Origin of the sequence: Allochromatium humboldtianum (genome assembly GCF_013385175.1) — a bacterium.
GTDB classification, from domain to species: domain Bacteria; phylum Pseudomonadota; class Gammaproteobacteria; order Chromatiales; family Chromatiaceae; genus Thermochromatium; species Thermochromatium humboldtianum.
In genome coordinates, this window is the sequence record NZ_JABZEO010000013.1 from 1 (window position 1) to 110,356 (window position 110,356).

Annotated in this window: 97 protein-coding genes, 3 tRNA genes and 1 pseudogene; 72 read left to right on the forward strand and 29 right to left on the reverse strand. The window is 64.6% G+C overall.

Translation table 11 applies throughout. The annotated features are described in order from the left end of the window. Both cas3 and HW932_RS16420 read right to left on the reverse strand, forming a co-directional pair. Window positions 1–1,629: CRISPR-associated helicase/endonuclease Cas3 (gene cas3, locus HW932_RS16415; RefSeq protein ID WP_176977578.1), on the reverse strand; the 1,629-nt coding region annotated here is incomplete at its 3' end. Window positions 1,630–1,835: 206 nt separating this feature from the next. Beyond that, window positions 1,836–2,843, reverse strand: coding sequence for a metallophosphoesterase (locus tag HW932_RS16420; RefSeq protein WP_176977579.1), 1,008 nt, complete (start codon window positions 2,841–2,843; stop codon window positions 1,836–1,838). 322 nt (window positions 2,844–3,165) lie between these two features. Here HW932_RS16420 and murI point away from each other — a divergent pair, with 322 nt between their 5' ends. Then, window positions 3,166–4,014 carry a glutamate racemase gene (gene murI / locus HW932_RS16425; RefSeq protein WP_176977580.1) on the forward strand — a complete coding sequence of 283 codons (849 nt, stop codon included), beginning with the start codon at window positions 3,166–3,168 and terminating at the stop codon, window positions 4,012–4,014. 27 nt (window positions 4,015–4,041) lie between these two features. Here murI and HW932_RS16430 read toward each other — a convergent pair whose 3' ends face one another. From HW932_RS16430 to flgA, 5 genes are all read right to left on the reverse strand, one after another. Then, entirely contained in the window at window positions 4,042–4,371 is a 330-nt protein-coding gene (locus HW932_RS16430) for an EscU/YscU/HrcU family type III secretion system export apparatus switch protein (RefSeq protein WP_176977581.1), read from the reverse strand. Next, complete coding sequence (gene fliK / locus HW932_RS16435; protein WP_176977582.1) at window positions 4,368–5,891, reverse strand: flagellar hook-length control protein FliK; 1,524 nt, start codon at window positions 5,889–5,891, stop codon at window positions 4,368–4,370. Before fliK ends, HW932_RS16430 begins: the two co-directional genes overlap by 4 nt. A gap of 16 nt (window positions 5,892–5,907) precedes the next feature. Continuing rightward, window positions 5,908–6,420 (reverse strand): flagella synthesis protein FlgN, encoded by a 513-nt coding sequence (locus HW932_RS16440; RefSeq protein WP_176977583.1) that lies wholly within the window; start codon window positions 6,418–6,420, stop codon window positions 5,908–5,910. Continuing rightward, window positions 6,417–6,725, reverse strand: a complete 309-nt coding sequence (gene flgM / locus HW932_RS16445; RefSeq protein ID WP_176977584.1) for a flagellar biosynthesis anti-sigma factor FlgM — start codon at window positions 6,723–6,725, stop codon at window positions 6,417–6,419. Before flgM ends, HW932_RS16440 begins: the two co-directional genes overlap by 4 nt. A 106-nt stretch (window positions 6,726–6,831) precedes the next feature. Then, window positions 6,832–7,578, reverse strand: coding sequence for a flagellar basal body P-ring formation chaperone FlgA (gene flgA / locus HW932_RS16450; protein ID WP_176977585.1), 747 nt, complete (start codon window positions 7,576–7,578; stop codon window positions 6,832–6,834). A gap of 185 nt (window positions 7,579–7,763) precedes the next feature. Between flgA and HW932_RS16455 the strand changes: the two genes are divergently transcribed. From HW932_RS16455 to flgL, 13 genes are all read left to right on the forward strand, one after another. Further along, a complete protein-coding gene (locus HW932_RS16455) occupies window positions 7,764–8,687 on the forward strand; it encodes a chemotaxis protein (protein WP_176977586.1) in 924 nt (307 codons plus the stop codon). Between the two features lie 14 nt (window positions 8,688–8,701). Beyond that, on the forward strand, window positions 8,702–9,517 hold the full coding sequence (locus HW932_RS16460) for a CheR family methyltransferase (RefSeq protein ID WP_176977587.1): 816 nt from the start codon (window positions 8,702–8,704) through the stop codon (window positions 9,515–9,517). A 158-nt stretch (window positions 9,518–9,675) separates the two neighbouring features. After that, window positions 9,676–10,083, forward strand: coding sequence for a flagellar basal body rod protein FlgB (flgB, locus tag HW932_RS16465; RefSeq protein WP_176977588.1), 408 nt, complete (start codon window positions 9,676–9,678; stop codon window positions 10,081–10,083). A gap of 4 nt (window positions 10,084–10,087) precedes the next feature. Next, window positions 10,088–10,507, forward strand: a complete 420-nt coding sequence (gene flgC / locus HW932_RS16470; RefSeq protein WP_176977589.1) for a flagellar basal body rod protein FlgC — start codon at window positions 10,088–10,090, stop codon at window positions 10,505–10,507. Between the two features lie 41 nt (window positions 10,508–10,548). Then, a complete protein-coding gene (locus HW932_RS16475; protein ID WP_176977590.1) occupies window positions 10,549–11,226 on the forward strand; it encodes a flagellar hook assembly protein FlgD in 678 nt (225 codons plus the stop codon). A gap of 42 nt (window positions 11,227–11,268) precedes the next feature. Continuing rightward, window positions 11,269–12,609, forward strand: a complete 1,341-nt coding sequence (gene flgE / locus HW932_RS16480; protein ID WP_176977591.1) for a flagellar hook protein FlgE — start codon at window positions 11,269–11,271, stop codon at window positions 12,607–12,609. Window positions 12,610–12,635: 26 nt separating this feature from the next. Next, window positions 12,636–13,376 carry a flagellar basal-body rod protein FlgF gene (flgF, locus tag HW932_RS16485; RefSeq protein ID WP_176977592.1) on the forward strand — a complete coding sequence of 247 codons (741 nt, stop codon included), beginning with the start codon at window positions 12,636–12,638 and terminating at the stop codon, window positions 13,374–13,376. A gap of 27 nt (window positions 13,377–13,403) precedes the next feature. Then, window positions 13,404–14,195 carry a flagellar basal-body rod protein FlgG gene (gene flgG, locus HW932_RS16490; RefSeq protein ID WP_176977593.1) on the forward strand — a complete coding sequence of 264 codons (792 nt, stop codon included), beginning with the start codon at window positions 13,404–13,406 and terminating at the stop codon, window positions 14,193–14,195. Window positions 14,196–14,341: 146 nt separating this feature from the next. Continuing rightward, window positions 14,342–15,037, forward strand: a complete 696-nt coding sequence (flgH, locus tag HW932_RS16495) for a flagellar basal body L-ring protein FlgH (protein ID WP_176977594.1) — start codon at window positions 14,342–14,344, stop codon at window positions 15,035–15,037. Window positions 15,038–15,094: 57 nt separating this feature from the next. Further along, window positions 15,095–16,234 carry a flagellar basal body P-ring protein FlgI gene (locus tag HW932_RS16500; RefSeq protein ID WP_425485127.1) on the forward strand — a complete coding sequence of 380 codons (1,140 nt, stop codon included), beginning with the start codon at window positions 15,095–15,097 and terminating at the stop codon, window positions 16,232–16,234. Between the two features lie 7 nt (window positions 16,235–16,241). After that, on the forward strand, window positions 16,242–17,369 hold the full coding sequence (gene flgJ / locus HW932_RS16505; protein WP_176977596.1) for a flagellar assembly peptidoglycan hydrolase FlgJ: 1,128 nt from the start codon (window positions 16,242–16,244) through the stop codon (window positions 17,367–17,369). Window positions 17,370–17,447: 78 nt separating this feature from the next. Further along, entirely contained in the window at window positions 17,448–19,607 is a 2,160-nt protein-coding gene (flgK, locus tag HW932_RS16510) for a flagellar hook-associated protein FlgK (protein WP_176977597.1), read from the forward strand. A gap of 26 nt (window positions 19,608–19,633) precedes the next feature. Next, the gene (gene flgL, locus HW932_RS16515; RefSeq protein ID WP_176977598.1) at window positions 19,634–20,989 is read left to right on the forward strand and encodes a flagellar hook-associated protein FlgL; all 1,356 of its coding nucleotides are present in this window, start codon (window positions 19,634–19,636) and stop codon (window positions 20,987–20,989) included. Window positions 20,990–21,025: 36 nt separating this feature from the next. Here the strand turns inward: flgL and HW932_RS16520 are convergent, their stop codons facing one another. Beyond that, window positions 21,026–23,176 (reverse strand): putative bifunctional diguanylate cyclase/phosphodiesterase, encoded by a 2,151-nt coding sequence (locus HW932_RS16520; protein ID WP_246296878.1) that lies wholly within the window; start codon window positions 23,174–23,176, stop codon window positions 21,026–21,028. 228 nt (window positions 23,177–23,404) lie between these two features. On the opposite strand from HW932_RS16520, the gene HW932_RS16525 reads away from it, so the two are divergent. The 6 genes from HW932_RS16525 (at window position 23,405) to HW932_RS16550 (ending at window position 29,049) form a co-directional block, all read left to right on the forward strand. Then, a complete protein-coding gene (locus tag HW932_RS16525) occupies window positions 23,405–24,418 on the forward strand; it encodes a class 1 fructose-bisphosphatase (RefSeq protein ID WP_176977599.1) in 1,014 nt (337 codons plus the stop codon). Window positions 24,419–24,516: 98 nt separating this feature from the next. After that, window positions 24,517–25,236, forward strand: coding sequence for a Crp/Fnr family transcriptional regulator (locus HW932_RS16530; RefSeq protein ID WP_176977600.1), 720 nt, complete (start codon window positions 24,517–24,519; stop codon window positions 25,234–25,236). Between the two features lie 27 nt (window positions 25,237–25,263). Continuing rightward, window positions 25,264–26,310, forward strand: coding sequence for a cytochrome-c peroxidase (locus tag HW932_RS16535; protein WP_176977601.1), 1,047 nt, complete (start codon window positions 25,264–25,266; stop codon window positions 26,308–26,310). Between the two features lie 132 nt (window positions 26,311–26,442). Beyond that, entirely contained in the window at window positions 26,443–27,093 is a 651-nt protein-coding gene (locus tag HW932_RS16540; protein WP_176977602.1) for a CDGSH iron-sulfur domain-containing protein, read from the forward strand. A 68-nt stretch (window positions 27,094–27,161) separates the two neighbouring features. Then, window positions 27,162–28,142 carry an SPFH domain-containing protein gene (locus tag HW932_RS16545; RefSeq protein ID WP_176977603.1) on the forward strand — a complete coding sequence of 327 codons (981 nt, stop codon included), beginning with the start codon at window positions 27,162–27,164 and terminating at the stop codon, window positions 28,140–28,142. Window positions 28,143–28,164: 22 nt separating this feature from the next. Continuing rightward, complete coding sequence (locus HW932_RS16550; RefSeq protein ID WP_176977604.1) at window positions 28,165–29,049, forward strand: SPFH domain-containing protein; 885 nt, start codon at window positions 28,165–28,167, stop codon at window positions 29,047–29,049. Window positions 29,050–29,097: 48 nt separating this feature from the next. On the opposite strand, the gene prfA is transcribed toward HW932_RS16550, so the two are convergent. Further along, window positions 29,098–30,177, reverse strand: coding sequence for a peptide chain release factor 1 (prfA, locus tag HW932_RS16555; RefSeq protein WP_176977605.1), 1,080 nt, complete (start codon window positions 30,175–30,177; stop codon window positions 29,098–29,100). Further along, window positions 30,174–31,448, reverse strand: a complete 1,275-nt coding sequence (gene hemA / locus HW932_RS16560) for a glutamyl-tRNA reductase (RefSeq protein WP_176977606.1) — start codon at window positions 31,446–31,448, stop codon at window positions 30,174–30,176. Before hemA ends, prfA begins: the two co-directional genes overlap by 4 nt. Before the next feature lie 182 nt (window positions 31,449–31,630). On the opposite strand from hemA, the gene HW932_RS16565 reads away from it, so the two are divergent. The 6 genes from HW932_RS16565 (at window position 31,631) to pth (ending at window position 36,846) form a co-directional block, all read left to right on the forward strand. Next, window positions 31,631–33,403 carry a tetratricopeptide repeat protein gene (locus tag HW932_RS16565; RefSeq protein WP_176977607.1) on the forward strand — a complete coding sequence of 591 codons (1,773 nt, stop codon included), beginning with the start codon at window positions 31,631–31,633 and terminating at the stop codon, window positions 33,401–33,403. Window positions 33,404–33,439: 36 nt separating this feature from the next. Continuing rightward, entirely contained in the window at window positions 33,440–34,294 is an 855-nt protein-coding gene (gene ispE, locus HW932_RS16570) for a 4-(cytidine 5'-diphospho)-2-C-methyl-D-erythritol kinase (protein ID WP_176977666.1), read from the forward strand. A 70-nt stretch (window positions 34,295–34,364) separates the two neighbouring features. Continuing rightward, window positions 34,365–34,439: transfer RNA gene (locus HW932_RS16575), tRNA-Gln, on the forward strand. 43 nt (window positions 34,440–34,482) lie between these two features. Beyond that, window positions 34,483–35,436 carry a ribose-phosphate diphosphokinase gene (locus HW932_RS16580; RefSeq protein WP_176977608.1) on the forward strand — a complete coding sequence of 318 codons (954 nt, stop codon included), beginning with the start codon at window positions 34,483–34,485 and terminating at the stop codon, window positions 35,434–35,436. A 112-nt stretch (window positions 35,437–35,548) separates the two neighbouring features. Beyond that, on the forward strand, window positions 35,549–36,154 hold the full coding sequence (locus HW932_RS16585) for a 50S ribosomal protein L25/general stress protein Ctc (RefSeq protein WP_176977609.1): 606 nt from the start codon (window positions 35,549–35,551) through the stop codon (window positions 36,152–36,154). Window positions 36,155–36,261: 107 nt separating this feature from the next. Further along, on the forward strand, window positions 36,262–36,846 hold the full coding sequence (gene pth, locus HW932_RS16590) for an aminoacyl-tRNA hydrolase (RefSeq protein ID WP_176977610.1): 585 nt from the start codon (window positions 36,262–36,264) through the stop codon (window positions 36,844–36,846). A gap of 55 nt (window positions 36,847–36,901) precedes the next feature. Here pth and HW932_RS16595 read toward each other — a convergent pair whose 3' ends face one another. After that, window positions 36,902–37,756: a pentapeptide repeat-containing protein gene (locus HW932_RS16595; protein WP_176977611.1), complete on the reverse strand. Its 855-nt coding sequence runs from the start codon at window positions 37,754–37,756 to the stop codon at window positions 36,902–36,904. A 51-nt stretch (window positions 37,757–37,807) separates the two neighbouring features. Between HW932_RS16595 and holA the strand changes: the two genes are divergently transcribed. Beyond that, entirely contained in the window at window positions 37,808–38,818 is a 1,011-nt protein-coding gene (holA, locus tag HW932_RS16600) for a DNA polymerase III subunit delta (protein ID WP_176977612.1), read from the forward strand. Window positions 38,819–38,881: 63 nt separating this feature from the next. On the opposite strand, the gene HW932_RS22045 is transcribed toward holA, so the two are convergent. Continuing rightward, a complete protein-coding gene (locus HW932_RS22045) occupies window positions 38,882–39,007 on the reverse strand; it encodes a hypothetical protein (protein WP_281358223.1) in 126 nt (41 codons plus the stop codon). Window positions 39,008–39,019: 12 nt separating this feature from the next. Here HW932_RS22045 and HW932_RS16605 point away from each other — a divergent pair, with 12 nt between their 5' ends. The 6 genes from HW932_RS16605 to HW932_RS16630 all read left to right on the forward strand — a co-directional run bounded on the left by HW932_RS16605 (window position 39,020) and on the right by HW932_RS16630 (window position 44,520). Continuing rightward, window positions 39,020–39,925, forward strand: coding sequence for a SulP family inorganic anion transporter (locus tag HW932_RS16605; RefSeq protein WP_176977613.1), 906 nt, complete (start codon window positions 39,020–39,022; stop codon window positions 39,923–39,925). 13 nt (window positions 39,926–39,938) lie between these two features. Further along, window positions 39,939–40,409 (forward strand): hypothetical protein, encoded by a 471-nt coding sequence (locus tag HW932_RS16610; RefSeq protein ID WP_176977614.1) that lies wholly within the window; start codon window positions 39,939–39,941, stop codon window positions 40,407–40,409. A gap of 3 nt (window positions 40,410–40,412) precedes the next feature. Next, complete coding sequence (locus tag HW932_RS16615) at window positions 40,413–41,642, forward strand: HlyD family secretion protein (protein WP_176977615.1); 1,230 nt, start codon at window positions 40,413–40,415, stop codon at window positions 41,640–41,642. Window positions 41,643–41,714: 72 nt separating this feature from the next. Next, window positions 41,715–42,281: a hypothetical protein gene (locus tag HW932_RS16620; protein ID WP_176977616.1), complete on the forward strand. Its 567-nt coding sequence runs from the start codon at window positions 41,715–41,717 to the stop codon at window positions 42,279–42,281. Between the two features lie 299 nt (window positions 42,282–42,580). Then, window positions 42,581–43,375, forward strand: a complete 795-nt coding sequence (locus HW932_RS16625) for a DUF3313 domain-containing protein (RefSeq protein WP_176977617.1) — start codon at window positions 42,581–42,583, stop codon at window positions 43,373–43,375. 83 nt (window positions 43,376–43,458) lie between these two features. After that, a complete protein-coding gene (locus HW932_RS16630) occupies window positions 43,459–44,520 on the forward strand; it encodes an AI-2E family transporter (RefSeq protein ID WP_176977618.1) in 1,062 nt (353 codons plus the stop codon). A gap of 9 nt (window positions 44,521–44,529) precedes the next feature. Here HW932_RS16630 and HW932_RS16635 read toward each other — a convergent pair whose 3' ends face one another. The 6 genes from HW932_RS16635 to mobA all read right to left on the reverse strand — a co-directional run bounded on the left by HW932_RS16635 (window position 44,530) and on the right by mobA (window position 51,595). After that, window positions 44,530–45,759 (reverse strand): MFS transporter, encoded by a 1,230-nt coding sequence (locus HW932_RS16635; protein WP_176977619.1) that lies wholly within the window; start codon window positions 45,757–45,759, stop codon window positions 44,530–44,532. A 187-nt stretch (window positions 45,760–45,946) separates the two neighbouring features. Further along, window positions 45,947–46,951 (reverse strand): hypothetical protein, encoded by a 1,005-nt coding sequence (locus HW932_RS16640; protein WP_176977620.1) that lies wholly within the window; start codon window positions 46,949–46,951, stop codon window positions 45,947–45,949. 10 nt (window positions 46,952–46,961) lie between these two features. Further along, entirely contained in the window at window positions 46,962–48,296 is a 1,335-nt protein-coding gene (locus HW932_RS16645) for an ArsB/NhaD family transporter (RefSeq protein WP_176977621.1), read from the reverse strand. A gap of 18 nt (window positions 48,297–48,314) precedes the next feature. Beyond that, complete coding sequence (locus HW932_RS16650; RefSeq protein ID WP_343047386.1) at window positions 48,315–49,337, reverse strand: amino acid ABC transporter substrate-binding protein; 1,023 nt, start codon at window positions 49,335–49,337, stop codon at window positions 48,315–48,317. A gap of 121 nt (window positions 49,338–49,458) precedes the next feature. Then, window positions 49,459–50,820 (reverse strand): DegQ family serine endoprotease, encoded by a 1,362-nt coding sequence (locus HW932_RS16655; RefSeq protein ID WP_176977623.1) that lies wholly within the window; start codon window positions 50,818–50,820, stop codon window positions 49,459–49,461. Window positions 50,821–50,914: 94 nt separating this feature from the next. Next, entirely contained in the window at window positions 50,915–51,595 is a 681-nt protein-coding gene (mobA, locus tag HW932_RS16660; RefSeq protein ID WP_176977624.1) for a molybdenum cofactor guanylyltransferase MobA, read from the reverse strand. Window positions 51,596–51,819: 224 nt separating this feature from the next. On the opposite strand from mobA, the gene HW932_RS16665 reads away from it, so the two are divergent. After that, window positions 51,820–53,886 carry a thioredoxin domain-containing protein gene (locus HW932_RS16665; RefSeq protein WP_176977625.1) on the forward strand — a complete coding sequence of 689 codons (2,067 nt, stop codon included), beginning with the start codon at window positions 51,820–51,822 and terminating at the stop codon, window positions 53,884–53,886. A 49-nt stretch (window positions 53,887–53,935) separates the two neighbouring features. On the opposite strand, the gene HW932_RS16670 is transcribed toward HW932_RS16665, so the two are convergent. After that, complete coding sequence (locus HW932_RS16670) at window positions 53,936–54,427, reverse strand: methyltransferase family protein (protein ID WP_176977626.1); 492 nt, start codon at window positions 54,425–54,427, stop codon at window positions 53,936–53,938. Between the two features lie 65 nt (window positions 54,428–54,492). Between HW932_RS16670 and xthA the strand changes: the two genes are divergently transcribed. Next, window positions 54,493–55,329 (forward strand): exodeoxyribonuclease III, encoded by an 837-nt coding sequence (xthA, locus tag HW932_RS16675; RefSeq protein WP_176977627.1) that lies wholly within the window; start codon window positions 54,493–54,495, stop codon window positions 55,327–55,329. Here the strand turns inward: xthA and HW932_RS16680 are convergent. From HW932_RS16680 to nspC, 3 genes are all read right to left on the reverse strand, one after another. Continuing rightward, window positions 55,316–57,568 carry an arginine/lysine/ornithine decarboxylase gene (locus tag HW932_RS16680; protein WP_176977628.1) on the reverse strand — a complete coding sequence of 751 codons (2,253 nt, stop codon included), beginning with the start codon at window positions 57,566–57,568 and terminating at the stop codon, window positions 55,316–55,318. The two genes, xthA and HW932_RS16680, sit on opposite strands and share 14 nt — an antisense overlap. 149 nt (window positions 57,569–57,717) lie before the next feature. Next, entirely contained in the window at window positions 57,718–59,058 is a 1,341-nt protein-coding gene (locus tag HW932_RS16685) for a saccharopine dehydrogenase family protein (protein ID WP_176977629.1), read from the reverse strand. Between the two features lie 111 nt (window positions 59,059–59,169). Beyond that, the gene (nspC, locus tag HW932_RS16690) at window positions 59,170–60,276 is read right to left on the reverse strand and encodes a carboxynorspermidine decarboxylase (RefSeq protein ID WP_176977630.1); all 1,107 of its coding nucleotides are present in this window, start codon (window positions 60,274–60,276) and stop codon (window positions 59,170–59,172) included. A gap of 318 nt (window positions 60,277–60,594) precedes the next feature. Here nspC and HW932_RS16695 point away from each other — a divergent pair, with 318 nt between their 5' ends. Further along, window positions 60,595–61,059 carry an Hsp20 family protein gene (locus tag HW932_RS16695; RefSeq protein ID WP_176977631.1) on the forward strand — a complete coding sequence of 155 codons (465 nt, stop codon included), beginning with the start codon at window positions 60,595–60,597 and terminating at the stop codon, window positions 61,057–61,059. A 332-nt stretch (window positions 61,060–61,391) separates the two neighbouring features. On the opposite strand, the gene HW932_RS16700 is transcribed toward HW932_RS16695, so the two are convergent. Next, a complete protein-coding gene (locus tag HW932_RS16700) occupies window positions 61,392–63,026 on the reverse strand; it encodes an alpha-D-glucose phosphate-specific phosphoglucomutase (protein ID WP_176977632.1) in 1,635 nt (544 codons plus the stop codon). Between the two features lie 192 nt (window positions 63,027–63,218). On the opposite strand from HW932_RS16700, the gene htpG reads away from it, so the two are divergent. The 15 genes from htpG to HW932_RS16775 all read left to right on the forward strand — a co-directional run bounded on the left by htpG (window position 63,219) and on the right by HW932_RS16775 (window position 79,673). Then, entirely contained in the window at window positions 63,219–65,138 is a 1,920-nt protein-coding gene (gene htpG, locus HW932_RS16705; protein WP_176977633.1) for a molecular chaperone HtpG, read from the forward strand. A 304-nt stretch (window positions 65,139–65,442) separates the two neighbouring features. Further along, window positions 65,443–66,102, forward strand: a complete 660-nt coding sequence (gene adk / locus HW932_RS16710; RefSeq protein WP_176977634.1) for an adenylate kinase — start codon at window positions 65,443–65,445, stop codon at window positions 66,100–66,102. Between the two features lie 225 nt (window positions 66,103–66,327). Beyond that, window positions 66,328–66,699, forward strand: coding sequence for a thioredoxin (gene trxA / locus HW932_RS16715; protein ID WP_012970627.1), 372 nt, complete (start codon window positions 66,328–66,330; stop codon window positions 66,697–66,699). 81 nt (window positions 66,700–66,780) lie between these two features. Beyond that, entirely contained in the window at window positions 66,781–67,308 is a 528-nt protein-coding gene (locus tag HW932_RS16720) for a DUF1249 domain-containing protein (RefSeq protein WP_176977635.1), read from the forward strand. Window positions 67,309–67,408: 100 nt separating this feature from the next. Continuing rightward, a complete protein-coding gene (locus tag HW932_RS16725) occupies window positions 67,409–67,879 on the forward strand; it encodes an Rrf2 family transcriptional regulator (RefSeq protein WP_176977636.1) in 471 nt (156 codons plus the stop codon). A 141-nt stretch (window positions 67,880–68,020) separates the two neighbouring features. After that, complete coding sequence (gene prmB, locus HW932_RS16730; RefSeq protein WP_176977637.1) at window positions 68,021–68,944, forward strand: 50S ribosomal protein L3 N(5)-glutamine methyltransferase; 924 nt, start codon at window positions 68,021–68,023, stop codon at window positions 68,942–68,944. Window positions 68,945–69,122: 178 nt separating this feature from the next. After that, window positions 69,123–70,508, forward strand: a complete 1,386-nt coding sequence (gene hemN, locus HW932_RS16735) for an oxygen-independent coproporphyrinogen III oxidase (protein WP_176977638.1) — start codon at window positions 69,123–69,125, stop codon at window positions 70,506–70,508. A 198-nt stretch (window positions 70,509–70,706) separates the two neighbouring features. After that, window positions 70,707–71,990 (forward strand): trigger factor, encoded by a 1,284-nt coding sequence (gene tig / locus HW932_RS16740; protein ID WP_176977639.1) that lies wholly within the window; start codon window positions 70,707–70,709, stop codon window positions 71,988–71,990. 125 nt (window positions 71,991–72,115) lie between these two features. Then, window positions 72,116–72,763: an ATP-dependent Clp endopeptidase proteolytic subunit ClpP gene (clpP, locus tag HW932_RS16745; RefSeq protein ID WP_012970633.1), complete on the forward strand. Its 648-nt coding sequence runs from the start codon at window positions 72,116–72,118 to the stop codon at window positions 72,761–72,763. Window positions 72,764–73,044: 281 nt separating this feature from the next. Beyond that, window positions 73,045–74,304 (forward strand): ATP-dependent Clp protease ATP-binding subunit ClpX, encoded by a 1,260-nt coding sequence (gene clpX / locus HW932_RS16750; protein ID WP_012970634.1) that lies wholly within the window; start codon window positions 73,045–73,047, stop codon window positions 74,302–74,304. 257 nt (window positions 74,305–74,561) lie between these two features. Continuing rightward, window positions 74,562–77,021 (forward strand): endopeptidase La, encoded by a 2,460-nt coding sequence (lon, locus tag HW932_RS16755; protein ID WP_176977640.1) that lies wholly within the window; start codon window positions 74,562–74,564, stop codon window positions 77,019–77,021. A 189-nt stretch (window positions 77,022–77,210) separates the two neighbouring features. Continuing rightward, window positions 77,211–77,483 (forward strand): HU family DNA-binding protein, encoded by a 273-nt coding sequence (locus HW932_RS16760; protein WP_012970636.1) that lies wholly within the window; start codon window positions 77,211–77,213, stop codon window positions 77,481–77,483. Between the two features lie 15 nt (window positions 77,484–77,498). Then, window positions 77,499–77,574: transfer RNA gene (locus tag HW932_RS16765), tRNA-Val, on the forward strand. Window positions 77,575–77,580: 6 nt separating this feature from the next. Beyond that, window positions 77,581–77,657: transfer RNA gene (locus HW932_RS16770), tRNA-Asp, on the forward strand. Window positions 77,658–77,735: 78 nt separating this feature from the next. Then, window positions 77,736–79,673 carry a SurA N-terminal domain-containing protein gene (locus tag HW932_RS16775; protein WP_176977641.1) on the forward strand — a complete coding sequence of 646 codons (1,938 nt, stop codon included), beginning with the start codon at window positions 77,736–77,738 and terminating at the stop codon, window positions 79,671–79,673. A gap of 95 nt (window positions 79,674–79,768) precedes the next feature. On the opposite strand, the gene HW932_RS16780 is transcribed toward HW932_RS16775, so the two are convergent. Beyond that, complete coding sequence (locus tag HW932_RS16780; protein WP_012970638.1) at window positions 79,769–80,545, reverse strand: enoyl-ACP reductase FabI; 777 nt, start codon at window positions 80,543–80,545, stop codon at window positions 79,769–79,771. Window positions 80,546–80,698: 153 nt separating this feature from the next. Here HW932_RS16780 and HW932_RS16785 point away from each other — a divergent pair, with 153 nt between their 5' ends. The 10 genes from HW932_RS16785 to lolA all read left to right on the forward strand — a co-directional run bounded on the left by HW932_RS16785 (window position 80,699) and on the right by lolA (window position 93,921). Continuing rightward, entirely contained in the window at window positions 80,699–82,834 is a 2,136-nt protein-coding gene (locus tag HW932_RS16785; RefSeq protein ID WP_343047390.1) for an ABC transporter substrate-binding protein, read from the forward strand. Further along, complete coding sequence (locus HW932_RS16790) at window positions 82,831–83,808, forward strand: ABC transporter permease subunit (protein ID WP_176977643.1); 978 nt, start codon at window positions 82,831–82,833, stop codon at window positions 83,806–83,808. Before HW932_RS16785 ends, HW932_RS16790 begins: the two co-directional genes overlap by 4 nt. 13 nt (window positions 83,809–83,821) lie before the next feature. Next, window positions 83,822–85,234, forward strand: a complete 1,413-nt coding sequence (locus tag HW932_RS16795; RefSeq protein WP_176977644.1) for an ABC transporter permease subunit — start codon at window positions 83,822–83,824, stop codon at window positions 85,232–85,234. A 4-nt stretch (window positions 85,235–85,238) separates the two neighbouring features. Next, window positions 85,239–87,341: an ABC transporter ATP-binding protein gene (locus tag HW932_RS16800; protein ID WP_176977645.1), complete on the forward strand. Its 2,103-nt coding sequence runs from the start codon at window positions 85,239–85,241 to the stop codon at window positions 87,339–87,341. Window positions 87,342–87,415: 74 nt separating this feature from the next. Continuing rightward, window positions 87,416–87,625, forward strand: coding sequence for a DUF2061 domain-containing protein (locus tag HW932_RS16805; protein WP_176977646.1), 210 nt, complete (start codon window positions 87,416–87,418; stop codon window positions 87,623–87,625). Between the two features lie 44 nt (window positions 87,626–87,669). Next, a complete protein-coding gene (locus tag HW932_RS16810; protein ID WP_176977647.1) occupies window positions 87,670–88,152 on the forward strand; it encodes a Dps family protein in 483 nt (160 codons plus the stop codon). Between the two features lie 120 nt (window positions 88,153–88,272). After that, window positions 88,273–89,574 (forward strand): EAL domain-containing protein, encoded by a 1,302-nt coding sequence (locus HW932_RS16815; RefSeq protein ID WP_176977648.1) that lies wholly within the window; start codon window positions 88,273–88,275, stop codon window positions 89,572–89,574. Between the two features lie 651 nt (window positions 89,575–90,225). Then, complete coding sequence (locus tag HW932_RS16825; RefSeq protein ID WP_012970645.1) at window positions 90,226–90,438, forward strand: cold-shock protein; 213 nt, start codon at window positions 90,226–90,228, stop codon at window positions 90,436–90,438. A gap of 158 nt (window positions 90,439–90,596) precedes the next feature. After that, entirely contained in the window at window positions 90,597–93,191 is a 2,595-nt protein-coding gene (locus HW932_RS16830) for a DNA translocase FtsK (protein ID WP_176977650.1), read from the forward strand. Between the two features lie 70 nt (window positions 93,192–93,261). Then, entirely contained in the window at window positions 93,262–93,921 is a 660-nt protein-coding gene (gene lolA, locus HW932_RS16835) for an outer membrane lipoprotein periplasmic chaperone LolA (RefSeq protein ID WP_176977651.1), read from the forward strand. A 36-nt stretch (window positions 93,922–93,957) separates the two neighbouring features. Here lolA and HW932_RS16840 read toward each other — a convergent pair whose 3' ends face one another. Then, window positions 93,958–95,664, reverse strand: a complete 1,707-nt coding sequence (locus HW932_RS16840) for an FAD-dependent oxidoreductase (RefSeq protein ID WP_176977652.1) — start codon at window positions 95,662–95,664, stop codon at window positions 93,958–93,960. A gap of 179 nt (window positions 95,665–95,843) precedes the next feature. Between HW932_RS16840 and HW932_RS16845 the strand changes: the two genes are divergently transcribed. After that, window positions 95,844–96,953, forward strand: coding sequence for a glycosyltransferase family 2 protein (locus HW932_RS16845; protein ID WP_176977653.1), 1,110 nt, complete (start codon window positions 95,844–95,846; stop codon window positions 96,951–96,953). Between the two features lie 68 nt (window positions 96,954–97,021). Continuing rightward, a complete protein-coding gene (cobD, locus tag HW932_RS16850; protein ID WP_176977668.1) occupies window positions 97,022–98,020 on the forward strand; it encodes a threonine-phosphate decarboxylase CobD in 999 nt (332 codons plus the stop codon). 119 nt (window positions 98,021–98,139) lie between these two features. On the opposite strand, the gene HW932_RS16855 is transcribed toward cobD, so the two are convergent. After that, complete coding sequence (locus HW932_RS16855; RefSeq protein WP_176977654.1) at window positions 98,140–98,607, reverse strand: hypothetical protein; 468 nt, start codon at window positions 98,605–98,607, stop codon at window positions 98,140–98,142. After that, the gene (locus tag HW932_RS16860; RefSeq protein WP_343047391.1) at window positions 98,520–99,074 is read right to left on the reverse strand and encodes a hydrogenase maturation protease; all 555 of its coding nucleotides are present in this window, start codon (window positions 99,072–99,074) and stop codon (window positions 98,520–98,522) included. Before HW932_RS16860 ends, HW932_RS16855 begins: the two co-directional genes overlap by 88 nt. A 251-nt stretch (window positions 99,075–99,325) precedes the next feature. On the opposite strand from HW932_RS16860, the gene HW932_RS16865 reads away from it, so the two are divergent. The 5 genes and pseudogenes from HW932_RS16865 to HW932_RS21660 all read left to right on the forward strand — a co-directional run. Next, window positions 99,326–100,288 (forward strand): cytochrome c3 family protein, encoded by a 963-nt coding sequence (locus tag HW932_RS16865; protein WP_176977655.1) that lies wholly within the window; start codon window positions 99,326–99,328, stop codon window positions 100,286–100,288. Next, the gene (locus HW932_RS16870) at window positions 100,285–100,932 is read left to right on the forward strand and encodes a cytochrome b/b6 domain-containing protein (RefSeq protein ID WP_176977656.1); all 648 of its coding nucleotides are present in this window, start codon (window positions 100,285–100,287) and stop codon (window positions 100,930–100,932) included. The genes HW932_RS16865 and HW932_RS16870 overlap by 4 nt, the downstream gene beginning before the upstream one ends. Further along, window positions 100,929–103,127 carry a multiheme c-type cytochrome gene (locus tag HW932_RS16875; protein ID WP_176977657.1) on the forward strand — a complete coding sequence of 733 codons (2,199 nt, stop codon included), beginning with the start codon at window positions 100,929–100,931 and terminating at the stop codon, window positions 103,125–103,127. Before HW932_RS16870 ends, HW932_RS16875 begins: the two co-directional genes overlap by 4 nt. After that, window positions 103,124–103,963 (forward strand): MBL fold metallo-hydrolase, encoded by an 840-nt coding sequence (locus HW932_RS16880; protein ID WP_176977658.1) that lies wholly within the window; start codon window positions 103,124–103,126, stop codon window positions 103,961–103,963. Before HW932_RS16875 ends, HW932_RS16880 begins: the two co-directional genes overlap by 4 nt. A gap of 21 nt (window positions 103,964–103,984) precedes the next feature. After that, a pseudogene (locus tag HW932_RS21660) lies at window positions 103,985–104,238 on the forward strand (GGDEF domain-containing protein); the annotation flags it as partial. Window positions 104,239–104,253: 15 nt separating this feature from the next. Here HW932_RS21660 and HW932_RS16895 read toward each other — a convergent pair. Both HW932_RS16895 and HW932_RS16900 read right to left on the reverse strand, forming a co-directional pair. Continuing rightward, window positions 104,254–105,231, reverse strand: coding sequence for an alpha-ketoacid dehydrogenase subunit beta (locus HW932_RS16895; protein ID WP_176977659.1), 978 nt, complete (start codon window positions 105,229–105,231; stop codon window positions 104,254–104,256). Window positions 105,232–105,244: 13 nt separating this feature from the next. Further along, window positions 105,245–106,210 carry a thiamine pyrophosphate-dependent dehydrogenase E1 component subunit alpha gene (locus tag HW932_RS16900; RefSeq protein WP_176977660.1) on the reverse strand — a complete coding sequence of 322 codons (966 nt, stop codon included), beginning with the start codon at window positions 106,208–106,210 and terminating at the stop codon, window positions 105,245–105,247. Window positions 106,211–106,582: 372 nt separating this feature from the next. Here HW932_RS16900 and HW932_RS16905 point away from each other — a divergent pair, with 372 nt between their 5' ends. Genes HW932_RS16905 through HW932_RS16920 form a run of 4 tightly spaced genes read left to right on the forward strand, consistent with a single transcriptional unit; the run spans window position 106,583 to window position 110,227 of the window. Then, window positions 106,583–107,236: a TetR/AcrR family transcriptional regulator gene (locus HW932_RS16905; protein ID WP_176977661.1), complete on the forward strand. Its 654-nt coding sequence runs from the start codon at window positions 106,583–106,585 to the stop codon at window positions 107,234–107,236. After that, window positions 107,233–108,192 (forward strand): HlyD family secretion protein, encoded by a 960-nt coding sequence (locus HW932_RS16910; RefSeq protein WP_176977662.1) that lies wholly within the window; start codon window positions 107,233–107,235, stop codon window positions 108,190–108,192. Before HW932_RS16905 ends, HW932_RS16910 begins: the two co-directional genes overlap by 4 nt. Then, window positions 108,189–109,127 carry an ABC transporter ATP-binding protein gene (locus HW932_RS16915; protein WP_176977663.1) on the forward strand — a complete coding sequence of 313 codons (939 nt, stop codon included), beginning with the start codon at window positions 108,189–108,191 and terminating at the stop codon, window positions 109,125–109,127. Before HW932_RS16910 ends, HW932_RS16915 begins: the two co-directional genes overlap by 4 nt. Then, entirely contained in the window at window positions 109,124–110,227 is a 1,104-nt protein-coding gene (locus HW932_RS16920; RefSeq protein WP_176977664.1) for an ABC transporter permease, read from the forward strand. The genes HW932_RS16915 and HW932_RS16920 overlap by 4 nt, the downstream gene beginning before the upstream one ends. Window positions 110,228–110,356 lie beyond the last annotated feature (129 nt).

Below are 110,356 nucleotides of genomic sequence, written 5' to 3' on the forward strand. Positions count from 1 at the left end.
AGGCTCGTCGGGGCGAGCGCTAACCAGTTTGGAGAGGCTGACTTCGATGGTGCGTTGGGCCGGGCGCTCTGTGTCCGGCAAGCTCAAGGGTGAGCCGGATTCGGATAGCGCGGCTGTATTCCAGATGGCCGGATAATTGGCAACATCCGCGACTGGTTCGTGCCCCCATGATTCCAAAAGCTTGCCGCGAATTCCGGCGGGCAAGGTCGCCGACAGCAGGATGGCGCTTCCTCCAACCGCCTTCTGACGCTTGAGCACCTCGATCAGCAGCCCATTCATGTAGGCATCATAGGCATGCACCTCGTCGACGATCAGAACGGAGCGGTGCAACCCGAAAGCCCGGACGAAGTTGTGTCTGACCGGCAAGACGGACAGCAAGACCTGATCGACAGTGCAGACGCCGATCTGTCCCAGGAAGACACGCTTGCGGCTGCTGGCCAGCCAAGCAGCACACTGGACGCCGGCTTCGGTCTCGCCCTGAGCCGTGCGTTTGGAGCCAGCCTCGACGAGCCGTTGGTACGCTTGATTCAGCCGACTATGACCATGGGCCAGAACCAGATTCGCGCGACCAAAGGCGCTCTTGGAGAAGGTTTCGCAACGTCCAAGCATGGCGTTTGCCGTGGCCTGAGTGGGGAGCGCGAAGACGATCGACTCGGCCAGTCCGGCATCGATCAGGCGCCAGGCGTAGGCCAATGCAGCTTCGGTCTTGCCGCTGCCCGTGGGGGCTTCAACGATCGTCAATCCTGGGGCAAGCGGCAGGTCGTCGATCATGATCTGAGTGCCGCGCGGATGCTCGGCGGCTTTGAGTAGAGCCGGGATCCCCTGGTAAGCCAGAGGCGTGGCGATCAGCCCGAAGTGCCTCAAGATATCGTCGCGTCTGATCTGCTCCAAGCGTGAATGCAGATAGTCGTTTGGAGAGAGCGTAGGCGGGGCGTAGGGAAAAACGTCGACATTGGAGCCTATCCAGTCGCACAGACTACAGAATCCCGCCAGCAGGTTTCGGGCTTCGGTGCCGCATGGAGGAGGTGGATCTTCGAGGGTCAATCCAGCCGGACTGAGGAAGAGATCGGCCGCTTCCTGGGCCCATGCACGGCGAGCGTTGGCGTCTTGTTCCAAGACAGCCGCTTCGGCATAGGCCGGAAGAAGACCATCGTTATCCGGGATCTCTCCGTGATGCCCCGTCACGGCGGCGAGCCACGAGGCCCAGGCTTTCAATGCGTGACGGCTTGCGGGTTTGAACCAGCCGCGAAGCTCGGCCATCGACAGACGGAACCCTTCGCGTCCGTGATCGTAGTGCCCACCCGATGTATCGATCAGCTTCGCTGAGGCTAGATCGGGCCAGGTCTGAGGCAGGATATCGGGGGCTTTGATCTGAAACAGCGCGTGCAACTTTCCGATGTCATGGAGTGCGACGAAAAACAGGATCCACGCCAGAAGGCGCCGAATTTCGGCCTCATCCACGTCAAAGGCGACCATGAAAGTACGACGAACCGCCGACGAGTCTCGCCAAAACGTTGCTGCAACGACTGCAACGTCGAGGGAGTGATAAGCGAAGGGATGCCATTTATTGGCTCCATCAATTTCTGGATTCGCCTTCGCCCAATAAAGCCAATGGTCCTTGGATAGCATGAAGAGACTCCGCTTTTCCGTGTCGTCAGAGTCTCGATCATAAACGAAATGCTGAACGCGGTGTCGCTTTCCAAACGTGTGCTGCGACACGATAGAGGCGGATGACACGACGGGGACTCAAGCGCGAAAAAGATCTCGCAATGGCTGTAGCGCTTGACCCGTAGACTTCTGGCTGGAACCTATTGAAGTGCCGTATCGGACTGAAATCACGGAGCCAAGATCTGCACCTGATCGGCGTAGCTGTATTGCTGGGCGTTGCCCTGTAGCCGGAGGCAATAGCTCTTCATCCCGTTGAAGTTCTCGGAGCGCTGCTCGCCGATCTCGACCAGGGCGAAGGGCGAATCCTCGGCCGGATCCAGCCCCAGAGTGGGACTGACCACCGACCAGTCGAGATTCAGACCGACGTTGCCTTCGAGCACGAAGTAGTGGATACCGCGACGAACCGCGATCTCCCCGCGATGATCGTGCCCGGAAAAGACCGCAATGACCTGGCTGTCCTGCTCCAGGACCGCACGCACCGCGTCGGCATTCTTGACGGTGTGCTCCTCGTCGTTGTCGCGATGCAGCACCTGATGGCTGAACACCACGGTTGGGAGATTGCTGTTCGACAGATCGGCGACGAGCCAGTCGAGCTGCTCCTGTGGAATCCAGGCATCCTTCCAGTTCCAGAATGGATCGGCCGGATCCTGGCGGTCGAAGGGGCGATGCGGCTCAGCCACGCTGTAGTCGGCATCCAGAACCACATAGTGGATACCCCGCCGATCGAACGAATAATAGCTGAACCCCGGCGGCAGCCCAGTATTCGTGATCGTATGCAGAAAGGTCTCGCGATCGATGCCGTCGAACTCGTGATTGCCCAGAACGTGGTAGATCGGTCCCTCGAAGCGGCTGAAGGCCGCCTCGATCTCGATCAGGTTCGAGACCGGATCCTGACCCGCGTCCAGGGCATCGACGAAGTCGCCCAGCTCGATGACGAAGTCGGCCTCGGCGGCATTCATGACCTCGACGAAGGATTGCATCTTGTCCAGAGCGGATGAATATTTGCGCCTCGTCCTATCCGGTCTGTTGGTGTGATGGACGTCGGTGATCACCCCGAAACGGGTGATGGGCGTGCAAGGCTCGGATCCGCCCAGGAGTTCATCGAAGCTCGATGCGGCGAGCGCGCCCGCACTCCAGAGCCATAGCGACAGCATCACGATCAGCGTATTTCTCATCGACATGGATTCGTCGTCGAACTCTGCCGTCCGGACGGATAGGGCAGGGGCCATGGCGCCGAACCGCTTCCGGCGATGCCCATCGCCCGGCAGGTTGATGGAAATCGCGCCAGCTTAATCGTTCCGTGTGAACCCTGGATGTCGATTCGACGACGACTGAATGACGAGCGCTCGCGATGGATTGTCAGTCGGACGCTTGGATCCTACACTGTGGCGCATTAGCGACCCATCGCCCGGTCATGGCGGCGTCCCGATGCATCTGCCGTCCCCATGACGGCGCCGATCCGACCGGATCACGGATCAACCCTCATAACCATCAACCATGAACCCTCATCATCCGATCGGCGTCTTTGATTCAGGCCTGGGTGGACTCACCGTGCTGCGCGAGATCCGCCGCCTGTTGCCGGGCGAGGATCTGCTCTATGTGGCCGACTCGGCCCATGCGCCCTATGGCGACAAGTCCATGGCCTTCATCGAGTCGCGCTCCATCGCCATCACCGAATTCCTGCTCGAACGCGGCGCCAAGGCGATCGTGGTCGCCTGCAACACCGCCACCGGCGCCGCCGCGAAGCTGTTGCGCACTCGGTACAGTGTCCCCTTGATCGCCATGGAGCCGGCCGTCAAACCGGCGGTCGAGCGCACGCGCTCGGGCGTGGTGGCGGTGCTGGCCACGCGCCAGACGCTCGCCAGCCACAACTTCTCGGTGCTGCTCGGACGGCTCGAAACCGACGCCGACATCCTGTTGCAACCCTGTCCAGGTCTGGTCGAGCGGGTCGAGGCCGGTGATCTGGCGGGGGAGGGGACGCGCGAACTGCTGCGCGGTTATCTGGAACCGCTACTCGCGCGCGGGGCCGACACCCTGGTCCTGGGCTGCACCCACTATCCGCTGCTGACCCCCTTGATCCAGGAGCTGGCCGGACCGGAGGTGCTCATTCTGGACTCGGGCATGGGGGTCGCGCGTCAGGTGCGCCGTCGACTGAGTGAGGCCGAACTGCTGGCGCCGGAAGCGCGCACGGGACGCGCGCACTTCTGGACCAGCGCGCACCCGGCCAGGATGCACGCCCTCATGGCCCGGCTCTGGGCGGGGGAGGTCGAGCTCGCGCACTGGGTCGAGTCGGAAGCCGAGGATGCCCGGAGATCCCCCGGCGGTCTGGCGCTGGAGCCGACCTGACCCAGGGCGTCTTGCCCCTCCCGCGCATCACTCCGCGCGTCGCTCGTTCCGCTCGGCCGGAATGAGCGTCGGGACACGCGGATCGATCCCCTCCAGCATGAACACGAACGCCAGCACCTCGGCGACGGCCACATAGAGCGCGCGCGGGATCTCGGCCCCGAGCGGGATCTGCGCCAGGGCCTCCACGAGCACCGGATCGGCGCGTAGCGGGATGTCGTGCTCCTCGGCGACCTTGAGGATCTGCTCGGCGGTCAGGCCGGTTCCTGTGGCCGTGATGCGCGGGGCGTTCTGACGGTCCCAGGAGAGCGCGACCGCCTTGGCGGTCCTGGGCGTGGAACCTTTGGGCGGCTCGCTCACGCCTGCTCACGCACCAGTGGATCGTCGAAGGGCGGCGCCGGCTGTGAGAGCGGCCGATGTCCAGCGTGAAGACTGGCGACCTCGATCTCGCGCGCCTCCAGGCGCGTGCGCAGGTCGCCCAAATGCCGTTTGATCTGCTCCGCGCCATCCGGATCCCCGGCCTGAAGACTGGCATTGAGCCGTTCGTTGCGCAGTGTCAGCAGAATGTGCAGTGGGCCGAGCTTGGGCAGATCGAGCCGCAGACGCATGCTCCAGGTCTCGTGCTCGTCGCCTTCCCGTGCCTGCTCGCGGCGGATGTCGGCCTCCAGCGCCTGGAGTCCGGTCGGAGTCCGGAAGGGTAGTTCCAGCAGCCACTGGGTCTGACCGGCGGGGCTGTCGAGCGACTGGAGCTGCTTGGTCACGACCTGCTTGAGCATGCCCTCCACGTCACGCGCCAGACTCGCGGTGCGTTGGTTGTTCTGTTCGACGGCGCGCGTCTCCTCGGGCGGTTCGTTGCCGCTCTTGGGGGATGACCCGGATTCCGGGGCCGCAACGCGGCTGAAGCGTGATTCGCTCGCCTCGGGCGTCGCTCCAGCTCTCGGCTCGGCTCCAGTAGAGGCGCCGGAACCCTCCGTCCGTGCACCGGCCTGGGAGGCGGGGGGCGGCTGGGGAGTCGGCGCGTCGGCTCGATGTCCGCTCGTCGGCTGAGCGGCGGCGGGTGGCACGCTCGGCGGTCTCGCGGCCTGGACGCGAATCTGCTGGGCGAGCGTGAGCAATTGCGCCTTGAGATCGAGCTTCAGCTCACTCGACTGGGCCGGGTCGAGCGCCGCCTGCGCCAGGAGTGCCTCCATCCAGAGACCGGAGCGACTGACGGCGGTCGACAGTCGTTCGGGATCGGTCAGTTCGGCGGCACTGGCGAGCTGGTCGATCAGAGTGGCGACGGCCTGCCGGATCTGGAGGTGAGACAGCGTCTCGTTGGCGTTCGGCGCCGGCAACGGCGTGACGGTCTTCGGAACCGCAACGGCATCCGTGCCGATCTCCTTGGCCAGTCGCGCCGTGATGTTCTCCAGCGTGGCCGCGAGCGGACGGGATTCGGGCCAATGCTGCCGGAACTGTTGCCCCAGCCATTCGCGCGCACCGGCCAAGACCGTTGGGTTCGATCCGGGCGTGGATGGCGAACCCTCCGCCGGCGCCAGGATCTTCAGGATGAGTGTCGGCCCCGTGGCGACGACCTCGGCGCGCAGTGTCGGCGACGTGCCGGGCGCCGAACCCCCGCCAGTAACGGCTTGCAGAGCGTTCGTCGGCAGGGCGGCGGTCAGCTGCACCCGAACACCCTGAGTCCAGGTCGCCGAACCCGCGAGTGGACGCAATTGCGCTTCGATCAGGTTGGGGCCGATCGATCGGGTCGGTATGATCTCGACCCGCATCCCAGCCTGGAGTCGTCCGGCCAGTTCGTTCAGGACCGCAGCCTGTGCCCGCGTTCCGACGACTGGGGCGCTCGAACCGGCGCCGGACGGCGGGAGGCCCACTGGCTCGCTCATGGGCGTCCTGAGCGTCTCACGCCTGACTGATGGTGCGTCCGCGCTGGCCGCCGGCGGCGGTCCGGCCCCGTGGATCATAGGTGGTGGTGCTGGCGTCCTCGCCCTTGAGCAGACGCAGCGTCATGGCGATACGCCTCTGGTCGCGCTCGATCGAGCGGGCATTGTCGCTGTTCAACTGGTCACAACGGCGCGTCTGGTCGAGCAGGGCCGACCAGCGCGTTGCAAGTCGGTCGTCCCGGTCGTGGGTCCGGATGAACCGCTCGACGCCCTCCGGGGTGAAGTCGAAACCGGCCGCCTCGATCCAATCACGCTGTCGGGCGGTCTCGGTCTCCAGGCGTGTCAAGAGCGTCTGCTTGTCGACGACGAGGCGCAGCAACCCATCGGGATCCCTGGACTCGATCGCCCCCAGTTCCTCCAGGAGCCGCTCGGCGAGTCGGCGCATGTCCTCGATGGCCAGATCCAGCGAGGCGACCAGGGCCTCCAGATCCACCGTCTCCGACGTCTGGGTTCGATGGTCGGCGGCGCTCAAGCGAAGGCCCCCTCGAAGTCGAGCATCCGCTGGGCCAGACGCTGGTTGTCGATCTCGTAGCGTCCCTCGGCGAGCGCCGCCTTGATCTCGGCCACGCGCGCACTGTCGACGGGCGTGTCCTGGGCTCCGCCGCGCGCGGCGCTCAGGGTCTTGGCGGTCTCGGTGAGTGTGACGGATTCGCCCACCGCGCCCTTGGGACTGGTCGCGGTCGGATCGGACGCAGAGGGAGTGCCGCCGCGCGGCTTGCTCCCCACGGCCGATCCGTCGGTACGCAGGTTGTTTCCAATGGGAAGCTTGATATCCATGGGCTGGGTCCAGGGTCGTTTGGGGTACGCCTATGAATATCGGCGATTGGGTGGAAAACTGTAGTGCATGACCGTGTCTTCGTTGTTCGGTGGCGGCGATATGCCATCATAATGCGACGCGCACCGCGCCGGAAGGCTCGACATAGCCCTCGACGACACGTTTCGACGAGCTGTTGCGCACCCGGATGCGGGCGCCCTCGCGGCCGTCCTCCAGGGCGATGCCCTTCATGCGCACGACCAAGCCGGGGCGCGCCGAGAACAGCGTCACCTCCTGGCCGCGTTCGACGATCCGTCGCTGGGTGACATGGGCGCTGGTGAGTACCTGCCCAGGCATCAGACGCCGACGTGAGGCCATCCCGACGACAGCCTCCGGTTCGGTGAAGTAACCATTGGTCAGACCTGAGACCGCCTGACGCTCCAGGCGGACGTCCTCGGGCCGGATGACCTGCTGGCGCGCGATCGGGCGTTCGAGGACCAAGACCTCGACATGGCGCTCGATGCGCGCCGGTACGAACAGCGACCAGCTCACGGGGTCGGAACAGCGGACGTTGATGGTGGTATGGCCTTCGGTGCGCGCGCCTGGGGCGAGCTGGGCCGTCGGCGGATGAGCGCAGCGTGTCAGTTGCAAACGGCTGTCGAGCTGACCGATCTCGATCTCGACCTCCTGACCGGCCGTGGTGTCGATCATGGTTGCGGCGAAGGTGCGTGCCGTGTTCAGGATGCGCTCGATGGATTCGCTGTCGGAGGCGGCCAGGGCGGGCTGATAGAGTCCGGCGGCGAGCAGCGCGTATCCGAGCGCGCGCGCCCGTGTCGGATTCGAGTGTCTGGCCGTTTTGAGCGTCGTAGCTGTCATGATTCGGTTCCTCGCATGGCTGGCTTGGCTGAGATCATGCATGAAACGCGCCGCCTCGATCCGGTCGCTCGGCGGACGAACGGTCGATGCTCAGGGGCGTCGAGCCGCTCCTTGGCTGCTACACTGGCCACCGGTGCGCGTGAGGCGGGGTCTTTGTCGTTTGACATCAAGAGGGTGTGGGTGAGATGAGTCAATTTATCGAGGACATCGATCAGCGGACCCGTCTGGTCGGGCAGAACCGCATGGAACTGCTGCTGTTCTATCTGGGGGGGCGTCAGGTGTTCGGCATCAACGTCTTCAAGGTCCGCGAGGTCATCGCCAAGCCGAGCCTGAGACATCTGCCGGGTTCCAGCCCCATGGTCTGCGGCGTGGCCAACATCCGCGGCCGCACGGTCTCGGTGATCGACCTGGCGCGCGCCATCGGTTTCGGTCCGCTTCCGGTCGATCAGAACAACGACGCCAAGGTGATCGTGACCGAGTTCAACCGCTCGGTGCAGGGGTTCTGGGTCTCGGCGGTCGATCGCATCGTCAACGTCAACTGGGAGACGGTCAAGCCGCCGCCGCGCGGCACCGAGCGCGAGAGCTATCTGGTGGCCGTCACCGAGGTCGACGGTCATCTGGTCGAGATCATCGACGTCGAGCGCGTCTTCGCCCAGATCAACCATCTCCCGACGGACGTCTCGGATGAGGTGCAGAAGCTGGCCGAGCAGGTTCCGCACGACCGGCGCATCCTGGTCGTCGACGACTCGCTGGTGGCGCGCAAGCAGATCGAGCGCGCGATCACCGAGATGGGCTTCCGTACCGAGAGCCGCTCCGACGGCAAGGCGGCGCTCGAATATCTGGAGGAACTGGCGGCGGCCGACATGGTCGATGCCTCGATCGAACTGGTGATCGCCGACATCGAGATGCCGCGCATGGACGGCTATACCCTGACGCGCAAGATCCGCGAGAATGCCAAGCTCAAGAACCTGTGCGTCATCCTGCATTCCTCACTGAGCGGTCAATTCAATGTCGATATGGTCAAGCGCGCCGGGGCCGATGACTTCCTGGCCAAATTCGATCCGGACGAACTGGCGTCGACCGTGCTCAAATACGCGCGTCATGACTGATATGGGGTCCGTTCGTGATTGACTCGCAGGATTACGCCGAGTTCGCTCGGTTCCTTTCGGAGTGCTGCGGCCTGGTGCTGGGCGAGAATCGTCAATATCTCGTCTCCAGCCGGCTGTCGCGTCTGCTCGGCGAGTTCGGCTACGGCAAGGTCGAGGATCTGTTGCGGGCGCTGCGCCAGTCGGCCAATCCGACGCTCAAGTCGCGCGTCATCGATGCCATGACCACCAACGAGACCTCCTGGTTTCGCGACGGCTATCCATTCGAGATCCTGCGCCAGATCCTGCTGCCGGAACTGGAGGCGCGCAAGAAACCCATCCGCATCTGGTCGGCCGCCTGCTCCAGCGGTCAGGAGCCCTACAGCATCGCCATGGTGATCGCCGAGTGGGAGGCGAGCTTTCCGCCCAAGACCTCGCCGGTCAGCATCCTGGCCACGGATCTGTCCGAGAGCGTGCTGGCCGATGCTCGGGGCGGTCTCTACGACGGGTTGAGCATCGTGCGCGGTCTGACGCCCGAGCGGCGTCAGAAATACTTCGACACGGTCGAGAACGGCCATCGAATCAAGCCCGACATCCAGCGCCGGGTGCGTTTCCAGAAGCTCAATCTCATGGATTCCTACGCCATGCTGGGCAAGTTCGACATCATCTTCTGTCGCAACGTCCTGATCTATTTCTCGGCGGAGACCAAGCGTCGGATTTTTGACGGCCTGGCCCGCCAGATGGATCCCGGCGGCTATCTCTTCGTCGGCGCCTCGGAGTCGGTGAGTTCCTATACCGACGCCTTCGAGATCGTCCGCACCCCGCAGGGCAGCCTGCTGCGCCGCCGCTCCTGACGCCTTCCGCCGGCCCGGTCGAAGGCTCGGCGCGCTCTCCTGAATTCGCGCCTCGGCGGGTTCGGCGGGTTCCGCCGCGACCGGGCGTCCATCCGATCCGATCGGCTGGCATGTTGGTTGCTTTTCATCAGGCAACCTGAGTCGCGGATGCCGATGTCATGAGTCTCTCACTCGACAAAGCCTTTGGAGTCCTGCCCTCGGCGGTGCTCATCAAAGCCCGTCGCGCCGAACTCCTGGCCTCCAATCTCGCCAATGTCGACACGCCGAACTACAAGTCGCGCGATTTCCACTTCACCGAGGTGCTCGCCGAGGTCGAGGGGATGGGCAACCGGATGAAGCTGTCGACGACGCGCGCCAATCATTTGACGAACGAGATCGACAAGTCCAAGGCGCTGGAGCCGGATCTGCTCTATCGCATCCCGGCGCAGCCTTCATTGGACGGCAACACCGTCGACCCGCAACTCGAACGTGCCGCCTTCGCCGAGAACACCACGCATTATCAAAGCACGCTCGAATTCCTCGATCGTCGCGTCTCGGGTCTGCGTAAGGCCCTGAGCAAGGAGTGATGTCATGAGCGATCTGTTTCGTATCTTCAATACCTCGGCTTCGGCGCTGACGGCGCAATCCGTGCGGCTCAATACCGTGGCCTCCAACATGGCGAATGCCGCGACTACGTCCTCGACGGCCGAGGATACCTATCGTGCCAAACACGTACTCTTTCAGACCGTCATCGATCAGGAGGATCCAAAGGGTGTCGCCATGCCAGTACGGGTTGCGGGCATCGTCGATGACGAGTGCGAGCCGATCCCAACCTATGAACCCAATCACCCTCATGCCAATGAAGAAGGCTATGTCTTTCGGCCCGCGATCAACGTGGTCGAGGAGATGGCCAACATGATGTCGGCCTCGCGCAGCTATGAGGCCAATGTCGAGGTACTGACGACTGCGCGCTCTTTGTTGCAGCGCACCCTGCAAGTGGGTCAGAGCTGAGTCTTCGTCGCGATGCATGATGCTATTTAGGAGTCACTACCATGGCTGAACTGAGCACTGACTATTTGAGCGGACTCGGTCTGACCGCCTATTCGCCAACCTCGACCACGCAAGGTAACAACGAGCTTGGACAAGAAGATTTTCTCAGGCTGCTGACCACGCAGCTGACGACCCAGGATCCGACCAATCCGGTCGAGAACGAGGATTTCGTCGCGCAGATGGCGCAATTCTCGACCCTGACCGGGATCGAGGAGCTGACGAGTTCGTTCGAGTCCCTGTCGCAGACGCTGTTACAAGGTCAAGCCCTCGAGGCGGCCTCTCTGGTCGGTAAAAGCGTGCTGATTCCTTCGAGCAAGATGGAACTTTCCGAGGGGCAGGGTGCAAGCGGTGCGGTAGAACTGTCGGCGTCCACGACCCAGGCCAAGGTCGATGTCTACGATGGTAGCGGTCAGCTGGTTCGCTCTCTGGATTTGGGGGCATTGAGCGCCGGTCTTCAAGAGTTCGAGTGGGACGGCACGCTGGAGGACGGTTCTGCGGCTCCCGCCGGAAGTTACGAATTCAAAGTCACCGCTCAACTCAATGGCGCTACCGAGGCGCTGACGACCTACCTCAATGGCCAGGTCACGAGCGTGTCGGCCGATAGCGCCGGCGCGGGGCTCATGCTCAGCGTCCAGGGCATCGGCAGCGTCACATTTTCAGATGTTCTGCGTGTCAGCTAATGAGCACGGATCTTTTTTGGGTTTCAGCCAGGAGATGACGTCATGTCTTTCAGTATCGGATTGAGCGGCTTGCGTGCAGCGGCAAAAGATCTCGAAGTCACCGGCAACAATATCGCCAATTCCGCGACCATCGGCTTCAAGAAGTCACGCGCTGAATTTGCCGATATCTATGCGTCGTCCTTCGGCACCTGTGCCAACAAATCGGCTGTCGGTGTTCGCTTGGCTGCCGTGACTCAGCAGTTCTCCCAGGGTAATCTCGAATTGACTGGGAATACACTGGATATGGCCATCAATGGCGAGGGGTTTTTCGTTTTACGCAACGATACCGGTCAGAACGAAATGGTCTACACGCGCAATGGAACCTTCCAGGTCGACCGGGACGGCTATGTCGTCAGCTCGGCTGGGAAGCGGCTACAGGTCTATCCTCCAACGATACCTGAGAGTAATATCGCCGCCTTCGATTCGGGCAAGCTCACTGATCTACAACTGCCGTTGGACAATATCGGGGCCAATTCCACGACCGAAGTCGATATCAATTTCAATCTGAATGCAGATGAAGAAGTGATCGTCGATGTCGACGGACCTGAGTTCGAGTGGCCTCAGGATCTTCCAGACACGGTTCCCGATCCGAACTCTTACAACTGGTCGACGACCTATCAGGTCTATGATTCGCTCGGATCGCCACGTGATGTGACGATGTATTTCGTGAAGACAGGGCCTCTGAACTGGGACGTCCATGTCGGAATGTATGACGTCAACAATGCAAACCCTCCGGATCCGCCCTTGATGATCGATGCGACACAAGCAGGGCCTATCCCAATAACTTTCAAAACTGACGGAACAATAGAGACCGTTAATGGTGAAGAGCCTCCTAGTGAGGATGCAGTTATTCCAATACTCATGCCTGAAGATGTTTTTTCTGATAATGGCGCTGAAGTATTGAGTGCTTCGATTAAGCTGGACAACGCAACTCAGTATTCGTCATCAAAAAATTCCGTCATCGACTTGACGCAAAACGGTTATTCAGCCGGAACCTTGAGCGGTTTCGATGTGGATGCCGATGGCATCGTATTTGCGCGTTATTCGAACGGTCAGTCGCATATCCTGGGCCAGGTGGCCATGGCGAACTTCAAGAATCCACAAGGCTTGGCGCAGATCGGCGACAATAATTGGGCGCAGAGCTACGGCTCCGGCGAGCCTGTCTATGGTGCGGCGGGTGATGGCCGTCTAGGCTCCATCCAATCGTGCGCACTCGAAAACTCGAACGTCGATCTGACCGAAGAGCTGGTCAACATGATCACGGCGCAACGCAATTACGAAGCGAACGCCAAGACGATCTCGACGGCGGACCAGATGACCCAGACCATCCTCAACATCCGTTGAGGTCTCGACCGCGCGGAGGCTGAACCATGGACCGCTTTCTCTATCTCTCGATGTCCGGAGCCAAGGAAACGGCCTATGCGCAATCGATCAACAACGCCAATCTGGCCAATGCCAACACGACCGGCTTTCGTCAGGCCCTGGCCTATGCCTACACCGCGCCGGTGCGCGGCCCCGTCTACGACTCGCGCGACTATGTGCAGGTCGGCAATCAGGTCATCGACTTCTGCCCCGGCACGCTCCAGGCCACGGGACGGGATCTCGATGTCGCCATCCAGGACGAGGGTTTTCTGGTGGTCCAGACCGAGGATGGCGGCGAAGCCTACACTCGGGCCGGTAATCTACAGGTCGATGCCACGGGCGTGCTGCGCGATGCACGCGGGCTGGCGGTGCTCGGCGATGGCGGTCCGATCACGATCCCGGAGTATGAAAGCCTGACCATCGGCACGGATGGCACCATCACCATCCGGCCCGCCGGAGCCGCACCCAACGCCCTGGCCGCCGTCGATCGGCTGCGCTTGGTCAAACCGGATACCCAGAACCTGCTCCGTGGCGAAGATGGCCTGATCCGTGCTCAGGATGGGCAGGTGGCGGCGCCGGATGCCGACGTTCGGGTCGTCAGCGGCATGCTGGAGACCAGCAACGTCAATACCGTGGCGTGCCTGACACGCATGATCGAGCTGTCGCGCGCCTTCGAGAACCATATCAAGATGATGGAGACCGCCAGCAGCAACGAAAAGAACCACAACCGCCTACTGGCGGTCAGCTGAACCTGGCGGAGTATTTGGGAGCAGATTATGAATCAAGCGCTTTGGATCGCCAAGACCGGACTCGACGCCCAGCAGACCCGAATGTCGGTCGTCTCCAACAACCTGGCCAACGTCAACACCACGGGCTTCAAGAAGGGACGCGCCGTCTTCGAGGATCTGATCTATCACAGCTGTCGCCAGCATGGCGCCCAGGCCACTCAGGAGACTCAGCTCCCCTCGGGCTTGACCGTCGGCACAGGTGTGCGCACTGTAGCGACGCAGAAGCTGTTTGCACAGGGCAGTTTCGTTCAGACAGGCAACTCACTCGACATGGCCATTGAGGGGCAAGGCTTCTTTCAGATCCTGATGCCCGGCGGCGAGATCGGTTACACCCGTGATGGGAGCTTTCAGCTCAATGCCGATGGTGAGGTGGTGATGTCCAATGGCTATGCCTTGCAGCCCGCCCTCGTTGTCCCGGCAGACGCAGAGAAAATCACGATCGGTAAGGACGGCACCGTCTCAGTCAAGCAGCCGAATCAGGTCGGAGAGGTTCAGATAGGCCAGATCCAACTGGCCAGCTTCATCAACCCAGCCGGTCTGCAACCGATCGGCGAGAACCTCTTTCGCGAGACGACCGCCTCGGGTGCGCCTCAGCAGGGCAATCCGGGCGAGAACGGCTTAGGCGGGTTGGCGCAGTGCTCGCTGGAGAGCAGCAACGTCAATATGGCCGAGGAATTGGTCAGCATGATCGAGACCCAGCGGGCCTATGAAGTCAACTCCAAAGCCATCGCCGCCGCCGATGCGATGCTCCAGTTCGTCAACAACAATCTGGCGCGCTGATTCGCATTTTTTGGCCTGATTCATGCCTTTTCATAGCATCATCCCATACGCCAAGCATTCGGATCGCCAATGCGCCACGGTCTCGACGCTCACTCAGACCGGGTGCCGAGCGGAGCGAGTCCCAAGGTCAGGAGTCGTCAGTCATCATGAACCCCGGATCGAAAGCCCTGAGTGCCCTGTTGGCGGCCTTTGCGCTGTCCGGCTGTGCTACGCTCAACCCGCCCAAGCCGGGCGATTCGCCTGAGTACCAGCCGGCCGCACCGCTGGAGCCGCGTCCAGCGGCCTTGAACAACGGGGCGATCTTCCAGCCGGCCCTGGGCGCGGCCCTGTTCGAGGACAACAAGGCCCATCGCGTCGGGGATCTGGTGACCGTGGTGCTCAACGAGAAGACCGACGCCAAGAAATCGTCGGCCACCTCGACCTCCAAGGATTCGAGCGCCGAGATGGACTTCGGCAACATCACGATCGCCGGCCAGAGTCTGCTCGACGGCGACGCCAAACTGGTTGGTCTCACCGGCGAGGCCGGGCGTACCTTCGACGGTTCGGGCGACTCCAGCCAGAGCAACCAGTTCAGCGGCGAGATCACGGTCACGGTCGCCGAGGTGCTGCCCAACGGCAATCTGGTCATCCAGGGCGAAAAATGGCTCGGCATCAACCAGGGTAACGAGTACGTGCGTCTGCGCGGCATCGTGCGTCCGGTCGACATCACGCGGGACAACAGGGTCAAGTCGACCCAGATCGCCAATGCTCAGCTCTATTACGGCGGCACGGGCGCCCTGCGCGACAGCAATACGCCTGGCTGGTTGACGCGCTTCTTCAACACCCCGATCTGGCCCATTTGACGAATACAGGGGATTTCTATGAACAGCCGACTGACACGCACGAGCCTGGCCCTGTTGATGGCCGGCTCCTTGCTCACCACGAGCGCGATACTGGCCGGAAACGAGGCCGAGCCGCGCGATCTCGGTCAGTTCGGCAACTGGAACTCGGGTGGCGTGGAGCGGATCAAGGATCTGGCCACCATCGCCGGTGTGCGCGACAACCAGTTGATCGGCTATGGCCTGGTGGTGGGCCTGGACGGCACGGGCGACCAGACGACCCAGGCGCCTTTCAGCACCCAGAGTCTCAAGAACATGCTCAACCAACTGGGCGTGACCCTGCCCGAAGGCGTCAATCCCCAGACCAAAAACATGGCGGCGGTCATGATCACGGCTGACCTGCCGCCCTTCGCCAAACCGGGTCAGCGCATGGACATCACCGTGTCCTCGCTCGGCAACTCCAAGAGTCTGCGCGGCGGCACCCTGCTGATGACACCGCTCAAGGGCGCCGATGGTCAGGTCTATGCCATCGCCCAGGGCAATCTCACCGTCGGCGGCTTCGGTGCCGGTGGAGCCGATGGTAGCCGCATCACGGTCAATGTACCCAGCGTGGGACGCATACCGAATGGGGCCACGGTCGAGCGCGAGGTGCCGACCAGCTTCAATCAGGGGAGTCATCTGACGCTCAACCTGCGCCGCCCTGACTTCACCACAGCCTACCGCATGGCCGATACCATCAATGCCAGTTTCGGCGAGGAACTCGCCCAAGCGCTCGACGGCTCCTCGGTCCAGGTGCGCGCGCCCGTCAATCCGAATCAGCGCGTGACCTTCGTCTCCATGCTCGAGAACCTCACGCTCGAGGCCGCCGAGCCGCCGGCGCGGGTCGTCATCAATGCACGCACCGGCACCATTGTCATGGGGGCGGGTGTGACCGTACGTCCGGCGGCCATTTCGCACGGCAATCTCACGGTTACCATCAGCGAGGATCCGGCCGTCTCTCAGCCGGGCGCGTTTGCCGGCGGTCAGACCGCCGTGGTTCCGCAGAGCGATGTCGAGATCGCGCAGGAGCAGAATCGCATGTTCCTCTTCGCGCCCGGCACCGCGCTCGGCGACATCGTCGAGGCGGTCAACGAGGTCGGGGCCGCGCCCGGCGATCTGGTCGCCATCCTGGAGGCCCTGCGCGAAGCCGGCGCCCTGCGGGCCGAGCTGGTCGTGATCTGAGCCGAACATGCTTCCCACCAGCGCCGCCTCATCACTGGGTCTGGGTGCGAGTCAGTCGCTGACAGGCGGACTGGTCGCGGACCCCAACGCCTATCAGGGACTCGCACGGGTCGCACGTGACGGCGGCGCCGAGGGACTGGAGGCCGCGGCACGCGCCTTCGAGTCGCTGCTGATCGGGCAGATGCTCAAGCAGATGCGCTCCTCCACGTTTGGCGGCGGACTGCTCGATTCGGCCCAGACCCAGCTCTATCAGGATCTCTACGATCAGCAGATCGCCACCGTCCTGAGCGAGGGCGATGGGCTGGGTATCCGCAAGGCGCTGTTGCGTCAGTTGGCGCCCGAATTGAGCGGGGAGGGGCTTGCCGAGCGCGATCCGGCCACGCTGACGGTTCCGGAGCGCAATCCGCTGCTCAAGAGCTTCAAACGGCGTCAGGTCGAGGCGGCGGTCGAAGAGACCGAATCCAAGCCGGTGGACGCGGTGGTGAATCCGTCCGAAGCACCGGCCGGCGCCGTGACGACGAATGCCACGACGACAACGGGAGTCGGCGCCGGTCGCTCGACGCCGATCAGTGGCGGGGGACGCTGGCCGCCGCGCAACGCCGAGGAATTCGTCGCTTATCTCAAGCCCTATGCCGAGCAGGCCGCCGAGATCCTGGGCATGGACACCAGCGTCCTGCTGGCGCAGAGCGCGCTGGAGACCGGCTGGGGCCGGCACATCCCCCGCCGCGCCGACGGGCGCAGCAGCTTCAATCTCTTCGGCATCAAGGCCGATCGCAGCTGGAAGGGCGACAGCGTCGGTGTGGGCACGCTCGAATATCGCAACGGCGTGGCGCAGCGCGAGCAGGCGCGCTTTCGCGCCTACGAGACCCCGGCCGACTCCTTCGTCGACTATGTCGCCTTCCTCAAACGCAATCCACGCTACGGTGAGGCGCTCAAGAGCCGCACCGGCGAGGAGTTCATCCGCGGGCTGCAAAAGGCCGGCTATGCCACGGATCCGCGCTATGCTAACAAGATCCTGGGTATCCGCGACCGTGTGCTCGCGATCAGTGCCGCCGTCGAACCGCAATCCGCGCCCCAAACCCAGAACGAGACTCAAGTTTCAGCCGCTCAGGCCGATACTCCGGCAAAGGGCTGAACCGAACGCTCTAGCCGGTCATGGCCTATCGGAACCGCGGCGGGGCCATCATGAATCAACGACGAACGGGGTGAAGCCATGAGCGTCTTGGGAACCGGTCTCACCGGTCTGCTGGCCTTCCAGCGCGCCCTGGCGACGACCAGCCACAACATCGCCAATGCCGCCACCGAGGGTTACAGCCGCCAGCGGGTCGAACTGGAGACCAACAATCCGCAGCGGTTGGGTACGGGCTATGTGGGGCAGGGTGTCCAGATGACGGGCATTCGGCGGCTCCAGGACGAATGGCTCGACGCCCAGCTACGCACCAGTCTCACCAATAACGCCAATGCCGCGACGCGCGCGGACTTTGCTGAGCGGGTCGACAATCTGCTGGCCGATCAGAGCACAGGACTGGCGCCGACGCTCGAGAACTTCTTCGCCTCAGTGCATGACGTCGCCAGTGACCCGACGGCGCTTCCAGCACGCATGGTGATGCTCAATGAGGCCGCGACGCTGGAGGGGCGTTTCGAGTCAATCAATGAACGGCTCGCCGACCAGCGTCGGCTGGTCAATGGACAGATCGGAACCTCTATCGAGGAAGTCAATCAATACGCCAAATCCGTCGCCGATCTCAACAAGCAGATCGCGGCTCGATCCACGGCTGGATCGCCGCCCAACGACCTGCTCGACCGGCGCGACACCGCCCTTAGAGAGCTGGCTGAAAAGGTCGACGTCTCGATCAGTCCGCAGGACGATGGTTCCGTCAGCGTCTTCATCGGCAATGGACAGGCGCTGGTGCTAGGCGCCAATGCCAGCGAGCTGACCTTCTCGAATCTGTCCGGCGACCCCGTCAATTGGGATATCGGTCTGAAGACCACGACGAGCAGCAGCAGTCAGCCGATCAACATCACCCGCTTCATGACGGGCGGCGAGATCGGCGGTCTGCTGGAGACGCGCACCAGTCTGCTCGACAAGGCGCAGAACGAACTCGGTCTCACGGCGCTGAATCTGGCAAGTCGGTTCAACGAGCAGAACCGGCTTGGTCTCGATCTGGACGGTGAACTCGGCGGCGACATCTTCGAGATGCCGGAGGTCATGGTCAGATCGGTCATCGGCAATAGCGTCAATGATATGCCGGGCGTGACGATCGGGGATGTCAGCCAGCTCACCCCCAGCGACTATCGGCTGCGACAGACCGACAGCGGATTCCAGTTGACGCGGTTGCCCGAAAACACGACCGTCCCCTACGAGTTGGATGCCGACGACCCGAACGTACTGATCGCCGATGGCATGCGCATCGATACCACGGATATCGGCGCGGCGGTCACGGGCGATGCCTGGCTGATCCAGCCGACGCGCTTCGCGGCCACCAACCTGAAGATGGCCATGACCGATCCGGCCAAGATCGCTGCGGTCTCGGGCGCCTTGGCCGAGTCGAGCAACACAGGGGATGCCACACCTGTTGCTCTGCGCATGAGCACTGATCCGGCCGATCTGACGCCCGAGACCTATCTGCCCGCCGCCGTGGTGGGCAACGCGACGGGAGACGGCTTCGATCTGCTGACGCCGCGCTATGGCACAGAGGCCGGTTCGGCCAAGGTCGAGTCCTTTCGTGTGCTCGACGCCAATGACACCGACCTTTCCACGCCTGTGTCCGTGACCTTCGACGCGGCCAAGAATCAGTTCGTGGTCGGCGAGGAGCGCTTCGCGCTCGATCTGACCGGAACCACCACCATCCAGGCCAATGGCTGGGAACTGAAGATCCAGGGCACGCCCAACGATGGTCTGGGCACGGTGGTCGATATCCAGGTCGACAGCTTCCCGGTCGCGACGACGACACCGCCCGTCACCACCATCACTGGTCCCGGATGGGAGATGGATATCCGCGGCACACCGGCGGCGGGCGATCTGTTCACGGTCGAGCTCAGCAAGGACCGTCCGGGCGACAACCGCAACATGCTGGAGATGGCCGATATCCAGGACGAGCGTCTCATCCAGGGACGCACGACCATCCAGGGTGGCTATGACACCCTGCTCGCCGATGTGGGCACCCAGACGCGCCGGGCGCAGATCAGCCGTGATTCGAGCGCGGCTCTGCTGGAATCGGCGCAACAGCAACGCGAGGCGCTCTCGGGGGTCAATCTCGACGAAGAGGCGGCGAACATGATGCGCTTCCAGCAGGCCTATCAGGCCGCCGCCCAGGTGATCGCGACCTCCAGCACCATGTTCGATACCCTGCTCAATGCGGTGCGTCGCTGAGGCGCGCGCCCGGAGGCTGTGAGCCGATGAGAATCTCTACCAACCAGATCTTTCAGTCCGGTCTCTCGGCCATGCAGAGCGCGCAGTCGAAGCTCAACAAGACCGGCCTGCAGCTGGCCACAGGCCGACGCATCCTGACGCCCGCCGACGATCCGGGCGGGGCGACGCAGGCCGTGCACTTCAAGGCCGCTATCAAGACCACCGAGCAGTATCAGCGCAACACCGACTACGCCAAGCCCAAGCTCGAGTACGAGGAGTCACAACTCATCGCCCTGGGCAACGCCATGCAGCGCGTGCGCGAACTCGTGGTCGCGGGCAACAACGACACCTACAATCCGGAGAACCGCAAGATCATCGCCAGCGAGATCCGTCAGCTCCGCTCGGACATCCTGGGTCTGGCCAACAGTGAGGACGCCAATGGCGAGTATCTCTTCGCGGGCACGTGCTCGCAGCGTCAGCCGTTCGTCGTCGGCGACGATGGTCGCGTGACCTATGTCGGGGCCGAGGGGCCAGGGGCCATCCGCGAGGTCGACATCACCGGCAATCGTTGCATCGCTACCGGTGACACGGGCGCCCATGTCTTCATGAACATCCCGGAGCGCAGCGGTCTGCTGACCGAGGCGGTCGTGAAGCCGGCCACTACGACCAGCACCCTGGACGTGACGAAGGTGGAAGTGGCGAACCTGGATGAGGCGCTCAATAGTGCCGGCGAATCCTTCAGGATTCGCTTCAAGTTTCCTCCGGAGAATGCTGATCCGACCATTGGCCGATCCGGCCCGGTCGAGTACCAGATCGTCGACATGGATGGCAATGCCGTGAAGGATACCAATGGCAAGTATCTTGGCGGGGTCTATGGCTCAGCGAATGTCGCCGGCGACTTCGTTCCGCCCACGCCACCCGGCAAGCCGACTGAAATCGAGTTCGCCGGCCGTCGTGTCACCCTCACCGGCGGTCCGGCCACGCCGGCCGATCTCGCGGCCAACCCCTACAGCAACGACGAAGTCATCTCGCGCCCCATCACCCAGGTCGATATCTTCAAGACGCTCGACGACATCGCCACGGCCTTCGAGACGCCCGCGACCGACGACACGACCCGCGAGGCTCTATCACAGGCCGCCAGCATGGCTCTGCGCAACCTCGATTCGGGTCTGGATCGCGTCAACGAGGTCCGCACCTCGGTCGGTCTGCGGCTCGATACGATCGACACCCAGACCGAGCTCAACGACGAGCGGCTGGTCGATCTCAAAAGCACCCTGTCCGACATCCAGGATCTCGACTACGCCGAGGCCATCAGCCGCTTCCAGCTCCAGCAGACCGTCCTGCAGGCCGCCCAGCAGACCTATGTTCAGACCAGCCGGCTGTCGCTGTTCGATTTCCTCTGAGTCGCCGCTCGACGACGGCCGGCCCGTCCAGCACCCTCAATTGCCAAGCGGCGCGGGCTTTTTCGGCGCGGGCGGCGGATCGAGCCAGGACTCGAACTGGGCCGCATTCAGCGGTTCGCCGAACAGATCCCCCTGGGCCTTGAGACAGCCGATGCTGAGCAGTTGATACTGCTGCTCCTTGGTACGCACGCCATCGGCGCGGATCTCCAGCCCCAGCGCCTGCGCCATGGCGATCAGCGCCTCGACCACGGCCAGTTCGTGATGGGCATCGGGCAGGGCCTCGATGAAGCTCGAATGGATCTTGAGCGTGCGGATCGGGAGCCGTTGCAGCACCGCCGGCGCCGTCCAGCCGATGCCGACCTCCCCCAGACAGATGCCGACGCCCAGCTCGTTCAAGCCCTGGAAGACCTCGGCGATCTGCTCGCGATGCTTGACCAGCAGGCGCTCGCTGAACTCCAGATCCAGGCGCGTGGCGGCCGCCGGACAATCCTCCAGGCGCTGGGCCAGCGTCCGCGCCAGATCCCCACGCGTGAGCTGCACCTCGCCGACCTCGACGACGAGGCGCTTGATCTTCAGCCCGCGGTCGATCCAGTCCTGGAGCTGCCGGCAGGCCTGGGTGAGCGCCCAGTCACCCAACTCCAGGATCAGCCCGCTCTCCTCGGCCAGCGGAAGCAAACGTTCCTGTGCGATCACGCCCAGTTCGGGCGACTCCCAGACGATGGAGACCGCGACGGAATCAAAGGTCTCCGTGCTCATGTCCATGCCGGGACGGTAATGGAGCTGGAGTTCGGACGTGCCCAGTGCCGCGCGTAGCCGGTCGAGCAGGCGCTGGTGCTCGCGTGCGATCTGATCCGGCGCACTCGCCAGGATCTTGAAGCCATTGCGTCCCTGGCGCTTGACATGTCTGAGTGCGGATTCGGCATTGGCCATGAGCGCCCGACGATCCTCGCGCAGTTCGGTACTCACGGCGATACCGATGCTGAGATTGACGTGCAGTTGATGACCGCGGATCCAAACGGGTGCGCTCATGAGCGTCTTGAGCCGGTTGGCGATGAGTACCACCTCCTCGGTCTCATCGATCTCCTCGAACAGGAGCGCGAACTGATCGGCGCGCAATCGGGCCAGGGTGTCGGACGGACGGATCGTCTCGCGCAGCCTGAGTCCGATGGCACGCAACAGATCGTCGCCGATCTGATAACCGAGACTGGCGTTGATGTGCGAGAAATGATCCAGATCGACGATGAACAGCGCCAGGGGCGATTCCTTGCGCCGACCGAGCTCGATGGCATGATCCAGGCGTGACTCTAACAGCAGACGGTTGGGCAGCTTGGTCAGGGCATCGTAGTGGATGAGATGCTCGGCCGGTCGCGGCGTGCCGTTGGAGGCGCTGCGCTCGGCGAAGAGACCGATGAAGTTGACCAGCTTGCCGCGCGAGTCGAGTACGCGCCGGATGGTCAGGCGCTGGCGGTAGATCTCGCCGTTCTTGCGCCGGTTCCAGATCTCGCCCTGCCAGGAGCCCTGTCTGAGCAGACGCCGCCACAGGCTGACGAAGAAGCCTCGGCTGTGCCATTGCGCATTGAGCAGGCTCGGTTTCTGGCCCAGGATCTCGGACTCCGAATAGCCGGTGATCTGGGTGAAGGCGGCGTTGACCGCGACCACGATGCCCTCGGGATCCGTGATCAGGACACCCTCCGAAGTGGCCGAGTAGACGGCGGCCGATTGCAGCGACCGGCGCTCGGCCTCGCGCATGGCCGTCACGTCGCGCACCTCGATGACGATTCCTGTGACCTCGCCCCGGGGGGCGCGGCACGGCAGCAGCCTGACCTCATGCTCGCGCCGGTCGTCGCCCGTGGTTTCGAGCCAATCCTCGACGATGGGGCGCCCCTGATCCAGACAGGTTCCGAGATGGCGGTAGACCAGGGTCGTCAGGGCGCTCGCGCCGCACAGCGTCATGAAGGACTGGCCGATCGACTCATCCTGTTCGCGCCCGATGGCGGCGAGGAAGGCCGGATTGGCCGCCAACAGCCGGCAGCCGCGATCGACCAGAGCGATGCGATCGGGCAGGGCCGTGAAGATGTCGGCGTAGAGTGTCTGGTCGCGCTCGCTGTCATGCCGGATGTCGAGACCGACTGCATCGTTTCGCGCATGGTGTTCGTCGTGATCGGGCATCGTGACAGGCAGTGACATGGATTGGGAGTAGGGCGCGACGACGGGGACTCGTCTCGTTCACGCGAAACGGGCGCCTAGTATAGCCATAAGGATCGTCTCGTTGAGTACACGGGTTTATCCGATCCGCCGGGTCGGAGTGTCCCGTTCGCCGTGGTTTACGTCCGGGGTTCTGTCCGGTCGCCGAGGGCCTTATACTGCGTCACCGACAAAACAATACTTCGGATTGAATTCGAGACGAGGAGCAGTATGCACAACGGCACCAGCATCACCCAGTTCATCATCGAGGAGCAGCGCCATATCGCCGGCGCCACGGGCGACTTCACCTCGCTGCTCAACGACGTGGTCACAGCCTGCAAGGTCATCAGCCACCTGGTCAACCACGGCGCCCTGGTCGGCGTCCTGGGCAGCGCCGACACCGAGAACGTCCAGGGCGAGACCCAGAAGAAGCTCGACGTGCTCTCCAACGAGGTCTTCATCAAGTCCAACGAGTGGGCCGGACACCTGGCGGCCATGGCCTCCGAGGAGATGGACGAGATCTATCCCATCCCGATGCAGTATCCGCGCGGCAAGTATCTGCTGACCTTCGACCCGCTCGACGGCTCGTCGAACATCGACGTCAACGTTTCGGTCGGCACTATCTTCTCGATCCTGCGCTGTCCGGGCGGCGGAGCCGAGCCGACCGAGCGCGACTTCCTCCAGGCCGGCACCCAGCAGGTCGCGGCCGGTTATGCTCTCTACGGTCCCTCGACCATGATGGTCCTGACCACGGGCAATGGGGTCAATGGCTTCACGCTCGACCAGAACATCGGCGAGTTCATCCTCACTCATCCCAGGATGCAGATCCCGGCCGACACGCGTGAATTTGCGATCAACATGTCCAACATGCGTTTCTGGGAGCCGCCGGTGCGCCGTTACGTGCAGGAGTGTCTGGACGGCAAGGAAGGTCCGCGCGGCGAGGACTTCAACATGCGCTGGATCGCTTCCATGGTCGCCGAGGTGCACCGCATCCTGACCCGTGGCGGCGTTTTCATGTATCCGATGGACTCGAAGATGCAGGCCAAGGGGCAGGGCGGCAAACTGCGTCTGCTCTACGAGGCCAATCCCATGTCCTTCATCGTCGAGCAGGCCGGCGGCGGCTCGATCACCGGCCGCGAGCGCATCCTCGAACTCCAGCCCGAATCCCTGCATCAGCGCGTGCCCGTGATCCTCGGCTCCAAGAACGAGGTCGAGCGTATCCTGGGGTATCATCAACAGGATTGAGGCGAGGGTCTGCGAGCGGCGTTTGGTGTCGATCGTCATGGGCGGTTCGGTCGTCCGGCCATCGTCACCCAGACACTCCAGCGATTGGAACCGCTCGTATGATCGATGAACTGCGCCGTGCGCCCCTGCTCTCGCGTCTCGAAGCGACCCAGCTCCAGCGGGTCGCCCGGCACGCGAACCGGGTCAAGCTGAACGCCGAGCAACTGCTCTTCAGCCAGGGCGATCCGGCCACCCGCTTCTATCTCCTGCTCTCGGGCCGGATGCGGCTGTTCCGGCTCTCGCCCGAGGGCGCCGAGAAGGTCATCGAGATCGTCAGCCCCGGCCAGACCTTCGCCGAGGCGCTGATGTTCCTCAATGCGCCCCGCTATCCGGTCTGCTCGGCGGCGCTCGCCGACTCGGAGCTGATCGCCATCGATGCGGTGGATTTCGCCGCCATGCTGCGTGAGTCGGTCGACACCTGCTTCGTGCTGCTCGGTGCTCTGAGCCAGCGTCTGCGCGGTCTCATCGGCGAGATCGATGACCTGACCCTTCACACGGCGACCAGTCGCGTCGCCCGTTATCTCGCCTCGCACCTGCCGCCGGGGGCGCAGTCGCTCGAACTCGACGTGCGCAAGGCGGTGCTGGCCTCGCGGTTGTCGGTGCAGCCCGAGACCTTCTCGCGTGTCATCAAGTCGCTCAGCGAGCAGGGTATCATCCGTATGGATGGCACTCTGGTGAGCGTGCTCGATCAGCGGGCGTTGCTGGAGATCGCCGAGTTGACCGATGCGCTCGAACCCGGACCCGTCTCGATCGGAACCCTGGGTTCGCAGCGTCCCTGAATCCGTCCAAGCCTAAGGAGACCGTGCATGAAACGCTCGACCCTGACGACCTTCGTCTCTCTGGCGCTGTTGCTGTCCGGCAGCGCCCTGGCCGACGACCAGGCCCTGCGCGAAAAGGCCGCGCGCGCTGGACTCGCTCCGCTGCCGGAGACCGTGCCCGATCCGTCCGGCAATCCCGTCACGCCCGAGAAAGTCCAGCTCGGCAAGAAGCTGTTCTTCGAGCCGCGTCTGTCGGCCAGCGGGCTGATCAGCTGCAACACCTGCCACAACCTCGGCATGGGCGGCGACGACAATCTGCCGACCTCGGTCGGTCATGGCTGGCAGAAGGGACCGCGCAACGCCCCGACCGTCTACAACGCCGTCTTCAACCGGGCGCAGTTCTGGGACGGTCGTGCGGCGGATCTGAAGGAGCAGGCCAAGGGACCGATCCAGGCCGGGGTCGAGATGGCCAACAGGCCCGATCAGGTCGTGGCTACGCTCAAGAGCCTGCCGAAGTATGTGGATTGGTTCAGCGAGGTCTTTCCCGGCGAGGAGGATCCGGTCAATTTCGAGAACGTGGTCAAGGCGATCGAAGCCTTCGAGGTCAAGCTGGTCACGCCCGGTGCGCCCTTCGACCGTTTCATGAAGGGGGCCGACACGGCCATGAGCGCCGAGCAGAAGGACGGGCTGGCGCTGTTCGTCGATCGTGGCTGCACGGCCTGTCACAACGGCATCAACGTCGGCGGGCAGAATTATTTCCCGTTCGGACTCATCAAGCGCCCCGGTGCTGACATCCTGCCGCCGGAGGACAAGGGCCGCTTCGAGGTCACCCATTCGGCCTCGGATGAATACGTCTTCCGCGCTGCGCCACTGCGCAACGTCGCCCTGACCGCGCCCTATTTTCACTCGGGGCAGGTCTGGGATCTCAAGCAGGCGGTGTCCGTGATGGGCACGGCGCAGCTCGGCGCCGAACTCAGCGACGAGGAAGCCGGCAAGATCGTCGCCTTCCTCCAGTCGCTCACGGGTGTCGCGCCTCAGATCCTGTATCCGGCGCTGCCGGTCGAGACCGCCGCCACGCCGCGTCCGCAACTCTGAGCGCTCCCGCGCTTGGCCTGCCGGCTTGGATTCACGGGTGACTCGATCCATATCCAGGCTTGGCCGGGCGGTTCCTCGCCTTGCACGGCCTGCCATCAATCTTCATCGCTGAATCGCCAGGGGATATAGCCAATGAGCAATGAGCCAATCACCGTCTTCGAGGGCCAGGAGATCGACGTCAGTTGGGATGGACGCCTCTGTATCCATCTCGGTGAGTGCGGCAAGGCCGAGGGCGATCTGTTCGTCGGCGGCCGCGAACCCTGGTGTCAACCCGATGCCGTGTCGCGCGCCGAGGTGCGTGAGGTGGTCGAGCGCTGCCCGACTGGTGCGCTCAGCTATCGCGACAAGACCGGCGAGCCGGAGTCGGCGCCGAGCGAGAATCGGTGTCTGGTCGCCAACAATGGTCCGCTCTATCTCAGCGGCGATCTGGAGATCGAGGGCGCACCGCAGGACATGCCGGGCGTGCGTCGGCGCGTCGCGCTCTGTCGCTGCGGGGCGTCCAAGAACAAGCCGTTCTGCGACAACAGCCATGCCGAGGCACGGTTCGAGGACGGCGGCGCGATCGGCTCACGCGGACCCGGCCTGAGCGAGCGCGGCGGTCCGTTGAAGGTACGGCTGATGCCCGATGGCCCGCTCAAGCTCGAAGGCAATCTGACCCTGATCGCCGGTTCCGGGCGTCCGGCTTGGGAGGGGACGCAGACCGCGCTCTGCCGCTGCGGGGCGTCGAAGAACAAGCCGTTCTGCGACGGCAGCCACCGCGCCGCCGGGTTCAAGTCGGACTGACGCGCCAAGACAGGACGCGCACGAATGGCCTATGCTGACTCTCGCCAATCATTCAACGGGAGTCAGCTATGCAGGTCACGGCCTTTCTGCTCGGCATGCTCGTCTTCGTCGTCTACACGGTCCTCATCCGCGCCTTCTACACCGTCAAACCCGATGAACGAGCCATCATCACTTCGTTCGGACGCGCCCAGCGGATCGGGCGTCTCATGGTCGAGGACGACTCACTCAACGACGAGGAGAAGCAACGCTACCGCTTTCCGCGTCTCCAGGTCATCGGCCCCGGCGGTCCCTACTTCAAATGGCCCTGGCAGGAGGTCCGCAAGGTCCGGGTCGTCACCGAGGCCATCGACCTGACCTGGGATCCGACCAAGTCCCAGCACACCATCGAGGCCGTCACCAAGGACAACCTCACCACGGGCGTCGGCGGTCAGATCCGCTTCCGTGTCTCCGAAAACAACCTCTACGCCTACTTCTTCGGCGTCGACAAGCCGCTGGAGCACGTCATGGGCTATTTCATCTCGGTGCTGCGCGAGCGCATCGCCAACTTCGTCGATCCCAAGGGCGAGAGTCTGGTCGGCGACACCGAACTGAGCACGGGCAGCGCCGCCGCCGAACTCTCCGAGGGCGTCTCCATCAACGATCTGCGCAAGAACCTGCCGCTCCTCAACGACTACATGGAGCAGCAGTGCCGCTCGACCGGCGCGCGCTACGGCATCGAACTCGACGCCGCCCTCATCACCCAGATCGATCCGCCGTCCGAGGTCGATCGCGCACTCTCGGCCATCAACACCACGCGCAATCAGGTCGCCGCCGACATCTCGACCGCGCGCGCCGATGCCGAGCAGCAGATCACCATGAGCAAGCGGGCGGTCGAAATCGCGCGTAACAACGCCCAGGCCGAGGTCGCGCCCCTGAAGGAACTGGCCAATACGCTGGTCCAGATCAAGACCACCGGCGGGCCGGGCGCACTGCGGACCTATATCCGCAATCTGCGCGTGCCGCTGCTCGGTCGCGCCACGCGCATCGTGCAGACCGCCGCGCCCAAGTAACGCGACCCCGGAGGCCCGTGTCATGTTCTTCGATACCGATTTTTCGTTCGGCCCCGTCTTCGCCTTCGTGATCGGCGTGCTCTATATCCCGATCCTGCTCGCCATCGCGCGCGCGCTCGGACTCTATGCCATCGTGCGCGAACGCGAGGCGCTGGTCTTCACCCTGTTCGGTAAGGTGCTCGGTACGCTCGACGAGCCGGGCATCCGCTTCCCGCTCGGTTATTTCGGCGCCAAGGCGCTGCTGGTGCCATTTTTCGGCAAGCTCTACCGAGTGCCGACCTGTCTGCGTCAGCACTATCTGCGTGATCAGATGGTCAACTCGGAGGAGGGCACGCCGATGGGCGTCGGCATCTGGTACGAGATGCAGGTCAGCGACCCGGTCAGCTATCTGTTCAGCAACGCCAACCCCGAAGGTTCGCTCCAGGCCAATGTCGCCAGCTCGACCATCTCGACCCTGAGCAATCTGGAGATGGACAAGATGCTGGAGGACCGCCATCAACTCAGCCGCCGGGTGCGTGCCGCCGTCTCGCCGCTCTCGGAGCACTGGGGTTATGCGCTCGGCTCGGTCTATATCCGCAAGGTCGCCTTCACCGACCGGCAGATGGTCGACAACATCACCGACAAGGTGGTCAAGCGGCTGGTACAGGTCACGAGCGCCATGAAGCAGGACGGCGACAATCGCGTCGGTCTCATCAAGAGCGAGACCGCCTACAAGGTGTCGCAGAAGATGGCCGAGGCCGCCGCCGCGCGTCCGGCGATCGTCGGCGAGGCGCTCAACGCCATCGCCCAGCAGGATTCCGAGGTGCTCAACGCCGTGATGGAGGTCATGGAGACCGAGCAGCTCATCGCCTCGGGGGCGCAGGTCGACGTGCTGCCGGTCGATTCGGAGATCCTGGTCCAGTTGTAGGGAACGCTCGGCTCGGCAACGGCGGCTACGATGCCGCGCCGAGTCCCCTCAGCCCGCCATCATGGCCGCGAGCTGTTCGGCGCGATATTCGGCCAGCAGAGGATCTATGACCTGATCGAGCTGCCCGGTCATGACCTCGTCGAGCTTGTAGAGCGTGAGGTTGATGCGATGATCGGTCAGCCGGTTCTGCGGAAAGTTGTAGGTGCGGATGCGCTCGGAACGATCCCCGCTGCCGACCTGGAGCTTGCGCGACTCGGACTGCTCGCTGGCCTGCGTCTCGCGCGCACCGGCGAGCAGTTTGGCGTGCAGCAGAGCCATGGCCTTGGCGCGGTTCTTGTGCTGCGAGCGCTCTTCCTGACACTCGACGACGAGGCCAGAGGGCAGATGGGTGATACGGATCGCCGAGTCGGTCTTGTTGACGTGCTGACCGCCGGCGCCGGATGAGCGATAGGTATCGATGCGCAGATCGTTGGCATTGATGTCGATGGCATCGATCGACTCGGCCTCGGGCAGCACGGCGACGGTACAGGCCGAGGTGTGGATACGCCCCTGCGATTCGGTCTCGGGCACGCGCTGGACGCGATGCGCGCCCGGCTCGAACTTCAGCCGCGAATAGACGCCGCTGCCGCTGACCCGGATCACGACTTCCTTGTAGCCGCCCAGCTCGCCCTCGCTGGCCGAGACCTGCTCAGTGCGCCAGCCGAGCAGCTCCGCATAACGCATGTACATGCGCATCAAATCGCCGGCGAACAGCGCCGCCTCGGCTCCACCCGTCCCGGCGCGGATTTCGAGGAAGGCATTGCATTGATCGTTGGGGTCGGGCGGGATGAGCAGCGTCTGCAACTCGGGTTCGAGCGCCTCCAGACGTTCGCGCGCCGCCTCGATTTCGTCGCGGGCGAGCGCGGCCATCTCGGGATCGGTCAGCAACTCCTCGGCGGCGGCCAGATCGCGCTCGGCATCCCGATAGCGTTCATAGCACTCCATCAACGGCTGGAGCTGGGCATACTCGCGACTGAGGTCGCGAAAACGCCCCTGGTCGGACTGGGTCTCAGGCTCGGCCAGGAGCGCCATGACCTCGCCGAAGCGCTCGGCGATGCGCTCCAGCTTGGCGCGAATCGATGGGGTCATACGTTGGACTGCATCCGCTCGGGAGCCAGCTGGAACAGCTCGTTGGCCGCGTCCAGGATGACCGCATCCCCGTCACGCGCGGCCTGACGCAGACGCGAACTGGGCGCGTGCAGCAGCTTGTTGGTCAGCGTATGAGCGAGGAAGTTGAGCACCTCGGCCGGCGGCTTGCCCGCTTCGAGCTGGCGCTTGGCGCGGGCGAGCACCTCGTCGCGCAGTTCCTCGGAGCGCTGGCGGTAGTCCTGGATCAGACCGGCGGCATCGAGCGAACGCAGCCAGGCCATGAACTCGCCGGAGTGGAAATCGATGATTTCCTCGGCTTGTACGGCGGCGGCCTGACGCGAGCGCAGACTCTCGTCGATGACGCTCTTCAGATCGTCGACCGTATAGAGATAGACGTCGCTCAGCTCGCCGACCTCAGGCTCGATATCGCGCGGCACCGCGATGTCGACCATGAAGATCGGGCGATGCTTGCGCTTCTTGAGCGCACGTTCGACCGTACCCTTGCCGAGCACCGGCAGCGGGCTGGCGGTGGAGGCGATGACGATGTCGGCCTCGGGCAGATGGTTGGCGATCTCGGTCAGCGAGATGGCGAAGCCCTCGAACTGGGCCGCCAGATCATGGGCGCGCTCGACCGTGCGGTTGGCGACGATGATGCGCCCGATGCCGTTGTTGTGCAGATGGCGGGCGGCCAGCTCGATCGTCTCGCCGGCACCGATCAGGAGTGCGGTCTGCTTGGAGAGATCCGAGAAGATCTGGCGTGCCAGGTTGACAGCGGCGAAGGCCACAGACACCGGGTTGGAGCCGATCGCGGTCTCGGTGCGCACCGTCTTGGCCACAGAGAAGGTATGCTGGAACAGCCGGCCCAGCAGCTTGCCGGTGGCCGAGCAGTCGCTGGCGGTCTGATAGGCGGTCTTGACCTGGCCGAGGATCTGCGGCTCGCCGAGCACCAGCGAATCCAGTCCGCTGGAGACGCGCAGCAGATGGACGACGGCATCGCGATCGGCGTGGGCGTAGAGGAAGGGATCGACCCGTTCGTGCTCGATGCCGTGGAATCCGCTCAGCCAGCGCCGCAGCATTTCCTCGGCGCCGTCCTGGACGGCGCAATAGAGTTCGGTGCGGTTGCAGGTCGAGAGGATGACCCCTTCGAGAACGCCTTCGCACCCGGTCAAGTCACGCAACGCACCCGCGATGATGTCCGGGCCGAAGGCCAGTCGCTCACGGATGTCGACCGGGGCGGTCTTGTGGTTGAGTCCGAGGACAAGCAGCTTCATATTGAATTCGTGTCGCTCTAGAGTTGGGAGGGTGAGACGCGGCGCAATGTTACCAATTTTTTTGTCGAAATGATGCCCGCGCGGAATGCTTCAGTCCGTGCCGGTCACTTGGCTATACTCGACGTCCGCGCGACGCCGGCGTTCGCGCTTCATACCTGCTTTCATCCTTGGGACGCTTCAACATGCCCGCTCAGCGCTTTCCGTCCGCTCCAGTCGTCCTTGGTCTGACCCTGTGGTTCCAGGCGGGCGCCGTTTCGGCGCTCACCGAGACGCCCGCGCCCGCCGCCGAGAGTCCGCCGGTCGTGAGCAAGCCGACCGCGCCCAAGCCCATCGCCGGACTGACGCCGGATCAGGTCTATCATGTCCTGGTCGCCGAGGTCGCGGGACGCCGGGGCGACATGCGTCTGGCCTTCACCCATTATCTCAAGGCCGCCGAACTGACCCGTGCGCCCGAGCTGGCCGAGCTGGCGGTGCGCGCGGCCATCAGCGCCGAGGACGACACGGCCGCCGGCGAGGCCATGGTGCTCTGGCTCACGCTCGCGCCCAATGCGCCGGATGCCCATCAGGTCGCCGCCTTCCTGCGGCTCAAGGCCGAGGATCGCGAGGGCGCTCTGATCCATCTCCAGCGTCTGGTCGAGCTGTCGGGGGAGGGCGGCGAGGCGGCCTTCACCAAGGCGGCGGCGATCCTGGCGCGGCTGCCGACTCCGGAAGCGCGTCTCGCGATGATGGAGTCGCTGGTCGAGCGCTTCCCCGAGAGCGCGGATGCGCATCAGGCGCTGGCCATGCTCGCGGCCGGACTCTCGCAACCCGAGGTCGCCGAGCGTGCGGCGCGGCGCGCCATGGCGTTGCGTCCGGACTGGAGCGAGCCACGCTTGTTCCTGGTGCGTCTGCTGCTGTCGGACGACAAGGATTCGGAGGCGCGCGCCCTGCTGGAATCGTTCGTCGAAGCCAATCCCGGCGATCGGGCGCTCAAGATGCTCTACGGCCAGCTACTGGTCGATGAGCGCGAGTTCTCGACCGCGCGTGAAGTCTTCGAACGTCTGCTGCGCGAATATCCCAAGGATCCGGACGTCCTCTTCGCCGTGGGCATCCTCTCGCTCCAGCTGGAGGATCTGGCCGGCGCCCGGCTGCATTTCGGACGGCTCTACGAGACCGGACAGCGCCAGGACGAGGCGGCCTTCTATCTCGGCCAGACCGCCGAGCGTGCCGAGGACGTCGCGATCGCGCTCGACTGGTATGCCAAGGTCGGCGGGGCGAATGCTGACGATGCGCGGGTGCGTCTGGCCTTTCTGCGCGCCAAGCGTGGCGAGGTGGCCCAGGCGCGCGAGATCCTGCAACGGATGCGCGACCAGTCGTCGGACAATGCGCTGGCGCTGTTCATGGTCGAGGCCGAGATCCTCGACGGGGTGGAACGCCCGGACGAGGCGCGGGCCGTCTATGACGAGGCGCTTGCGGCCTTTCCGGACGACGACACATTGCTCTATGCGCGCGGCCTGCATGCCATGAAGCACGGCCAGATCGAACTCGGCGAGCGCGATCTGCGCCAGATCATCGAGGCCGATCCGGATCATGCCGATGCCCTGAATGCCCTCGGTTACACGCTCGCCGACCAGACCGACCGTTTCGCCGAAGCGCTCGCACTCATCGAGCGCGCCCATGCCCTCAAGCCCGAGGAGCCGGCGATCCTCGACAGCCTCGGCTGGGTCCATTATCGTCTCGGCGATCTGGAACGGGCGCTGGACTATCTCCAACAGGCCAATGATCTGCTTCAGGACGGTGAGATCGCCGCCCATCTGGGTGAGGTGCTCTGGGCGCTGGATCGGCGTACCGAGGCCTGGGCGGTCTGGGACAAGGCCGTCGAGACCCATCCGGATCATGCCTATCTGCAAGAGGTCGTCGGTCGGCATCGGCTCTCCCGAAGCGAGTCCGCGGGCCAGGGCGCGGCCTCGGACTGAATCCTGAACTGAACCCGAATGAGTGACACGACTGACATGACCGACCGCGATCCCGCGCTGGCCTGGCCGGCGCCGGCCAAGCTCAACCTGATGTTGCGCGTCGTCGGGCGCCGTCCCGACGGCTATCACGAGCTCCAGACCGTCTTCCAGTTCATCGAGCAGGGCGACCGGCTGTGGTTCGACCTGCGCGAGGACGGCGCCGTGCGCCGGCTCGATGCGCTCGCGGGCGTGGCCGAGGACGACGATCTGACCGTGCGGGCGGCACGCGCGCTCCAGCGCGCCACCGGCTGTCGGCTCGGGGTCGACATCCGCTGCGAGAAAAATCTGCCCATGGGCGGCGGGCTGGGCGGCGGCAGTTCGGATGCCGCCACCACCCTGGTCGCTCTGAACCGGCTCTGGGGTACGGGACTCGACGAAGAGGCGCTGTCGGCCCTTGCGCTGCCGCTCGGGGCCGATGTGCCTGTCTTCGTGCGCGGGCGCGCGGCCTGGGGTGAAGGCGTCGGCGAGCGGCTGGAGCCGGTCGAACTGCCCGAACCCTGGTATCTCGTGCTGGTTCCGCCCTGTTCGGTGTCGACGCGCGATGTTTTTTGTCATCCGGAATTGACACGCGACTCCCGACCCATCACACTAGCGGACTTTCTGAGCGGGGATGTCACGAACGACTGCCTGCCGGTCGTCCGGCGCGACTATCCCGAAGTCGAATCGGCGCTCGATTGGCTCTCCGCTTGGGGTGGTGGTCGACTGACAGGCACGGGAGCCTGCGTGTTCGCCGTCTTCGACGACGAGGCATGCGCTCTGGACGCCCTGAGTCGAGCGCCTGCGCGAATGCAGGGTTTCGTGACCCGAGGACTCAATCGCTCACCCTTGCTCGATCGCCTCGATCAAGGCTGAGTCGAATCAAAGCACCGGGTTCGCGAGTCGTTGCGGACGTCATTCGCACCGTTCATCCATTATCCAGATTTGGGGTGTCGCCAAGCGGTAAGGCACCGGGTTTTGATCCCGGCATTCCCAGGTTCGAATCCTGGCACCCCAGCCATTTTCCAGTGTTTTCTCACCTTCGCGCAGACAGGAATCCACCCGTGCCTGCAAGCCAACTCATGGTCTTCTCCGGGAACGCCAATCCGGGGTTGTCGGCCGAAATCGTCTCCCATCTCAGCCTTCCGCTCGGCAAGGCCGTCGTCGGCCAGTTCAGCGACGGCGAGGTCATGGCCGAGATCCAGGAGAACGTTCGCGGTCGCGACGTCTTCGTGGTCCAGCCGACCTGTGCGCCGACCAACGACAACCTGATGGAACTGCTGGTGATGATCGACGCCCTGCGCTGGGCTTCGGCCAAGCGCATCACGGCGGTCGTGCCCTATTTCGGCTATGCGCGCCAGGATCGGCGTCCGCGCTCGGCGCGCGTGCCCATCACCGCGCGTCTGGTGGCCAAGATGATCAGCAAGTCGGGCGCCGACCGCGTCCTGACAGTCGATCTGCATGCCGACCAGATCCAGGGCTTCTTCGACATCCCGGTCGACAACGTCTACGCCTCGCCGATCCTCTTGGGCGACATCTGGCGCCAGAAGCACGACGATCTCATGGTGGTCTCGCCCGACGTCGGCGGCGTGGTGCGCGCGCGCGCCCTGGCCAAGCGGCTCGACGACGCGGATCTGGCCATCATCGACAAGCGCCGCCCGCGCGCGAACGAAGCCCAGGTGATGAACATCATCGGCGACGTCGAGGGCCGTTCCTGCGTGCTGGTCGACGACCTGGTCGACACCGCCGGCACGCTCTGCCGCGCCGCCGAGGCGCTCAAGGCGCATGGCGCGAGCAAGGTGGTGGCCTACTGCACCCATCCGGTGCTCTCGGGGCCGGCGGTCGACAACATCTCGGGCTCGGTGCTCGACGAACTGGTGGTCACGAACACCATTCCTCTGACCGAACAGGCCCGCGCCTGCGGCAAGATCCGTCAGTTGAGCATCGGCGAGCTGTTGGCCGAGACCATGCGCCGCATCTCGAACGAGGAGTCGGTCAGCTCGCTGTTCGTGGACTGATTCGATACAGTATTCGCGGGCCGTTTCGGCTCGCACTCCAAGAGCGCCGGGATCCTGGTCGCGGGATTCCGGCGCGTTCGTTTATCACGATCCAATCGAGTGGAGAACGCCAATGAGCGTGAGTTTCGAAGTCAATGCACAGCCGCGTACCGGCACTGGGACGGGTGCGAGCCGCCGCCTGCGCCGCACGGGGCTGGTTCCGGCCATCGTCTATGGCGCGCACCAGGATCCCGAGATGGTGTCCGTGTCGCACAACGAGCTGCTCAAGCACCTGGAGCACGAGGCCTTCTATTCGCACGTGCTCGACCTCAAGGTCGGCGATGACGTGACCAAGGTCGTACTCAAGGACATGCAGCGCCATCCGGCCAAGCCCTTCATCCTGCACGTCGACTTCATGCGCGTCTCGCAGGACGAGAAGCTCAAGATGGTGGTGCCGCTGCACTTCCTGAACGAAGACACCTGCAAGGGCATCAAGATGGGCGGTGTGGCCTCCCACACCATCACCGAAGTCGAGATCGTCTGTCTGCCCAAGGATCTGCCCGAGTTCATCGGCGTCGACATGGCCGAGATGGAGATCGGCTCGATCGTGCATCTGTCCGAACTCGTGCTGCCCGAGGGCGTGGCCCTGGCGCATGCGCCGGATCCGGACGAGCCCGTGGTCGTGATCCATGGCGCGCGCGGCGGTGAAGAGACCGAGGGCGAGGAGTCTGCCGCCTGATCGGACGGTCCGCCATCCGGGCGGACCCATCTCTTGGTTTGAATGTTCGCGCCGTCCCGGCTTCGGCTCGGGTCCGGCGCGAATACGCGAGAGCGACGCGAGCGACGATGTCAGACGCTGGTATCCAACTGATCGTGGGGCTGGGCAATCCAGGCGCCCAGTACGAGGCGACGCGCCACAACGTCGGCTTCTGGTGGGTGGAGTCCATTGCGAGCGCCCAGAATGCGCCGTTTCGCGCCGAGTCCAAATTCCTCGGCGAACTGGCGCGGGTCCGGATCGCGGGCCAGGACATCCGTCTGCTCAAGCCCTCCACCTATATGAACCGCAGCGGCCAATCCGTCGTGGCCGTGGCGCGTTATTTCGACATCCCGCCCGAACGCATCCTGATCGCGCACGACGAACTCGACCTGCCGGTCGGCGTGGCTCGCATCAAGCAAGGCGGAGGGCACGCCGGCCACAATGGTCTGCGCGACAGCATCTCGGCGCTGGGCTCGCGCGAGTTCTGGCGTCTGCGCATCGGCATCGCCCATCCGGGCGACCGCACTCTGGTCACGGGCTATGTCCTGGGCCGCCCCTCCCGCGACGACGAGTCGCGTATCCGTGAGTCACTCGACGAAGCCGATCACCGGCTGTCCGAACTCGTCGAGGGGCAATTCCAACTGGCGATGAACCGCCTTCACAGTCAGCGCTGATCGATCGATTTCCGATGAGCCGTCGGTCATCCGGATATCACGGGTGAGACGAAAGCTAGCGCAGATTCTGTTTGTAGCTCGGAACCTGAGCATTGCGCGCCTTGGAGATATTGGCGAACTCCAGGGTGACGCTGGCCAGTTCGACGCCCGAGAAATCGGCGTTGGTGACATCGGCCCGATGCAGGATGGAACCGCCGAGACTGGCGTTGGTCAGGTCGACGTTGGTGAGATTGGCGTGACGGAAGTTGGTATCCTGAGCCAGGACGCCGCGCAACCGGGCGCCATTGAGATTGGCCCCTTCCAGATTGGCCAGATTGATCACGGTGAAGCCTTCGGGAGTCGTGCTGGTCAGGTCGGCCTGACTCAGATTGGCACGCACCAGATTGGCGTCGTTGAGATGACAGTCGCGCAGATCGGCGTCCGAGAGATCGGCCTCGCGCAGATTGGCGCGGATGAAGAGCGCGCTCGTAGCCTTGACCGAACGCAGGTCGCTGCCGTGAAAATCGGTCCCGCGCAGATCGGCGTGACTCAGGTCCGCACCCTGGAGGTTGGCGTAGCGGATCTCGACGCCGCGCAGATCGGCCTGGGCCAGTCGGGCGCCGGCGAGGTTGGCGTGATTGAGCATGGCCGAGCGCGCCGGATGTTCGGATCCGAGCCGGGCACGGGTGAGATCCGCCTCGCTCAGATCGGCCTGTTTCAGATGGACGCCGATCAGAATGGCATCGACCAGACGCGCGCCGGCCAGACAGGCGCCGTCGAGGTCGCTCGATGTCAGGTTGGCGCCGCTCAGATCCATCCCGCGCAGATCCGCGCCGCTCAGCTGCATGTCGCGCAGGTCCGCGCCGACGAGCGAATCGGCGGCGATGGTTTCCAGGGTCGCGCCGGTTTCGCGATGTTTGATCTCGACCATGTTCCAGTGTGCTCCACGGGGTGACGGGTTTCGGTTGGCTGAAAATATACCATGGCTATTCGTTTCAACGAGCTTGGGTCCAAGCTCAAGGCCGGACTGGCGCCGGTCTATCTGATCTGCGGCGATGAGCCCTATCAGTTCGGCGAGGCGGCGCGTCTGGTGCGCGAGGCGGCGCGCTGCGCCGGGTTCGACGAACGCGAGATCCTCGACACCGAGGGTCAGTTCCAGTGGGGGGCGCTGGCGGCGGCGGCGGATGCGATGTCGCTGTTCTCGTCACGGCGGCTGATCGAGTTGCGTGTGTCCAACGGCAAGGTCGGCAAGGAGGGCAGCGAGGCGATCCGCGCCTATTGCGAGCGTCCCTGTCCGGACAATCTGCTGCTGATCCTGGCGCCTGGGATGGATCGCAAGGAATTGCAGTCGGCCTGGGCCAAGCGGGTCGAGTCGATCGGGGCCGTGATCCAGGTCTGGCCGTTGAAGGAACGCGAGCTGGAAGACTGGCTGGCGCAACGGTTGCAGTCGGTCGGCTTCCAGCCGGGCGCGGGCGTGGCGGCGCTGCTGGCCGAGCGCTCCGAGGGCAATCTGCTGGCGGCTGTGCAGGAGGTCGAGAAACTGCGTCTGCTGCATGAGCCGGGGCCTCTGGAACTCGACGATCTGCTCGGCAATCTGGCCGACAGTGCGCGTTTCGATCTCTTTGCGCTGACCGATGCGGCGCTGAACGGCGATCGGGCGCGGGTGCAGCGTGTGTTGAGCGTACTCAGGGCCGAGGGGACGGCGGATGTGCTGGTGCTCTGGGTGCTGGCGCGCGAGCTGCGGATGCTGGCCGAGGCGGCGGGCGCCGTCGCGGCGCGTGCTTCGCTCGATGCGGTCTACTCCAGACATCGCGTACCACGGATGCGGCAGGAGACGATCGGGCGGGCGTTGCGGCGTCTCTCGCCGGGGCGTCTGCGCGAGCTGCTGTCGCAGTGTGCCAGCGTCGATCGCGCCATCAAGGGCGTCGAGCCGGGCGACCCCTGGCATCGGCTCGCGGTCATCGCCGATGGGATGAGCGGCGGGGCGGTCTGATGGTGTTGACGGGCGAGGAGCGGGCGCGGCGCCACCCAGTGGGTCGGTGGCGCCGGATGCCGATCAGCGCTGCTCGTTCTCCAGCGCCTTCTGCGTGATCTCCTGATAGAGCGAGATCACGCGCGTATAGAGCGGCTGAAGGTCGGGCCGTTGGTCGACGATGCGCTTGACATCCTCTGCATCGGCCATCACCAGTTTGAGATGATCGATGTCGCTCTCGTCGAGACATTCACCGCGCTCGGTGCGGTCAATCTCGCGGCCTCGCTGTCGCAATCCTTCGCCATCAGTGGGGCGGACTCGCGCACGGCGATGGCCGATGCCGCCGGCGGGCGCACCCAGGTCACGGGGCTGGTGGCGGCGGGGACCATTGCGCTGGTGCTGCTGTTCCTGACCGGGCCATTGCGCTATGTCCCGATCGCTGCCTTGGGCGCGGTCCTGATCAAGGCGTCGCTGTCACTGCTGGATCTCAAGACCCTGCGTGAACTCGATCGCTTCGACCGGCGTGAACTGGCCCTCTCGCTGCTCGCCACCCTGGGCGTGATCTGGGTCGGGGCCATCAAGGCCATCCTGGTGGTGGTCATCCTGGCCCTGCTGCGGTTCGTGCGACTGACCTCGCGCCCGCGCGTCGATGTCCTCGGCGAGGTCGAGGAGCTGTCGGGCTTCCATTCGATCGTCCGGCATCCGGAGGCGCGGACGGATCCCGGCCTGGTGCTGCTGCGCTTCAACGCCCCGCTGGTGTTCTTCAATGCGCCCTATTTCAAGCAGCGGGCGCTGGCGGCCATCGCGGCGGCCGGCCCCGATCTGCGCTGGCTGGTGCTCGACGCGCTGCCGCTGACCCAGGTCGACGTCACCGGCTACGACACGCTGGACGCCCTGTCGCGCCTGCTGCACGAACGCGGCGCCGAGCTGGTCATGGCGGGCCGGCTGACCGAGACCCAGGAGTGGATGGACGCCAGGGGCTTCGGCGAACGCCGTCTGGCCGATCGCCATTTCCCGACCCTGCGCCGGGCCGTCCTGGCCTATCGGGCGCTCGCGGACGACAGCGCGATCCCTGAATCAGCCAAGGTCGCGGATCGGCCGATCGTCAACCAGACTCATCCCTCATAGGAGCCCCATCGACATGGCGGACGCGTTACACCTGCTGCATCCGGAAGCGATCCCTCATCTGCCCATCTTCATCACCGCGCCGGGGGAGACGGACGTGTTGTTCGTGGTGAATGCCATCTTCGTGCTGCTGGCCGTGAGCGGTCTCGGGGTCTTTTATTTCAAGCTCCATGCACTGCCGGAGCAGTTGGCGCATCGCGGCCAGAAGATCCAGTTCCAGATCGTCGCGGTGCTGGGTCTGCTGGCGCTCTTCACCCACAACCACGCCTTCTGGATCGCCGGACTGCTGCTGGCCCTGGTGCCCTTGCCCGATTTCACCACACCGCTCGGCACGATCGCGCGCTCGCTGGAGCGGCTGGCCGATGCGGCGCAGCCGCCCGCCGTGCCACCGCTTGAGTCCAACACGCCGCGTCAGGTTGCGGCGACACCCTCGCCCGAGGCGCCGCCGAACGCCGCCGACCGGCCGATCGAGCCGAAGGAGGATTGAACCATGCTGGAACTCTTCCTCTGTTCGCTGCTGACCATTCTGCCGGACTTCCTCTATCGGCGTTTCGTCCAGGGCAAGCGGCTCGGTCACGAAATCAACCTGTTCTCGGTCTGGTTCGAGCTGCGTTGGGGGATCACCTTCTGCCTGATCCTGACCCTGTGTCTAATTACGACCATCTTCTACTTCCATCCCTCGACCAAGGCCGCGACCTCGGTGTTCCGCACCGTGACCATCCTGCCCGAGCGCAATGGCCGCGTGGCCGAGACCTATGTCGAGATCAACCAGCGGGTAACGGCCGGCCAGCCGCTGTTCCGGCTCGACAGCAGTGAGCAGGAGGCGGCCATCGAAACGGCGCGCCGCAAGATCGCCGAGATCGAGGCGGCGATGATCGTCGCGAAATCGCAACTGGCCGAGGCCGACGCGCGGATCGTCCAGGCGCGCGGGATGCTCCAGCAGGCCACCGACGAGTTCAAGGCCCGCGCCGAGGTGCAGAAGCGCAGTCCGGGGTCGGTCGCCGAGCGCGATGTCGAGCGCGCGCGGGTGCAGGTCCAGACCCAGCAGGGCGGGCTCGACGCCGCGCTCGCCGGTCGCGAGGCCGTAGTCTCGGAGATGGAATTCAAGCTCCCGGCCCAGAAGGCGAGCGCCGAGGCGGCACTGCGCGAGGCGCAGATCGAACTCGACAAGAGTCTGGTGGTGGCCGGCACCGACGGTCTGGTGCAGCAGTTCGCACTGCGTCCGGGCGACGTGGTCAACCCCATGCTGCGACCCGCCGGCATCCTGGTGCCGGATCGCAAGGTCACGGGGCTGATGGCGGGTTTCGGCCAGATCGAGGCGCCGGTGCTCAGGGTCGGCATGATCGGCGAGGTCACATGCGTGGCCAAGCCGTGGCAGATCATTCCTGTGGTGATCACCGAGGTCCAGGACGTCATCGCCTCGGGTCAGGTCCGGGCCACCGACCAACTGGTCGATATCCAACAGATCGCGCGTCCCGGAACCCTCACCGTCATGCTGGAACCGCTCTATGAGGGCCAGCTCGACGACCTGCCCCAGGGCGGCGTCTGCATCGCCAACGCCTATACCAGCAACCATGAGGCGCTCGCTGATCCAGACATCGGCGGTTTGCGCTGGCTCGGGCTGCACGCCATCGACGCCGTCGGTCTGGTGCACGCCATGCTTCTGCGCATCCAGGCGTTGCTGTTGCCGATCCAGACACTGGTGCTGGGCGGGCATTGAGCGGACGTCCGCACCGGCTGCAACCGCACACCATTTCGATCACTTCAACCACAGCGACACGAGGAACGACCCATGAAGACCAAGGCACGCCCGATCCATCTCGCCTGCGCCCTGACCCTGAGCCTGATCGGTCTGTCGGCCGCCGTCCGGGCCGAGACCCTGCCCGTCGCGGGCGGCGCGATCTCCACCACGCTCACCGGCAAGGTGACTGTGGTCAATGTCGAAAAACGCCTGCTGACCCTCCAGACGCCCGAGGGCCGGTTCGAGGTCTTGCGCGTGCCCCCCGAGGTCAAGCGGCTCGACGAGATCAAGATCGGCAATACCCTGACCATCACTGAGACCGAATTCCTGCTGCTCGACCTGCAAAAGGGCGCCGATGTCGGCGAACCGGGCGTGTCGAGCGAGTCGGTGATCGTGCGCGATCCGGGTGACAAACCCGCCGGCATTATGATCGATGCGCTGACCGTCACCGGGACCATCACGGCCCTGGACAAGGCCAAGTCCACCGTCACCATCCAGGGACCGGAGGAACACATCACGCTCAAGGTCGAGGATCCGAGCGTGCTCGACTCGGTGGCCGTGGGTGATGGCGTGAGCGCCTCCTACGCGCGTTCCATCAGCGGCGTGGTGGAGTTCTAACGACAGCCGTCAGCGATCAGCCGCCGGTCTTCGGTGCTGTTCCTCGTTGGAGCGGCCAACCGCCGGGCGCTTGCCCGACCCCGAAGGGCCGGCGGCTGGTCCAGTCAACCCTGTGAGTCTCGCCGCCATGTCACATCCATTCCGCGACAGTCTCGCCATCTGGTTCCTGGCCCTCCTGCTCGGCGGCTGCGCGAGCCCGGACGTCAGCTCGTCTGGACCGGACCCGTGATCTGGCGTTTTCCGGTCGACGAGTCGGCACCCTGAGCGCGTCTCCATACATCCATCACCCGAGGCTTCACATGCAACGGACTCGACTCCAAACCGCTTCCTGGGCAGGTTCGGCGCTCATCGCCGTCGTCTTGGCGACCGGCTGCGCCACGGATTCCAATCCACTGGGCAGCGGCACCGGCGTGACGGCGAGCGATCCGAGCCGCCTGACACAGAGCGGCTTTCTCTCCGACTATGGACGTCTGGCGCCCGTGTCCTGGGAAGAGGGCATCCAGTGCTGGCGGCGCCCGGACCTCGACATCAAGCGCTACGACAAGGTTTTGATCGGACGCATGAGCGTTTCGCTCAAGCCCGGTCAGTCGACGACGATCGATCCGACCGATCTCAAGGCGCTGACCGACTATTTCCATGACTCGATGGTCAAGGCGCTCAAGCCGCAGATGACGGTGGTCGAGAAGCCCGGACCGGGCGTGCTCGGACTGCGCATCGCTCTGACCAATCTGGTGCCGACCGACGTGACCCGCAGTGTGACCGGAACGATCGTGCCCTATGGTTTCGTGGCCGAGGCCGGTGCGGGGGCGGCCACGGGACGACCCGCCGGCTCCACGCCCTATCTGGGCGAGACCGGCATGGAGATGCAGTTCGTCGACAGTGCCACGGGAACCGTCCTCGCCGAGTGTCGCGACACCCAGATCGGACGCAAATATGCCGCCGAGCTGGACGCCGGTGCGACGGGTGCGGCCCAGACCTGGGCCAGCGGCTATGTCAACTCCTTCCAGAGCTGGGCCTATGCCCGGAATGCCTTCGACAAGTGGTCGGCGCTGACGGCCCAGCGTCTGGCGGCGTTGCGCGGCACGGGGCGCTAGCCGGGGATGAGCCGGCACCGTACCAAGGATCGGCCCCCATGCCCTGACGATGAAACTCCAGGCCCGAATGCGAGGACAGTCCCTTGGTCGAGCAACGCGAATTCCTGGCCAATGCCATCGAAGCCAGTGTCCGTATCGGTCTGCTGCTGGTTTTGGCGGCCTGGTGCTTCGACATCGTCCAGCCCTTCGTCATCCCCATCGCCTGGGGGATCATCATCGCGGTGGCGCAGTACCCCGGCTATCGCCGACTCTGTGTCTGGTTCGGCGGGCGCAGGCGCGCGGCGGCCATCCTGATCGCGACGATCGATCTCCTGGTGCTGCTGGTTCCGGCGGTGCTCTTGAGCGACACGCTGCTGGATGGCCTCCAGGGGTTCGCCAAGGGGTTGCAGGACGGTACGCTCGCGGTTCCTCGGCTGCCCGAATCGGTCAAGGACTGGCCGCTGGTCGGCGAGCCGCTCAGTGGCTTCTGGAATCAGGCGTCCCAGAATCTGGCCGCGACAGCGGCCAAGTTCACCCCTCAGCTCAAGGCGGCGGCCGGCTGGCTGTTGTCCACGGCGGCTGGCGCCGGGTTCAGCGTGCTGCAATTCATCATCGCCATCGTCATCGCGGGTGCGCTGCTGGCGCAGTCGGAGGCTTCGGCCGGGTTTGCACGGGCTGTCGCGGCGCGTCTGGTGGGGGAGGAGAAGGGGGCGGATCTGGCCCGACTCGCGGAGACGGTCGTGCGCAGCGTCACCAAGGGCATCCTGGGCGTGGCGCTGATCCAGGCCATTCTGGCGGGGATCGGTTTCATGGTCATGGGAATCCCCGCCGCCGGACTCTGGGCGCTGCTGTGTCTGCTGCTCAGCACGGTGCAGATCGGCATCTTTCCGATCACCGTGCCGATCCTGATCTACGTCTTCGCGACGGCCGACACGGTGCCGGCGGTGCTGTTCCTGGTCTGGAGTCTCATCGTCGGCAGTCTGGACAACGTGCTCAAGCCGCTGGTGCTGGGGCGCGGGGTGCAGGTACCCATGGCCGTGATCTTCGTGGGGGCCATCGGCGGCTTCATCAGCTCCGGCATCATCGGGCTCTTCGTCGGCGCCGTGGTGCTGACGCTCGGCTACAAGCTGCTCCTGGCCTGGGTATATGAGCGGGCCGAAGGGTAGGAGTGCGTCTTACCCCGCGCTGGGTTCGGGCGCTTCCGCCATGACCGGAGCGCCGACCGGAGCGCGCCGCTCATAGACGCGCAGCCGGAGCGCGAACGCCAGCGCCACACTGAGCATCAGAATGGCGCCGGTCACGACGCCCGGCCAGCCGTGCCAGTGCCAGAAGGGACCGAGATAGAAACTGCCGATGCTGGCCCCGCCGTAGTAACACATCAGATAGAGCGACGAAGCACTGGCGCGCGCGCCGTCGGCCCGGCGGCTCACCCAGCCCGCCGCCTGGGTATGGGTGAAAAAGAAGCCGATGGCGTTGATCAGCATCCCAGCGACGATGGCCTCCAGTCGCGGGATCAGGGTCAGGAGTGTGCCGAGCATCAGAATCAGGACGCCCGCCGCCATCGCCAGCGGCTGCGAACCGCGTCCGACGATCCGCCCCGAGATGCCGGCGGTCAGGGTGCCCGAGAGATAGGTCAGAAACAGCAGCCCCAGCCAGAAGGACGACAGGTGGTAAGGCGGCGCGCTCAACAGAAAGGTGATGTAGCTGTACAGATTGATGAAGACCAGAAAATTGAGTCCGCCGATCAGACAGGCGAAGAGGATCAGCGGGTTGCGCGCATGACGCCCCAGATCATGCAGCATCGCCGCCGGATGCAGCGGTTTGGGGCGAAAACCGCGCGACGGCGGCAGCATCCAGGCAAAGACCGCCAGCACGGCGAGACTCAGCACGCCGGTCAGCAGAAAGCTCGCCTCCCAGCCCCAGACCGAGGCGGTCGCGCCGCTGATGAGCCGCCCGAGGATACCGCCCAGCGAATTGCCGCTGATATAGATGCCGATGGCGAGCAGCATCGCCTCATGCTCGAATTCGTCGCCCAGATAGGCCAACGCCACCGCCAGCAGACCGCCGATAAAGAGCCCCTGCACCGCGCGCAGGGTCAGCAGGGTGGCGAAATCGGGCGCAAATGCCATCGCCAGGGTGCAGAGCGTGGTCAGACTCATCGTCACTAGCATGATGCCGCGCCGCCCGATGGCGTCCGACAGCGGGCCATAGATCAAGAGCGACAGGCTCAGGGTCAGGGTCGTCAGCGAAACCGTCAGGCTCGCATCGGTCGCCGACACGCCCCAGGTCGCGCCGAACAGCGGCAGCAGGGGTTGCGGGGTATAGAGATTGGCGAAGGTGAGCATGGACCCCAGGCTCAGGGCCAGGGTAGCCCGCCAGAAAGCGGGCGTGCGTGTGGTGATCATGAGTTCGTCGGTGCGAATGCATTCGCACAGCGGGTCAGGTCGGGTTGGCTGGGAGGCATATTACTCTGTGTTTCTGCCAGAAAGAAAGCGAGCCTCTCAGGCAGGCTGAGTTTTCGGTACCCGGCTGGCTTGTGCGATGAGCCGGGATAATGGCCTGTCTACGAAAGACTCCGGATCCCAAGCCGTTTCATTGCAGATAGCGCGAGGCCGCACTGACCAGATCCTCACGCTCGGGCAGATCCGCTGGCACGATGGTCAGCGGCAAAGCGACCACACGCCGCCCCTGGACATTGCGCAACTCCTGGAGCTCGATGCGACGCGCTGACGGATCGTCGGGCGCGCGCTGGATGTTCATGGGATCGAGGACGAAGGCGATCGGCTCGGCCCAGAGCTGGGCCGGGGCATCCGCCAGCCGCTCGGAGACGATCCCCAGATGCGCCTGCAAGACATCCTGATTCGCCCCCAGCGACTCCAGTTGCGCCGTGATGGCGTCCAGTTCGGCCGCGAGCGCCGCCGGATCCTGAGCACCGTCCTCAGCCGGCTCGAAGCTCCAGCCGCCGCGCTCCAGCGCCTTGAGCTTGCGGCGCAGGAGATCGCGCTGCCGGGTCAGCTCGGCCCGCTCGACCTTAGTCTCGGCGATGCGGCTCAGGGCCAGGGTCAGGAGATGGTCGAAGGCACGGCGTTTCCACAGACGCCGACTCTCGGACTCGCTCGTCGTCGGGTCGAGCAACCGGTGGGCTGTGAAATTGACCGTGACCTGCGGCACGTCTCGCCGAACCTGATCGCCCACCAGATCCAGTCCCAGGATGTTGCGTTCCACATGCTCGGTCATCAGCAGGGCCGTGACCTGTTCGGCGCCCGTGCCCTCCGGGCCGGCCAGGAAACGCGACAGGGCCGGATCGCGCGCCAGGATCTCCAGCATGTCGCCCGCCGAGGAGAAGACGGTCGACAGGCGCGGCTCGGTTCCATGTTGGCGCGCGCTCGCCGGCAGCGGCGCCTGGATCGCGTCGACCAGCGCGATCACATGATCGATCGCCGCGATGACCGGCGCACGCAGCCGTTTGCGATAGCCCGGCAGCAGTCGCAGCCGCGAATCCGTGCCGTCGACCGTGCGCTCGATGGCCATCTCGATGAGTGATTCGGGGTAGCTGTGGTGTGTCTCGCTGCCGAAGATGGATTGAAAGAGTTTCATGCGTCCGTCCTCATAGAAGCATCATGACGCCCACATAGAGCGCCCCGACCCCGAGCTGCACCAGAGTGATGGGCACGCCATAGCGGGCGAACCGCGCGAAGCTCACTCGCTCGCCCTGGCCGGCGCAGATGCCGACGCTGACGATGTTGGCCGAGGCTCCAACCAGGGTCGCATTGCCGCCGAGCGTGGCGCCGAACATCATGGCGATGAATACAGGCAGGGTCGCCTCCGGCCAGTCGGTGAAACCGGCGGCGAGCGCGACCTCAGGCACCGCCTCGGCGGCCACCAGATAGCCCTTGGTCATGATCAGCGCGGCGGCGACCACCGGGATGTTGGCCAGCAGGCTGGAGAGCAGCCCGATCCCGGCGAGCAGCAGTAGCGCGACCAGGGTCAGGTCGGCGCCGAACCAGCCGTAGAGTTGCAGCGACAACCCCTGCAGCAACCCGGTCTTGGTGAACGCCTGCACCAGCACGAAGATGGCGCCGAGGAAGACCAGGGTCTTCCAGTCCACATCGCGCAGCACGGCGTCCACCGGCTCGACATGCGCCCCATAGATGACCAGCAGAGCCAGGGTGGCGCCGATGATGGCCACCGCCGGCGGCACGATGCGGCTCGGCAGGGACTCGCCGACCAGAAACAGCACCACCATGACGGCCAGCACCAGCAGGGCGAAGGTCACGAAGCCCTTGCGCTCGATGCGCGGGGCGGGCGCCGAGGGCGGCAGGGGCGCGCGCAGTCGCCAGATGTCCGGCATGAGCCGCGACAGGAGCGGCAGGATCACCAGCACAGCCAGCAGACCGCCCAGACTCACCTGCTGGAGATACTGAGTGAAGGACAGGCCGATGGCACTGCCGACCAGAAAGGTCGCCGGATCGCCGACCAGGGTCAGCATCCCGGCCGAGTTGCTGACCAGCGCCGCCAGAATCATGGGGCCGACGAAGTCCACCCGGAGCGCGCGCGCCACGCCGATGATGATGGGCGCAAGCAGGATCACCGTGGTGGCATTGGGCAGCAGGGCGCATACGGGCGCCACCAGCGCGACCAGGAGCAACAGGAAACGTTTGCCGCTGCCGCCGGTGGCGTGCAGGAAGACGGCGCCGATGCGATCGAAGACGCCGGTCTTGGCCAGCACGCGCGCGACCACCATGCCGCCGAACAGGAGCGCGAGCGGTCCGCCGGCGACCTTGGACGCCTCCTGCAGATCGTTGCGGTCGAGCAGACCCAGGACGATCAGTAGCGAGACCCCGAGCAGGGCCGCCACCATCATGTCCAGGACGTCGAACGCGATCAGCAGGATCACGCCGGCGAAGATCCCCACGATCAGCCAGATCTGTAGCGTGCTCATCGGTCGGCGCCTCGCGCGTCAGTCGATGGAAGGGGCGTAGAGCAGTCCGCCCTGGGTCCAGAGCCGGTTCGGTCCGCGTTCGAGACCGAGCGGGCTGTCCGGCCCCAGATGGCGCTCGAACAGCTCGCCATAGTGGCCGACGGTCTTGACGGCGCGCACGGCCCAGCCGGGCGTGAGACCCAGATTGCGCGCGAGCAGGGTCCGCTCGTCGTGCGAGAGCCGCGACAGGGGAGTGCGCCCCTCGGCGAGCACCTGATCCAGGTTGGCCTGGGTGGCGCCGGACTCCTCGGCCAGGATCAGCGCATGGATCACCCAGCGCACCAGGGTCGTCCACTCCTGATCGCCGCCCCAGACTACGGGTGATAGCGGTTCCTTGGAGATGCGTTCGTCCAGGATACGCCAGGACGGACGCCCGCCGGGCAGGCGCGAGCGCGCGGCGGCCAGTTGCGAGGTATCCGCGCTGTAGGCTTGGCAGCGTCCGGCCGTGAAGGCTGCGACCACGCCGTTGGCGGAATCGATGGACAAGGGGGTTACAGACAGATCGCGCGCGCCGAAGTAGTCGCGCAGGTTGCGCACGTGGGTGGTGCCCTTCTCGACGCAGACGGTCGCCCCGGCGAGATCGATCGGCGCCTGGACCGGCGAGTCGGCCGGCACCATGAAGCCCTGCCCGTCGTAGAGGAGGATCGCCGGGAACTGGAGCTTGAGGATGGCCTCGCGGGTCAGGGTCCAGGAGGTGTTGCGCAGCAGCAGATCGATCTTGCGCGCCTGAAGCGCGGGGAAGCGGGCCGAGGCCCGCAAGGGCACGAACTCGACACGCTCGCCGTCGCCGAACACGGCGGCGGCCACGGCGCGACAGATGTCGACATCGAACCCCTGCCAGCGTCCGGCCTCGTCACGTTCGGAAAAACCGGGGATGCCCTCGCTGACGCCGCAACGCAGAGTTCCGCGTGACTTGAGCGCTTCCAGCACCTCGCCGGCGTGCGATTCGTGAATCGGCGCGAATCCGCCGAGGAAGACCGACAGGAACCCAGCCAGAAGCACTGGCCATCGTGACGACACGCAATGCATCGACCGACACCCCGCCGACAGTGATGATGTGTGCGCGGACTATAAGACCGCGACTCGCTCGCTGACAAGGGTGTCGAGCGAGCCGCGTCGCGGCTCAGCGCCGCGAGAGCAGGATCAGATCGTCGCCGCGCTGGATGCGCAGGCTATGCAGCCCCTTGGAGGCACGCAGGATCTTGGCGATGTCGCGTGGATCACCGATACGCTGGCCATTGACCTGGACCAGACGATCGCCCTCACGCAACCCGGCGAGCCAGGCTGGACTCTCGGGATCGACGGTCCCCACCGGGATGGCCGGTATGCCCGAATTCGTGTCCAGTTCGCCGAACAGCGCACCGGACAGCACAGGCGACAGACGCTCGCCCGGAATGTAATGGCGATAGGGATCGGCAACACGCCCGCTCAGACGACGCGGCTTGCCGTCGCGCAGGATGTCGAGCCTGACCGACTCGCCGACCCGCATCAACCCGAATTGATTGCGCAGATCGGACGAGCCGCGCACCGGCTTGTCGTTGAGCTTGAGGATGACATCGCCGGCGCGCAGACCGGCCTCGTCGGCCGCCGAACCGCGCTCCACCGTGGTGATCAGCGCACCTTCGAGACTGCGCAGACCCAGCGCCCCGGCCAGCTCGTCGGTCAGATCCTGCACGGCGACCCCGAACAGACCACGCCGCACCGCGCCGAACTCGACGAGCTGTTCCAGGATGGAGCGCGCCATGTTGGTCGGAATCGCGAAGCCGATGCCGATGTTGCCGCCGCCTGGGGCGAGGATCGCGGTGTTCATGCCGACCAGCTCACCGTTCAGGTTCACCAGCGGGCCGCCCGAGTTGCCGGGGTTGATCGAGGCATCGGTCTGGATGAAGTTCTCATAGCCCTCGATGCCCAGCCCCGTGCGCCCCAGACCGCTGACGATGCCCGAGGTCACGGTCTGGCGCAGTCCGAACGGATTGCCGATGGCGACCACGAAATCGCCGACACGCAGCTGGTCGGAGTCGGCGAAGGGCAGGGCGCTCAGATCCTGGCTCGGGATGCGCAGCACGGCGACATCGGTCTCGGGATCGCTGCCGATCAGGGTCGCCTCCAGGGTGCGCCCGTCGTGCAGCGTCACCCGGATCGCGTCGGCCTTGGCGATGACGTGATGATTGGAGAGCACCAGACCGCGCTTGGCGTCGACGATGATGCCCGAGCCGAGACTGCTGTTCTCGCGCTGCCGGCTTTGGCTGGGGATCTCGAAGAAATGGCGGAAGAAGGGGTCGCGCAGCAACGGATGCTCGGCCGTCTCGATGCGGGTGACGGTGGAGATGTTGACCACGGCGGGCAGCACGCGCTCCAGCATGGGCGCGAGCGTGGGCAATGGTTGGCCGTCGACGCTCGATGGCAGGGCGGCCCATGACGTGGCCGTCAAGCACAGGAGCAGAGGCCACAACCACCAACGGGATCGGATACGCAGGGAAGACATGGAGTGCACCAGGATAGCTAGAGGTTTACGGTTCGATCGCTGAAAACTAGCGAGCCAGATCGACCAACGCAAGACCTGACCGGGCCTCTGAAAATTACCGATTCGTCATCCGCCCCTGCCCTTGCGGGAGAGGGGTGGGCAGAGGGGATTCGGCTACCGGCTCGTCCTCGCCGGCCTGAGCAACCCGCTCGGCGAACCGCTGGAGTTCCTCTGGCGTGTTGAGATTGCCGAACGCCTCGGGCCGGTCGCTGAAATCGGCCAGCGCGAGCCGATGGCCTCGCTGCCAGTCCTCGACCCGACGTCCGCCCTGAGCCAGAAAGCGTTCGAGGTCGTCGGCGAGCTTGACCGGCAGCAGCGCATGAACCGACTGCAGGCGCCGCCCGTCCGTGGCCACGGCCAGTTCGGCTTCCTGCTCGACCAGGGTTGCGCTGAGCCGCGCGGCGAGATCCAAGGGCGGCTGTGGCCCATCACAAGGCAGGGTGAGGATCCAGTCGGTGCGGGCCGCGCGCATCCCGGCCAGGAATCCGGCCAGCGGTCCCTGATGATCCGGGAGCGAGTCGGCGACGACTGGATAGCCGAATTCGGCATAGCGTTCCAGATGCCGATTGGCATTGACCAGCACCGAGCCGACCTGAGGCGCGAGGGCGTCGAGCGTCCAGGCGATCAGCGGCCGTCCATCGACCATCAGCAACCCCTTGTCCACGCCGCCCAGGCGTCGCGCCCGGCCGCCGGCCAGAACGACGCCGGTCAGGGTTTCACGTACAGGTGCAGTCATCTACAGCCGCTCCAGGATAACGGGGACGATTCGCTCTCCGTCGGGAGAAGCGATGGATGGCATCGATCATCGCACGCGCTTCACCGAAACGGCGAATGTGAGTCGACCTCGGCCATACCTCGATATGGAGGGCCGCGCGATGATCCGGACCTGGAAAGCCGCCAGACCGGACCCACCATCACAGGTTGTGCGAGACCCGCCCATCAGCCGGAGAGAGAGCCTTCATGTCGTCATCGATCCACGCCCGCGACGCCCAGCGTACCAACCGGCTGGCGTCCGCCACCAGCCCCTATCTCCAGCAGCACGCCCACAATCCGGTCGACTGGTGGCCCTGGTGCCCGGAGGCTCTGGCGCTGGCGCGCGAACTGGACAGGCCGATCCTGCTCTCGATCGGCTATTCGGCCTGTCACTGGTGCCATGTGATGGCGCACGAGTCCTTCGAAGACCCGGCGACGGCTGAGCGGATGAACCGGCTGTTCGTCAACATCAAGGTCGATCGCGAGGAGCGGCCGGATCTCGACAAGGTCTATCAGACCGCGCATCAGCTTCTGAGCCAACGCGCTGGCGGCTGGCCGCTGACGGTCTTTCTCACCCCGGACGATCACACGCCCTTCTTCGCCGGCACCTATTTTCCGCGCGAGCCGCGTCATGGTCTGCCGTCGTTCACGCAACTGCTGGTCGGGGTCGAGCGCGCCTATCGCGAACAGGGCGCCGCCATCCGCGAGCAGAACCGGAGTCTGCTGGAGGCGCTGGCCGGCCTCGAACCCCAGGGCGGGGCGGAGCTGCCCGAGGGCAGTCTGCTGGAGGCGGCCTTCCATCAGCTGGCGCTGAGTTTCGATGCCGAGCACGGCGGCTTCGGACGCGCGCCCAAGTTTCCGCATGCCACCGATCTCGAGCTGTTGCTACGGCGTCAGGCTCGGCTGGCGGCGAGCGGCGGCGATCCCGATCCGCGTCCGCTCCACATGGCCGGCTTCACGCTGGAACGCATGATCCGGGGCGGGTTGACCGATCAGCTCGGCGGCGGCTTCTGTCGCTATTCGGTCGACGACGAATGGATGATCCCGCACTTCGAGAAGATGCTCTATGACAACGGACCGCTGCTGGCGCTCTGTTGTGATGCCTTCTCCGCTACGGGGGAATCCATCTTTCGCGACGCGGCCCTGGCCACCGCCGATTGGGTCATGCGCGAGATGCAGTCGCCCGAGGGCGGCTATTACTCGACCCTGGACGCCGACAGCGAGGGCCATGAAGGCGCCTTTTATGTCTGGGATCGGGACGCGGTGCGCGCGCGTCTGAGTGCGGTCGAGTATCCGCTGTTCGCAGCGGTCTATGGCCTGGATCGTCCGCCCAACTTCGAGGGCCGCTGGCATCTGCACGGCTATCGCACGCCGGCGCAGGCGGCCGAGTCGCTGGGCCTGGATCTGCCACAGGCCGAGGCGTTGCTGGCCAGCGCCCGCGCCACGCTTTTCAGCGCCCGCGAGCAGCGTGTCCATCCGGGACGCGATGAGAAGATTCTGACGGCCTGGAACGCGCTCATGATCAAGGGCATGGCGCGTGCGGCGCGCGTGCTGGAGCGGCCCGACTATCTGGAGTCGGCCGAACAGGCGCTCGCCTTCATCCGCTCGATGCTGTGGCGCGACGGCCGTCTGCTGGCGACCTGCAAGGACGGCGTGGCGCATCTCAACGCCTATCTGGACGACTATGCCAACCTGATCGACGCCTTGCTGGAATTGCTCCAGGTGCGCTGGTCGAGTGCGGATCTCGCCTTCGCCGTCGAGCTGGCCGAGGTGTTGCTCGACGAGTTCCACGACGCCGAGCGCGGCGGCTTCTGGTTCACCGGACGTTCGCATGAGCCGCTGATCCATCGCGCCAAGCCGCTCGGCGACGATTCGATGCCGGGCGGAAACGGCGTGGCGGCGCTCGCCCTCCAGCGGCTCGGACATCTGATCGGCGAGGTACGCTATCTGGAGGCCGCTGACGGCACGCTGCGGCTCGCCGCCGAGTCGATGCGCCGGATGCCGCACGCCCATGCCAGTCTGCTCATGGCGCTCGACGACTGGCTCGATCCGCCCGAAATGCTCGTCATCCGCGCCGCCGACGACCGGCTGGAGACCTGGCAGCGGCTGGCCCAGCAGGGCTATCGGCCGCATCGGTTCGTCTTCGCCATCCCATCCGGGATCGACGAGCTACCGGGCACGCTGGCGGCGATGCGCGGCGGCGACCGTCCGCTGATCTATCGCTGTCGCGGTACGCACTGTGAGCCGCCGGTCACGTCGTTGGCCGACCTATGATCGACCGGAAACCCCCGTCTTTTCGCGGATCGAGGATCGTGGTCGTGCCTCAATAGATCCAGGGCACGAACTTGCGCACTTCGCGCGCGTAATCGGCATAGTCGGGATGACGCTCGGTCAGCCAGGCTTCTTCTTTGCGGGCCTTGTAGTCGAAGAAGACGAAGCCGATGGCCAGGATCAGCAGATGGGTCAGGCTCAGGGTGTAGAGCGTCCAGCCGAGCGCGGCGAAGAGCTGGCTGCTGTAGAGCGGATGGCGCACCCAGGCATAGACGCCGTGCCTGACCAGTTGGCTGTGGTCGACCGGATAGGGCAGGGGTGTGAGATAGTCGCGGATGTGGATCGAACCGAAGGCGCCGAACACCAGCGCGACCAGCCCCAGCCCGCCAAGCGCGATCCAGCGCACCGGCTCCAGGGCCGCGAGCACGCCGGCCGTGGCGAGCGGATTCCAGTTCGGCGCCAGGATGAAGACGAACATCAGCACGAATTGCAGTGCGACGAGATATTCGCCGCGATGGCCTTTGAACGCCTGTAACAGTGACATGGGAGCCTCCGATCGATTACAAAGGGATGTGTCGTTTGGTTCTGGAATCCGTCGGGAGAATGCCGGTGCTCAAGATCGTTTCGTTCAACATCAACGGCGTCCGCGCCCGTCCGCATCAGGTCGAGGCGCTCAAGGCCGGACTCGACCCCGACATCCTCGCCCTGCAGGAATCCAAGGTCGCCGACGAGCAGTTTCCGCTCGATTGGGCGCGCGGACTGGGCTATGACGTCCGGATCCACGGTCAAAAGGGCCACTATGGCGTGGCGCTCCTGAGCAAACAGTCTCCGCACAGCGTCGTCAAGGGACTGCCGAACGACGACGCCGAAGCGCAACGTCGCCTGATCCTAGGGCGTTACCGGCTCGCTGACGGTGACGAAGTCACGGTCATCAACGGCTATTTCCCGCAAGGCGAAGGCCGCGACCATCCGCTGAAGTTCCCCGCCAAGCAGACGTTCTACGCCGGCCTGCTGGACTATCTGCGTACCGCCTTCCGCCCGGACCAGAACATCGTCCTGCTCGGCGACATGAACGTCGCGCCCCTGGATCTGGATATCGGGATCGGCGCCGACAACGCCAAGCGCTGGCTGCGCACCGGAAAATGCGCCTTCCTGCCCGAGGAACGCGCTTGGTTCCAGTCCCTGCTCGACTGGGGGTTGATTGATGCCTACCGTGCCCGCCATCCCGAATCCGCCGACCGCTTCAGCTGGTTCGACTACCGCTCGCGCGGCTTCGAGCGCGAGCCGAAACATGGTCTGCGTATCGACCATATCCTGATCTCGGCCCCGCTGCGCGAGCGGTTGATCGACGCCGGTATCGACTATGCCATCCGGGCGATGGACAAACCCTCAGACCATTGCCCGGTGTGGATCACCCTGGATCTCCCCGACCTCACAGCGGCCTGACGCAGTCGACGAAATAGCCGACCTCGCCGCCGCTCTCTTCCTTGACCAGACCATGGATGTCGGTCTCGAAGCCGGGGAAGCGGGTGTTGAACTCGCGCGCGAACTGGAGATAGCGCACGATGGTGGCATTGAAGCGCTCGCCCGGAATCAGCAGCGGAATCCCGGGCGGATAGGGTGTGAGCAGCACGCTGGTCACGCGCCCTTCGAGATCATCGATCCCGACCCGTTCGATCTCGCGATGCGCCATCTTGGCGAAGGCCACCGCCGGCTTCATGGCCGGGACGATATCGGATAGATACATATCCGTCGTCAGACGCGCGACATCGTTGGCCTTGTAGATGCCGTGGATCTCGTCGCACAGATCGCGCAGACCGATCTTCTCATAGCGCGGATGGGCCTGGATGAACTCCGGCAGCACGCGCCACAGCGGCTGGTTGCGGTCGTAGTCGTGTTTGAACTGCTGGAGCTCCGTCACCATCGTGTTCCAGCGGCCCTTGGTGATGCCGATGGTGAACATGATGAAGAACGAGTACAGCCCGGTCTTCTCGACCACGATCCCGTGCTCGGCCAGATACTTGGTGACGATCGCCGCCGGGATGCCCGATTCGGAGAACTCGCCGTCCATGTTCAGCCCAGGCGTGATGACCGTGGCTTTGATCGGATCGAGCATGTTGAAACCGGGCGCCAGCTCACCGAAGCCGTGCCAGTGGTCGTCGGCGTGCAGCATCCAGTCGTCGCGATCGCCGATGCCTTCCTCGGCCAGATAGTCCGGCCCCCAGACCTTGAACCACCAGTCCTCGCCGAACTCTTCGTCGACCTTGCGCATGGCGCGCCGGAAGTCGAGCGCCTCCATGATCGACTCATGCACCAGCGCTGTGCCGCCGGGCGGCTCCATCATGGCCGCCGCCACGTCGCAGGAGGCGATGATGGCGTACTGCGGACTGGTCGAGGAGTGCATCAGATAGGCTTCGATGAAGCTGTCGCGGTCCAGCTGGCGCTGATCGGACTCCTGCACCAGGATCTGCGAGGCTTGCGAGAGACCGGCCAGCAGCTTGTGCGTCGACTGGGTGGCGAACACCATCGACTCGTGACAGCGCGGCCGATCCTTGCCGATGGCGTGCATGCCGGTATAGAAGTCGTGGAAGGAGGCATGCGGCAGCCAGGCTTCGTCGAACAGCAGGGTGTGGATCTCGCCGTCGAGCAGTGACTTGATGGTGTCGACGTTGTAGAGCACGCCGTCATAGGTGCTCTGGGTGATCGTCAGGACGCGCGGCTTGGCATCGATCCCCTTGGCGAAGGGGTTGGCGGCGATCTTGCGCCGGATGTTCTCGGGCTTGAACTCATCGAGCGGGATCGGACCGATGATGCCGTAATGATTGCGCGTCGGCATCAGGAACACCGGGATCGCTCCGGTCATGATGATGGCGTGCAGGATCGACTTGTGGCAGTTGCGGTCGACCACCACGATGTCGTCGGGCGCGACGGTCGAGTGCCAGACGATCTTGTTCGAGGTCGAGGTGCCGTTGGTGACGAAGAACAGATGGTCGCAGTTGAAGATGCGCGCCGCGTTGCGCTCGGAGGCCGCTACCGGGCCGGAGTGATCGAGCAGTTGACCGAGTTCGTCGACCGCGTTGCAGACATCGGCGCGCAGCATGTTCTCGCCGAAGAACTGGTGGAACATCTGTCCGACCGGACTCTTGAGAAAGGCCACGCCGCCCGAGTGTCCCGGACAGTGCCAGGAGTAGGAGCTGTCGGCGGCATAGTGCGTGAGCGCGCGGAAGAAGGGCGGGGCCAGACTGTCGAGATAGACCCGCGACTCGCGCGCCACATAGCGGGCGATGAACTCGGGCGTGTCCTCGAACATGTGGATGAAGCCGTGCAGTTCCTTGAGCACATCGTTCGGGATGTGACGCGAGGTGCGCGTCTCGCCGTAGAGGAAGATCGGAATGTCCTCGTTGCGCAACCGCACTTCCTGGACGAACGCGCGCAGGGTCGCGAGCGCTTCGAGCGCCTCCTCGGGGGAGCCGCTGCCGAACTCCTCGTCGTCGATCGACAGGATGAAACAGGAGGCGCGGCTCTGCTGCTGGGCGAACGAGGTCAGATCGCCATAGCTGGTGACGCCGAGCACCTCCAGCCCCTCGCTTTCGAGCGCCTTGGCGAGCGCGCGAATGCCAAGACCGCTCGCGTTCTCGGAGCGGAAGTCCTCGTCGATGATGACGACTGGAAAACGGAAACGCATCGCGTAATCCTCGAAAGTAAAGGGCCGGCACGCTCGCCGTCAGCCGGGAAGCGGGCCGGTCACGGATGGACAGCGAGTGGTCGGCGCGATGATCGAGCCTGGAGTCGGTCGCGGGACCGGCGGCCCGCTCGGGCCGCCGGTTCTGAGGATCAACGCGGCTTGGGGGCCACGGCGATCATGGGATTGGCCGCCGAGACGGTGACGGTCGCGGTCGACTCGGCGATCTCGGTCTCCAGATCGCGCACGGTGCCGTCGAAGGACTCGGCGCTGCCCGGCTCGATCTCCTTGACCTCGGTCGGCAGACCGATACGGTCGAGGATGGCGATGAACGGCTCCGGGTCCAGCTCCTCGACGTTGACCATGGTCTTGGTGTCCCAGGTGCCGTCGGCGATCAGCATGGCGGCGGCGACCGGCGGCACGCCGGCCGTGTAGCTGATGCCCTGCGATTCGACCTCTTCATAGGCGGCCTTGTGGTCCGAGACCTGATAGATGAAGACCTCGCGCGGCTTGCCGTCCTTGATGCCCTTGACGAAGTTGCCGATACAGGTCTTGCCGGTGTAGTTCGGGGCCAGCGTCTTGGGATCGGGGAACAGAGCCTTGACCACCTTGAGCGGCACCACTTCCTGACCGTCGGCGAGCTTGACCGGCAGATGGTCGAGGAAGCCCAGGGTGCGCAGCACGGTGAAGACGTTGATGTAGTGATCGCCGAAACCCATCCAGAACCGAATGCTCTCGGCGTCGATGTTCTGCGACAGCGAGTGCAGCTCGTCGTGGCCGTTGAGATAGATGGGGGAGGGGCCGACCACCGGCAGATCGTAGACGCGCTTGACGGTGTGGGTCGGATACTCCTTCCACTGGCGGTCGATCCAGGTCCAGACCTTGATGAACTCGCGGAAGTTGATCTCGGGATCGAAGTTGGTCGCGAAATACCGGCCATGACTGCCAGCGTTGACGTCGATGATGTCGATGGTCTCGATCTTGTCGAAGTAACGCTTGACCGCCAGCGCGCAGTAGGCGTTGACCACGCCCGGATCGAAACCGGCGCCGAGGATGGCGGTCACGCCCTTTTCGGCGCAGCGGTCCTTGCGCTTCCACTCGTAGTTGGCATACCAGGGCGGATTCTCGCAGACCTTGTCCGGGTCTTCGTGGATGGCCGTGTCGATGTAAGCCACGCCCGTCTCCAGGCAGGCCTCCAGGATCGACATGTTGAGGAACGCCTGACCGAGATTGATGACGATCTCGGAGTTGGTCTCGCGGATCAGCTCGACGGTCGCCGGGATGTCGAGCGCATCGATCTGGCGCGAATAGAGCTTCCTGGACGGATCCTTGAGATGCCCCTTGCGGTGGATGCTCTCGATGATCTCATCGCACTTGGACTGGGTGCGCGAGGCGATGCAGATGTCGCCCAGCACATCATTGTTCATCGCCGCCTTGTGCGCGGCCACATGCGCGACGCCGCCGGCGCCGATGATCAGCACGTTTTTCTTCATGGAGTTCTCTGTTGGACGTTGCTGTGGTTTGAAGAATGGCTTGGGAAACCGGGTTTTTGCCTGTCGCCGGGTCAAGGTCCGGTTCCACGCGCGGCAGCCGGGTGGCGCCGATCAGGACAGACTGCGCTTGAAGTCGTCATAGCCAAATGAACGCACCCGCTCCAGGGTGCCGTCGAGCCGACGCACCACGATCGCGGGCATGGCCACGCCATTGAACCAGTTGACCTTGACCATGGTGTAACCGCCGGCATCGGCGATGCGCACTTCGTCGCCGACTTGCAGCGGTGCGGCCAGTTTGAAGTCGCCGAAGACGTCACCGGCCAGACAGGTGCGTCCGGCGACCATCATCCGGTGCTCACCGGGCGGCGGGCTGGCGAGTCGGGGATGGGTGCGATAGATGAGATGGTCGAGCATGTGCGCCTCCAGCGAGGCGTCGATGATGGCGATGTCGACCTCATTGTGCACCACGTCGAGCACGGTGGTCACAAGCTCGGTGCTCTGGGTGACGGCCGCCTCGCCCGGCTCCAGATAGACCTGGATGTCGAACGTCCGGCTGAACGCGCGCAGAGCCTCGCAGAAGGCATCCAGCGCATAGCCGTCCTGGGTGAAGGACAGCCCGCCGCCCAGACTCACCCACTCCATCCGATGCAGCAGCTCGCCGTATTCGCGCCCGAGGGTTTCGAGCGAGGCGCGGATGTTGTCGACGTCCGGGTTCTCGCAGTTGAAATGGAACATCAAGCCCTTGAGCCAGGGCGCGACCTCGGCCAGCGCCGCCGTGTCGCTGACGCCCAGCCGCGAATAGCGCCGCGCCGGATCGGCCAGATCGAAGTTCGAATAGCTGATGCCCGGATTGACGCGCAGTCCCAGGTTCAGACCCGCCACGTCCGGATGGAAGCGCCGCAGCTGCGACAGCGAGTTGAAGATGAGCTTGTCGGCGAACTCGCGCACCGCCAGCACCTCGTCGCGCGAAAAGCCGACACTGTAGGCGTGGGTCTCGCCGCCGAACGTCTCGTACCCCAGACGCGCCTCGTAGAGCGAACTGCTGGTGGTGCCGTCCATGTACTGGCGCATCAGATCGAACACACTCCAGGTCGAGAAACACTTGAGCGCCAGCACCGACTTGGCGCCGGAGCGTTCGCGCACCTGCTGGATGATCTCAAGGTTGTGCTTGAGCCGGGACTCGTCGATCAAGTAATAGGGTGTGGCCAGGTCTGTCATCGAATCTATGCAAACTCGTGGGGGAAGGGTCGGGGAGACGGCGCGCGCTCGGGTCGCGAAGCGCGGCTGTGTGGGCTGGAGATCGCCTTGGTCGAACTCTAAAGGCCGCGCATGACACTTTGATGACGAACGGCGCTGAGTAACTGCGCATGATGGCCACCAGCGGCCTGAGCGTCAAGAATTAGCACTCCCCTTGACAGAGTGCTAATCGATACATATATTTTTCATGCAAGCGATCGCCCCTCGGGGGATCGCCCGACCGGCGGTTCGTCACGAACGCCAAATGTCTGTCCATATTGCTCATTTGGAGGATATGTCATGTCCACGCTCGACTTCTCACCCCTGTTCCGCTCCATGATCGGCTTCGATCGTCTGGCCAATGCGCTGGAGACGGCCTATCGCACCGAGCCGGGCGGCTATCCGCCCTACAACGTCGAGTTGCTCGACGAGAATCGCTATCGCATCACGCTCGCCGTGGCCGGCTTCACCGAGGCCGAACTGGGCATCGAGGCCAAGGAGAACCTGCTCACCGTCACTGGTCAGCGTCAGGCGACCGAGAGCGAGGGGAATTTCCTCTATCGCGGTATCGCCAACCGGGCCTTCGAGCGTCGTTTCCAGCTCGCCGACTATGTGAAAGTCGAGGAGGCGCGTCTGGAGAACGGTCTGCTGCACATCGATCTGGTGCGCGAGGTGCCCGAGGCAATGAAGCCGCGACGTATCGAGATCCGTGGTGCCGGCGCCAATCCGGCCATCGAGCATGCAGCCGCCGCCAAGGCCGCTTGAGCCTGAGTCGCTGACGCGCACGACGGCTGATCGCTGATACGTCGAGCCAAGGGCCGGGGTCGTTCCCCGGCCTTTTTGCGTTCAGGCAAAAAAAGACCCGGCGGTGTGCCGGGTCGAAAAGTCTCTCGTAGAAGAGAGACGAGGAGGACAGCGTGACCTGGCGCCGGCCAGGAAATTCGGTGCATCGCCCGAGTGTATCGGCGACCATGGATGGAAGTTTAGATGATTTTCGACGATTGCAATGGGTCCAATGTAAATATTTTTCTCGGATCGGCCCCATCGTTTTCATTGCGACGCGCTTCGTCTATTCCACCACAAGCAAGTAAACCCCGTCAGGTCACGACATCCGGCTCGGTGCGTCCGGTGCGGGATTCGATCTGGGCCAGTTCGCGCGCGATGAGGACGAGCGGGCGCATCGCGTCCTGAGTATCGCTGTGGTGCAGCGCCGGATCCGGCTCGAAGTATTCGAGATAGACCCGCAGTGTGGCCCCCGAGGTGCCTGTGCCCGAGAGCCGATAGACGATCCGCGCGCCGCTCTCGAAGCCGATGCGGATGCCCTGGCGTTCGGAGACGCTGCCGTCGATGGGGTCGGTGTAAGCGAAGTCGTCGGCATAGCTCACGGTCTCCGCCCCGAGTTGACGGCCAGGCAGATCGGGCAGCAGCCGGCGCAGATGGTCGACCAATCCCTCAGCCGCGTCCAGATCCACGCCCTCATAGTCATGCCGGGTGTAGAAGTTACGCCCGAAGCGTTTCCAGTGATCGGTCAGGATCTCGGCGACCGACTGCTGACGCACCGCCAGCAGATTGAGCCAGAACAGCACCGCCCACAGCCCGTCTTTCTCGCGCACATGATCCGAGCCGGTGCCGAAGCTCTCCTCGCCGCAGAGCGTGATGCGCCCGGCGTCGAGCAGATTGCCGAAGAACTTCCAGCCGGTGGGCGTCTCGAAGCACTCGATCCCCAGGAAATCCGCGACCCGATTGGCCGCCTGACTGGTCGGCATCGAGCGAGCGATGCCCCGGATGCCCTGCCGATAGCCCGGCAGCAGATGCGCGTTGGCGGCGAGGATGGCGAGACTGTCGCTCGGGGTGACGAAGCAGTCGCGTCCGAGGATCATGTTGCGATCGCCGTCGCCATCGGACGCCGCGCCGAAGTCGAGTCCGTCCGACCCGTGCATCATGGCGACCAGTTCCTGGGCATGGGCGAGATTGGGGTCGGGATGACCGCCGCCGAAGTCCTCCAGCGGCACGCCGTTCATCACGGTGCCGGGCGCGGCACCGAGCCGGTTCTCCAGGATCTCGATCGCATAGGGACCGGTGATGGCGTGCATGGCGTCGAAACGCATCTGGAAATGGCCAGAGTTGAACAGATGATGGATGGCGTCGAAGTCGAACAGCGCCTCCATCAGATCGGCATAGTCGCTGACCGGGTCGATGATTTCGATCTCGGTTTCACCAAGCCGGAAGGTGCCGAGCTGGTCGAGATCGACAGGCGGCGTGTCGAGCGTCAGATAACGGTCGATGCTCTTCGTCCGCGCGAAGATCGCCTCGGTGACGGATTCGGGCGCGGGTCCGCCGTTGGCCGAGTTGAACTTGATGCCGAAGTCCTCGTCCGGCCCGCCGGGATTGTGGCTGGCCGAGAGCACGATACCGCCCTGGGTCTTGTACTTGCGGATGACGCAGGAGACGGCCGGCGTCGAGAACAGCCCGCCGCGCCCGACGATGAGCCGACGCACGCCATTGGCCGCCGCCAGTCGCAGGATGACCTGGATCGCCTCGCGATTGAAGTAACGCCCATCGCCGCCGACCACCAGACTGCCGCCCTGGAGTTCGGGCTGGCTGTCGAGGATCGCCTGGACGAAGTTCTCCAGATAGCCCGGCTGCTGGAAGACCTTGACCTTCTTGCGCAACCCGGAGGTTCCGGGACGCTGACCCTCGAACGGCGTGGTGGCGATGTGGAGCGTTTCCATCTTCAAACCCTTGAATTGTGGTTGAATAGACTTCACTGAGCAGCCGGCGCACGGCGGCGGGACGGCCGTGACGAGAACGGGGCGATGCCGACGTTGACGGGCATTGTATCCCCCCGGCCCCGTGCGACAATAAGCGGCGCGCGACAATTCGCGCCCATCCCCCACATTTCACAGCAAGGTAAGTACCCAAAGATGACAGTCGAAGCGCATAAGGAAACACTGGAGTTCAAGGCCGAGGTGAGCCAGGTGCTGGATCTGGTGATCCGCTCGCTCTACTCGAACAAGGAGATCTTTCTGCGCGAACTGGTCTCCAACGCCTCGGATGCGGCCGAAAAACTCCGCTTCGAGGCGTTGAGCGACGACGGACTCTACGAGGGCGACTCGGAGCTGCGTATCCGGGTCACGGTCGATCGCGACGCCGGCACGGTCACGATCTCGGACAACGGCATCGGTCTGAGCCGCAACGAGGTGGTCGAGACCATCGGCAGCATCGCCAGCTCCGGCACCCGCCGCTTCATCGAGAGCCTGTCGGGCGATCAGGCCAAGGACAGCACCCTCATCGGTCAGTTCGGCGTCGGCTTCTATTCGGCCTATATCGTCGCCGACAAGGTGACGCTGGTCTCGCGCCGCGCCGGTCTCGGGGCCGAGCATGGCGTGCGCTGGGAGTCCGACGGACGCGGCAGCTACACGCTCGAAACGGTCGAGAAAGCCGGACGCGGCACCGACGTCACCCTGCATCTCAAGGAAGACGAGAAAGAGTTCCTGGATAGCTGGCGTCTGCGCTCGATCATCGGCAAGTTCTCCGACCACCTCGCCATCCCGGTCGAGATGGCCAAGGAACTCTACGGCGAAGAGGCCGAGCAGAAGAAGGGCGAGCCGCCCGAATTCGAGCAGGTCAACCGCGGCACGGCGCTGTGGATGCGCAACAAGTCCGACATCACGGAAGAGGAATACAACGACTTCTACAAGCACGTCTCGCACGACTTCCAGCCGCCGCTGGCCTATGCCCACAACCGGGTCGAGGGCACCAACGAATACACCGCGCTCCTCTATGTGCCGAGCAAGGCGCCCTGGGATCTGTTCGACCGCGACCAGAAGCACGGCGTGAAGCTCTATGTGCGCCGCGTCTTCATCATGGACGAGGCCGACAAGCTGATGCCGCACTATCTGCGCTTCGTCAAGGGCATCGTCGACTCCGACGACCTGCCGCTGAACGTCTCGCGCGAAATCCTCCAGCACAACCGCAAGATCGACACCATCCGTCAGGCCAACACCAAGCGCGTCCTGGGTCTGCTCGAAACCCTGGCCAAGGACGAGCCTGAGAAATACGCGACCTTCTGGGACGAGTTCGGCAAGGTGCTGAAGGAAGGTCCGGCCGAGGACTTCGCCAACAAGGAACGCCTCGCCGGTCTGCTGCGCTTCTCGACCACCCACAGCGAGGGCAGCGAGCAGCGCGAGTCGCTCGACGCCTATATCGAGCGCATGAAGGAGGGGCAGGACAAGATCTACTACATCACCGCCGACAGCCCGGCGGCGGCGCGTCACAGCCCGCATCTGGAAGTCTTCCGCAAGAAGGGCGTCGAGGTACTGCTGCTCTCCGACCGCGTCGACGAGTGGCTGGTCAGCCATCTGCACGAGTACAAGGGCAAGTCGCTCCAGTCGGTCGCCAAGGGCGACCTGGATCTCGGCGAGTTGGCCGACAAGGAGGAGCAGGAAGCCAAAGAGAAGGCGGCGACCGAGCACAAGCCGCTGCTGGATCGGCTCAAGAGCGCGCTCGGCGAGCAGGTCGCCGAGGTGCGTCCCAGCACCCGGTTGGTCGATTCACCGGCCTGTCTGGTGGTCGGCGCCGACGACATGAGCGCCAACCTGGCGCGCGTGCTCAAGGCCGTTGGTCAGAGTGCGCCCGAGACCAAGCCGATCCTGGAGGTCAACCTGGATCATTTGCTGGTGCGGCGTCTGGAGTCCGAGTCGGACGAAGGGCGCTTCAATGATCTGGCCTCGATCCTGTTCGATCAGGCGCAACTGGCCGAAGGCGGTCAGCTCGACGATCCGGCGGCCTTCGTCGGGCGTCTGAACAAGCTGATGCTCAACATGATGATGGCCGGCGGCTGACGGTCGTCGATACGCGATGCCTGACGACGCGCTACCAGCGTTGATCGGGCGTTTTTGACGGACATCCCGGGCAGACTGGGATGTCCGTTTTCGTTGTCCGTGTTTGTAGGTGCGGCTTCAGCCGCGTCGACGGGCTTTAGACGTAGCCTGAAGCATTGAAATATGCAAAACTGACGATTGCTCAATGCCTTGAGCGCGTCGCCCGGTTGATTCGGGTGGTCGCGCCGCCAAGGGGCATGGCATACTGCGTAGGATTCGGGTTTTCCGTCAAATAATTCAAATGTTCCATCGAGGAGATCACAGCATGCGCATCATCCTGCTCGGCGGCCCAGGCGCGGGTAAGGGCACCCAGGCCGGCTTCATCAAGGCGCACTTCAACATTCCGCAGATCTCGACCGGCGACATGCTGCGCGCGCACGTCAAGCAGGGCACCGAGCTGGGTCTGGCCGCCAAAAAGATCATGGACGAGGGTGGCCTGGTCTCCGACGACATCATCATCGGCATGGTCAAGGAGCGCATCACCGAGGCCGATTGCGCCAACGGCTGTCTGTTCGACGGTTTCCCGCGCACCCTGGCCCAGGCCGACGCACTCAAGGACGCCGGCATCCATATCGACGCCGTGGTCGAGATCGACGTGCCGGACGAGGAGATCATCAAGCGCATGTCCGGCCGGCGCGTGCATCAGGCCTCGGGTCGCACCTATCACGTCGTCTTCAATCCGCCCAAGGTCGAGGGCCTCGACGATGAAACCGGCGAGCCGCTGATCCAGCGCGACGACGACCGCGAGGAGACCGTCAAGGCACGTCTCCAGGTCTATCACGACCAGACCGAGCCGCTGATCGGCTATTACTCCTCCTGGGCCGAGCAGGGCGGCGAGGGTGCGCCGCGCTACATCAAAATCCACGGCATCGGTCAGGTCGAGGACATCCGCGCCCAGATCCTGGCCGGGCTCGAAGCGCTCTGAGGCGATTGCCGGACAGGACGACCCGCAGGATGGGCAGAGCGAACGCCATGCCCATCTCAATCGGCCGCAATCCGCCTGAAACTGATAACGCGACCGGATCACGCGCGTTCGTTCCGGTCGCGTTTCCATGCCCCGATCCGTCGCGCCCGCCATCCGGGGCGGGTCACGGGAGCCGCCGTTTCTGTTAGTATCCCACTCAACTTTTCATCCAACGGGGAGGCTCCCATGGCCGTCGTCGAGCTCGATACCGCCAATTTCGAACAAACCATCCAGAACAACGCCTTCGTGATCGTCGACTTCTGGGCGCCCTGGTGCGGACCCTGCCGTTCCTTCGCCCCCGTCTACGAGAAGGTCTCGGAGGACTTCCCGGACATCGTTTTTGCCAAGCTCAACACCGAAGAGCATCAGGCGATCGCGGGCCATTTCCAGATCCGTTCCATCCCGACGCTGATGATCTTCCGCGACCAGATCATCATCTTCTCGCAAGCCGGCGCGCTGCCCGAGGGTTCCTTCCGCGATCTGCTCACCAAGGCCGGCGAACTCGACATGGACGACGTGCGACGCCAGATCGCCGAGCAGTCCAACGCTCAGGCTTGATCGGCTGACGCCAACGACGCGAGACGACGGGTCGTGAGCGGCCCGGGTCGATCGTGTCGCGCTCTGCACGTTCCACCCTTGATGCAATTCGCGCTCGACCGCGCCTTTCTCCTCAAACTGATCGCGGGGCGCCCGGATGTCGGCGCCCTGATGAGTCTGTGCGAGGAGAACTTCATCCTTCTGCGGCGTCTGGCCCCGGAGTTGAACGCCTATCCGGCCGGACAGCGCCTCTCGCGGCGTCCCGGAACCGTCGATCTCGCTCTGGAGGTCGAGGAGCAGGCGCGCTACACCACGCTGGTGCATCTGACCCATCGTTTCACGGACGCCGAGACGCTGGAGACCCATTCAGACCCGGATGCCCGGCTGCGCGTCTACCACGACGCCCGGCAGGTCGAGGTGCTGGAGCTGCGCCAGTCCATGCTGCCTCTGCGCACCCGGTACGCGCATCCGGCCCTGACCGACAAATGGCGGGCCAATCTGTTCCTGTCCAAATGGCTGATGTTCTGTCTGCGTCAGGGGCATGGCTTCGCGCCCGATCCGAGCCCGGTCGACGGGCGGCGCTCGCTGGTCGATGGTGCGTCGCCGGTCTGTCTCGCCCAGCCTTCATAGCATCGCTGATCGGCTCATGTGCGAGCCATGCTTGAAATAAGGGAATTGTTGACTAATTTAGTCCAATGACAATTCTCACTCCCAAGCAGGCAGCACAACCATGAGACTATCGACCAAAGGCAGATACGCGGTGACCGCCATGCTCGACCTGGCCCTGCACGCGGGCAAGGGTCCGGTGACGCTGGCGGACATTTCATCCAGTCAAGGCATCTCGCTGTCCTATCTGGAACAACTGTTCGCCGCCTTGCGCGCCAAGAAGCTGGTGCGCGGCGTGCGCGGTCCGGGCGGCGGCTATTATCTGGGTCGCGCGCCGAGCGAGATCTCGATCGCCAACATCATCTGTGCCGTCGACGAGTGGGTGGAGCTGACGCGCTGCGGCGGGCGCCAGAACTGTCACGAAGGCCAACGCTGTCTGACGCATCATCTATGGGACCAATTGAGCGACGAGATCTTCAAGTTTCTCAGCGACATCTCGCTCCAGGATCTGGTCGAGCGGGGCGGGCATCCCAAGATCGAATTCGCCGCGCCGCGCGTCACGCTCGAACCCGAAAAACAGCGTCGCGCGGCCTGATCGCCGTGGGATCGCATTTCCGGCGCTGAAAAAACTGTCCCGGCAGTGGTATGCTTCACAGCTTCTGTCCAGGCCGCCCGCTTGACTCCATCGGCGGGCGGCTCGGCCTTTTCAACCCTAGCTTGACGATTCATGGGCGCCATGGCAGAGCAGCCAGACGGTTTGATCTCGATTCAGGACTTCGTGCGCTGGGGCGCGAGCCGCTTCAACGCGGCCGGCCTCCACTTCGGGCACGGTACCGATAACGCCATCGACGAGGCGGCGCTGCTGGTGCTGAGCGCCCTGCACCTCGACCCCAATCTGCCCGCGAACTTCCGCGACTGCCGACTCACTCCGGCCGAGCGGGTGCGCGTCTGCGAACTCATCGAACGCCGGGTCGTCGAGCGCGTGCCGGCGGCCTATCTGATCGGGCGTGCCTGGTTTGCGGGACTGGAGTTCCGGGTCGATGAACAGGTGCTGGTGCCGCGCTCGCCGATCGCCGAGCTGGTCGAGGTCGGGTTCGATCCCTGGATCGATGCCGATCGTGTCGGCCGGGTGCTGGATCTGTGCACCGGCAGCGGCTGCATCGGCATCGCGGCGGCGGTCTATCTGCCGGATGCCGACGTCGATCTGGTCGACATCTCGCCCGAGGCGCTGGTCATCGCCCGTGACAACGTCGAGCGCCACGGCGTCGGCGACCGGGTGCAGGTGTTCGAGTCCGACCTGTTCGCCGCGCTCGGCGATCAGCGTTACGACGTGATCGTCTCCAACCCGCCCTATGTCTCGCGCGCCGAGTTCGAGGCGCTGCCGACCGAGTATCACAACGAGCCGCATCTGGGCCTGCTCGCCGGCGAGGACGGACTCGACATCGTGCTGCGCATCCTCGACGAAGCCGCCGACCATCTCAACGAGCGCGGCATCCTGGTCGTCGAGGTCGGCAACTCGCTGCCCTTCCTGGAGTCGCGTCTGCCGGGTGTGCCCTTCACTTGGATCGAATTCGAGCGCGGCGGGGAGGGGGTCTTCCTGCTCACGCGTGAGCAGCTCCTCGACTACCGGCCGCTCATCGAGGAGGCGCTCTATTCCTGATGCACAGGCCGCGTCCTGCGATTCGCGGTACCGGCAATTGCATTCCCACATCCTGCCACATCAGAGGCCGAATTCCAGCGCCCCGGATTCGGTCACGGCGGGGACGATGCCTGAACAGGCTTTACACGACGGGCCGCTCGGGAGCCAGAGACGCCCCTCGCGGCTGGAGGATTGAACGGTGGAGCAAGGCGTTTCCTTCGACCTTGATTTGATTCGTCGCTACGACCAGAGCGGTCCGCGCTATACCTCGTATCCCACGGCGGTCGAGTTCGACGAGTCCTTCGACGAGGCGGCCTACAAGGCGGCCTGCGCACGCAGCAACGAAAGCGGTCGGCCGCTTTCGATCTATTTCCACATCCCTTTCTGCGACACGGTCTGCTTCTATTGCGCCTGCAACAAGATCGCGACCAAGGACCGCTCGCTGGCGCCGCCCTATCTGGAGCGCGTCTATCGCGAGCTGGAGATGCAGTCGGCCCTGTTCGACAAGTCGCGTGTCGTCGAGCAGCTGCACTGGGGCGGCGGCACCCCGACCTTCCTCAGCCACGACCAGATGGTCGAGCTGATGGACGTGACGCGCCGTCATTTCACCCTGGCCGATGACGAGACCGGCGAATTCTCGATCGAGATCGACCCGCGCGAGGCCGATGCCTCCACGGTCAAGCTGTTGCGCCAAATTGGCTTCAACCGCATGAGTCTCGGCGTACAGGACTTCGACGAGCGGGTGCAGGCGGCGGTCAACCGCTTCCAGACCGAGGCTCAGACCATGACGGTGCTGGAGGCCGCGCTCGCCGAGGGCTTCCGCTCGACCAGTATCGATCTGATCTACGGCCTGCCGTTCCAGTCGGTCGAGAGCTTCATGAAGACCCTGGAGCGCGTGATCGAGGTCAATCCGCAGCGTCTGTCGGTGTTCAACTATGCGCATCTGCCCGAGCGCTTCAAGCCGCAGCGACGCATCAACGAAGCCGATCTGCCCGCGCCTCAGGTCAAGCTCGACATCCTGCAATCGACCATCGCGCGTCTGACCGAGGCCGGCTATGTCTTCATCGGCATGGACCACTTCGCCCGTCCCGACGACGAGCTGGCCGTCGCCCAGCGTGCCGGCACCCTGTACCGTAACTTCCAGGGCTACTCGACCCACGCCCATTGCGACCTGATCGGCATCGGTGTCACCTCGATCGGTATGATCGACAACACCTACGGCCAGAACCGCCGCGAACTCGACGAGTATTACGCCGACATCGACGCCGGGCGTCTGCCGGTGTTCCGGGGTCTCGAACTCAACCGCGACGATCTGATCCGGCGCGACGTCATCACCCGACTGATCTGCCATTTCCAGCTCGACAAGGCGGCGGTCGCGGCTCAGTGGGGCATCGTCTTCGACGACTATTTCGCAGACAGTCTCGCCAAGCTCAAGGGCATGGAAGAGGATGGGCTGGTGACGGTCGACGCCGACAGTATCCGCATCCAGGCGCGTGGCCGACTGCTGGTGCGCAACATCTGCATGGCCTTCGATGCCTATCTGGCCGCCAAGACCGGCCCGATCGGCTTCTCCAAGGTCATCTGAGCACGGCTGGAGGCTGGAGGCGTACCAGCCTCCAGCCGCCGCTGGAAGCGTCGATGACGAATCCGGCCCGCTGTCAAGTGGGCGGTTCGTGCTATACTTTCCGGCTTTTGAAGGCGCCGCCCAGGCGAATGCGGGGCGGCGTCGAGATTTTTATTGACAGGCGTGGCGCACCAGCTTGGCGTCCGCGGGAGAAATTCAATGCAAGTGTCGGTTGAAGCGGGCGAGGGACTCGAGCGGCGGATGCGGGTCGACCTGCCGTTCGATGAGGTCGGTGCCGAGGTCGAGAAGCGGTTGCAGCAGCTCGCGCGCCGCGCCAAGCTGCCGGGTTTCCGGCCCGGCAAGGTGCCGATGAAGGTACTGCGTCAGCGCTACCACGCGGAGCTTCACCAGGAAGTCTTCGGCGACATGGTGCAGAAGACCCTCTACAAGGCCTTCGAGCAGGAGTCGCTGATGCCGGCCGGTATGCCGCACATCGAGCCCGATCTCGACATCGACGCCGGTCGCATGGCGTATACCGCCGTCTTCGAAGTCATGCCCGAGATCACGCTGGCCTCGGTGAGCGACAAGGTCGTCAAGCGCCCGGTGAGCGAGCTGACCGACACCGATCTGGACGACATGATCCAGCGCCTGCGCGAGCAGCGCAAGACTTGGGCGGCCGTCGAGCGTCCGGCTCAGGCCGGCGACCAGCTCAGCATCGGCTTCGTCGGCACGATCGAGGGCGAGGCCTTCGAGGGCGGTACCACCACCGGCTTCAAGCTCGAACTCGGTTCGGGCCGTCTGATCCCCGGCTTCGAGGATGGCCTGATCGGCGCGGCCGTCGGCGAGACGCGCACGCTCGACCTGACCTTCCCCGAGGGGTATCAGGCCGAGCATCTGGCCGGCAAGCCGGTGCGCTTCGAAGTGACCGTCGAGTCGATCGCCGAGCCGCGTCTGCCCGAGGTCGACGCCGAGTTCGTCAAGAACTTCGGGGTCGAGGACGGCGACGTCGAGCGCTTCAAGGCCGATGTGCGTCGCAACATGGAGCGCGAGTTGAAAGAGCGCCTCACCGCCCGCACCAAGGAGCGGGTGATGGACATGCTCTATGAAGCCAATCCGGTCGATCTGCCCAAGGCGCTGATCCAGAGCGAGATGCGCACCATGGTCGAACAGATGCGTCAGGCTCTGGGTGGCGGCCAGATGCAGCTGCCGCCCGAGATGTTCGAGCCCGGCGCCAAGCGTCGGGTCGCCCTGGGGCTGATCCTGGGGCAGATCATCCGTGACAACGAGATCAAGGCCGATCCGGAGCGCGTGCGCGAGACCGTCGAGCGTATGGCTGCAAGCTATGAGCAGCCGCAGGAAGTGCTCGATTACTACTATGGCGACGAAGAGCGCCTGAGTTCGGTCCGGGCGCTGGTCATGGAAGAGCAGGTGGTCGATCTGATGCTCGAACAGGTCCAGGTCGAGGACGAACCGCTGACCTTCGCGCAACTCACCGAGCAATAGGGCGTCGTCACGTCCGCGTATTCAGCGGCGGCGATCAGGCGGCGGAGTCGCTCCGCCATGCGGACGCCGCCGCGATGACGCGGCGCTGTCTCCCTCTTTTCAACGATCAATCGAAGATTCCAGCCATGAGCACACCCCTGAGTCGCACCGATTGGCAGCCCCAAGGTCTGGGGCTGGTGCCCATCGTCGTCGAGCAGACCGCGCGCGGCGAGCGTTCGTTCGACATCTATTCGCGTCTGCTCAAGGAGCGGGTCATCTTTCTCGTCGGTCCGGTCGAGGACCACATGGCGAATCTGGTGGTGGCGCAGCTGCTGTTCCTGGAATCGGAGAACCCGGACAAGGACATCCATCTCTATATCAACTCGCCCGGCGGCTCGGTCACGGCCGGTCTGGCCATCTATGACACCATGCGCTTCATCCGTCCCGACGTGAGCACCATGTGCATCGGTCAGGCGGCGAGCATGGGCGCGCTGCTGCTGGCTGGCGGCGCGGCGGGCAAGCGGTTCTGTCTGCCGCACTCGCGCATGATGATCCATCAGCCGCTCGGCGGCTTCCAGGGTCAGGCGACCGACATCGAGATCCATGCGCGCGAGATCCTCTACATTCGCGAGCGGCTCAATCAGATCCTGTCCCATCACACGGGGCAGCCGATCGAAAAGATCGCCGAGGATACGGATCGCGATCGTTTCATGGACGGCGAGACGGCACGCGAATACGGATTGATCGATCAGGTCATCACTGAGCGCGGCCCGGTCGCCTCCAAAAAATCCTGAGAACACCGCCCGCCCTCCAAGATCGAAAGACTGAAACAGCCATCGAAAGACCCGTCCCGCCGCATCGATGGCGGGACGACCTTCCTGAACCGGAACGACCCAGGCGCCTCTCGCCAACCAGGATGATCGGATCAGGGGCCATCCCGCCGAAATTCGTGATCGAGTCCAAGGTTCGTGCTCAAGTTTCTTGCCATATACCCCCAAATGGTTATGATTGAACCCGCCTCATTCGGGAATGCAGGATTAGCATCCCTCACAGCCCCCCCGGAGATCTACGCCCGATGAGTAAGAGCGACGACGGTAAACTGCTCTATTGTTCCTTCTGCGGTAAGAGCCAGCACGAAGTGCGCAAGCTCATCGCGGGTCCATCGGTGTTCATCTGCGATGAATGCGTCGAACTGTGCAACGACATCATTCGCGAGGAGATGGAAGAGAACGCCGCCGAGACGACCAACCATCTGCCCAAGCCGCGCGAGATCAACGCCAAGCTCGATGAATTCGTGATCGGACAGGAGAAGGCCAAGAAAGTCCTCTCGGTCGCCGTCTACAACCATTACAAGCGGCTCGAAGTCGCCGAGGCCAAGGAAGACATCGAGATCGCCAAGAGCAACATCCTGCTCATCGGTCCGACCGGCTCGGGCAAGACTCTGCTCGCCGAAACGCTCGCGCGTCTGCTCAACGTCCCCTTCACCATCGCCGATGCCACAACCCTGACCGAGGCCGGCTATGTGGGCGAGGATGTCGAGAACATCATCCAGAAGCTCCTGCAGAAGTGCGACTACGACGTCGAGAAGGCGCAGACCGGCATCGTCTACATCGACGAGATCGACAAGATCTCGCGCAAATCGGACAACCCGTCGATCACGCGCGACGTCTCGGGTGAGGGCGTGCAGCAGGCATTGCTCAAGCTCATCGAGGGCACCATCGCCTCGGTGCCGCCGCAGGGCGGGCGCAAGCATCCGCAGCAGGAGTTCCTCCAGGTCGATACCTCGAACATTCTGTTCATCGTCGGCGGCGCCTTCGCGGGACTCGACAAGGTGATCCAGAATCGCTCCAAGAAGACCGGCATCGGCTTCTCGGCCGAGGTCCAGAGCAAGGACGACAGCCGTCAGATCAGCGAACTGCTGAGTGCGGTCGAGCCGGAAGACCTGATCCGCTACGGACTCATCCCCGAGTTCGTCGGCCGTCTGCCGGTGATGGCGACCCTGGAAGAACTCGACGAAGCGGCCCTGATGCTGATCCTCACCGAACCCAAGCATGCGCTGGTCAAGCAGTATGCGCGGCTGTTCGAGATGGAAGGCGTGCAACTGGAGATCCGCGACGACGCGCTGCGTGAGATCTCGCGCAAGGCGATGGAGCGCAAGACCGGCGCGCGCGGGCTGCGGACCATCATGGAACAGGTGCTGCTCGACACCATGTACGATCTGCCCTCCATGGATCATGTCAGCAAGGTCGTGATCGATGCCTCGGTCATCAATGGCGAGAACAAGCCCTTCCTGATCTACGAGCGGATCGAAAAGCAGGCCGTCGCGGCGGATTGATCCGGACGCTGTGTTTTTGAACCGCCAGGGCGCCAAGTGCCCCCTAGCGGTTTCAATACCCATCCAATCGCTGGGCGCGGGTCGATCGACTCGCGTCCTTCTGGGTTCCAGGCGTTGAAGAGCTTGCCCCCAGCCCCGATCCTGTCAGCATACTCACCATCCCGACGTCCTGTGCTTCGATCCGTGACCGCCGTCTCCGGCACGGCTCACGCCCCCCCCATCCGGTGGAACGTCGCTTCTAACGAGAACAGGTTTCCATGGCTCAAAACATCCCAGCTTCCGGTCGTGAGCGATCCATCCAGCAGGAAGTTCCCGTACTTCCACTGCGGGATGTGGTCGTCTACCCGCACATGGTCATCCCGCTGTTCGTCGGGCGCGACAAGTCGATCCGCGCGCTCGACGCGGCCATGGCCACCGACAAGCAGATTCTGCTGATCGCGCAGAAGAGCGCCGATGTCGACGAACCCGGTGTCAAGGATCTCTACGAGATCGGCACCCTGGCCAACATCCTCCAGTTGCTCAAGCTGCCCGACGGCACGGTCAAGGTACTGGTCGAGGGCAGCCAGCGCGCCCAGATCGACCGTTTTCTGACCACGGAAGACGCCTTCTCCGCGCTCATCCAGCCCATGTCCGAGACCCTGGAGATGGACGAGCGCGAGCAGGAAGTGCTGATGCGCTCCTCCCTCGCGCTCTTCGATCAGTACGTCAAGCTCAACAAGAAGGTGCCGCCCGAGGTGCTGACCTCGCTCGCCAGCATCGACGACGCCGGCCGGCTCGCCGATACCATGGCCGCACACATGGCGCTCAAGCTCGACGAGAAGCAGCGCGTGCTGGAGATGATCGACATCGCGGTGCGACTCGAACATCTGATGAGCCTGATGGAGGCTGAGAACGACATCCTCCAGATGGAGAAGCGCATCCGTGGGCGTGTGAAGCGCCAGATGGAGAAGAACCAGCGCGAGTACTATCTCAACGAGCAGATGAAGGCGATCCAGAAGGAACTGGGCGAGCTGGAAGACGCACCCAACGAGATCGAGGATCTGGCCCGGCGCATCGAGGCCGCCGGGATGCCGCGCGAGGCCAAGAACAAGGCGCTCGGCGAGCTCAACAAGCTCAAGCTGATGTCGCCCATGTCGGCCGAGGCGACTGTGGTGCGCAACTACATCGACACCCTGGTCAGTGTGCCCTGGAAGAAGCGCACCCGTATCCGCAACGACATCAAGGTCGCCGAGGCGGTGCTCGACAAGGATCACTACGGGCTGGAGAAGGTCAAGGAACGCATCCTCGAATATCTGGCCGTGCAGCAGCGCGTGCGCAAGCTCAAGGGGCCGATTCTGTGTCTGGTCGGGCCGCCCGGTGTCGGCAAGACCTCGCTCGGGCAGTCGATCGCGCTCGCGACCAACCGCAAGTTCGTGCGCATGTCACTCGGCGGCGTGCGCGACGAGGCCGAGATCCGCGGCCATCGCCGCACCTACATCGGCGCGCTGCCGGGCAAGATCATCCAGAACCTGTCCAAGGCCGGTTCGCGCAACGCCTTCTTCCTGCTCGACGAGATCGACAAGATGGCCATGGACTTTCGTGGCGATCCAGCCTCGGCGCTGCTCGAAGTGCTCGACCCCGAACAGAATCACACCTTCGCCGATCACTATCTTGAGGTGGACTTCGACCTGTCCGAGGTCATGTTCGTGGCCACGGCCAACACGCTCAACATCCCTCCGGCGCTGCTCGACCGCATGGAGGTCATCCGGCTCTCGGGCTATACCGAGGACGAGAAGGTCGCCATCGCCGAGCGTTATCTGGTGCCCAAACAGATCCGCAACAACGGCCTCAAAAGCTCCGAGCTGGTGATCCGCGAGAACACTCTGCGCGACATCATCCGCCACTACACCCGCGAGGCCGGTGTGCGCAACCTGGAGCGCGAGATCTCCAAGCTCTGCCGCAAGGTGGTGAAAGAGATCCTGCTCAAGAAGCGCGGCGCGCCCACGGTGATCACGCCCAAGTCGCTGGAGAAGTATCTCGGCGTGCAGCGCTATCGCTATGGCCGCGCCGACGAGCACGATCAGATCGGTCAGGTCACGGGTCTGGCCTGGACCGAGGTCGGCGGCGAGCTGCTGCGCATCGAATCGGCGCTGGTGCCCGGCAAGGGCAAGTTCACCTACACCGGTCAGCTCGGCGACGTGATGCAGGAGTCCATCCAGGCGGCCATGACCGTGGTACGCGCGCGTGCCGACGCACTCGGCGTGCCGGCGGACTTTCACAACCAGTTCGACATCCACATCCACGTCCCCGAGGGTGCCACGCCCAAAGACGGCCCGAGCGCGGGCGTGGCCATGTGCACGGCCCTGGTCTCGGCCCTGACCAAGATCCCGGTGCGCTCCACGGTCGCCATGACCGGTGAGATCACACTGCGCGGCGAGGTGCTGCCGATCGGCGGACTCAAGGAGAAGCTGCTCGCGGCTCATCGCGGCGGGATCGAGACCGTCATCATCCCGCTGGAGAACGAGCGCGATCTGACAGAAATCCCGAAGAACATCAAGCAACATCTCAAGATCCATCCGGTGCGCTGGATCGACGAGGTGCTCGACCTGGCCTTGACCCAGCATCCTGCCCCTATCGAAACAAAGATCGATGGGGAAGAGCCGGTCGTGGAGGCCGATGAGGCGCGCGAAGGGGGCGCCGAGGCCGGACGCGAGCAGGGCGCACGCCTGCATCACTGAGTCTGGCTGCAATTGATGGTTGCTTCGCGCGCCCTCTGCGCATTAGGATGCTTGGACGATCGAGGCGCCCCACGGCGGGGCGCGCGGGCCTTTCCAGACGGTCGAGAAGGGCCAGACCGTATCCGGCGACCGGGCGCGGCTCGACGCTGACCATTCAGGCATAAAACTGGGGATTCACAGGGGAAATCCATGAATAAATCGGAACTCATCGAAAAAATGGCCGAGGCCGCCGACATCTCTAAGGCTGCGGCCGGTCGCGCCCTGGATGCCTTCACCGATTCGATTGCTGTTGCATTGAAGGAAGGAGATACTGTATCATTGATCGGGTTCGGTACCTTCTCGTTGAAAGAGCGCGCGGCCCGCACCGGTCGCAACCCGCAAACGGGCGCTACCATCGAAATCAAGGCATCGAAAACGCCTTCATTTAAGGCTGGTAAAGCACTCAAAGACGCGGTACAATAGTCGCTCGCTTCACAAGGGTGCTTAGCTCAGCTGGGAGAGCATCGCCCTTACAAGGCGAGGGTCGCAGGTTCGATCCCTGCAGCACCCACCAAAATTTGGAGCGGTAGTTCAGTTGGTCAGAATACCGGCCTGTCACGCCGGGGGTCGCGGGTTCGAGCCCCGTCCGCTCCGCCAACTTCGAGTAAACGGGGTATCCATCACAAGTGGATACCCCGTTTTTTTGTTTCTGGACCTGGATCTTCGCGAGTCACCATGCTTCAGACCATCCGTGAACGCGCCCAAGGCTGGATCGCTTGGGCCATTGTCATCCTGATCAGTATTCCATTCGCCCTGTGGGGGATTCAGTCCTATCTGGGTGTGGGCGGTGAGCCGATCGCGGCGACCGTCAATGGGGTCGAGATCCCGGCGCGCGAGCTGGACCGACGGGTCCAGGAAACGCGCTTCGAACTGCGTGAACGCCTGGGCGCGGCCTATGATCCAGCGGCCTTCGATGATCAGCGTCTGCGCGCCGAGGTGCTCGAAACCCTGATCCAGGAAGCCTTGCTCATGGACGTTGTCGGGCGTCTCGGGTTGCGTGTCTCGGACCAAGAGGTCCAGATGCAGATCCTTTCCGATCCGGCCTTTGTCAGCGAGGGTCGGTTCGACAAGGACACCTATGAACGTCTGTTGCGCTTCCAGGGTCTGACCCCGGCGATGTACGAGGCGCAGTTGCGTCAGAAGATGAGCGCGACCCAGTTGATTCGCGCCGTCTCCAGCAGCGAGCTGGCCACGCGCGCCGAACTGGACACCTACAAACGGCTCATGGGTCAGAAGCGCGAGATCAGCTATCTACGGCTGCCGCTGGCCGAGCATCGCACCGAAGAGCCGATCGACGAGGCGCGCATCACGGCCTATTACGACTCCAATCGCACCCGCTTCCAGAGTCCTGAGCAAGTCAGGCTCGACTATCTGGTGCTCGACACCGACGCCCTGTCCTCCAAGGTCGAGGTGAGCGAGGAGGATCTGCGCCAGCTCTATGCGTCCGATCAGGCGCGTTTCGTTCAGCCCGAGCGGCGCGAAGTGCGTCATCTGCTGCTCAAGGTCGATGCGAACGCGGATGAAGCCGCCGCGCAGGCGGTGCTCGATGAGATTCAGGCGATTCGCGCCCGGATTCAGGCGGGGGAGTCGTTCGAGGAACTGGCCAAGACGCTGTCGCAAGATCCGGGCAGTGCCGCCAAGGGCGGGTCGCTCGGGTTCATCGAGTCCGGCATCATGGTTCCAGCCTTCGATCAAGCGGCTTTCGCCCTCAAGACGGGTGAGCTGAGCGAGCCGATCCGCACCCCCTTCGGCTATCACCTGATCGAGGTGGTCCAGATCCTGCCATCCAAGGCCAAGCCGTTCGAGGACGTGCGCGAGCCGTTACACGCCGAGCTGGCCAAGCAGCGCGCCGAGGGGCTGTTCTATGATCTCGCTGAGCGTCTGGCCAACATCAGTTACGAGTCGCCGGACAGTCTCGATCCGGCGGCCGAGGCGCTGGGGCTGACCATTCAGCACAGCGACTGGATCGGCCGCAAGGGGGGCGATGAAGGACTGCTGTCGCACCCCAAGGTCATGGCGGCAGCCTTCAGCGAGGACGTTTTGGTCGGCGGCAACAACAGCGACCTGATCGAACCCGAGCGCGATCGGCTCCAGGCTGTCGTGTTGCGCGTGGCCGAGCACCGCGAGGCCTCCGTCAAGCCCCTGGACGAGGTGCGCGAGGAAATCGTCGCCGCCATCCGTGACGAACAGGCGCGCGCGGCGGCCAAATCAGCCGCCGAGGCGCTGGCTGAAAAGCTGCGTGACGGCTCCGGCTGGTCGGCGGTCGGTGAGGAACTGAAGCCCGAGTCGCCGGGGCTGATTGATCGTCAGAGCACCGAGGTGCCGGCCGGCGTGCTGGATGCGGCCTTCAAGCTGCCGGTGCCGACCGATGGGGCTGTCAGTGTCGGAACCGCGATTCTGGACGATGGCGATGCGGTCGTGGTGCGTCTGACCAAGGTCGAGGATGGTCAGGTCGCGGCTGATGGGGAGGGCAGCGAAGACGGCTTCTCGGCCGAGTCCTTCATCATCACCCAGATCATGGGGCGTCAGGCCTATACCAATGTGCTCGAAGACATGGAGTCGCGCGCCAAGATCGAGCGCAAAGCATCACAGGGGAGCGACGAGGCGCTGTAAGCGGCTGGTTGACGCTGGCACGTCACAGGATGGCTCCCACGCCTGAGCGTGGGAGCCGGCAACGTTCGGCTGCAATCTCCAGGGGGGGGGCGCGATCAGCCCAGTCCGAGGATGTTGTAGCCGGTGTCGACATAGAGGATGTCGCCGGTGATGCCCGAGGCCAGATCCGAGCACAGGAAGGCGGCGGCATTGCCGACTTCCTCGATGGTGACGTTGCGCCGCAGCGGGGTGCGTTCTTCGACCTTCTTGAGCATGTCGCGGAAGTCCGAGATGCCGGCGGCGGCCAGGGTGCGGATCGGGCCGGCCGAGACGGCATTCACGCGCGTCCCCTTGGGGCCAAGCGAGGCGGCCAGATAGCGGACGTTGGCTTCCAGACTCGCCTTGGCGATGCCCATGACGTTGTAGTTCGGCACCGCGCGCACCGCACCCAGATAGGACATGGTGACGAGCGCGCCGTTGCGGCCTTCCATCATGCCGCGTCCGGCCTTGGCCAGCGCGGCGAAGCTGTAGGAGCTGATCTCGTGGGCGGTGTTGAAGCCCTCGCGGGTGACGGCGTCGACATAGTCGCCTTCCAGTTGCTCGCGCGGGGCGAAGGCGATCGAGTGCACGATGCCGTCGAGTCCGTCCCAGCGCTCGCCGAGCGACTTGAACAGGGCTTCGATGTCGGCATCCTGGGCCACGTCGAGCGGCAGCACGATGTCCGACCCGCACTTGTGCGCCATCTCCTCGACGCGCGACTTGAGCTTATCGTTCTGGTAGGTGAGGGCGATTTCGGCGCCCTGGCGATGCATCGCCTCGGCGCAGCCCCAGGCGATCGAACGGTTGCTCGCCACGCCGGTGATCAGAATCTTCTTGCCTTCTAGGAAACCCATGGGTGTTTTGTCTCTGTTGTAGCTCAGTGGACGGATGAAAAGTCGTCGTACCCGTTGACACTCTGGACGAGGGTTGCAACAGTACCGAATCTTGTCATTCGGTGAAAGGGTAGGGCGACGGTGCGCGACTGGGTCGAACGAGGATGGATAGGCGTGTTCGGGCTGCTGGTACTCGCGCTTTCCGGCTGCGGCGAGTCGGCCTGGAACGATCCCTATCCGGCGGCGGACGCCGAGGCCAACGTCTATTACAGCTCCTTTGCCGAGCGTCCCAAGCATCTGGACCCGGCGCGCTCCTACAGCTCGGACGAGTACGCCTTCCTGGCGCAGATATACGAGCCGCCGCTGCAATATCACTTTCTGCTCCGGCCCTATCGTCTGGTGCCGCTCTCGGCGGCTGAGGTACCCGAGCCGCGCTATTTCGACGCCGCCGGCCATCCGCTACCCGAAGATGCGCCGGTTGCGGCGATCGATCACAGTGACTATCTGATCCGCATCCAGCCCGGCATCCGGTTTCAGCCGCATCCGGCCTTTGCGCGCGCCGATGACGGGAGCTATCGCTATCACGCGCTGAGTCCAGGGGATCTCAAGGGCATCAACCGTCTGGCCGACTTCGAGGCAACCGGCACGCGCGAGCTGACCGCCGAGGACTTTGCCCATCAGATCAAGCGTCTGGCCGCGCCCTGGTCGCATTCGCCGATCGCCGGATTGATGCGCGAGCACATTCGCGGCTTCGGTGAACTGGCCGACCAGCTCGCGGGGCTGGAGTCGGCCGGCGCGCTGGAGCGGGTCGCGGCCCTGCGTCAGGCAAGCCTCAGCGGCGTCGAGGTGCTGGACAGCCGGACGCTGCGCATCCGTCTCGAAGGCAAGTATCCGCAGTTCCAGTACTGGCTCGCCATGCCCTTCTTCGCGCCCATGCCCTGGGAGGCCGATGTCTTCTACGCTCAGCCGGGACTGGCTGAGCGCAACATCACGCTCGACTGGTATCCGGTCGGCACCGGCCCCTACATGTTGAGCGAGAACGACCCGAACCGACGCATGGTGCTGGAGCGCAATCCCAACTTCCACGGCGAGTCCTATCCGAGCGAGGGCATGCCCGAGAATCGGGATTCAGGCATCCTGAACGACGCCGGCCGGCCGATCCCCTTCATCGACCGCGCCATCTACAGCCTGGAGAAAGAGGACATCCCGCGCTGGACCAAATTCCTCCAGGGCTACTACGACGCCTCCGGGATCTCGTCGGATGCCTTCGATCAGGCAGTCCAGATCGACGCCTCGGGCGAGCCGATACTGACTGAGGTCATGCGCGAACGCGGCATCTCGCTGCTGACCTCGGTCGAGCCATCGATCTTCTACATGGGCTTCAACATGCTTGACCCGGTGATCGGCGGCGACTCCGAGCGTGCGCGTCTCTTACGCCGGGCGATCTCGATCGCGGTCGACTTCGAGGAATTCATCTCGATCTTCGCCAACGGGCGCGGTCTGGTGGCCCAGAGTCCGCTGCCGCCCGGCATCTTCGGCCATCGCGAGGGCGAGGCGGGCATCAATCCCTTCGTCTACGAATGGCGCAACGGTCGCCCTGAGCGCCGCAGCCTCGACGAGGCGCAGGTGCTGATGGAGCAGGCCGGCTATCCGAATGGCGTCGATCGTGAGACCGGCCGTGCCCTCAGCCTCAACTATGAGGCCGTCGCCACTGGCCCCGATGATCGCGCGCGCCTGAACTGGATCCGCAAGCAGTTCGCCAAGCTTGGCATCGAGCTGGTCATCCGCTCGACCGACTATAACCGCTTCCAGGAGAAGATCCGCAACGGCACCGGACAGGTGTTCATGTGGGGCTGGAACGCCGACTATCCCGATCCCGAGAACTTCCTGTTCCTGCTCTATGGCCCCAACGGCAAGGTCGAGCATCAGGGCGAGAACGCCTCGAACTATGCCAACCCCGAGTTCGACCGGCTGTTCGACGCCATGAAATACATGGAGGACGGCCCCGAGCGTCAGGCGCTCATCGACCAGTTGGTCGAGATCGCCCGGCGTGACGCGCCCTGGATCTGGGGCTTCCATCCCAAGTCGTTCAGCCTGCATCATCGCTGGCTGCTCAACGCGCATCCCAACCAGATGGCCAACAACACGCTCAAATACCGGCGTCTCGATCCCGAGCAGCGTCAGGCCGCGCGGCGCGACTGGAATCCGCCGATCCTCTGGCCGCTATGGGCCGCCGGTGGAGTGCTGGTGCTGCTGGTGCTGCCGGCCTGGTGGATGGTGCGTCGTCGCGAGAGGAGTACGGCCCTGTGACCGCCTATATCGTGCGTCGGCTGCTGTATGCCATCCCGATCCTGATCGGGGTCAATCTGCTGACCTTCATGCTGTTCTTCGTCGTCAACTCGCCGGACGACATGGCGCGGATGCATCTGGGGCAGAAGCGCGTGACCGAAGAGGCGATTCAGAGCTGGAAGGCCGAGCGCGGCTATGATCGCCCGCTGCTCTACAACGCCGAGGCCGATGGTCTGGCGAGCCTGACCGACACCATCCTGTTCCAGAAATCGGTCAAGCTGTTCGTCTTCCAGTTCGGTTCGTCGGACGACGGGCGCGACATCGGCTATGACATCTCGCAGCGCATGTGGCCGAGTCTGGCGATCGCGGTGCCGGTGCTGCTGATCGGGCTGGCGTTCAACATCAGCTATGCGCTGTTCATCGTCTTCTTCCGTGCCACCTATGTCGATATTGGAAGCGTGGTGCTGTTGGTGGCCATGATGTCGATCTCGGGGCTGTTCTACATCATCGGCGGGCAGTTCCTGATCGGCAAGCTCTGGCATCTGGCGCCGATCTCGGGCTACGACCAGGGGCTGAATGCCTGGAAGTTCCTGATCCTGCCGGTGATCGTCGGGGTCGTCGCCGGGATCGGCTCGGGGACGCGCTGGTATCGCACCCTGTTCCTGGAGGAGATCGGGCGCGACTATGTGCGCACGGCGCGCGCCAAGGGCCTGAGCGAACGGGTGGTGCTGTTCCGGCATGTGCTGCGCAATGCGCTCATCCCGATCCTGACCGGCGTGGTGGTGGTGTTGCCGCTGCTGTTCATGGGCAGTCTGATCACCGAGTCGTTCTTCGGCATTCCGGGACTCGGCAGCTATACCATCGACGCCATCAGCAATCAGGATTTCGCCATCGTGCGCGCCATGGTCTTCCTCGGCGCCGTGCTCTATATCCTCGGTCTGATCCTGACCGACATCTCCTATACCCTGGTCGACCCGCGCGTCAGATTGCAATGAGGAGGCCCGCGTCGTGCCGTTGATTCCCGTCGTCCTCTGGACGGATGCCCTGGTCTTCCTGTTGCTGGCCGTGACGGCGCTGTTCGCCGTCTGGGCGGCGCGTCATGAGCATCTGCGCGCACCCTGGCGTCGGGTGGTGCGCTCGCGCATCGGGGTGGCGACCCTGGTGGTGCTCTCGGCTTATGCCGTGGTCGGGTTGCTGGATACCGTGCATTTTCGGCTCAAGCTCGACCGGGCGGACGAGTCGGGCGAGGTGCGTTATGCGCCCGAGGTACTGAGTCTGCTCGACCTCGCTCTGAGCGGACTGCGCGAGCGGCAGGAGAAGACCTATTCGGCGCCTTTTGCTACCCATCTGCATGCCAAGGAGGCGCTCGATCAGCCCGACGGCACGGTGATCCGCGACTATCCGCGTCTGCAACATGGCGGTGCACATCTGGCCGATCCCGAGCGCGACCGTGCCTGGGACATTGCTTGGCGTTCGCTGATCGGATTGGTCCAGGGCTTGATCCTTTGGGCGCTGCTCGCTGCCGGCCTGGTCTGGTGGCTGGCGCGTCGTCACGGGCAGCCGTTCGACGCCGTCCGCAACCGCATCCTCAAGGGCCAGACCCAGATCCCCTGGCGCACCGCCCTCGGCACCCTGGGCCTGGTGCTGGTTCTAGCCTTCGTCATCGGCGAGCTGGCGCTCAAATACCATGTGCTCGGCACAGACAAGGTCGGCGAGGATGTGCTCTATCAGGCGCTGAAGAGTATCCGCACCGGACTGCTGATCGGCACCCTGACCACGCTCATCATGCTCCCGGCGGCCATTCTGCTCGGCATCATGGCCGGCTATTTCCGAGGCTGGATCGACGACCTGATCCAGTATCTCTACACCACGCTCAATTCGATTCCGGGCGTGCTTCTGATCGCGGCCACCATCCTCATGCTTCAGGTCTATATGAGCAACCACGCCGACGAGTTCGCGAGCCTGGTCGAGCGCGCCGATCTGCGGCTGCTGTTCCTGTGCCTGATCCTGGGCGTGACCAGCTGGACCGGACTCTGCCGTCTGCTGCGCGGCGAGGCGCTCAAGCTGCGCGAGATCGACTACGTCCAGGCGGCGCAGGCGCTCGGCGTCGGCCACTTCACCATCATCGCCCGCCACATCCTGCCCAATGTCATGCACATCGTGCTCATCACCCTGGTGCTCGACTTCAGCGGACTGGTGCTGGCCGAGGCGGTGCTGTCCTATGTCAACATCGGCGTCGATCCGACCATGAATTCCTGGGGCAACATGATCAACAGTGCGCGACTGGAGCTGGCGCGCGATCCGATCGTCTGGTGGTCGCTGGCGGCGGCGTTCCTGTTCATGTTCACCCTGGTGCTGGCGGCGAATCTGTTCGCCGATGTGGTCCGGGATGCCTTCGATCCGCGCTTGAGAGGGGTTTGAGCCGATGACCGAGCCGCTCTTGCACGTCACTGGACTGACGACCGAGTTGGGTGATCCAACCCGGCCCGCGCGCGTGGTCGATGGCCTGACGCTCGACATCCGCCCCGGCGAGACCTTCGCCCTGCTCGGCGAGTCCGGCTGCGGCAAGTCGATGACGGCGCTGTCGCTGATGCGTCTGCTGCCGCCGTCCGGGCGGATCACAGCCGGTTCGGTGCAGCTCGGCGGAACTGAACTCCTGAGCCTGACCGAAGCCGAGATGCGCCAGGTGCGCGGCGGCCGGATGGCGATGATCTTCCAGGAGCCGCAGACCTCGCTCAATCCGGTGCTGACCGTCGGCACCCAGATCGGCGAGGCGGTGCGGCTGCATCAGGGGGAGACGCGCCAACGGCTCGGGGCCGAGCGGGCCGTCGAACTCCTGCGCGCCGTCGGCATCCCCGACCCCGAGCAGCGGCTGAACGAGTATCCGCATCAGCTCTCGGGCGGGATGAAACAGCGTGTCATGATCGCCATGGCCCTGGCCGGCGATCCGCGACTCCTGATCGCCGACGAGCCGACCACGGCGCTCGATGTCACCATCCAGGCGCAGGTGCTGCGGTTGCTGAAGGCCGTGCAGTCCGCGAACGGGCTGGCGGTGCTCCTGATCACCCATGACCTGGGCGTGGTCGCCGAGACGGCCGAACGGCTGGCTGTGATGTATGCCGGTCAGATCGTCGAGACTGCGCCCGTGGCTGAGTTCTTCGCCCAGCCGCTGCATCCCTACAGCCGTCATCTGCTGGAGAGTCTGCCCGATGCCGGCAAGCGTGGCAGACGGCTGGCCGTGATTCCAGGCCGCGTGCCGCCGCTGGATACGCCGTTCCAGGGCTGCCGCTTTGTCGAGCGCTGCCCGGCGGCCATCAAGCGCTGTCGTCTGGAGGCGCCCGAGTGGCGCGCGTTCAGCGATGAGCGTGGGGTACGCTGTCATCTCGCCGAGCTGGATGCGGCCGGAGTCTCAAGTCGTCCGGTTTCCGATCGGACGGATTCGCCGACACCCGAGCCGCTGTCCCCAACCAGTGATCCGAACTCGCCGCCCAGCGACACCCCGACCGAGACCGCTCAAGTCCCGCTCCTGACCATGCGCGGTCTCCAGGTCCATTTCCCTATCCACCAGGGCGTGCTGCGCCGCGTCGTGGGCCATGTCCGCGCGGTCGACGGCATCTCGCTCGATCTCTATGCCGGACGCACGCTGGCCCTGGTCGGCGAATCCGGCTGCGGCAAGACCACAGCCGGCAAGGGCCTGCTGCAACTCGTGCCGCCGACCGGCGGCTCGGTGCGCTATCGCGGCCAGGAACTCATCGGTCTGAGCCATCGGCGCCTGCGTCCCTTCCGCAAGGACTTGCAGATCGTCTTCCAGGATCCCTTCGCCTCGATGAACCCGCGTATGCTGGTCGGCGACATCCTCGGCGAGGGACTCCAGGCACTGCGCCTCGCCCCCAAGCGGGCGGAGCGGATGCGCCGGGTCGCCGAACTGCTCGAACTGGTCGGCCTGGATCCCGAATCGGCCGACCGCTATCCGCACGAGTTCTCGGGCGGGCAGCGTCAGCGGCTCTGCATCGCCCGCGCCCTGGCCGTCGAGCCGCGCATCCTTGTCTGCGACGAGCCGACCAGCGCGCTCGACGTCTCGGTCCAGGCCCAGATCCTCAATCTGCTCAAGGATCTCCAGGAGCGGCTCGGGCTGGCCTATCTCTTCATCACCCACGACCTCTCGGTCGTGTCCTATCTGGCTCACGAAGTCGCCGTGATGTATCTGGGTCGAGTGGTCGAGCATGGCCGGGTCGCCGACGTCCTCGACGACCCGCGTCACCCCTACACCCGAGCGCTGCTCTCGGCCGTGCCCGTGGTCGATCCGGAACAGCGCCGCCAGATCATCCGGCTCGAAGGCGACATGCCTTCGCCACGCCATCCGCCGTCTGGCTGTCACTTCCATCCGCGTTGCCCCGAGGCCATCGAGGTCTGCCGCCACCACTACCCGGTCGAGACCCGGCTTGGCTCCACGCGCCGAGTGTGTTGTCATTGTGTCGATGTCGGAGTCGCAACTCAGACAAATGGCGATAGCAAAATTCGATCGTGATTGTAGCATCAATCGATTTCACTTCTGGTCAGCGGCAGCCTAGACTGTCTCCCAACACACGGGAGGAAGCTGCCATGACCAAGACCCTGACCTTCGGCGTCGTTCACATGACCGTAGCCTTCACCGTCGCCTATCTCATGACCGGAAGCGTCGTCATCGGCGGCGCTCTGGCCCTGGTGGAGCCGGCGGTCAACACGGTCGCCTATTTCTTCCACGAAAAGACCTGGGACTGGATACGCGCGAGCCGTCGCCCATCCGTGGCGGCCGAGACGTTCGCCGCCTGATCCCACGACCTTAATCCATGCCCCAAACCAAGGAGACCAAAACCATGACCAGACCCATGCCCATCGACATCGGTATCTCGGAGACCAACCGCGCCGCCATCGCCGAGGGACTGTCCAAGCTCCTGGCCGACAGCTACACCCTCTATCTCAAGACGCACAACTATCACTGGAACGTCACGGGGCCGATGTTCAACACGCTCCACCTGATGTTCGAGACCCAGTACAACGAGCTGGCGCTGGCCGTGGATCTGATCGCCGAGCGTATCCGCGCCCTGGGCCATCCGGCGCCCGGTTCCTACAAGGCCTATGCCGCCCTCACCGAGATCCCGGAAGAGGACGACGCGCCCGACGCCGAGGAGATGATCCGCCGACTCGTGGCCGGACAGGAAACCGTGGTCCGCACGGCCCGCTCGGTCTTCCCGGCGGTCGAGGAAGCCCACGACGAGCCGAGCGCCGATCTGCTGACCCAGCGCATGCAGATCCACGAGAAGAACGCCTGGATGCTGCGTAGCCTGCTCGGTTCCTGATATCCTGAACCCGTCCGGCGCTGTTTTACGGCTTGCGCTTTCGACGCGCTCGACGTATGTTTCGACCTATCGACGCGCCGGGCGTCGTTTTCGGACATTCAGGATCAAGGCCGGCACGGGATGAAAAAAGTCAAAAAGATACTCTGCATCCATCCGGAGCCGGCCGAGTTGCGCATCAGCGCGCTCTTGAACCGCAAAGGACTCGCCGTCGACCTGACCGAAGTCGATACGCCTGCTTCGATCGAGACCTCGCTCCAGCACCCAGGCTGGTGGGATCTCATCCTCTGTGACGAGCAGGCATTCACGGATCTCGATGTCGCCTCACGCCTCGCCGAGCAGTCGGACCGACTCGATGCCTCGCTGATCCTGGTCAAGTCCTCGGGTAGCCGGCTGGCTCCGGCCAGGGGATTCACACTGGGCGCGGCAGACGTGGTCGTCCGCGACGACCTCGATCATCTCCTCATGGTCTGTGAGCGCGAACTCGGGGTTTGTCGGGTGCGCAAGCAATGGCGCAACCTGCGCCACACCGTCCTGCCGTTGGACTCCGAGACCAGACGGCCGGTCATGCTGGCGACCATCAGCGATCTCTCCAGTCGTCTCCAGAACGAAGGCCCAGTCGATGACCCGGATCTCGAGCCGCTCGACGCGGCACGGATCAAGTCATTGATCGAAGGTGGCGGCCTCGTGCTCGAGTATCAGCCGATCGTCTCCTTCCGGGCCGATCAGGAACACCGCAACATGTTCGAGACCCTGGTACGCCTCAGGGACGAACACGGGCGGATACTCCTGCCGGCGGCCTTTCTGCCGCTCGCCGCCGAGGCCGGCTGGATGGGTAAGATCGACCTTTGGATCGTGAGCCAGTCGCTGGTTCTGTTGCAGCGTATGCAGGCCGTCGGCACACGCGACATGACCCTGTTCCTGAACCTGGCCAACCAGACACTGCAAGCGCCCAGGATCGTCGAGGCCATCGGCGCCGCTATCGCCAAGGCCGATCCCTTGCCCGGCTCGATCGTCTTCGAGGTCCGCCGGTCGGCCTTCGACGAGGCCGCCGATGGTTTGGAGCATCTGCTCACACTCATCTCCAAGGGGCGTCATGGTCTGCTGGTCGAGGATCTCAGACTCGACGACACGCCCTTCATCGAGACCCATCACGCCACCCTCACGCACGTCAAGCTCTCGCACGGGATCATGCACGGTCTGGTCGATGGTCTGGCCTCGCAGACGGCCCTGGACGGGTTCGTGCGTACCGCGCACAAGCAGGGCGTTCGCGTCATCGCGCTGGCTGTGGATGGCGACGAACTCATGCCGATGCTCCATGCCGCCGGAGTCGATGCCATTCAGGGCAACTTCATGAGCCTGCCGCATCAGGGACTCATGTATCCGAGCATCACCATGGTTGACTCGAATAATCGACTTCTCTGACTCGAGTCATACATCGATCTTTGCGCGCGCGAATTCTGGGGTATAATCACCGCCCAACACGAACGAGCAATGAATGTGTCGAAGAGCGATAATCGGAGCAACTGACAGCGTCTGGTTCGTCGACCTGAATTCGAACCCGATAGGATAGTCGTACTCGACCTGCCAATACCCGACCTCATTACATCGTTATGACCGCTTGATCTCCCTCGTCGACCGCCATGAATGGCTTCCCCGCTTGATTCGAATGACTTCATCGATATCCGTTTCATCGCGTCGCCCTAAGTGCTTGTCGAGCTTGGCGTTCCGCCCCTCGTCGAGGCGATCGAGGCCGGTGTGGCGATACGGCGGCGGCCTGTTTATCCATGCCTGGATCTCGGCTCGATCCGCTGAGGGAGGGCACGTTGCAGCTGATGTGCCGTACGGGATATCGAAGGATATTCGATCGTCGAAGGATCGAGATCGAGATATGAATGTTTCGGATGGTTTTCATTCCAATGGCTTGCCGGTGCTCTCCAGCGAGACACCGGCTCGATCGAAATCATCCGCTGATGGATTCCGCTCCAACGCGAGTGGTCGTGACACCGTCTTCGAGGTGAAGGCGGGTCATTCAATACCAACCCTGGTTGGTGCGTTTTTATCGATGAGGTTGTTATGGCAGGCGAATTGATTTCCGGAACCGTCAAGTGGTTCAACGACGAAAAGGGTTATGGATTCATCGAGCGCGAGGGCGGCAAGGACGTCTTCGTGCATTACAGCGCGATCAATGGCGCGGGTCGCAAGACGCTGGCCGAGGGTCAGCAAGTGACCATGGAAGTCACCCAAGGCCCCAAGGGGCCTCAGGCCGAGAACGTGACGCCGAACTGAGGCGCCGCGCGACCTGATTCCGCCGAGCCGCCTCGTCCGGGGCGGCTCGGTCGCACGAAACTCCTCTGTACGCTCCGTCCGCGCGCGCCGATGTCGGCGAAACCGCGCGAAAAATCCCCCGTAAGGCTATAATGCGCTGGAACATTTTGGAGAGGCGCATGGGACAGGCAACACGCTACGGGCAACTGACGTTCACCGATCATGTCGAGCGCGCGCTACGCGAGGGCGGCCTGTGGGCGCTCATGTGCGCGTCCATCTATCTGGCGCTCTCGCTGATCAGCTATTCGCCTCAGGATCCGGGCTGGTCCTATGTCGGCAACGACATGCATGTGACCAACGCCGGTGGGCGCACAGGGGCCTGGTTCGCCGACGCCGCACTCTATCTCTTCGGCTATCTCGCCTATCTGCTCCCCTTCATGATCGCTTGGAGCGCCTGGTTGCTCTTTCGTGGTCGGGGAGAGGACGCCGGGGCCAAGACCTGGGTGCTCTCTCTGCGCTGGATCGGCTTCCTTGTCACCCTGGCCGCCGGTTGCGGTTTCGCCTCGGTCAATCTGGCCGTTCAGGGCGACTATCTGCCCAATGGCGCGGGTGGCGGGGCCGGCCTGCTGGTCAGTGGACGCATGCTCGAAGGCTTTGGGGCCATGGGCGCCAACCTCTTGCTCCTCGGAACTCTCCTCGTCAGTCTGACGCTCTTTTTCGGCATCTCCTGGCTCAGGCTGATCGACATGATCGGGGCGGGCGTGCTCCAGGGTTCGGAGATCGTCTGGCGGTTCCTGAGCCGTTCGCCCCTGGGGCGACACTGGCATCGGCCTGAAGCGGGTCCGTCAGGTCGGCGTCGTCCGGCGGGACTGCCGCGCGATCTCAGTCTGATCGATCCGACCGACGCCCGCTCCATGCTGGAGGAGACGCCGCGTCGCTCCGCGCGCACACGGCGCCCGCCCAAGCATCTGCCTCCCGAGGTCCAGGAACTCTTGACCGATCCCGCGCCGTTTGCGTTCGACGCCTCGGATCCGCCGAACGTCGAGCCGGCGGCGGAGCCGCGGGAGCGAGTCGCCCCGAAGGAGCGCGTCCCGGATGGAGCGCACCGCGATCGCGGCCCCGTCCGCCGCGAACTCGGCAAGGCGCCGCTTCCCGTGTCCCCCGAACCCGAGCCGGAGACGAAGCGCCCGCCCGAGGAGAAGCGCGGTTTCTTCCAGAAATTCGCGCGTTCCGCCGGGGGCTCCAACGCCGCCAAGGGCGGGGTCAAGTCACGCCCGCCGCTGAACCTGCTCGAAGCCCCGCGCAAGAGCGGACGCGGCTACTCCGAGGAGCAGATCGAGGAACTCTCGCGACAGGTCGAGGCCAATCTGGCCCACTTCGGCGTCGATGCCCAAGTGGTCGCGGTCTATCCCGGCCCTGTGGTCACGATGTTCGAGCTGCAACTGGCGCCCGGCATCAAGGCCAGCAAGATCACGGGGCTGTCGCGCGATCTGGCCCGCGCCCTGACGGTGGTCAGCGTGCGCGTGGTCGAGATCATCCCCGGCAAACCCTTCATCGGCATCGAGATCCCCAACCGCGAGCGCGAGATGGTGTTCCTGCGCGAGATCTTCGACTCGTCCTCCTATCAGGACGCCAGCTCGCCGCTCACCATCGGATTGGGCACCAACATCTCCGGTCTGCCGGTGGTCGCGGATCTGGCGCGGATGCCCCATGCCCTGATCGCCGGCACCACCGGCTCGGGCAAGTCGGTCGCGATCAACGTCATGATCCTGAGCCTGCTCTACAAGTCCGGGCCGGAGGACGTGCGCCTGATCATGGTCGATCCGAAGATGCTCGAACTCTCGGTCTACGAGGGCATCCCGCATCTGTTGACGCCGGTCGTCACCGACATGAAGGAAGCCGCCAACGCGCTGCGCTGGTGTGTCGGCGAGATGGAGCGGCGTTATCGGCTCATGGCCAAGCTCGGGGTGCGCAACATCGGCGGCTACAACCGTCAGGTCGCCGAGGCCGAGGCGGCCGGCACGCCGATCCCGGACCCGACCATCAAGCCCGAGGATCTGCTCGCCTATGGCGGCGAGGCGCCGAATCTCCAGCATCTACCCTATATCGTCGTCATCATCGACGAGCTGGCCGACATGATGATGGTGGTCGGCAAGAAGGTCGAGGAACTCATCGCCCGTCTGGCCCAGAAGGCGCGCGCTTCCGGCATCCATCTGCTGCTCGCCACTCAGCGGCCCTCGGTCGACGTGCTCACCGGGTTGATCAAGGCCAACATCCCGACGCGCATCGCCTTCCAGGTCTCCTCACGCATCGACTCGCGCACCATCCTCGATCAGATGGGCGCCGAGCAGTTGCTCGGGCATGGCGACATGCTCTATCTGCCGCCGGGCGGCAATATCCCGCATCGCGTGCATGGCGCCTTCGTCGACGACCACGAGGTCCATCATGTCGTCGAATTCCTCAAGGAACAGTACGGCGAGCCGGACTACATCCATGACGTACTGCGCGAACCGACCGAGATGCTGCCCGGTATCGATCCCGAGCCGCGCGGTGGTGGTGATACCGAGGACACGGACCCGCTGTTCGACGAGGCGGTGCAGTTCGTGGTCGAGAGCCGGCGCGCCTCGATCTCGGGGGTGCAGCGCAAGCTCAAGATCGGCTACAACCGCGCCGCCCGCATGGTCGAGGAGATGGAGCGCATCGGCATCGTCGGCCCGGCCGAGACCAACGGCAACCGCGAGGTGCTGGCGCCGCTGCCACGCGACGAGGACTGAACGAACGCCGGATCTTTGCGCCGCGCGCTCGGTCTAATCGGCCTCCAATCACATCCAGGTATCTCGATCCATGCTGTCTCTGTCTCGTTCCGAATCCAGGCGCCCGCGTATCTTCCATTGGCTGATCCCGGCGCTGATCGCGCTGTGCGCTTCGGGCGGCGCGTTCGCTGCCGAGGGCGCGCAGCGGGTCGACGACTATCTCAACGGCCTGAACAGTCTCAAGGCCGATTTCGAGCAGTTCACCTTCAACGCCGAGCGCACGCAGATGATGGAGCGGCGCGGCACCCTCTATTTGCAGCGCCCCGGCCGCTTCCGCTGGGAGTACGAAGGCCCCGACAAACAGATCATCATCGCCGACAGCAAGCGCGTCTATGTGCATGACGTCGAGCTGAAGCAGGTCTCGCATCAAAGCCAGACCAAGGCATTGCGCGGCACGCCGGCGCTCCTGCTGTCCAATTCCGAGCCGATCGAACAGCACTTCGAGGTGCGTCCGATCGAGAGCAGCGACGGGCGCGACTGGGTGGAATTGATCCCTAAGGATACCGAGACCGACGTGGTGCGCATCGAGCTGGGCTTCGGCAAGGACACGCTCGACAGTCTCATCATGGAAGACAGCTTTGGCCAGGAGACCCGGCTCAACTTCACGGGCGCGCAGCGCAACGTCTCGCTCAAGCCGGATCTGTTCGAGATCGATCAGCGCGCCGTCGACGACTTCCTGCCCTTCGATTGAGCTGGCGTCGGGCGCTTCGGGCGCCCGCGCCCTCGGCTATTTCTCGCGCGGATAGGGCCAGGCCATGACGCCGCCTTCCATCACCTTGACGTTGCGCCAGCCGTGCGCCTGGAGGATGGCGGCCGACTCATAACCGCGCAGTGAGATCTTGCAGTAGAGGATGATCTCTCGGTCCTTGTCCGCCGGCAGTTCGTTCAGCCGCCCGCGCAGTGCGCCCTGCGGGATCAGGGTCTCGCCGATGCCGAGCCGCATCTCCTCGAACTCCTGTGGACTGCGGGTGTCGATGATGAAGCAGTCGGCGCCCGAGTCGACCCGCTGTTTGACCTCGGCGGCCGAGACCCCGTGCATGAGACCGCGCAGTTTGTTCTCCAACACATGGGCCGAGACGATGACATGGTCGAGCGCCAGCGAGTAGGGCGGGGCATAGGGCAGGTCGGCGTTGCCCAGATCCTCGACCGTCAGTCCGCCGCGAATGGCCATGGCCACGGTGGCGACGCGCTTGCTGGCGTCTCCAGGACCGATACACTGGAAGCCCAGCACGCGCCCGCTCCCGCGCTCGGCGACCATCAGGCTGATCAGCAACTGGCCGTGCATGTAGCCGGGGATGTCGAGTCCGGCGACCGTGGCGGTCTCGATGTCGAAGTCGAGCGCGCGCGCCTGACGGGCGCTCAGGCCGGTGATGCCGACCGTGTAGTCGAAGATCTTGCAGATGCCGGTATGGGTGATGCCGGGAAAGGTCGCCGTTTCGGGCTGGATCAGATTCTGGCCGATGACCCGGCCTTGCAGGTTGGCGATGTCGCCATAGGGCGCGCGCACCTTGCGGCCGGTGATGAGACTGGTGCACTCCACGCAGTCGCCGGCGGCATAGATGTCGGGATCGGAGGTACGCATGTAGTCATCGACCGCGATGCCGCCCTGTTCGCCGATCGTCAGTCCGGCGGCCTGAGCCAGTGCGATGTTCGGGCGCACGCCCACGGCGACCACAGCCAGTTCGCAGGGCAGTTCGGTGCCGTTGCCGAGCTTGACGGCGGTCAGTCGCCCGTGTTCGCCCAGGAAGGCGGCGACGCCATTGCCCGTGATGATGTCGGCGCCGTTGGCGCGCACATGGTTGGCCACCAGACGCGCCAGGTCCGGATCCAGGAAGGGGAGGATGCAGTCGGTCTTCTCGATGACCGTGGTCTGGATACCGGCCAGATGCAGCGCCTCGCAGACCTCGAAGCCGATCAACCCTCCGCCGACCACCACGGCGCGGCGTACCTGGCCCTGGTCACGGATGGCGCGCAGTTGGTCGGCGTCGCCGAGCGAGTGCAGGGTGTGGATGCCTGCCAGATCGGTTCCAGGCACTTGGGGGAAGAGCGGCGTGGCGCCGGTGGCGATCACCAGGCGATCGTAGGGGATGACGCGCGTCTCACCACTCGGCAGATGACGGCAGGTCACGGTCTTGGCCGCGCGGTCGATGGCGACGGCCTCGGTCAGGACCAGCGCCTCGATGCGCTTGGCCTTCTCGAAGAAATTCGGATCGCGCACGATCCCGGCCGGGGTGCAGATCAGCTGGTTGCGATCGTCGAAGACGCCGCCGATATAGTAGGGATAGCCGCAGGAGGCCATCGAGAGATCCGGGTCTTTCTGGATCAGGGTGATGGAGGCGTGCTCGTCGAGACGGCGCGCCCGCGCGGCGGCCTTGGGACCGGCGGCCGAGCCTCCGATGACGACGATCTTGAGCGGAGCGGATGAGGATGACATAGCGGAATCCTTGAGTCGGATCGAATAAGATGTCGCGTCCTGGGATAGAGCCAGTTCCATGACATCGCGTGTCGAGTGTCTGAGTGTGCCCCAAAGCTGTTACAAGCGAGTTGAAGATCCTCAAGTCGGTCCTTGGGTGAGCGACATCAACCCGTTCGTCAAATACGAGTCCAATCATCATGCCTATCGAACTGCTCTGGCTGCTCCCGCCCTGGGCGCTGGCCTTCGTTTTTCTCGGTCGGATGCGCCGCTGTCCGCCGTTGCCTGAGCGGCTCGACGAGCGGCGTGTCTCGGTCATCATCCCGGCGCGCAACGAGGAGACGCGGCTGCCGCCGCTGCTGGCCTCGCTGCGTGTTCAGGATCACCCCGATTTCGAGGTTATCCTGGTCGATGACAACTCCAGCGACCGCACCGCCGAGCTGGGGCGCGCAGCCGGTGTCACGACCCTGACTCTGACCGAGCCGGAGCCGGGCTGGATCGGCAAGCCGCATGCCTGCTGGGCCGGGGCGCGTGCGGCGAGCGGTGAGGTGCTGGTCTTCCTCGACGCCGACACCGAACTCGAACCCGGCGGCCTGCGGCGCATCGTCGCGACTCATGCGCAGCATGGCGGTCTGGTCTCGATCCAGCCCTATCACCGGATGCGTCGTGCCTATGAGCGGCTCTCGGCCGGCTTCTCGCTGATCATGATGGGCGGCATCCGCTCGTTCACGCTGCTGGGCGACCGGCTGGAATCCAATGGGGCGTTCGGACCCTGCATGGTCTGCTCGCGCGAGGACTATTTCCGTACCGGCGGTCATCGTCTGGTGCGCGAGGAGATCATCGACGACGTGGCGCTGGCGCGCGAGATGGCGCTTCGTGGTGTGCCGACGCGCAACTTCATCGGCGAGGGGGTGATTGCCTTCCGGATGTATCCGGGCGGACTGCGCGATCTGGCCGATGGCTGGACCAAGAACTTCGCGCGCGGGGCCATGACCACCGACCTCGTGATGCTGCTCCTGATCACCGCCTGGATCGCGGGCGGCATGTCGGCCTTCGATGCCTTCCGCGCCTGGCCGCACGATGGCTGGACCAACTGGACGCTGGCCGGCGCCATCGCCTATGGCGCCTATGTGCTCCAGATCCAGTGGCTGCTGCGGCGGCTGGGTAATTTCGGCTGGCTCACGGCGCTGAGCTATCCGATCTCGCTGCTGTTCTTCATGGCGATCTTCACCCGCTCGCTCTATCGCACCCTGGTGCGCAACAGTGTGGACTGGAAGGGCCGTTCGATTCCGGTTCGCGCGACGGGCTGAAGATGAACGTCAGTGCTGTTCTTGAGACGGTTCCGGATGCCGTGCTCCGGGATCTGTCCGCGCCGCCTGTGCATGGCGGACGACTGCGCGAGGCGGTCAAGCGCTTCGGGCGACCGCTGGAAGAGTGGATCGATCTGTCGACCGGCATCAATCCCAACGGTTGGCCGGTGCCGGCCGTACCGCCGAGCGTCTGGGCCCGTCTGCCCGAGGACGACGATGGGCTGGAGATGGCCGCCGAACGCTACTACGCCGCTTCGGGCGCGCTGCCGCTCGCCGGTTCACAGGCCGCGATCCAGTTGCTGCCGACCCTGCGTCCGCCCGGTCGGGTCGGGATTCCCGAGGTCGGCTATCGCGAACATGCCCACGCCTGGCATCGCGCCGGGCATCGCGTGATCAGCCTGCCCGACGGCGATCCGGGCGGCCGGCTCGACGACGGCTCGGAGCACGAGCGGCTTGATGTGCTGGTGGTCATCAATCCCAACAACCCGACTGGACGACGCTGGCCGGTGGCGACCCTGCTCGACTGGCATGCGCGTCTGGCGGCGCGCGGCGGCTGGCTGGTGGTCGACGAGGCTTTCATGGACGCCACGCCCGACGAGAGTGTGCTGCCGTATCTGGGGCGGCCTGGGTTGGTGGTGCTGCGTTCGCTCGGTAAGTTCTTCGGACTGGCGGGGGCGCGGGTCGGATTCCTGTTCGCCGAACCCGAATTACGCGAGCGGGCCGCGCACGCGCTCGGTCCCTGGACCCTGAGCGGCCCCTCGCGCTGGATCGCGCGGCTGGCGCTGGAGGATCTGGCGTGGCAGTCGGCGATGCGCGCCGCGTTGCCGTCAGCCTCGGAGCGGCTGGCCGAACGCCTGGGCCGTCGGGGTCTGACCCCAGCGGGCGGAACCGCGCTTTTTCAATGGGTGCTGACACCACAGGCCGAGCACTTTCATGAGCGACTGTGCAAGCAGGGAATCCTCACTCGGCTTTTTGCGCAGCCGGCCAGTCTGCGGTTCGGCCTGCCGGGGTGCGAAGCGGAATGGGAGCGTCTGGAGCACGCGCTCGGGGCACTGGACGGGCATTGATGGGAGTGCCCGAATGGCTGGCCGTTCCGGTGGCCGAAGTGAATCGTGGGTGTGAGTCAAAGGGGGCGAAACGAATCGGATGTCTCTGTTTCGTCGCTGATCCCCGGCTGGCCGAGCACTTACGGCGCTTGTCGACGACTGGGGTCGATCCGGACGCATGGGCGGCCGTGGATCGCTGTGAGTTCGTCGATCCGGGCAGTCTGATTCCATTTGCACCCCACACCGACGAGCCGCTGGATCGCCATCGTCTCGATGTCGCCTTGAGCCGGGGGCGGCACGCCGCCGAGCGGGCGAAGCTCGCCGGCTGTTGCACGCTGATCTGTCTGGGTATCGGCGCCGACGATGCTTTGGATGACCGGCAACCGCTCGATACGTCGAGACCGACGCGCCACGCCGCCTATGCCCGACTGCGCCGGATCGCCTGCTTCGAGATTGCCGCACTCACCGGCGCGCTGATCGCCGGCGCACAGATGGGGCTTCAGACATATCCACGCGGCATTCAGGCACGGCTCGCCGCCGAGCTGGCGCTTGTACTCAATCCGGGCGTCCGTGACTGGCTCGTCGACGCGCCGAGTGCAATGCCCCATCCGTTCAAGATCTCGCCGACTCGTTCGATCACGTCGGGAATCGCCGCCGCGACCGACGGCGATAGATCCAGCCCCAATTCCAGACATTCCGGCACGATGCCGACAAGGACGATCTCGGTCGGGCCATCGTCGAGCAACTGGAGCAGTGCCAGCAGATCCGACACGCCCAAATGATGCACCGAGAGCTTCGGACTCAGCGCGCGGCGGATGTCGGCATCGCGAAAGACGTCGATCCGGCCCGGCGGCGCGTCGAGTGCGATGGCATCGATCATCAGGATGCGCCGATGCTCGGCGAACAGCGGCAGCAGATCCAGACCCAGGGTACCGCCGTCGATCAGCGTGACGGCCGGTTCGAGCCGGTAATCGCGTTCGAGCCGACGCAGCACATGGATACCCACGCCCTCATCGCCGAGCAACAGATTGCCGAGTCCAATCAGCAGGATGTCCGCGCCTGGATCATCGTTCACGTTCAATTCGGATTCCACTGTCGACTCCAATTTCAGAGCGCCCGCACACGCCGGCCAGAGTGTGCAGCCCGGCGTTCCAGTTCGAGAGTACCACGGTCCGATGGGTCTTGATCCGCCCGTTTTCGACCTCGATCGGGTGCGAGCGGCGACCGGCGTCGTCCATAATCGGCGAATCGGATTGGCCAACGACGGGGCGTTTGGCTAAGGTGTCGGGCAGGGGACAGACAACGCGAACGGGAGTGCTCCCACCCATGAACGATCAAGTCATCTCGGCCGGAACCGGCGGCTGGCTCGCCCTGGGCCTGCTGCTGTTGAGTGTGCTGCCTGGAGCGATGCCACAGGCCGAGGCCGCCATCCAGGGCCGGCTGGGCACCGACAACGCCGACTGTCTGCGCTGTCATCGCATGGAGACGCTTGGCTATCGCGACCCGCGCACAGGCGACTTGGTCGATCTGCACGTCGATGGCCGACAATTCGGACACTCGGCTCATGGCGAACTCCAGTGCATCGACTGCCACGAGGGAGACTTCGGCCAGTATCCGCATCCGGAGTCGGTGCTCGGGCAACAGCTCGACTGCGTCGGCTGTCATCAGGAACTGCACAAGGCGGACAAACGCGCCTACACCTTCAAGACCATCGAACAGGAATTCGCCCTCAGCATCCATGCCGTCTCGGACTCACCCAAGGCAGAGGGCTTCGATTGCCATCGCTGTCACGACCCGCATGCGTTCCGTAACTCCGAGGTCGGCCAGCCGATCGCCGAGATCGTGCGTGCGGGCAATCAGCTCTGTCTGTCCTGTCACAAGAAGATCCGCGACCCGCACAGCACCGCCCATCTCTGGCTGCCGAAACGCGACAAACACTGGCAGTCGGTGCGCTGTCTCGACTGCCATACGCCCCTGACCGATCCGGGTCAGCCGGTCTCGCATCAGATTCTAGCCGCCAAAGACAGCAACTTCGACTGCGTCAGTTGTCACTCCAAGGAGGCGCGTCTGCTCGGACGGCTCTATCAGTACCGTTCCGAGACCGATCTGGCCGGCGGCGGCTGGCTGTCGAAGGCGGTCTTCAATGAAGCCTATGTCGTCGGCATGAGCCGCAGTCCGCTGCTCGACGCGCTGGGTCTGGGTGTGATCGGTCTGACCCTGCTGGTGCTGATCGCGCACGGCTGGGGCCGCTATCGCGCCTATCGACGTCTACGGGAGGATCGGTCATGAGCGCACTCTATCTCTATCCGCGCTGGCTGCGCGCCTGGCACTGGATCAATGCGCTGCTGTTCCTGGTGCTGATGTACACCGGCGCCAGCATGCACTTCGGCGAGGGCGGCTGGCTGATGCCGTTCGATCTGGCGGTCACGGTCCACAACACGGCGGGCATCCTGCTGACGCTCGGCTGGATCGGCTTCGTGGTGGGCAATCTGACCACCGAGAACGGGCGGCACTACCGGATACACTTGTCGGGCTTCGTCGACCGCCTGATCGTCCAGGGGCGCTATTACGCCCAGGGCATCTTCCGCAACGAACCGCATCCCTTCCATGTCAGCGTCGGGATGAAGTTCAACACCCTGCAACAGCTCAGCTATCTGGGCGTGATGTTCGGCCTGATGCCGCTCTTGATCCTGAGCGGCTGGGCGTTCCTGTTCTCGGTCTCGCTGCCCGAGACCCTGCTCGGTCTGCCGAGCGTCTGGCTGGTGGCCATGGCGCATCTGACGCTGGCCTATCTGCTGGTGCTGTTCCTGCTCGTGCACATGTACATCATCACCACCGGCGAGACCGTCACGACCAATCTGCGCGCCATGATCACCGGCTGGCATCGCGAGGACGATCCCAGTTCCGGCCAGACCGAGGAGGCGAAATCATGAACCCCATCGCCACACTGCTCGACCCCAGGACCAAACGCCGTCTGACCATCGGCGCCGGCGTGCTTGTCGTCCTGGCGCTGGCCTATCGCTTCCTCTATCCGGTGGTCTTCAATGCCTATGTCGGCAAGACCAACGCGCCCCTGACCTATGAAAGCAGCCAGACGCTCACCGAAGCCGAATTCGAGGCACTGGCCCAGTCGCTGAGCGAGGAAGCACGCCGGCTCAAGGCCGAATCGGTCGTCGCTGAAGATCAAGACCCCTTCGCGCGTCAGGTCAAGGTCGAGATGCTGATGAACACCGAGTCGTTCATCCGCGACACCCAGCCGAGCCACATCAAGTATTTCCGCGAAGCCGGCATCCGTCAGTACGAAGGCCCCAAGACCTGTCTGACCTGTCACGCCACCATCGAGGTCGATCATCCGGACGGCACCCGCTCGACGGTCGACACCCTCGACGATCTCGTCAACTCGGTGCATTTCAAGTTCCAGAGCAGCGCCGGCGGGTTTTCGACCTATGGCTATGACGGGCGTCAGGTGAACGCCGGTCCGCACAAGATCCCGGTCGGCAAGATCGACCGCGCCTGCGGCATTCCGGGCAGCTTCACCTGGACCGGCTGGGCGGCGCTGGTCGCGAGCCGTCCCGAGCATGTCGAGGAAGGCGAGGTGGTGCTGCGCAGCGAGGGCTGCGGTCAGTGTCACATCGGCGGCAACTATCAGCCGGCGACCGAGAAGATGATGCCGGTCGGCGATGTACCGAGCATGGCCAAGGAGGGCATCGACTGTCTGATCTGTCATGCACGCGACTACGACATGAACCAGCGCGTCGTCATCCGCGACGAGTACGGGTTGCGCTGGGATCAGGACCGCAGTCTGCGCGCGGCGCTCACCGTCGGCCCGATCAGTTCCGAGACCTGTCTGCGCTGTCATCAGCACAACATGGGCGGCGATGTCTACGAGCACAATGCCGCCGCGCAGGCGCTCGGCTACAAGCACCAGCGCCTGCTGCATCGCGGGGCCAAGCGCGGCAATCCCTTCAGTCCCGAGGACGACGCCCACGCCGCCGCCGGCATCCAGTGCACCGACTGCCATCGTCCCGAGGGACACAAGATTCCGCGCGGGCGTATGGGCGTGGATCTGGTCGCCAACGATCTGCCCGACAAGGAGGTCTCGTGCGAGACCTGTCACACGCAAGCGCCCCACAACAACTCCAGGGACAAGGCGCTGCTCAACGGCCATATCGCGCGGCTCGCCTGCGAGACCTGTCATATCCCGCGCCTGGAAGACAACAACGTGGTGCTGCGCGACTGGGTCCATCCGACCTGGGACGCGGAAGAGGGGATCTGGGAGCCGACCGACGTCTATCGTTCGGGCGAACCGGGCAAGGGGTTCACCTATCTCTGGTTCAACGGCAACGGCACCTTCCTGGCCAATGCGCTGGGCAACAATCCGAACGGCGCCGACACCTATGATCCGCTGATGCAGCAGATCGCGCGGATCGACGATCCCGAGATCATCGCCGCCGTGCGCGCCAAGGCGATCGAACTCAAGGCGCAGTATCCCGACATCGATGTCGAGCGCTATGTCCAAATGGCGACCGACCCGTTGTCGCAGCTCTCGCCCGAGATGCTCGAACGGCGCCGTGCCATGATCCAGGCCAACCTGCGCGCGGCCATGAACGATGGGGAGAGCCGGATCTATCCGTTCAAGCTCTTCAACGCCATGATGTACGAGGACATGTCCAACCAGGGACCGTTCGGGGCCATGATCCTGCCGTTCGACTACACCACCTACTATGAGACGGGCGACACCCAGGCCGCCGTCAAGCGTGCCATCCAGGATCCGATCGTCCAACGCATGTATCAGGAGCCGTTCAAGCTCTACATGATGGACGAGTTCATGGCCTATTTCGGCGTCAGCGGCGGCTGGAAGACGATCTATCCGCTCGTCGACGGTCAGCTCGTCAACGTCGAACCGCACTGGATGCGCCAGATGGGCACGCTCATGGTCAACCACGGTATCCAGCGCCAGGGGCACGACTGCGCCGACTGTCACGCGCCCAACGGCCTCATGGACTTCGAGCTGCTCGGCTATACGCCGGAGCGGATCGCCGAACTCCAGGATCCGGAGCTGCTCAGGCAGCCGCCGGTAAACGAGACGATGGCAAACGCCGAGACACCGGCCCCGTCCGTGCCATGATCCGGAATCTGACCATCACGCAACTGGCGGAAAACGCGGCCAGCTCACCTGGGTTGCTCGGTGAGCATGGTGCGTCCTTCTTCATCGAGGCCGATGAGCATTGTCTGCTGCTCGACACCGGGCAGGGACTGACGCTGCGGCACAATGCCGCACGGCTCGGGATCGCGCTCGAACGGGTGACGGCGGTCGCGCTCAGTCATGGCCACTACGACCACACCGGCGGGCTGGAGACGGTGATCGCGTGCACCGGCGGCGCGATCGATCTCTATCTGCATCCCGAGGCGCTGGCGCCCAAGTTCAACCGCGATGGCCGCTCAATCGGTTCGCCGATCACGGATCTGGAGGCGTTGCGGCCACGCGTGCGGCGGCTCATCGCCGATACTGGGCCGGTCGAGATCTGGCCCGGCATCCGACTCAGCGGTGAGATTCCGCGCCCTCACCCCATCGAGGACACGGGCGGCCCCTTCTATCGCGACGCCGCGCGCGCCGAGATCGACGATCTGCCCGACGATCAGGCGCTCATCATCGACACCCCAGCGGGGCTGGTGGTAGTGCTCGGCTGCGGTCATTCCGGGCTGATCAACACGCTCGATCATGTCCGCACGCTCGCGCCCGGACGCCCGATCCATGCGGTTCTGGGCGGAACCCATCTGCTGCGCGCCGGCACCGAGCGCCTGGACTTCACTGTCCGCGCGCTCGCCGGATTCGGGATCGACTATCTGGCCCCCAACCACTGCACCGGACTGGCGGCCACCTGCCTGCTGCGCCGGAGCTTCCCGGATCAGTTCCACGAGTCCCCCACAGGCACCGTGCATCGATTCGGAGCGGCCGCCTGATCGTTTCGAACTGACGCCGGGCATCTGACCGAAGCCTTTCGTCATACCGATACCGTCTGCCGCTATGGCGGTGAGGAATTCGTGATCGCACTGCCGGGCGCGCCGAGACTCTGCGCTCACGGGTGGCGGCGCTCGATCTCCGGCACGAGGGCCGCGCACTCGGCTCGATCAGTCTATCGGTCGGTATCGCCAGTTGGCCGGAGATGATCGAGGATCCGAGCGAGCTGCTGACCCGCGCCGACCGGGCGCTCTATCGTGCCAAGCAGGCGGGGCGCAATCGGGCCAAACGGTCAGAGCAATTCCTTGATCGCCGCGATCACCTGCCCGGCATCCGGGATGTAGAACCGCTCCAGCGGGGGGCTTGCGGGAACGGGGATATCCGGTCCGGTGACGCGACGCAACGGTGCCTTGAGTGCATCGAAGGCCTGTTCCATGACCAGGGCCGCGATCTCTCCACCGAAGCCCCCAGTGCGATTGGCCTCGTGCAGGACGACGAGACGCCCGGTCTTGCGTACCGAACTCAGGATGGTTTCGGTGTCCAGCGGGGTCAGAGTGCGCAGGTCGACGACTTCGACGTCGACGCCCTCGCGGGCCAGTTGGTCGGCCGCCTGCATGGCGACGCCGAGCATCTTGGACCAGGTGACGAGGGTGACGTCTGTGCCTGGACGCTTGATGTCGGCCTTGCCGATGGGGATGCTGTAGTCTCCTTCCGGCACCTCGGCCGGCGCGAAGTAGAGTCCCATGTCCTCGATGAAGACGACTGGGTTGTCGTCGCGAATGGCGGACTTGAGCAGGCCCTTGGCGTCGGCCGGCGTGGCCGGCATCACCACCTTGAGTCCAGGGCAGTGCGCGACCCAGGCCTCCAGGTTGTGCGAGTGCTGACAGCCCGCCCCGAAGCCGGCCCCGCTCTTGATGCGCACCACGAGCGGGAAACTGGTCTTGCCGCCAGAGAGATAGCGCAGCTTGGCCGCGTGGTTGACGATCATGTCCGAGGCCAGGGTGAAGAAGGGGTTGAACATCACCTCCACCACTGGACGCAGCCCACCTGCGGCAGCACCGACCGCGAGTCCGGCGATGGCGGCTTCCGAGACCGGGGTGTCCTTCACGCGCTCGGGACCGAACGCCTCCAGCAGGCCGTAGGTCGGCATCATGGGGCTGTCGTGGATGCCGACTCCGATCCCTTCGCCGGCCAGAAAGATGCGCGAATCGCGCTGCATCTCCTCGCGCAGCGCCTGATTGACCGCCTGACCCATTCCAAGCATTTGCATCGTCATACTCCTATCACTCCGCCCAGACATCATCGAGCGCCTCTTCCGGCTCGGGCCAGGGGCTCTCTTCGGCAAAACGCACCGCCTCGGTCACGATTGCGGCCGCGCTCGCGCGCAGATCCTCTAGCTCAGCGTCGGACAGTTCGCCCGATGCTTGCAGGAATCCGCTCAGTCGCGCGATGGGGCAGCGCTCCTTCCAGGCGGCGATCTCCTCGGCCGGCTGGTAGTGCTGCGGGTCGGTCTCGCCATGTCCGCGCCAGCGATAGGTCATGCACTCGATCAGCGTGGGGCCATCACCCGCCAGGGCACGCTCGCGGGCGCGCCGGGTCGCCTCCAGCACGGACGGTGCGTCGTTGCCGTCGACGCACTCGCCCGGCATCCCGTAGGCGTCGGCTCGCGCCGCCAGAGATTCGACCGGGGTGTGCTCCGCGTAGCTCTGGGCGGCCGCATAGCCGTTGTTCTCGCAGACGAAGATCACCGGCAGACGCCAGAGACCGGCCAGATTGAGCGCCTCGTGGAAGGAGCCCTCGCTGGTTGCGCCGTCACCGAAGAAGCAGACGGTCACCGCCTCTTGTTTCTGATATTGCTGGGCGAAGCCCAGACCCGTGGCGATGGGAAAGCCGCCGCCGACGATGGTGGTGGTGCAGAGCGCGTTGACCTCGGGCACCGCCAGATGCAGCGTACCGCTCTTGCCCTTGTTGCAGCCGGTGCGTCGGCCGAAGATCTCGGCCATCAATGCCTTGGGATCGGCCCCGCGGGCGAGCAGATGGTGATGGCTGCGATGATTGGTGAGGATCACGTCCTCGGGCGACAGCGCGGCGCAGACGCCCGCGCCGACCGCCTCCTGGCCCGTGGCCAGGATCATCATGCCGTGAATCTTGCCGGGCTGCCGGCACAGCTCCGTCAAGGTTTCCTCGAATTGCCGCGCCAAGAGCATGGCGCGCAGCATGTCGAGCTTCGTCTGGGTGGAAATGGACATGTAGAGCACTCTCTATACGTTTCGTCACGTCCCTGGTGCCGGGAATCGGTATCGCCGGCCCCAGGGCGTATGACGAGGATGGAGATCCGGGCTTGAACCCTGGCAACGGCGGCATGCCTGGGAGCTGGCCATGCGGTCTTGAGCCTGGGGCCGGATTATCCCGACATCACCACTCTGATAAGACAGCATGATTGCCAAAGACTGTTGCGCTGGAGCACCAATCGGAAGCGATGCTGAAGTGTCGGAAGGGCGTGGGAGTCAAGCCTACCAGGGAGCATCTGACGCCCACAACCGTGTTGGAAGTCAGGCTGCTCCTGGGATGCGCGCAGTAAAAAGATTGACCTATTAATTAAAAGGACGTTTAATAATTCCATGACCAAAACGACGACAGGCCCCGGACGCCCCAGACGCCAAGACACGGAAGCGGTGCGCCGGGCGCTGATCGCGGCGGCGCGGGACCACTTCGCCCAAGGCTCGTTCAAGGGGGTCTCGGTGCGCGAGATCGCGCGCGCGGCCGGGGTCAATCAGGCGATGGTGAGCTACTACTTCGGCGACAAGCGGGGGCTCTACGAGGCCATGCTGGAGGAGACCATCGGCCCGCTGATCCGGGTTTTGGAGGAGGCCGAGGCGCGCGGCGAGGTCGCCCGGCTGGAGGATCTGATCCCCAGACACGCGGCAATGCTCGCGGCCAATCCCTGGCTGCCAAACCTCATCATCCGCGAAGTGCTCTACGGCGAATCCGACTTCCGCAACCTCTTCATCGAGAAGTTCGCCGCGCGGGTGGCCGGCGCGCTGCGGCGCGCCATCGACGGCGGACGGGACAAGGGCGAGCTGAGGGACGACCTGGATCCCAAGTTCGGCACATTGATCCTCTTCAGCCTGACCATCTACCCCTTCGTCGCCCGGCCCATCGTCGAGCGCGCCATGGGGATCCCGATCGACGACGCCTTCGCCGGACGCTGGTCCGAGCAGATCCTGCAGCTCCTGGCCCCACCCAAACCGCCACCGGAGGACGAGGACCCATGAGACAGATACTGATATCGATCGCTCTGATCGGCCTCGCCGGCTGCGGCCAGGATCCGAACACGGCCGTCGGCACGCTCGAATGGGACCGGGTCGAGCTGATCGCCGAGCTCTCCGAGCCGATCGTCGAGATCCGGCACCGTGAGGGCGACCGACTCGCCGAGGGCGAGATCATCCTGAGGCTCGATCCGCGTCGGGCGCAGGCGCGACTGGACGCGGCACGGGCCGCCCGCGAGCAGGCCGAGGCCCGTCTGGCCGAACTCGAGCGCGGACCCCGCGTCGAGCGCATCGCCGAGGCTCGGGCCAGACTGAGCGGCGCCCGGGACGACCTGGAGATACGGGAGCGCGAGTTCGAGCGGCTCGCGGCCCTGCTTAAGCGCAAGCTCACCAGCCCCGATTCGGTGGACGCCGCCCGCCGTCTGCGCGACCAGGCACGCAGCGAGCAGGACCGGGCCGGCGCCGCGCTCGCCGAGCTGGAGCACGGCACCACCGCCGAGGAGCTGGACCAGTCCCGGGCGGCACTGGCCCAGGCGCGCGCCAGCGAGCGCGAGCGGGGGCTCGATCTGGAACGCCTGACCGTCCGCTCGCCACGCGACGGACGGCTCGACGACCTGCCTTACCGTCTCGGCGAACAGCCGGCTGTCGGCAAGGTCGTCGCCCTGATGCTCGCCGGACCCACCCCCTATGCCAGGGTCTACGTGCCCGAGGCGATCCGCGCCCGGGTCGCGCCCGGCACCGGCGCCAGCATCGCGGTCGACGGTCTCGACACGCCCTTCGCCGGCCGGGTGCGCAAGGTGCTCGCCGACCCGGCTTTCACACCCTACTACGCGCTCACCGAGCGCGATCGCGGACGCCTGACCTATCTGGCCGAGATCGACCTCCAGGACGCGCCCGAATCGCTGCCGGCCGGGGTTCCGCTGGTCGCCAGCTTCCAGCTCGACACCCCGAGCGCGCCATGAGCGGCGACTATGCCATCGAGTCCCACGGACTGACGCGCCGCTTCGGCGACTTCACCGCCGTGGACCACATCGATCTGCGCATCCCGCGCGCCCAGATTTACGGCTTCCTCGGACCGAACGGATCGGGCAAGTCGACGACCATCCGCATGCTCTGCGGTCTGCTCACCCCCTCGGAGGGCGAGGCGCGGGTGCTGGGGCATCCGGTCCCGGGCGACGCCGACGCGCTCAAGCAGCAGATCGGTTACATGACCCAGCGCTTCTCGCTCTATGAGGATCTGGATGTCCAGGAGAATCTGGACTTCATCGCCGACATCTACTGTCTGCCCCGCAAGACGCGCCGCGCGCGGATCGAGGCCCAGCTGGAGCGCTATAACCTGATCGAGCAGCGCCGCCAGCGCGCCGGCACCCTGAGCGGCGGCCAGAAGCAGCGGCTAGCGCTCGCCGCCGCCACCCTGCACGCGCCGCCGCTGCTCTTCCTCGACGAGCCGACCAGCGCGGTCGATCCGCAGAGCCGGCGCGACTTCTGGGAGACGCTCTTCGCGCTGGTCGCCGAGGGCACCACCATCCTGGTCTCGACCCACTACATGGACGAGGCCGAGCGCTGTCACCGTCTGGCGATTTTGCAGCGGGGCCGCATCGTCGCCGACGGCACCCCGACCCAGCTCTATGCCGACATGGACGCCCGGGTGGTGGAGGTGGAGACGGACGCGCCCGGACCGGCGCGCGCGGCGCTGGGCGGACTGGCGCCCATCCTCAGCGTCACCCAGCTCGGGGTGCGGCTGCGGGTGCTGGTCGCCAGGGCGGTCGAGGATGCGCCCGCGCTGGTGCGCTCGGCGCTGGTGGCGGCCGGCGTCGAGGCCCGGGTCCAGCCGGTCCATCCGAGCCTGGAGGACGTTTTCGTCCTCGCGACCGATTCCGACGGAGCCGAGTCATGAGCCGCTGTCTCACCCGACTGACCGCGATCCTCTTCAAAGAGGTGCGGCAGCTGCGCCGCGATCGTCTCACCTTCGGCATGATCGTCGGCATCCCGCTGATCCAGCTGATGCTGTTCGGCTACGCCATCAACACCGACGTGCGCCACCTGCCGGCCGGGGTGGCCGATCAGGCTCAGACCTCGCTGTCACGGGCGCTGATCGCCGACAGTCAGGCGACCCAGGTGGTGGATATCCATCGAACGGTGAGCGGACCCGAGGAACTGGAGCGGCTGCTGCGGCGCGGTGAGATCGCGGTCGGCCTCCACATCCCGCCCGACTTCGGGCGCCGGTTGCAGGATCCGGAGCGCCCGGCCGCCCAACTGCTGGCCGACGGCACCGATCCGGTCGTCCTGATGGCGGCCCGTCAGCTCGCTCAGATCACGCTCGACTACGACACGGCGCCGGAGCGGCCGAGCGGGGAGCCGGTCTTTGAGGTCCGCAGCTTCTACAACCCGGAGCGGCGCTCGGCGCTCAACATCGTGCCCGGTCTGATCGGGGTCATCCTGACCCTGACGATGGTGCTCTTCACCGCGGTCGCCATCGTCCGCGAGGCCGAGCGCGGCAATCTGGAGCTGTTGATCAACACCCCGGTGCGCAGCCTCGAGCTGATGATCGGCAAGATCATCCCCTACGTGCTCATCGGGCTGGTGCAGGTGAGCATCATCCTGGCCCTCGGGATGCTGCTGTTCGGCGTGCCGGTGCGGGGCGCGCTCTATCAGGTCTATCTCGCCGCGCTGCTTTTCATCGCCGCCAACCTGACCCTGGGGCTGGTCATCTCCACTGCCGCCAAGACGCAGTTCCAGGCGATGCAGATGACCTTCTTCTTCTTCCTGCCCTCGATCCTGCTTTCGGGATTCATGTTCCCTTTCGCCGGGATGCCCAAGGCCGCCCAGTATTTGTCCGAGCTGCTGCCGCTGACCCATTTCATTCGGATGATCCGGGGGATCATGCTGCGTGGGGCCAGCTTGGCGGATATGCCGGGGGAGGTGCTGGCGCTGGTCGTCTTTGCGGGGGTGACGTTGACGCTGGCGGTGTCGCGGTTTAGTAAGACGTTGGATTGAGCAGGATGTCGAACAAGCGATTAAGGCATTTCACTCCAGACACATCAGTTAAGTTGTTAAAAAGCGAGGTTTTCGCCATAAAAATCACTCATTAGCAGGCTTGCTTGAGATTCAATTTTTTTAAAATAA

Excerpts from the sequence above, each read along its gene's own strand:
- HW932_RS16655 (WP_176977623.1), bottom strand. The coding sequence starts at position 50,820 with ATGTCTTCCCTGCGTATCCGATCCCGTTGGTGGTTGTGGCCTCTGCTC.
- HW932_RS16685 (WP_176977629.1), bottom strand. The coding sequence starts at position 59,058 with ATGAAGAAAAACGTGCTGATCATCGGCGCCGGCGGCGTCGCGCATGTG.
- murI (WP_176977580.1), top strand. The coding sequence starts at position 3,166 with ATGAACCCTCATCATCCGATCGGCGTCTTTGATTCAGGCCTGGGTGGA.
- HW932_RS16670 (WP_176977626.1), bottom strand. The coding sequence starts at position 54,427 with ATGTCACTGTTACAGGCGTTCAAAGGCCATCGCGGCGAATATCTCGTC.
- flgC (WP_176977589.1), top strand. The coding sequence starts at position 10,088 with ATGAGCGATCTGTTTCGTATCTTCAATACCTCGGCTTCGGCGCTGACG.
- HW932_RS16775 (WP_176977641.1), top strand. The coding sequence starts at position 77,736 with ATGCTTCAGACCATCCGTGAACGCGCCCAAGGCTGGATCGCTTGGGCC.
- HW932_RS16620 (WP_176977616.1), top strand. The coding sequence starts at position 41,715 with ATGAAGACCAAGGCACGCCCGATCCATCTCGCCTGCGCCCTGACCCTG.
- flgE (WP_176977591.1), top strand. The coding sequence starts at position 11,269 with ATGTCTTTCAGTATCGGATTGAGCGGCTTGCGTGCAGCGGCAAAAGAT.
- flgG (WP_176977593.1), top strand. The coding sequence starts at position 13,404 with ATGAATCAAGCGCTTTGGATCGCCAAGACCGGACTCGACGCCCAGCAG.
- HW932_RS16525 (WP_176977599.1), top strand. The coding sequence starts at position 23,405 with ATGCACAACGGCACCAGCATCACCCAGTTCATCATCGAGGAGCAGCGC.
- HW932_RS16565 (WP_176977607.1), top strand. The coding sequence starts at position 31,631 with ATGCCCGCTCAGCGCTTTCCGTCCGCTCCAGTCGTCCTTGGTCTGACC.
- mobA (WP_176977624.1), bottom strand. The coding sequence starts at position 51,595 with ATGACTGCACCTGTACGTGAAACCCTGACCGGCGTCGTTCTGGCCGGC.
- HW932_RS16855 (WP_176977654.1), bottom strand. The coding sequence starts at position 98,607 with ATGGGGCATTGCACTCGGCGCGTCGACGAGCCAGTCACGGACGCCCGG.
- HW932_RS16640 (WP_176977620.1), bottom strand. The coding sequence starts at position 46,951 with ATGAAACTCTTTCAATCCATCTTCGGCAGCGAGACACACCACAGCTAC.
- flgA (WP_176977585.1), bottom strand. The coding sequence starts at position 7,578 with ATGACAGCTACGACGCTCAAAACGGCCAGACACTCGAATCCGACACGG.
- HW932_RS16700 (WP_176977632.1), bottom strand. The coding sequence starts at position 63,026 with ATGGAAACGCTCCACATCGCCACCACGCCGTTCGAGGGTCAGCGTCCC.
- HW932_RS16880 (WP_176977658.1), top strand. The coding sequence starts at position 103,124 with ATGATCCGGAATCTGACCATCACGCAACTGGCGGAAAACGCGGCCAGC.
- HW932_RS16760 (WP_012970636.1), top strand. The coding sequence starts at position 77,211 with ATGAATAAATCGGAACTCATCGAAAAAATGGCCGAGGCCGCCGACATC.
- HW932_RS16805 (WP_176977646.1), top strand. The coding sequence starts at position 87,416 with ATGACCAAGACCCTGACCTTCGGCGTCGTTCACATGACCGTAGCCTTC.
- HW932_RS16800 (WP_176977645.1), top strand. The coding sequence starts at position 85,239 with ATGACCGAGCCGCTCTTGCACGTCACTGGACTGACGACCGAGTTGGGT.
- HW932_RS16605 (WP_176977613.1), top strand. The coding sequence starts at position 39,020 with ATGATCGATGTCGCTCTCGTCGAGACATTCACCGCGCTCGGTGCGGTC.
- HW932_RS16810 (WP_176977647.1), top strand. The coding sequence starts at position 87,670 with ATGACCAGACCCATGCCCATCGACATCGGTATCTCGGAGACCAACCGC.
- flgB (WP_176977588.1), top strand. The coding sequence starts at position 9,676 with ATGAGTCTCTCACTCGACAAAGCCTTTGGAGTCCTGCCCTCGGCGGTG.
- HW932_RS16595 (WP_176977611.1), bottom strand. The coding sequence starts at position 37,756 with ATGGTCGAGATCAAACATCGCGAAACCGGCGCGACCCTGGAAACCATC.
- HW932_RS16520 (WP_246296878.1), bottom strand. The coding sequence starts at position 23,176 with ATGTCACTGCCTGTCACGATGCCCGATCACGACGAACACCATGCGCGA.
- clpX (WP_012970634.1), top strand. The coding sequence starts at position 73,045 with ATGAGTAAGAGCGACGACGGTAAACTGCTCTATTGTTCCTTCTGCGGT.
- HW932_RS22045 (WP_281358223.1), bottom strand. The coding sequence starts at position 39,007 with ATGGCCGATGCAGAGGATGTCAAGCGCATCGTCGACCAACGGCCCGAC.
- HW932_RS16550 (WP_176977604.1), top strand. The coding sequence starts at position 28,165 with ATGTTCTTCGATACCGATTTTTCGTTCGGCCCCGTCTTCGCCTTCGTG.
- fliK (WP_176977582.1), bottom strand. The coding sequence starts at position 5,891 with ATGAGCGAGCCAGTGGGCCTCCCGCCGTCCGGCGCCGGTTCGAGCGCC.
- HW932_RS16725 (WP_176977636.1), top strand. The coding sequence starts at position 67,409 with ATGAGACTATCGACCAAAGGCAGATACGCGGTGACCGCCATGCTCGAC.
- trxA (WP_012970627.1), top strand. The coding sequence starts at position 66,328 with ATGGCCGTCGTCGAGCTCGATACCGCCAATTTCGAACAAACCATCCAG.
- HW932_RS16840 (WP_176977652.1), bottom strand. The coding sequence starts at position 95,664 with ATGTCATCCTCATCCGCTCCGCTCAAGATCGTCGTCATCGGAGGCTCG.
- HW932_RS16910 (WP_176977662.1), top strand. The coding sequence starts at position 107,233 with ATGAGACAGATACTGATATCGATCGCTCTGATCGGCCTCGCCGGCTGC.
- tig (WP_176977639.1), top strand. The coding sequence starts at position 70,707 with ATGCAAGTGTCGGTTGAAGCGGGCGAGGGACTCGAGCGGCGGATGCGG.
- HW932_RS16500 (WP_425485127.1), top strand. The coding sequence starts at position 15,095 with ATGGCCGGCTCCTTGCTCACCACGAGCGCGATACTGGCCGGAAACGAG.
- HW932_RS16455 (WP_176977586.1), top strand. The coding sequence starts at position 7,764 with ATGAGTCAATTTATCGAGGACATCGATCAGCGGACCCGTCTGGTCGGG.
- HW932_RS16540 (WP_176977602.1), top strand. The coding sequence starts at position 26,443 with ATGAGCAATGAGCCAATCACCGTCTTCGAGGGCCAGGAGATCGACGTC.
- HW932_RS16635 (WP_176977619.1), bottom strand. The coding sequence starts at position 45,759 with ATGATCACCACACGCACGCCCGCTTTCTGGCGGGCTACCCTGGCCCTG.
- HW932_RS16475 (WP_176977590.1), top strand. The coding sequence starts at position 10,549 with ATGGCTGAACTGAGCACTGACTATTTGAGCGGACTCGGTCTGACCGCC.
- nspC (WP_176977630.1), bottom strand. The coding sequence starts at position 60,276 with ATGACAGACCTGGCCACACCCTATTACTTGATCGACGAGTCCCGGCTC.
- HW932_RS16680 (WP_176977628.1), bottom strand. The coding sequence starts at position 57,568 with ATGCGTTTCCGTTTTCCAGTCGTCATCATCGACGAGGACTTCCGCTCC.
- hemA (WP_176977606.1), bottom strand. The coding sequence starts at position 31,448 with ATGAAGCTGCTTGTCCTCGGACTCAACCACAAGACCGCCCCGGTCGAC.
- HW932_RS16645 (WP_176977621.1), bottom strand. The coding sequence starts at position 48,296 with ATGAGCACGCTACAGATCTGGCTGATCGTGGGGATCTTCGCCGGCGTG.
- htpG (WP_176977633.1), top strand. The coding sequence starts at position 63,219 with ATGACAGTCGAAGCGCATAAGGAAACACTGGAGTTCAAGGCCGAGGTG.
- lon (WP_176977640.1), top strand. The coding sequence starts at position 74,562 with ATGGCTCAAAACATCCCAGCTTCCGGTCGTGAGCGATCCATCCAGCAG.
- HW932_RS16625 (WP_176977617.1), top strand. The coding sequence starts at position 42,581 with ATGCAACGGACTCGACTCCAAACCGCTTCCTGGGCAGGTTCGGCGCTC.
- HW932_RS16535 (WP_176977601.1), top strand. The coding sequence starts at position 25,264 with ATGAAACGCTCGACCCTGACGACCTTCGTCTCTCTGGCGCTGTTGCTG.
- HW932_RS16530 (WP_176977600.1), top strand. The coding sequence starts at position 24,517 with ATGATCGATGAACTGCGCCGTGCGCCCCTGCTCTCGCGTCTCGAAGCG.
- HW932_RS16545 (WP_176977603.1), top strand. The coding sequence starts at position 27,162 with ATGCAGGTCACGGCCTTTCTGCTCGGCATGCTCGTCTTCGTCGTCTAC.
- HW932_RS16865 (WP_176977655.1), top strand. The coding sequence starts at position 99,326 with ATGAACGATCAAGTCATCTCGGCCGGAACCGGCGGCTGGCTCGCCCTG.
- flgK (WP_176977597.1), top strand. The coding sequence starts at position 17,448 with ATGAGCGTCTTGGGAACCGGTCTCACCGGTCTGCTGGCCTTCCAGCGC.
- HW932_RS16825 (WP_012970645.1), top strand. The coding sequence starts at position 90,226 with ATGGCAGGCGAATTGATTTCCGGAACCGTCAAGTGGTTCAACGACGAA.
- pth (WP_176977610.1), top strand. The coding sequence starts at position 36,262 with ATGTCAGACGCTGGTATCCAACTGATCGTGGGGCTGGGCAATCCAGGC.
- holA (WP_176977612.1), top strand. The coding sequence starts at position 37,808 with ATGGCTATTCGTTTCAACGAGCTTGGGTCCAAGCTCAAGGCCGGACTG.
- HW932_RS16905 (WP_176977661.1), top strand. The coding sequence starts at position 106,583 with ATGACCAAAACGACGACAGGCCCCGGACGCCCCAGACGCCAAGACACG.
- prmB (WP_176977637.1), top strand. The coding sequence starts at position 68,021 with ATGGCAGAGCAGCCAGACGGTTTGATCTCGATTCAGGACTTCGTGCGC.
- HW932_RS16695 (WP_176977631.1), top strand. The coding sequence starts at position 60,595 with ATGTCCACGCTCGACTTCTCACCCCTGTTCCGCTCCATGATCGGCTTC.
- HW932_RS16900 (WP_176977660.1), bottom strand. The coding sequence starts at position 106,210 with ATGTCCATTTCCACCCAGACGAAGCTCGACATGCTGCGCGCCATGCTC.
- adk (WP_176977634.1), top strand. The coding sequence starts at position 65,443 with ATGCGCATCATCCTGCTCGGCGGCCCAGGCGCGGGTAAGGGCACCCAG.
- HW932_RS16830 (WP_176977650.1), top strand. The coding sequence starts at position 90,597 with ATGGGACAGGCAACACGCTACGGGCAACTGACGTTCACCGATCATGTC.
- flgF (WP_176977592.1), top strand. The coding sequence starts at position 12,636 with ATGGACCGCTTTCTCTATCTCTCGATGTCCGGAGCCAAGGAAACGGCC.
- prfA (WP_176977605.1), bottom strand. The coding sequence starts at position 30,177 with ATGACCCCATCGATTCGCGCCAAGCTGGAGCGCATCGCCGAGCGCTTC.
- flgL (WP_176977598.1), top strand. The coding sequence starts at position 19,634 with ATGAGAATCTCTACCAACCAGATCTTTCAGTCCGGTCTCTCGGCCATG.
- HW932_RS16815 (WP_176977648.1), top strand. The coding sequence starts at position 88,273 with ATGAAAAAAGTCAAAAAGATACTCTGCATCCATCCGGAGCCGGCCGAG.
- clpP (WP_012970633.1), top strand. The coding sequence starts at position 72,116 with ATGAGCACACCCCTGAGTCGCACCGATTGGCAGCCCCAAGGTCTGGGG.
- flgH (WP_176977594.1), top strand. The coding sequence starts at position 14,342 with ATGAACCCCGGATCGAAAGCCCTGAGTGCCCTGTTGGCGGCCTTTGCG.
- HW932_RS16610 (WP_176977614.1), top strand. The coding sequence starts at position 39,939 with ATGGCGGACGCGTTACACCTGCTGCATCCGGAAGCGATCCCTCATCTG.
- HW932_RS16585 (WP_176977609.1), top strand. The coding sequence starts at position 35,549 with ATGAGCGTGAGTTTCGAAGTCAATGCACAGCCGCGTACCGGCACTGGG.
- HW932_RS16615 (WP_176977615.1), top strand. The coding sequence starts at position 40,413 with ATGCTGGAACTCTTCCTCTGTTCGCTGCTGACCATTCTGCCGGACTTC.
- lolA (WP_176977651.1), top strand. The coding sequence starts at position 93,262 with ATGCTGTCTCTGTCTCGTTCCGAATCCAGGCGCCCGCGTATCTTCCAT.
- HW932_RS16915 (WP_176977663.1), top strand. The coding sequence starts at position 108,189 with ATGAGCGGCGACTATGCCATCGAGTCCCACGGACTGACGCGCCGCTTC.
- HW932_RS16720 (WP_176977635.1), top strand. The coding sequence starts at position 66,781 with ATGCAATTCGCGCTCGACCGCGCCTTTCTCCTCAAACTGATCGCGGGG.
- HW932_RS16780 (WP_012970638.1), bottom strand. The coding sequence starts at position 80,545 with ATGGGTTTCCTAGAAGGCAAGAAGATTCTGATCACCGGCGTGGCGAGC.
- flgM (WP_176977584.1), bottom strand. The coding sequence starts at position 6,725 with ATGGATATCAAGCTTCCCATTGGAAACAACCTGCGTACCGACGGATCG.
- HW932_RS16875 (WP_176977657.1), top strand. The coding sequence starts at position 100,929 with ATGAACCCCATCGCCACACTGCTCGACCCCAGGACCAAACGCCGTCTG.
- flgJ (WP_176977596.1), top strand. The coding sequence starts at position 16,242 with ATGCTTCCCACCAGCGCCGCCTCATCACTGGGTCTGGGTGCGAGTCAG.
- HW932_RS16665 (WP_176977625.1), top strand. The coding sequence starts at position 51,820 with ATGTCGTCATCGATCCACGCCCGCGACGCCCAGCGTACCAACCGGCTG.
- HW932_RS16920 (WP_176977664.1), top strand. The coding sequence starts at position 109,124 with ATGAGCCGCTGTCTCACCCGACTGACCGCGATCCTCTTCAAAGAGGTG.
- HW932_RS16845 (WP_176977653.1), top strand. The coding sequence starts at position 95,844 with ATGCCTATCGAACTGCTCTGGCTGCTCCCGCCCTGGGCGCTGGCCTTC.
- HW932_RS16420 (WP_176977579.1), bottom strand. The coding sequence starts at position 2,843 with ATGAGAAATACGCTGATCGTGATGCTGTCGCTATGGCTCTGGAGTGCG.
- HW932_RS16895 (WP_176977659.1), bottom strand. The coding sequence starts at position 105,231 with ATGCAAATGCTTGGAATGGGTCAGGCGGTCAATCAGGCGCTGCGCGAG.
- HW932_RS16870 (WP_176977656.1), top strand. The coding sequence starts at position 100,285 with ATGAGCGCACTCTATCTCTATCCGCGCTGGCTGCGCGCCTGGCACTGG.
- ispE (WP_176977666.1), top strand. The coding sequence starts at position 33,440 with ATGACCGACCGCGATCCCGCGCTGGCCTGGCCGGCGCCGGCCAAGCTC.